A 111,363-nucleotide genomic window follows, 5' to 3' on the forward strand; every position below is an offset into this window, starting at 1 on the left:
GGCACCGCCGCGAAGGTTTCGGTGTTGTTGATGGTGGTGGGCTTGCCGTACAGGCCGAAGCTGGCCGGGAACGGCGGCTTGAAGCGCGGTTGGCCCTTCTTGCCTTCCAGCGATTCCAGCAGCGCGGTTTCCTCGCCGCAGATGTAGGCGCCATAGCCATGGAACGCGTGCAGCTGGAAGCTGTAATCCGAACCCAGGATCTTGTCGCCCAGGAAGCCGGCGGCGCGCGCCTCTTCCAGCGCTTCCTCGAAGCGCTCGTAGACTTCGAAGATTTCGCCGTGGATATAGTTGTAGCCAACGCTGATGCCCATGGCGTAGGCCGCGATCGCCATGCCTTCAATCACGATGTGCGGATTGAAGCGCAGGATGTCGCGGTCCTTGAACGTGCCGGGCTCGCCTTCGTCGGAGTTGCAGACCAGGTACTTCTGGCCGGGGAAGGCGCGCGGCATGAAGCTCCACTTCAGGCCGGTCGGGAAGCCCGCGCCGCCGCGGCCGCGCAGACCCGAGGCCTTGACCTCGGCGATCACGTCTTCCGGCTTCATGCCGGTGGTCAGGATCTTCTTCAGGGCTTCATAGCCGCCGCGCTTGACGTAGTCGGCCAGGCGCCAGTTGGCGCCGTCGACGTCCGCCATGATCTGCGGCTGGATGTGCCGGCCGTGCAGGCACATCGAATTGGAAACGTCGTTCAGCGGATTGGGGTCCAGCCCCTGCGCGAACTGCTTGTACAGGTCGGGCGCGTTCATGCCGACTCTCCTTGCACCTTGAGGGCCGCGACCAGCGCGTCCAGCTTCTCTTCGGTCATGCGCACGCACATATGCTTGTTGTTCACGATCAGCACGGGCGAGTCGCCGCAGGCGCCCATGCACTCGCCTTCCACCAGCGTGAACTGGCCGTCGGGAGTGGTGCCGCGGTAATCGACGCCCAGCTTGCGCTTGAGGTAGTCGCCGGCGCGTTCGCCGTCGCGCAAGGCACAGGGCAAGTTGGTGCAGACAGCGATCTTGTTCTTGCCGACGGGCTTGACGTCGAACATGTTGTAGAAGGTGGCGACTTCCTGGACCGCGATGGGCGGAACGCCAATGTAGTTGGCCACATCTTCAATGATTTCGGTAGCCAACCAGCCCTTCTCTTCTTGCGCGATGGCAAGCGAGGCCATGATGGCGGACTGCCGCTGGTCGGCCGGGAACTTCGCGAGTTCTCGGTCGATTTTCTGGTAGGCCTGTTCGGAAAGCAGCATAGTTTGAATCCGGGTTATGCGGGCGTGCTCGTGACTGTCTGGGCGGATCAGCGATCGATTTCGCCGAAAACGATGTCCTGCGTGCCAATGATGGTGACGGCGTCGGCGATCATGTGACCGCGCGACATTTCATCCAGCGCTTGCAGGTGGACAAAGCCGGGGGCCCGAATCTTCAGGCGGTAAGGCTTGTTGGCGCCGTCCGACACCGCGTAGATGCCGAATTCGCCCTTGGGGTGTTCCACCGAGGCGTACGCTTCACCGGGAGGCACGTGGAAACCTTCAGTGAAGAGCTTGAAGTGATGGATCAGCTCTTCCATGTTGGTCTTCATGGCGGTGCGCTTGGGCGGGGCGATCTTGTGGTTCTCGATCATGACCGGGCCCGGGTTGTTGCGCAGCCACTCCACGCACTGGCGGATGATGCGGTTGCTTTCACGCATTTCGGCGATACGGACCAGATAGCGGTCATAGCAGTCGCCGTTGACACCCACGGGGATGTCGAAATCGAGCAGATCGTAGACTTCGTAGGGCTGCATCTTGCGCAGGTCCCAGGCCACGCCCGAACCGCGCAGCATCGGGCCGGTGAAGCCCAGCGCCTTGGCGCGTTCCGGGTCGACCACGCCGATGCCGACCAGACGCTGCTTCCAGATGCGGTTGTCGGTCAGCAGCGTTTCGTACTCGTCGACGCAACCCGGGAAGCGGTTGGTGAAGTCTTCGATGAAATCCAGCAGCGAACCCGAACGCGCGTCGTTCATGACGCGCATTTCCTTGTCGCCGCGGTACTTGCTGGTGTCGCCGTATTGCGGCATCGAATCCGGCAGGTCGCGGTAGACGCCGCCCGGACGGTAGTAGGCCGCGTGCATGCGCGCGCCCGAGACTGCTTCGTAGCAGTCCATCAGGTCTTCGCGTTCACGGAAGGCATACAGGAACACCGCCATGGCGCCCACGTCCAGCGCGTGCGAACCCAGCGACATCAGGTGGTTCAGCAGACGGGTGATCTCGTCGAACATCACGCGGATGTACTGCGCGCGCAGCGGGGCTTCCACGCCCAGCAGCTTTTCGATGGCCATGACGTAGGCGTGCTCGTTGCACATCATGGACACGTAGTCCAGGCGGTCCATGTAGGGCAGCGCCTGGATGTAGGTCTTGTGTTCGGCCAGTTTTTCGGTGGCGCGGTGCAGCAGGCCGATGTGCGGGTCGGCGCGCTGGATCACTTCGCCGTCGAGCTCGAGCACCAGGCGCAGCACACCGTGCGCGGCCGGGTGCTGGGGGCCGAAGTTGAGCGTGTAGTTCTTGATTTCTGCCATGATTTAACGCCCCAAGCCGTAGGAGTCTTCGCGGACCACGCGCGGCGTGATCTCGCGCGGATCGATCGTGACCGGCTGGTAAATGACGCGCCGTTGTTCCGGGTCGTAACGCATTTCGACGGTGCCGGACAGCGGGAAGTCCTTGCGGAAGGGATGGCCGATGAAGCCGTAATCAGTGAGGATGCGGCGCAGGTCCGGATGGCCTTCGAAGACGATGCCGTACAGGTCGAAGGCTTCGCGCTCGAACCAGCCCACGGTCGGCCAGCATTCCATCAGCGACGCGACCATCGGGAACTCGTCATCCTCGGCCCAGGTGCGCACGCGCAGGCGCCAGTTGTGCTCGATCGAGACCAGGTGCACCACCACGGCGAAGCGCGCGCGGTGGATCTTGGCGGCGGTTTCCTCGGGCATCTGGCGCGTGCCGTTGCCCCAGGTCAGGTAGTCGACGCCGCACAGGTCGATACAGGTTTCGAAGCGCAGGCCGGCTTCGGTGCGCAGCTTGTTGCAGATGGAGAACCACTGCTGCGCGGGCACTTCGAGCGTCAGCTCGCCCAACGCCTCGGTCAGGGCGATATCCGCGCCGAGGGTGGTCTGCAAATTGTTTTTCAGGGTTTCGAGCCTGGTCATCATCTTGTACGCTTAGGTGAACCGATACGCTGGTTTCGAGGGGCCGGCTGCAGCGGACTGCTGCCTGGCGCGGCGAAGCTCAGCGCGCAATCGTGTTGGTCAGACGGATCTTGTTCTGCATTTGCAGCAAGCCGTAGACCAGCGCCTCGGCCGTGGGCGGGCAGCCCGGCACGTAGACGTCTACCGGTACGATGCGATCGCAGCCGCGGACCACCGAATACGAGTAGTGGTAGTAACCGCCGCCGTTGGCACAGGAGCCCATGGAAACCACCCAACGCGGCTCGGGCATCTGGTCATAGACCTTGCGCAGCGCCGGTGCCATCTTGTTGCACAGCGTGCCGGCCACGATCATCAGATCGGACTGGCGCGGGCTGGGCCGGAAGATGATGCCGAATTGGTCCAGGTCGTAGCGGGCCGCGCCCGCGTGCATCATTTCAACCGCGCAACAGGCCAGACCGAAGGTCATGGGCCACATGGAGCCGGTCTTCGCCCAATTAAGGAACTTGTCCGCGCTGGTTGTGATGAACCCTTGCTTGAGAATGCCGTCTATAGCCATATTCGTCTCTGATAGCGTGCTGTGGAACAACCCGGCGGGTTATTCCCAGTCCAGCGCGCCCTTTTTCCATTCGTAGATGAAGCCGACCGTCAGCACGGCCAGGAATACCATGACCGTCCAGAAACCGACGAGGCCGACCGTGCCTTGGGCAATGGCCCACGGGAACAGGAACGCGATTTCCAGGTCAAAAAGAATGAACAGGATCGCCACGAGGTAGTAGCGCACGTCAAACTTCATGCGGGCGTCTTCGAAGGCCTCAAAACCGCATTCGTACGGCGAGAGCTTCTCGGCGTAGGGACGCCGCGGACCAAGGAGGGAGCCGGCCGTTAGAAGCGCGAACCCGATAAGGGTGGCCACTACGATAAACAGCAGGACGGGAAAATACTGTTGCAGGTTCATTCAGGCGTCCGTCAAATGCGCAAACCTTAGGATTGTAGCATTCGCGCGGTTACTTCTGGCTGAACTCTGTAGCTCGAACAGCAGGTGAAAGACAGCATTCCTCAAATGGAACAATGGCTGTTTTCAGCACCGGTGCGCAAGCATACAGCAGCCTGCCGATGCACGCACAAACACACGCAAAAACACAGGCGCATAAACGAAAAAAACCACCCCGAAGGGTGGTTTTATACGAACGGGCCGAAGCCCGTTCGCGCACTTTAAATCCAGGCAGGACTTGCGCCCTGCTTAGGATTAGAAGCGGTGACGGATACCGACGCCGACGGCGGTCGACTTGACGTCTTCCATGAAGGCGTAGTTCTTGGCGTACGAACCGTAAGCGTACAGGTTGGTGCGCTTGGACAGGTCGTAGGTGTAGCCCAGCGAGAAGACGTTCATCGTCTCAGCACCGTTGATACGGTCGTTGCTGGGGTCAACCATTTGCCACGAACCGAACAGCTTGCTTGCGCCGCCGATCGGGGCGGACAGGCCGACCATGTACGAGTTGGCCTTGAAGCCGTCAGCAAAGATGTTGGTGCCGATGCTCAGGGAGCCCGAACCGGTGTTCACGCCTTGGCCAGCGAACCAGCCGTCGGTCGTGCGAGCGTAGGCCAAGGCCAGCTTCACGACTTCGAAGTCGTACGAACCGCCGATGGCGTACATACGCGGGGTCGCGTCTTGATCAGCGAACAGCGCCTTGTTCGAAGCGTTCAGCTGGTCGTACGTCAGGGCCACGTTCAGGGGGCCGTTCACGTAACGCAGACCGGTCGTGATGGCGCGGGTGTTGTCAGCCGTGCGCCAGCCGGTTTGATCCGCGTTGTTGTCGTCGGCGTTGAACGAGTAGCCGATGCCGAACTGGAAGCCGCTGAACGACGGGGTCTGATACATGACCATGTTGTCGTAGCGTTGCGTGTTGGCAGCGCTCATCGAAACGCCGATGTTGGCTTGACCGAAGCCAGCGCCGAACGGATCGATCGAGCCGAAGTACTTCGACGCGATGTTGGTTTGGCGACCGAAGTCCAGTTGGCCCCAGCTGTCGCTGGCCAGACCGATGGTGGCTTGACGACCGAACAGGCGGCCACCTTGGGCCGACTTGCCGTTACCCGAATCAAAGCCGGATTCCAGCTGGAAAACAGCGCGCAGGCCGTCACCCAGGTCTTCCGAACCACGCAGACCCCAGCGCGAACCGTTCTGGACGCCGTTGATCATGCCGAAACGGCTGCCGTTCATGGCATCGGGACCACCGCTGATCTTGTTGTAGCCGATACCCGTGTCGATAATACCGTACAGGGTGACAGACGTTTCTGCCTGGGCGACACCGGCAAAACCGGCGAGCAGGGCGGCAGCGAGCAGAGTCTTTTTCATTTAAGAAATCTCCGTTGATTTGAGTGACAAGAGCAGCAATCCAGCAAACCAGCCTGCCGCCCCCCTAACTCCGCGAAGGGAAGTTGACGCTATTGCATCAAAAATCAGGGGGGCTGGCTATGGTCGGCGCCAGAAAAGTGCAGGTTTACGACAGCCTTGTTGGGATATTGCAACAACTCAGCATGCCCTGGCCGGTCGCACTAGGGCTTACCCTCGGTTTTAAGTCCGAGCACCTATTCATGCGACTTTCAGCCCTGCCCCTAATTATTCGACTACCCCGGATACCATCCCCGTCACCTAATACATGGCTCTTTCCGACGCCGTTGGGGCCGGATGCCGACGCCGGAACTCCACATTAGCCATCGAGACCCGCGCAGCAGAAACTGGCCTTATCGTCCACTATCAATAACATTGTTATTTCTAAAAATCGTCGATATGATCGAATCGTCGATTTCTGAGCCGAACCACATGCTCCCGCCCTCCTCCCGCGCCGACCGTTCCGAACGACTGAATGCGTTGCGGCGCCAACTGGTGCTTGACGCTGCGCAGCGTGTGTTCGAACGCGACGGCCTGGAGAAGACCACGATCCGCGCGATCGCCAAGGAGGCTGGCTGCACCACCGGGGCTATCTATCCCTGGTTCGCCGGCAAGGAAACCATTTATGGCGCGCTGCTGGAGGAATCGCTGGAACGCCTGCACGCGCACTTGGCCGAGGCGGCCTCCTCCGGCCCCGGCCCCGCCGCCGCGCGCGATGCCATCCACGCCTTCTTCGGCTACTACGCCGAACGGCGGACCGATTTTTCCCTGGGCATGTACCTGTTCCAGGGATTGGGGCCGCGCGGGCTGGGCCGGGAAATGGACGAACGGCTGAACACCCGCCTACGCCAATGCATAGATCTGCTGGGCGTCGCGCTGGCCCGGACCAAATCCTGGGAGCCTGCCGTGGTCGCGGTCGAACAGATGAATCTCTTCACTTATCTGATGGGACTGTTGCTGCTGCTGCACACCCGCCGCCTGAAATCCCTGGGCCAGCGCGCGCAAGCGCTGCTGGACAACTACTGCCTCGCCCTGGAGCAACGATGACCGCAACCGACCTGGACACCCCGGCCGACGCCCCGCTGATCAGCCTGGCCGACTTCCACATCCTGCTGGCCGACCAGCACCCCTTTTCGCTGCTGCTGGGCATAGACGTGCTGCGCATCGGCCGCGGCACGGCGCGCGCGGTGCTGCCGGCGCGCGACGCCCACCAGCGGCTGGGCGGCATCGTTGCCGGGCCGATGCTGATGGGCCTGGCCGACCTGACCATGTACGCCGCGGTGGTGGGCGCCACCGGTCAGGCGCACGCGGTGACGGCCAGCCTGACGATCAATTTCCTGCGCAAGAGTCCGGCGGGCGCCATCTATGCCGACGCCAGGCTGCTGAAAGTCGGCAGGCTGTCGGCCGGCGAAGTCATCCTGACCGGCGAAGGCTCGGACGAGCCTCTCGCCCATATCGTGAGCACGTGGTCCGTGCCCAAGCCATGAGCATGCGCGTCAGCATCGTCGGCATGGGCAAGACCGGCACGCTGGCCGCGCAGCGCCTCCTGGCGGCCGAACCGGACATCGCGCTAACCCTCTACGACATCGAACCCGGGCGGTGCGAGGACTTCCGCGGCAGCGCCACGCTGGCGACCTCGGCGCGCGAGGCCCTGGAGGAATCCGACACCATCGTGCTGGCCCTGCCGCGCGAGCGCGAGATCGACCGCACGCTGGAGCGTTTCAGCGACGGCAACGTAACGGCGCCAGTAGCGGGCAAGCTGATCGTGGACCTGGAACCGCCGTGCGCCGAGCGTGCGCACAGCCTGGATCAGGCCATCGTCGCGGCGGGCGGCCGCTACACCTGCGCGCCCCTGCGCGCGACGGCGGACGCCCCAGGCGCGGAGGCGCGCCTACTGAATGCCCTGGCCCTGGGCGGATGACGGCCGCAGGCGCTGCGCCGCCGCCACGCACAGCGCCAGCCAGGCCAGGCTGACCGCGAAACCCGCCAGCACGTCGCTGGCGAAATGGACCTGCAGCAGGATGCGGCTGAGTCCGATCGCCATGATCAACGCCGCCAGCAGCGCGATGCCGGGCAGGCGCCAGGCAGGCGGCGCCAAACGCCACAACAGATAGCAGGCCATGCCGTAGACGGCCATCGCGGCCGAGGAATGGCCGCTGGGAAAGCTCCACCCCGCCACGCTGGCGTAGCCATGATCGTGCTCCGGCCGCACCCGTTGGAAGGCATGCTTGAGCAGCCAGTTGAGCGCGCCACCCACACCGGTGGCAACGGCGCAGACCAGCGCCAGCCGCCAATCCCCGCGCCACAACAGGAACAACGTCATCAGCACGCTGATCCCGGTCAGGAATTTCCGGTCGCCCAGATAGGTGAACCAGGACAGCAGCCACAGCAGCGGCGTGGACATGGACATGCTCAGCGAACTGGCCAGGGCCCTGTCAAAGGCCACCACCGCCCCCTCGCTTTCTATCGCAAAAGCCAGGACCAGGAAGAGCGCGAGCGCGGCGCAGGTACCCGTCATGAAGAAAGCGGCGCGACCGCGGCCGCGCAAGCTCAGGCCGCGGCGCACCAACAGGAGCGCCGCGCCGCCGGCCAGCAATGGCAATACGATGAATAGCAGCAAGGCATGGGCCGCGGCCCAAGCCGCATACGCATCCGTCATGAATAAGCGCCTGTCACGATGAAATTTCCGCTTTCTTTCAATACAACGCGACCAGGGTCTTGTCTACCGGTGCAAACGCATGCGCCCCGGCGGCGTAGTCCCAACGTTCGATCTGGCAATCGCCCCGCCCGTCGCTAGTGATGACATTGACCGAATTGGGCACATTGCCGCGCACGCGGCGCGAACAGGTGGTTCCGGCCTGCACGACCCAGCCGCCGGAAGCTGTCGCGGGATCCAGCGGCAGCACATAAGGCAGGTGGATATGCCCGCCCAGGACCAGGTCGACGCCCGCCTGCGCCCAGGCTTCAAGCGCGCGCTCGCGCCCGATCAGGAGGTTGGAGAGATCCGACTCCACCTTGGCGCGCACCGGGTGGTGCGCGACCACGATGCGCAGCTGCCCCGGCTTGGCCTGGCGCAGCCGCTCGGCAACCCTGGCGATCTGCGAGCCGGATATCTCGCCGTCCTTGCGGCGGCGCGGGCGCGTCGTGTTGACGCCGATGGCAAGCAGGCCGGCGTTTTCGAACACGGGTTCCAGCACGGGGCCCAAGGCCCGCTTGTAGTTGCCGTAGGGATTCAGCGCGCGCGCAAATACGTTGAACAGCGGAATGTCGTGATTGCCTGGCACGGTCAGCACCGGCAGCGACAGGCGTTCGATGAATTTGCGGGCGGCAGCGAACTGGCCGCGCCGCGCGCGTTGCGTGATGTCGCCGCTGAGCACCACCAGGTCGGGCGCGAGGGTGCACGCCAGGTCCAGCGCGGCTTCGACCACGGGTTTACGTTCCGTGCCGAAGTGGGTATCGGAAAAATGCAGGATACGGGTCATGAACGGTCCAGGTATTGCGAGTCCGCCGGCACCACCAGCGGCAGCCGTTCGTCGGCCACTTTGAATTCCAGCGGCGTATCCATCCAGGAAATTTCGCCGTCCATCGCCACCTTGACGCGCCGGCGTCCGCGCACGGCCACCGTCAGGCGGTCGAAGGCGAAGCTGACCACATGCTCGGCTTCCCCCAGCCGGCTGAACAGGCCGCGCAGCAGCAGGCCGTAGAGCGCCAGGGTGCCGACGGGCCGCGCCGCCATGGCGATCAGGCGGTTCTGGTCCAGTTCCGCGGACTCGATGCCGATGTGCTCCAGCTGGAGCTTGTTGTTGCCCACCACTAGCGTGGGCGAGCGCAGGTTACGGGCCTGTCCGCCATGATCCAGCAGCAGGCTTAGTTGGCGCGGCGCGCGCAGCAGCGTGACCAGGCCCGACCACAGCGCCACCCAGCGGCTGCGGCCGTACTTCTGTTTGTAGGCTTCGCGGTCCTCGAGCAGTTGCGGATACAGGCCCAGGCTGGCGTTGACCAGGAACAGCCGGCCGTTGAGCATGCCGACCTGCACCGGCCTGGGCTGGCCTTGCAGGAAACCGCGCAAGGCCACTTCCGTGTCCTGCGAGATGCCGTAGCTGCGTCCAAAGTAGTTGAATGTGCCCTGGGGCAGGATGCCGAACGGCACCCCTTTGCCCAGCACGACGCCTGCGACCGCGTTGAGCGTGCCGTCGCCGCCCGCCGCGATGACCACGCCTTGCTGCTCCTGTGCACGCCTGACCGCGGCCTCGGCCGTATTGGTCAGGTGCGACGGATCCTGCACGGGCATCAGTTCGTAGCGGCGCCCGGCCTCGTCGAGTATGCGGCGGATCATGTCCTGCAGGATCTGCGCGTCGCCGCGTCCCGATCCGGTGTTGAGGACGATGAAAAGGGGTTCTTGTCCCGTCAGGGAATGAGCGGCGGCTGCCGGGTTCTGCTGGGGAGGCGTCATGCGACAAACATACCCCATGCCGGCAAAACGCCGCAACAAGACTGGCGGCGGGCGGCGCCAGGCGCGCCCGCCGCTGCCGTTCAACGGCCGATGGCGTAGGCCTGCATCAGCCGCGGCGTGGCCGCTGCATGCAGCAGGCCGTCGGCATCGCGCGAAGCCGCGGTCAACCTGCCCACCGACCACTCGGGCACTTCCTCAATCTGGTGCCCGCGCTGGCGCAGCGCCGCGATGACCTCGGCGCCGAAGCTCGCCTCCACCGCCAGATGTCCCGGCTTGCGGTCCCGCGGATAGAAGGACGTAGGGAAGTGCATGGTGTGGGACATGGGCAGGTCGATCGCTTCCTGCAGGTTCAGGCCGTGATGCACGTGGCGCAGGAAGAACAGCAATTGCCATTGCTCCTGCTGGTCGCCGCCGGGGGTGCCGAAGGCCAGATAGGGCTTGCCGTCGCGCAGCGCCAGCGAAGGCGTCAGCGTGGTGCGCGGACGCTTGCCGGGCGCCAGCGTGCCGGGCAGTCCTTCCTCCAGCCAGAACATCTGCGCGCGCGTGTTGAGCCCGAAGCCCAGTTCCGGGATCACTGGCGAGGACTGGAACCAGCCGCCCGAAGGCGTGGCCGAGATCATGTTGCCCCAACGGTCGATAACGTCCACGTGGGTGGTATCGCCGCGCTTGGCGGAGGCGCGCATGTCGGCCAGCGTGGGCTCGTTGGTGGCGCTGCCGGGCGCGGAGACCTTGGACAGGCGTTCCAGCGTGTCCATGACGCGCTTCACCTGCGCCTCGAAACCGGGCACCTGGCCGGGCAGCAGCTCCTGCGAGGCCGACTCGCCGATCAGCGCGCGGCGCTCGGCGTTGTAGGCGTCGGACAGCAGATGGTCCAGCGGCACATCGACGAAAGCCGGATCGCCGTAATAGGCCTCGCGGTCGGCAAAGGCCAGCTTCATGGCCTCGGTGACGCGGTGCACGAATTCGGCGCTGGTCGGGCTGACGCCGGCCAGGTCCATTTCCTTGAGCAGGGCAAGGGTCTGCAGGAGGACCGGCCCCTGGCTCCAGGAGCCGGCCTTGGCCACCGTGTAGCCGTGGTAGTCGTAGGTGACCGGCTTGTCATAACTAGCCGACCAGCCCGCCAGGTCGTCGGCGGTGATAACGCCGCGGTGAGTGGACCCGCTCTCGTCCATGACATCGGTGTTGCGCGCAAACTTGTCGATTTCCTCCGCAATGAAGCCACGGTAGAAGGCGTCGCGCGCCGCCTCGATCTGACGCTCACGGTCCGCGCCGGCGCTTTCGGCCTGCTGCAGCACGCGGGTCCAGGTGCGGGCCAGCGCCGGATTGCGGAACAGCTTGCGGGCCTCGGGTACCTTGCCGCCTGGCACATAGAGTTCGGCGGTGGTCGGCCAATGCGTCTGGAAGAAATCCTTGAGGCCGGCGATGGTGTTGGAGATGCGCGGCATCAACGCGTGGCCGTGCTCCGCGTAATAGATGGCGTGCTCCAGCACGTCGCGCACGCGCATGCTGCCGTGGTCGCGCAGCAGCAGCATCCAGGCGTCGAAGGCGCCCGGGATGACGGTAGCCAGCAAGCCGTTGCCGGGGATGAGCTTGAGGCCTTCGGCGCGGTAGCGTTCGAGCGTGGCGGCCGCGGGCGTGGTGCCCTGGCCGCACAGCACCTCGACGCGGCCGGTGCGCGCGGAGTAGAACACCGCGGGCACTTCGCCGGCGGGGCCGACCAGATGGGGTTCGACCACTTGCAGCACGAAGGCCGAGGCGACGCAGGCGTCGAAAGCGTTGCCGCCGCGCTCCAACAGCGACATGCCGGCCGCGCTGGCCAGCCAATGGGTGGAGGTCACGACACCGAAGGTGCCAAGGATTTCCGGGCGAGTCGTAAACATGATGATTCCTATAGGGCTGCCGCTGAAACGCGGAACAATTCCTGTACGGCGGGCGCCTGGCGATCAAAAGAATAGGCACGCTGGAGAGGCCCGCGGACGCCGCCAGCCGGGGCGCCGCGGATCCGGCTCCGCCGGTCCGCCAGCGCCGCCCCCTGGGGGACCCGCGCCAGCGGGTAGGGGGGAGCTTACTTCTTGGCCAAAGTGACGCCCTTCAGACGGATCAGGCCGTCGGGGTAAGGCACGAAGCCTTCCAACTTCTTCTGCACGCCAAAGGTCCACGGCAGGTAGAACAGGTAGACGATGGGACGCTGGTCCTGCATGGTCGCCAGCACCTGGTCATACATGGCGCGGCGCTTGGCGGTGTCGGATTCGGCGCGAGCGTCGTTGAGCAGCTTGTCGACGCCGGCGTCGCAGAACTTGCCGTCGTTCAGGTTGCCCTTGCAGCTCAGGTACTGATGGATGTTGCCGCTGGGATCGACCCGGCCCGACCAGCCGCTCTGCCCTACTTCGAAGTCGCCGCGCGCAAGCGAGGATTGCAGGGAGGCGAACTCCACCGGACGCAGGGTGATGTCGAAGCCCGCTTCGGCGCCCATGGCCTGCACCAGCTCGAACACCTGCTGCATGGTGGTGTTGTTGCCGAAGGTGATCTCGAATTTGACGCGGTCATAGCCCGCCTCCTTCAGCAGGGCCTGCGCTTTCTTGGGATCGCGGCCCTTGTGCTCGAAGGCGGTGTTGTAGGCGAAGCTGGCCGGCGGGAACGGCTGATAGGCGGGCTGGAACATGCCTTCGCCGATCACCTGGTTGAGCACGTCGCGGTCGATCGCAAGATCCAAGGCCTGGCGCACGCGCTTGTCCTTGGCCAGCGGGTTGTTGGCGCGCGCGCCATTGGCCAGGTTCACCGAAATGGCCTGGAAGCCCAGGCCGGTCACCGGCGCCAGGGTCAGGTTCTTGTCGTCCTTCACGGCCTTGGCATCGCTGGGCGCCACGCGCTCGATGATGTCCAGGTCGCCCGCGCGCAGGTTGTTCAGGCGCACGGTGTTGTCGGGGATCGGGGTGTAGACCAGGCGGTCGAAGTGATAGTTGGCCGCATCCCAGTACTTGGGAAATTTCTCGAGCACGATGCGGTCGTTCTGCACGCGCTCCTTGAACTGGTAAGGCCCAGAGCATACCGGCTTGCCGCCGGGGTCCTTGTCGAAGCTGGCAGGCGACATCATCATTCCGGCGCGATCCGACAGCTGCGACAGCAGCGAGGCGTCGGGTTCGGACAGGTTCAGCACCACGGTGCTGGCGTCCGGGGCCTCGACGCTGGCGACCGTGGCCAGTTCGCTCTTGCGGTTGCTGTCGGGCAAGGTGCGGGCGCGGTCCAGATTGGCCTTGACGGCCGCGGCGTCCACCGGCGTACCGTCATGGAACACGGCATCCGTGCGCAGCTTGAAGGTCAGCACCTTGTGGTCCGGGCTGATGGTCCAGGATTGCGCCAGCTGCGGCACGATCTTCAGGTCCGGGGTGATCTCGACCAGCTTGTCGCACAGGGAAGCGAAGACGATGCGGCCCACGAAGGTACGCGCGCGCACCGGGTCCAGCACATCGGGGTCGTCCTGCAGGCCGATACGCAGGGTGGATTGGGCTTGCGCCAATCCGCTGGCCAGCATTCCCGCCATGGCCATGGCGAGGCAAAGTTTACGCATGAAAGATCTCCGTCGGTTCAGGTCGGCCTGGTTCCCCGCGCGGACGCGCCGCCTGGCATGAGGGAACAGACCCGAGCCGTGCTGCATCGCCGGGTCCATCCCCCGCTGCGCACGTTCTTGTTGGATTCTGCGCCAGGCGCGCGGCGATTGTATAGAGCGGCGGCTGTCGTAAGCCTAAATGCCTGCCGGGCGGCCGCCTTGCGGACGCGCTTTCAGGGAATGCGGCAAGGCGCCGCGAAATCCACGGCGGCCTGGACCTCGGCGCGCAGCTTGGCGACCAGCGGCCGGGTATCGTCGCGGCGATGCTGGAACGCGTAGGGCAAGGCCGCCAGGGGCCTATCCCCTTCCAGCACGCGCAGACTGCCTTCGGCCTGTAGCGCGCTGGCCCAATGGCTGGGCAAGAGGCCCACGCCGGTGCCTTCTATGAGCAGGCCGACCACCGCCCCCCAGTTGTTGCAGCAGAGGCGTTCTCCGCCGGCCTCGCGGCCCGCCAGCCAGTCGTCGATGATGCGCGTGGTGCCGGCCCCTGCCGGCAGTGTGACCAGCGGCAGGCGTTCCAGCAGCGCGGGCGTCATGCGCGTGGCGCCCTCCAACACGGCAGGCGCGGCGGCCCAGGAGAAGTCCGCCTGGCCTATGGAACTGGAAGCGATATTGGGCCGCGAGGAACGGCCGGCGATCACGGCGAAGTCCAATTCACCGTCGGCCACGCGCTGCTCCAGCACCTGGCCGATGTCCACATAGGGCTCCAGCACCAGGTCCGGATAGGCGGTGCGCACGCCCCGGATCAGCCGCGGCAGCCAGGTCAGCGCGGTCAACTCGCCCACGCCGAAGCGGCAACGGCCGCTGAGGCCCGCGCTTTGCGCCAGCGACGCCCGGATCTGTTCGGCCGAGGCCAGCAGGTCGCGCGCCTGCGGCAGCAGGCGCTGGCCGGCGTCGGTCAGCACCGCCTTGTGGCCACTGCGGTCGAAGAGGGATAGGCCCAGGCCTTCCTCGAGCTCGGTGATGCGCTTGGACAGCGACGACACCGACAGGTGCAGGCGCTCGGCCGCCACGGCGAAACTTGCGCAGGTGGCGGCCCAGTAGAAGGCTTCGAGTTGCTTGAGGGTCATGCCGGGATTGTAGGCGCGCCCGGCTCAGCCGCGCGCGGCTCAGGGGCGCGCGGTCCTGAGGCGCCCGGCATGTGGTCCCGGCTGAATCAGGCGGCTTTCGGCGTCAGCAGGTGCGCGGAAAACCGGAGGGTATCGATAGCGGCGCGGAGCATGCGCTCGACGCGCGGCCAGATATCGCCCTTGAGGCGATCGGACCAGCAGATGCTGTCAAACACCCCGTCGACCAGGGCGTGCAGATAGAGGTTGGACAGGCGCACGTCCAGCGCGCGCGGCAGGTCTTCGCGCTTGACGGCGGCGCGCAGCAGTTTCTCCGAGGTGCGCAAGGCATGGCGCTCCCACAGGTCGCGGCGGCGCAGCAAGGGTGCGTTCTCGTCGCTGCGTTCGCATTTCAGGTACAGGATCTCCAGCACCCGCTGCACCGAACCTTCCTGCGCGTAGATCTGGATGTACTGCCGCATGGAGGAGTAGAGCGATTCCAGCGCCTCGCCCTCGGTCGACACCTGGGTCAGCGGCGCGGCCTCGCCCAGCGCGCGGTCGCACATGGCGATGCAGACGTCGATCTTGTTCTTGTAATGGCCGTAGACGGCGCCCCGGGACACGCCCGCATAGTCCGCAATATCGCTCATGGTGGTGGCGGCCACCCCTTTGGACAGGAACACGTGCTCCGCGGCGTCCAGGATGCGGTCGCGGGTGCGTTGGGACTCTTCTTTCGTCTTGCGGGCCATGCGGGGACCTCCTACTTAAAAAAACGATGGCAAAAAAACGGCGGCTTCCACACCGGAAGCCGCCCTCTCCACACACTGTGAATAAGTGTGTAGCGGGGAGCATACTTCCGAACAAAATAATTAATCAAGCGTGACGGATTAAATGATAGACTCGCTTCCCCACGCGGGAAAGTCGGCGCCTTTCCCCACCCCAGCCCTCTGCGGCCCCATCAGACAACTTTAAAAATGAAGCAAAGAGTCTCTCTACGCACGCTCGCCTTTTTTTCCGTAGTAATTCTTATTACCGGTTGCTCGAAGCCGGAAGCCCAAACAGCCGCCGAGGAGCCCGCCGAAGTCGGCGTCATCGTCGCGGCGGCCACGCCCACCAGCGTCGCCACCGAATTGCCGGGCCGGCTGGAGCCCTACCGCGAGGCCGAGGTGCGCGCGCGCGTGGCCGGCATCGTTACCGCGCGCCTGTACGAGGAAGGCCAGGACGTGGCGCGCGGCGCCTCGCTGTTCCAGATCGATCCCGCGCCCTTGCAGGCCGCCTACGATTCCGAAGCCGCAAACCTGGCGCGCGCGCAGGCGAACCTGTCCGCCGCCGCCGACAAGCTGCGCCGTTACGCCGACCTGGTGTCGGACCGCGCCATCAGCGAACGCGACCACGCCGAAAGCGTGGCGCAGGAACGCCAGGCCCGGGCCGAGGTCGCCCTGGCCCGCGCCAACCTGCAAAGCGCCAAGCTGAAGCTGGATTACGCGCGGGTCACCTCGCCCATCGACGGCCGGGCGCGGCGCGCCCTGGTCACCGAAGGCGCGCTGGTGGGCGAAGGCCAAGCCACGCCGCTGACCGTGGTACAGCAGATCGACCCGATCTATGTGAACTTCGCCCAGCCCGCCGCCGAGGTGATGCAGTTGCAGAAGCAGATCCGCGCCGGAGCCCTGGAAGGCGTGGCGCCGGACCAGGTGCAGGTGCGGCTGCTGCTGCCCGACGGTTCCGAGTACGGGCGCGGCGGCACGCTGTCGTTCGCCGACCTGGCGGTGGATCCGGGCACCGACAACGTCACCATGCGGGCGCTGTTCGAGAATCCGGGCCGCGACCTGCTGCCGGGCATGTATGTGCGCGTGCGGCTGGAGCAGGCGATCAACCGCGACACCTACCTGGTACCGCGCAACGCCCTGCTGCGCAACGCCGAAGGCGCGCACGTGCTGGCCGCGGGCCCGGACGGAGAGCTGAAGAAGATCGCCGTCACCGCGCAGCGGCTGCAAGGCCCGTACTGGATCGTCACGCAGGGACTTGCGGGCGGCGAGCGCATCGTCGTCGAGAACGCCGCCCAATTGGCGGCGGGCCAGAAAATCAAACCGGTGGAGCGGGCCGCGCCGAGCGCGCAGGCCCCCACCGCCGGCAACCCGGAGGCCGGCGTCCAGGCAAGGACGCCCGCCGCGGGCCAAAAAGGATAAACCGCAATGGCGCGTTTTTTTATCGATCGCCCGGTCTTCGCCTGGGTGATCTCGCTGCTGATCGTGCTGGTCGGCATTCTGTCGATCCGCGCGCTGCCGGTGGCGCAGTATCCCGACATCGCTCCGCCGGTGGTCAACGTCGGCGCCAGCTATCCCGGCGCCTCGGCCAAGGTGGTCGAAGAGGCCGTCACCGCCATCATCGAACGCGAGATGAACGGCGCCCCCGGGCTGATGTATACCTCGTCCAGCAGCGACTCGACGGGCTGGGCCAGCATCAACCTGACCTTCAAGCAGGGCACCAATCCCGACCTGGCGGCCGTGGAAGTGCAGAACCGCCTGAAGGCGGTGGAGCCGCGCCTGCCCGAATCGGTGCGTCGCGACGGCGTGCGCGTCGAAAAGGCGGCCGACAACATCCAGTTGGTGGTGTCGCTGAAGTCGGACGGCGGCCTGGACGACATGCAACTGGGCGAGCTGGCCGCCTCCAACGTGCTGCAGGCCCTGCGCCGCGTGGAAGGCGTGGGCAAGGTGCAGTCCTTCGGCGCCGAAGCCGCCATGCGCATCTGGCCGGATCCGGCCAAGCTGACGGCCATGGCCCTGACCCCGGGCGACATCGTCTCGGCCCTGCGCAGCCATAACGCGCGGGTCACCATCGGCGAACTGGGCAACCAGGCCGTGCCCAAGGACGCCCCGCTGAACGCCAGCATCGTCGCCGGCGAATCCCTGCACACGCCCGAGCAGTTCGGCAACATTCCGCTGCGCGCGCAGTCGGACGGCGCCACTCTGCGCCTGAAGGACGTGGCCCGGGTCGAACTGGGCGGCACCGACTACATGTACCTGTCGCGCGTGAACGGCATGACCGGCACGGGCCTGGGCATCAAGCTGGCGCCGGGATCGAATGCAGTCGAGACCACCAAACGCATCCGCGCCACCATGCAGGAGCTGGCCCAGTATTTCCCGCCGGGCGTGACCTGGGACATTCCGTACGAGACCTCCACCTTCGTCGAAATCTCGATCAAGAAGGTGCTGATGACCCTGCTGGAAGCCGTGGCCCTGGTGTTCTGCGTGATGTACCTGTTCATGCAGAACTTCCGCGCCACGCTGATCCCCACGCTGGTGGTACCGGTGGCGCTGCTGGGCACGCTGGGCGTGATGCTGTGGCTGGGCTATTCCATCAACGTGCTGACGATGTTCGGCATGGTGCTGGCCATCGGCATCCTGGTGGACGACGCCATCGTGGTGGTGGAGAACGTCGAACGCATCATGGCCGAGGAAGGCCTGCCGCCGCGCGAGGCCACGGTCAAGGCCATGGGCCAGATCAGCGGCGCCATCGTCGGCATCACGGTGGTGCTGGTGTCGGTGTTCGTGCCCATGGCGTTCTTCGACGGCGCGGTGGGCAACATCTATCGCCAGTTCGCCGTGACGCTGGCCGTGTCGATCGCCTTCTCGGCCTTCCTGGCGCTGTCGTTGACGCCCGCGCTGTGCGCCAGCCTGCTCAAGCCCATCGCCGCGGGCCACCACGAGAAGCGCGGCTTCTTCGGCTGGTTCAACCGGGCCTTCACGCGCCTGACCGCGCGCTACACCACGCGGGTGTCCGGCGTGCTGGCCCGTCCGGTGCGCTTCGGCCTGGCCTATCTAGCCGTGATCGCCGCAGTGGCATTGCTGTTCGCGCGGCTGCCCTCTTCCTTCCTGCCGGACGAAGACCAGGGCAGCTTCATGGCCATGGTCATCCTGCCCCAGGGCTCGCCGCAAGCCGAGACCATGGCGATGGTGAAGGACGTCGAACGCTACATGCTGGAGCATGAGCCCGTCGAATACGTGTATTCGGTCAACGGCTTCAGCAACTACGGCAGCGGACCGAACTCGGCCATGTTCTTCGTCACGCTGAAGGACTGGAAGCAGCGCGGCGCCGCCGACCTGCACGTGAACGCGGTGGTGGAACGCATCAACGCCGCCTTCGCCGACCGCAAGAACGTCATGGTGCACGCGCTGAATTCCCCGCCGCTGCCGGACCTGGGCTCGACCTCGGGCTTCGACTTCCGCCTGCAAGACCGCGGCGGACTGGGCTACGAAGCCCTGGCCCAGGCGCGCCAGCAGTTGCTGGCGGCGGCGGCTAGCCACCCCGCGCTTGCGGAAGTGGTGTTCGCGGGCCAGGAAGAAGCGCCGCAGCTGGAGCTGCGCGTCGACCGCGACAAGGCCCAGGCCATGGGCGTGTCGGTGGACGAGATCAACACCGCGCTGGCGGTGATGTACGGCTCGGACTACATCGGCGACTTCATGCTCAATGGCCAGGTGCGGCGCGTGACCGTGCAGGCCGACGGCAAGAGCCGCGTCGACATGGCGGACGTATCGCGCCTGCACGTGCGCAACCTGCAGGGCCAGATGGTGCCGCTGTCCGCCTTCACCACCCTGAAATGGTCCATGGGTCCGCCGCAGCTCAACCGCTACAACGGCTTCCCCTCGTTCACCATCAACGGCGCGGCGGCCCCCGGGCACAGCAGCGGCGAGGCCATGCGCGCCATGGAAGCGCTGGCGGCGGAGCTGCCGCGCGGCATCGGCTTCGACTGGTCGGGACAGTCCTATGAGGAACGGCTGTCCGGCAACCAGGCCCCCGTGCTGTTCGCGCTGTCGGTGCTGGTCGTGTTCCTGGCGCTGGCCGCGCTGTACGAAAGCTGGTCCATCCCGCTGGCGGTGATCCTGGTGGTGCCGCTGGGCGTGATCGGCGCGGTGCTGGGCGTGACGCTGCGCGGCATGCCCAACGACATCTACTTCAAGGTCGGCCTCATCGCCACCATCGGACTGTCGGCCAAGAACGCGATCCTGATCGTGGAAGTGGCCAAGGACCTGGTGCGCGACGGCCAGGGCATCGTGTCCGCCACGCTGGAGGCCGCCAGGCTGCGGCTGCGGCCCATCGTGATGACCTCGCTGGCCTTCGGCGTGGGGGTGCTGCCCCTGGCGCTGGCCACTGGCGCGGCCTCGGGCGCCCAGGCCGCGATCGGCACGGGCGTGCTGGGCGGCATCATCACCGCGACGGTGCTGGCCATCTTCCTGGTGCCGCTTTTCTTTCTTATCGTGGGCCGCGTGCTGGGCATGCGCGTGCGCCCCGCGCGTCCGCAAGGCCGCGAAACGCTGGAGACCTCGCCATGAAGGCTATGGCCATGACCCTGCTTGCGCTGGCTTTGGCCGGCTGCTCGCTGGCCCCTACCTATGAACGCCCGGTCGCGCCCGTGCCGCACGCCTATGACACGCCGGCCGCGGACGGACAGGCCGCCGTGCCGCAGGATTGGCGCGACTACTTCAACGACCCGGCGCTGCAAGCCTGGATCGCCGCCGCGCTGGAAAACAACCGCAACCTGCGGGTGGCGGCGCTGCGCATCCAGGAAGCCCGAGCGCTGTACGGCGTGCAGCAGGCCGACCGCCTGCCGTCCATCGATGGCACGGGCGAATTCAGCCGCGGACGCGGCGCGGAACCCGGCCAGCCGCGCATGCCGGTGGCCGACCGCTACCGCGCCGCCGTCGGCATCGCCGCGTTCGAACTGGATTTCTTCGGCCGCGTGAAAAGCCTGAGCGACGCCGCGCTGTCGCGCTACCTGGCCAGCGAGGAAGCGCACCGCGCCGCCACGCTGTCGCTGGTGTCGGAGACCGCTGCGGCCTACTTCAACCAGCGTTCGCTGGCGGAGCAGCTGCGTCTGACCGAGAGCACGCTGGCGTTGCGCGAGGCCTCGCTCAAACTCACCCAACGCCGCTACGACGCAGGGCTGGAAACGGCCGTGGGACTGCGCACGGCGCAGATGCTGGTGGAATCCTCGCGCGCCACGCACGCCGAACTGAGCCGGGAATACCGCCAGTCCGTCCACACTCTGGGCTTACTGGCGGGCGACTTTTCGCTGCCGCCCGACACCGATGCCGTCACGCTGGAAAGCCAGAGCCTGACGCCGCTGGCCGCGGGCCTGCCTTCGGCCCTGCTGATCCGTCGTCCGGACCTGCGCCAGGCCGAGGACACGCTGCGAGCGGCCAATGCCGATATCGGCGCGGCGCGCGCGGCGTTCTTCCCGTCGGTGCAGCTGACGACCGACATCGGCACCACGGCCGGCAGTTTCTCGGACCTGTTCGGTTCGGGCACGGGCACCTGGACCTTCGCGCCCAAGCTGACGCTGCCCATCTTCAATGCTGGTCGCAACAGCGCCAACCTGTCGCTGGCCGAGGCCCGCAAGGACATCGCGGTAGCCCAATACGAAGGCAGCATCCAGCAGGCCTTCCGCGAAGTGGCCGACGCGCTGTCCGCCCGCGACACGCTGCGCGCGCAGATCGACGCCCAGCGCAAGGTGCGCGACGCCGACCGCGACCGCCAGCGCCTGACCGAAAGACGCTACGAACGCGGCGTGGCCAGCTACCTGGAGATGCTGGAGGCGCAGCGCAGCTTGTTCGAATCCGAACAGGAGTTCATCCGGCTGCAACAGCGCCGGCTGGTCAACGCGGTGGAGTTGTACAAGGCGCTGGGCGGCTGGGAGCAGCCCGGCTCATGACCGGTCAGCCGGCCTTGTCGATGCGGTAGGCGCAGCGGCGCGCGCCCGTGAGGATGTGCTCTTCGCGCCGCACCCGGACCTCTGCTCCCAGCACCTTGTTGAAGAGTTCCAGTTCGCTGCGGCAAAAGCCCATACAGGCCTTTGCCGCGGAACAGATCGGGCAATGGTTCTCGATGAAGAGGTAGTCCGGGCCATCCTTGCGCAACTCGGCCATGTAGCCTTCGGCGGAGCGGACTTCCACCAGCCGCTCCAGCCGTTCCTTCAGGCTGCGGGCGCCCTGCATGGCTTGGCGATAGCCGTTGAGCATGGCGGCCTCGCGCACTTCGATCAGCTTTTCGACGCCCTCTTCGCCGAACGCCTGGCGGATGGCGCCTATCATCTGCACCGTCATTTCGGCATGCGTGTCGGGAAATCGGCCATGTCCGGCAGCGGTCAGAAACCAGATCTGCGTGGGCCGGCCCCGGCCCGCGCTATGGCTTTCGGAATCCACCAATCCTTCCGCATGCAAGCGGGTCATCTGCTGGCGCACGGCCTCGGCGGTCACGTCCATGGCCTTGGCAATGACGGCGACGGACTGCGGGCCGCGCGTCTTCAAGGCCATGAGCACGCGATCCGCGGGCTGATGCTCCCAGGCGACGGGATGGGACGGACTGTCAGACATGGATGTGGATTCTCCGGATGTATGCCTATGGTGCCACGAACCGCGCCTGGCGGTCAGCCGGAAGCCACCTGCGAGTCCGCCGCTGGCGCTTCCCATCCGCCTCCCAGCGCCTTGTACAGCGCGATCAGACGGGTGTAGGACTCGGTTTCGGCCACGGCTACGGCGTCCTGGGCGCGCAAAAGCGTACGCTGGGCGTCCAACACCGTCAAATACGGGGTGCTGCCTTCCCGGTAGCGCAGCTGCGCCAGTTCCGCCGCCCTGCCGCTGTGCGCGGCCGCCTGCGCCAGGCTGCCCAGGCGCTGCTGCGTCTGGCCGTATTCCGTCAGCGCCGATTCCAGTTCCTCGACCGCACGCAGCACGGTCAGCTCATAGCTCGCGACCGCGCCGTCCGCGCGCGCCACCGCGCCGCGCTTGCGCGCCAGCGCCGTGGGCAGGTGGAAGGCGGGCCAGTTGGCATTGGCCGCCACGCTGAAAGCGCGGCTGGCCGATGAGCCGAAATCCGCGCCGCGCAAGGCGACGAAACCCAGGAATCCGCCCAGGTCGATGCGCGGATACAGTTCCGCGGTCGCCACGCCCACGTCGGCGTTGGCGGCAGCCATGCCGCGTTCAGCCGCCAGCACGTCGGGGCGGCGCGACAGCAAGGCGCTCACGTCGCCGATCGGCAGGCGAGTGTCCAGGGGGGCCAGCGCCTTGCCCGCGTCCAATTCGCCCAGCTCCACCGGGCGCAGGCCCGCCAGCACCGCAATCCGGTACTGCGCCAGCCGCCTGGCGGCGATCTGCACCGGGACGCTGGCCTGCACAGTCTCCAGTTCGGCGCGCGCGCTGGCCAGGTCGCCTTCGTCGCCGCGGCCCGCCGATACCATGGCCTGGATCACGCGCAGGCTGTCGCGCTGGCTCTCCAGGTTGGCGCGCGCCACGGCCAGGCGCTGTTCGGCGCCGCGCAGTTCGAAGTAATTGCGCGCCACTTCGGCCGCCACCACGATGCGGGTCTGGGCCAGATCCGCGGCCTGCGCCTCGCTGCGGGCGGCCGCGCCCTCGGCCGCCCGGCGCAGACGCCCGAACAGGTCCAGCTCCCAGGTGGCGTCGAAGCCCGCCCGGTAGCTCTGCGCCAGGTTGCGCTGGCCGCTGGCGCCGGCATTGGCCTGCGACAGGCTGCGCTCATAGCCGCCGCCCAGGGTGACGGCCGGCAGCTGGTCCAGTTCCTTCTCGTCCAGCACCGCGCGCGATTCGGCCAGGCGCGACTGCGCGATGCGGATGTCCAGGTTGCGGGACAGCGCCAGATCGATCAGCCGGTCCAGCTGGGGATCCTGCAATTGCTTCCACCAGTCGCGCTGCAGCTGGTCGGTGGAGAACAGGGCCTGTTCGGGGCTGGCCAGCGTCACTGGCGCGACCTGGGGTTTCTGGTAATCGGGACCGACGGCGCAGCCGGCGGTGGCCAACGCGGCCAGCAGTACGGTCGCGCCGCGGCGCAAGCGTAGGGAAAGTTGTGGATGCTTCATGATGGTTTCCTTGGGCTAGGCCGAGACACCGGGCGCTGCGGCGTCCTCGGCCTGGGCCAGCGCCAGCTCGCGGGCGCGCGGCGTATCGTGCGCCGCGCGGTGATCGCGGGCGAATACGGTGTAGACGGTGGGCAACACGAACAGCGTGAACAGCGTGCCGACCAGCAGGCCCACCACAATGACCAGGCCCAGGCTGTAGCGGCTGTGCGCGCCAGCGCCGGTGGCGAACAGCAGCGGGATCAGACCCATGACCATGGCGGCGGTCGTCATCAGGATGGGGCGCAACCGGATGCGGGCGGCCTGCTCCATGGCGGCGCGCCGGTCCAGCCCGTGGCTGAGCTGCATTTCGTTGGCGAACTCCACCATCAGGATGCCGTGCTTGCTGATCAGGCCGATCAGCGTCACCAGCCCGATCTGGGTATAGATGTTGACGGTGGCCATGCCCAGCGCCAGCGGGATCAGCGCGCCGCAGATCGACATGGGCACGCTCACCAGGATGATGAAGGGATCGCGCAGGCTCTCGTATTGCGCCGCCAGCACCAGGTAGATCACGATGATGGCGAAGATGAAGGTGATCATCAGCGCCGAACCTTCCTGGCTGTACTGACGCGCATCCGACTGCCAGTCGTAGCTGAAGCCGGCGGGCAGGAACTTGGCCTGCTCGGTCAGGAATTGCACCGCGTCGCCCATGGTGACGCCCGGCATCGGTATGGCCTGGAAGGTCGCGGCATTGAGCTGGTTGAACTGGGTCAGCTTGTTGGGCTCCACGCCCATGGACACGGTCACGAGGTTGGACAGCGGCACCTGCGCGCCGCTGGCGCTCTTGACGTAGTAGCGCGCCAGCGATTCGGGCGAGATGCGCTGTTCGCGCAGGCTCTGCGGAATCACGTCATAGGAGCGACCGTCCATGCCGAAGCGGTTCACGTAGTTCTCGCCCACCAGCACGGCCAGCGTATCGCCGATGGCCTTCATGGTGACGCCCAGGCTGTTGGCCTTGGCGCGGTCCACCTTCAGCTGCACCACCGGATTGTTGTAGTCCAGGTCGCTGTCGACCACCATGAACAGGCCGCTTTCGCGCGCGGCCTTCTTCAGGCCTTCCATGGCCTCGTAGACCACCGGATAGTCCGAGGCGCTCATGAGCGTCATCTGCACCGGCAGCCCGCCGGTGGAACCGGGCAGGGACGGCAGCTGGAAGGCGAAGATGTTGCTGCCTTCGACCTGGTTCGCCATGGCCTGCATGTCGGCCTGGATCTGGTCGGCCGAACGGTGGCGCTTTTCCCAGGACACGAAGTCCACGCCGCCAATGCTGTTGGACACGCCGTCGGAACCGTTGATCAGCCAGCGCCCCTGCTGTTCAGGCAGGGTCTTCATCACGTCGTCCCATTTGCGGCCAAACTTCTCCACATAGTCGATATTGGCGTGCTGCGGCGACTTGATCGCGGTCAGCACGGTGGATTGGTCCTCGACCGGCGCCAGCTCGCTTTGCGCGGCGTTGTACAGGAACGGCAGGCTGGCGAGTACCGACACGGCGATCAGGCCGGTCACCCAGCGATGATGCAGCGATACGTCAAGCACGCGGCCATAGGCGTTCCCCAGGCCTTCAAAGAAATGCTCGGCGCGACGCGCCATCCAGCCTTCGGACACGCGGCTATTCAGCAGGAACGAGCTCATCACGGGCGACAAGGTCAGCGCAATGACGCCCGACACCACCACGGAGCCCGCCAGGGTGAAGGCGAATTCCTTGAAGAGCGAACCGGTAAGCCCGCCCATCAGGCCGATGGGCGCGTAGACCGCCGCCAGCGTGATGGTCATCGCGATCACCGGCCCCGCCACTTCGCGCGCGCCGATGAGGGCCGCGCGCACCGGCGATTTGCCCTCTTCGATGTGGCGATGCACGTTTTCGACCACGACGATGGCGTCGTCCACCACCAGGCCGATGGCCAGCACCATGGCCAGCAAGGTCAGCAGGTTCACGCTGAAGCCGAACAGCGCCATGATGGCCGCCCCGCCCAGCATGGACAGGGGAATGGTCAGCACCGGGATCAGCACGGCGCGCAGGGAGCCCAGGCACAGGAAGATCACCACCACCACGATGGCGATGGCCTCGATCAGCGTTTGCACCACGCCGTCGATGGACGCACTGATGAAGCGGGCCAGTTCGAACGGCACCTGCACGCTGGTGCCCGGCGGCAGGTTCTGCTTGATGTTAGGCAGCAGCTCGTTCAGGCGCTTGACGATCACCAGCGGATTGCCCACCGGCGTGGCGTTCAGCCCGAAGTACACCGCCGGCTCGCCATCCATCAGGCCGCTGGAATCGGTGGACGCGGCGCCCAGTTCCACCGTGGCCACGTCGCCCAGGCGCACGATCGCGTCGCCCTCGCGCTTGACCACCATGTCGCGGAATTCCGCGACGTTGACCAAGTCCGTGTTGACCTGGATGTTGGACACCACGTACAGGCCCTTGGCCTGTCCCGGCGCCGCCTGCACGTTGTTGTCGCGCAGCGCGTCGGCCAGCTCGCCCGCGGAAATGCCGCGCGCCGCCATCCGGTTGGGGTCCAGCCATACCCGCATGGCGAGCTTCTGCCCGCCGTAGAGTTCCACGCTGGCCACGCCGTCGATGGACGACAGCTGCGGCTGCACCACCCGCGACAGATAGTCAGTCAAGGCGGCCAGGGACAAAGTGCTGCTGGAGAAGCCCACATAAGCCACGGCCGTCGCCTCGCCGGCGGACTTGACCAGCACCGGGTCGTAGACGTCCTGCGGCAAGCGGTACTTGACCTCGTTGACCTTGGCCATCACCTCGGTCATGGCCTTGTTGGAATCGGCGTTCAGCTTCATCCGCACCGTGATCACGCTGCGGCCCTGGGTCGACGAGGACGACAGGTAGTCGATGCCTTCCACCGTGGCCACGGATTGCGCGATGGGTTGGGTGACGAAGCCCTGCATCAGGTCGGGCGAAGCGCCCGGATACTGGGTGGTGATGGTGATGGTGGTGCTTTCGGTCAGCGGATACTGCCGCACCGGCAGGCCGCTCAGGGCCTTGATGCCCAGCAGCAAGATCAGGGTGCTGACCACCAGCGCCAGCACAGGCCGGCGCACGAAGAGATCGGTGAATTTCATGTTCTGCTCCGCGCTCTCACCGGACCTGCGCCAGGGTCTGCTGCGCGGCATCCAGCGCCACGGTGTCCTCGGCGCCGACCTCGACCGCCGCGCCGTTATGCAGGCGCAACTGGCCCGAAGTCACGACCTGCTCGCCCGCCTGCAGTCCTTCGGTCACGACGACGCGGCCGCGCACGCGTTCCGCCGTCTTCACATAGGCTTGCCGCACCGTCGTGCCGGCTTGTCCGCCCTCCTTGGGCGGCGTCACCACATAGACCGAATCGCCGTAGGCGCTGTAGCTGACCGCGGTTTCCGGCACGGTGATCACGCCCGGGCGCGCAGGCAGGCCGATCTGGCCCTGGGCGTACATGCCGGCCGCCAGGGCGCCGTCGGCGTTGGGCAAGGTCGCCTGCACACGCACGGTGCGCGAACCCGCGTCGACCTGCGGCTCCACCGTGGTGATCTTGCCTTCGAAGACGCGTCCGGCATGGGCATCCACCGTTACGGTCACCGGCTGGCCCGCGCGCAGCGCGCCCATGGCCTGCTCGGGCAGGGTGATGTTGGCGTACACGGCGGAGGCGTCGGTCAACGACACCAGCGCATCGCCGGCGCGGGCGAACTGCCCCAGGTTCACCCGGCGCACGCCCAGCACGCCGTCAAACGGCGCCTTGACGCGCTTCTGTTCAATCAACGCCTGTACCCGCTTGATATCGCCGGCGGCCTGGTCGTAGTCGGCCTGTGCCTGGTCCAGCTGTTCACGCGTGGCGGCCTGCTGCGGCAGCAGGCGGCGGGTGCGCTCCAGCAAGGCGCGCGCGTTGCGCGCCTGGGCCTGCAGCCTGGCCAGCTCGCCCTGCTCGGGGGCATCGTTCAACTGCACCAGCAACTGGCCGGCCTGGACCTGCGCGCCCGACGCGAACAGGATCCGATCGACCCGGCCGTCCACTTCAGCCGCCACCTGCACCTGGCGCGACGCCTCCAGCGAACCGATGCCGCTCAGGGTCACGGGGAAATCCGCCTGCCGGGCGGTGGCCACCGCGACTTTGGCCGGCGCCATGGCCCAGCCGCCCTGTTGCTGTGCGCCGCCGTACTTCCAGTACAGCCCGCCGCCCGCCAGCGCCACCGCCAGCGCCACGGCCCCAACGGCCCACGCTCCTGAATTCGCCTTCATGATCGACTCGCTATTTATCAAAGAATGTTCTTGGATAATCCACGATATCGGGCATTTCGTCAAAAGGGTTAATCCAATTACTGGCATAGCGCCGGACTATGGCGTACAAGCCCCTGCGCGGCGTGTGGGCATGAAAAAACCGCCAGCAGGCTGGCGGTTTAGGGGAGCGCGGGGGCAGGGACGCTAGGTCCGCACCATGTGCAGGTAGTGGCGGTGGCGCTCGTACTGGTCCAGGATGTCGCCGATGACGGCGTCGCGGCTCCAGCCCATGATGTCGTAGTCCTGCCCGCCTTCGCGCAGATGCACTTCAGCGCGGAAGTACTTGCGCTCCTCCTCGTCGGCGGCCTCTTCCGGCGTCAGGCTGGGACGCACGAAGGCTTCAGGCTGCACCGCATAGGAAAAGTCCAGGTGCTCGCCATGCGAGACTTCCATGATCACGCCCTCGTCGTTGCCGTGCTCGCGCACAGCCACTTCATAACCCTGCTTGCGCAGCTCGTCAGCCACGTCTTCCAGCGCGGGCCGCACCACGTCGCCGATGAAGCGCTGCACATGGGCGCGGCGCGGCATCATGACCATGTTGCGCAAGCGCCGCTCCCATGACTGCCCGCCGCGCGTGGGGCGCGACAGCGTCAGCGACTGGTAGCGGATGCCACGCTTGGTGGCGTCCAGCTTCAGCGCCTTGAACAAGCCCCACAGGGATAGCAGCAGGATCACCGAGAACGGCAAGGCGCTGGCGATGGTGGCGGTCTGCAGCGCGGTCAGCCCATCGGCCAGCAGCAGCGCGATCGCTACCGCGCCCATCAGCAGCGACCAGAAGATGCGCTGCCACACGGGCGTGCGGTCCGAGCCGCCGGACGCCAGCAAGTCCACCACCAGCGCGCCCGAGTCGGCCGAGGTGACGAAGAACACGGCCACCATCGCGATCGCAACGATGGACAGCACCCCGCTCCAGGGCAATTGCTCCAGGAACGCGAACAGCGCCAGTGAGGAATCGGCCTGTACCACCTCCGCGAAGCCCTGCACCTTGTCGACCAGGATCATGTGGATGGCGGTATCGCCGAACACGGTCATCCAGAACAGGGTAAAACCGGCCGGCACCAGCAGCACGCCGGTGACGAATTCGCGGATGGTGCGGCCGCGCGAGATGCGCGCGATGAACAGGCCCACGAAGGGCGACCAGGCGATCCACCAGCCCCAGTAGAACAGCGTCCAGCCGCCGATCCAGTCGGTGGGTTCGTAGGCGTAGAGATTGAAGGTCTTGTTGACGATGTCCGACAGATAGGCGCCGGTGTTCTGCACAAAGGTCTGGAACAGGAACACCGTGGGACCGACCACCAGCACAAACAGCAGCAGCACCGCCGCCAGCACCAGGTTGGTCTCGGACAGGATGCGGATGCCCTTATCCAGGCCGCTGGCCACCGACAGGGTCGCCAGGCCGCAGGTCACCACAATCAGGATGATCTGCGCCGTCACGCCCACCGGAACGCCGAACAGGTGGTTGAGCCCGCTATTGATCTGCGCCACGCCCAGGCCCAGCGATGTGGCCACGCCCAGCACCGTGCCGATGATGGCGAAGATGTCCACGGCATGCCCGATGGGGCCATGGATGCGATTGCCGATCAGGGGATAAAGCGCCGAACGCAGGGTCAGCGGCAAGCCATGGCGATAGCTGAAAAAGGCCAGGATCAGCGCCACCACCGCATAGATGGCCCAGGCGTGCAGGCCCCAGTGGAAGAATGTGATCTTCATGGCTTCGCGGGCCGCGGCGACGCTGCCGCCCTCGCCTACCGGCGGCGCCATGAAGTGCATCACGGGCTCGGCCACGCCGAAGAACATCAGGCCGATCCCCATGCCCGCGGAGAACAGCATCGCGAACCAGGTGAAATTGCGGTAGTCGGGCTCGCTGTGGTCGGGTCCCAGCTTGATGTCGCCGTAGCGGCTGACCGCCAGGAACACCACCGCAAGCAGGATGATGGCCACGACCAGGATGTAGAACCAGCTGGCATTGCCCAGTATCCAGCCCTGCACGGACTCGAACAGGCTTTGCGCCGCCTTGGGCGCCAGGATCGCGAATCCGACCAGCAGCAGCGTGAACACGGCCGCTGGGATAAACACTGGGCGATTGATGGTGGATGGTCGGGTTTCTGAAGTCATGCTGCCTCTCCTTTCGCCCAAGGGTTGGAAATTCCGGCGGCGGCCCCCCTCAGTCCGGCCGCGCCGCAGGTATTACTATCACGGCCACAGGCCGTCTGACAATCTGAAACCTCAAGCCGGGCCGGCCTCAGGAGAGATATCCCATGATCGATCACCTGGACCATCTGGTCCTGACCTGCACCGACCCCGACGCCACGGTGGACTTCTACACCCGGATCCTGGGCATGCGCCTGGAGACCTTTGGCGAGGGCCGCCAGGCGCTGCGCTTCGGCAACCAGAAGATCAATCTGCACGTGCGCGGGCGCGAGTTCGAACCCAAGGCCCACCTGCCCGTGCCGGGCGCGCTGGACCTGTGCTTCATCGCCGACCGTCCCCTGGAGGAAGTGATCGCCCAGCTGAACCGCGCAGGCGCCCGCATCATCGAAGGGCCAGTGCCGCGCACCGGCGCCACCGGCAAGATCCGCTCGGTCTACCTGCGCGACCCGGATCTGAATCTCATCGAAATCTCGGAACTGCTGGCCTGAGGCCAGGCGCGGGCCGCGTTATTCGGGCTTGGGTTCGCCGAAGACCACGCTGCGGAAGAAACCGGCCAGCACCGCCTCGGTCATTTCCGGCGTGACGGCCTGCGGATCGAAGGCATAGTTGAACTGCATGCCGTCCGACAAGGCCAGCAGGCCCAGCGCCATCTGTTCGGCCGGCATGCGCAACGGCGTGCCGACCCGGGCCGAGAACTGCCGCACGTAGTCCGTGACGGCGGCGCGCAATTCCCGCATGCACGCCAGGAAGCCCACACGGAAATCGGGATCGCGCACCGCTTGCAGCTTGCCTTCCATCCACAGCAGGAAACAGTCGTTCTGATGGAAGTGCGTGGAATAGTGCTCGAGCACGCGCGCTTCCATCTGCGGGCGCGAGGCCCCTTCCTCGAAGATGGCGCGCATGTCGTTCATCACGGTTTCGTGGTCGCGTCTGAGCAACTGCAGGAACAGTTCGGACTTGCTGCTGAAGTTGGAATAGAAGGCCCCGCGCGTGTAGCCCGCCTGCTCGGCGATGTCCTCCACGCTGGTCGCCACAAACCCTTTCGCTACAAAGATCGATTGCGCAGCGTCGAGCAGACGCTGACGCGTCTGATCACGGCTTTGCTCTCGCGTAAGGCGGACTTTTGACATGGCGCGAGTTTAGCACTGGCCGGCATTTCAGATTCACCATTGAATCCGAATTCATACCTGTATTAGAATCCAGGCCGTACGGGGCCGGATCCGGCCCGTTTCCGCCACTTTCAGCGCCGCGAGGTGTTACGTGAATTGCCCTGGCCCTTGCGCGCGCCCTGCCGCGCACAACCTTGCCGCCGACGCGGCGCCGCCTCCCCCCCGCTCCCGCCAATGGCCGCGCCTGCTGTCGCTGCCGGCCGCCGCGGCCATTGCCTTGCTGCTCGCCGCCTGCGGCCGCAACGAAGCGCCGCCGGCCGCGCCGCGTCCCGTGGTCGCCATGCCCGCCCAGGCGGATGAGCGCCTGCCGGCCTGGACCCTGCCGGGCGAAGTGCAGGCGCGCTACAGCACGCCGCTGTCGTTCCGCGTGGGCGGCAAGATCATCGAGCGCCAGGTCCGGCTGGGCGATGCCGTCACCCCCGGACAGATCGTCGCCAAACTGGATCCGGCCGACGCCGCCAAGAACGCGGCCAGCGCTCGCGCGCAGTTGACGGCGGCCCAGCACCAGCTGGACTACGCCCGCCAGCAGCTGGACCGCGACCGCGCCCAGGCGCGCGAAAACCTGATCGCCGCGACTCAGCTGGAGCAAACCCGCAACGCCTACGCCGCCGCGCTGGCGCAACGCGACCAGGCGCAGCAGCAGGCCGCGCTGGCGGCCGACCAGCTCAAATACACCACGCTGCAGGCCGACCATGCCGGCGTCATCACCGCGGAGCAGGCGGACACCGGGCAGAACGTGGCCGCGGGCGATCCGGTCTACAACCTGGCCTGGTCGGGCGATATCGACGCCATCTGCGACGTGCCGGAAAGCGTGCTGGCGGGCCTGGCCATCGGCCAGCGCGCCAACGTCACGCTCGGCCCCCTGCCCGGCCAGACGTTTGCCGCCGTGCTGCGCGAGATCGCGCCGGCCGCGGATCCGCAAAGCCGCACGTACCGCGCCAAGCTCACGCTGGAGGCGCCGGGCGCTGATGTGCGCCTGGGCATGACGGCCAACATCAGCTTCGACAACCGCGCCGCCGAAAGCCTGACGACCTACACCGTGCCGGCCACCGCGCTGTTCCATGACGGCCCCGCGCCCGCGGTATGGATCGTCAAGCCGGACGCGGACACCCTGGAACTGCGCCCCGTCGAAGTGCTGCGCTACGACGCCCGCACCGTCACCCTGTCCAAGGGCTTGCAGGCGGGCGAACGCGTGGTGTGGCAAGGCGTGCACACCGTGGCCGCCGGCGAAAAAGTCCGCGCCGTGCCGCCGCTGCATCCCGAGGATTTCGCCTCATGAGCGGCCCGCAACACGACGCTCCGACCCCGGCGCAGCGCCACGAAGAAGGCCGCTTCAACCTGTCCGCCTGGGCGTTGCGGCACCAGCCCCTGGTCATCTTCATCATCACGCTGATCACGCTGTTCGGCGTGCTGTCGTACTCGAAGCTGGCGCAATCGGAAGATCCGCCCTTCACCTTTCGCGTCATGGTCATCAAGACCCTCTGGCCCGGCGCCACCGCGCAGCAGGTGCAGGAACAAGTCACCGACCGCATCGCCAAGAAGCTGCAGGAAGCCCCCAACACCGACTTCATGCGCAGCTATTCGCGGCCCGGCGAATCGCTGATCTTCTACACCATGAAGGACTCCGCGCCCGCCAGCACCGTGGCCGAACAGTGGTACCAGGTACGCAAGAAGGTCGGCGACATCTCGGCCACGCTGCCCCCCGGCGTGCAGGGTCCCTTCTTCAACGACGAGTTCGGCGACGTCTACACCAACATCTACACGCTGCAGGGCGACGGCTTTTCGCCGGCCCAGCTGCACGACTACGCCGACAGGCTGCGCACCGTGCTGCTGCGCGTGCCAGGCGTGGCCAAGGTGGACTACTTTGGCGACCAGCCCGAGCACATCTATGTGGAAATCTCCAACACCCAGCTGACGCGGCTGGGCGTGTCGCCGCAGCAGATCGCCCAGGCCATCAACAGCCAGAACGCCGTGGCCGGCGCCGGCACGCTGACCACCGCCGACGACCGCATCTTCGTGCGGCCCAGTGGCCAGTACGCCAACAGCCGGGCCCTGGCGGACACGCTGATCCGGGTCAACGGCAAATCGATCCGGCTGGGCGACATCGCCACCATCCGCCGTGGCTACGAAGATCCGGTGATCGAACAGATGCGGCTGGGCGGTGGCCCTGTGCTGGGCATAGGCATCACCATGCAGCCCGGGCGCGACGTGGTGCACCTGGGCCGCGCCTTGGGCGCCAAGTTCGATGAGCTCAAGGCCCAGTTGCCAGCCGGCCTGACGCTGCAGGAAGTCTCCAGCATGCCCAAGGCAGTGTCGCACTCGGTCGACGACTTCCTGCGCTCGGTGGCCGAGGCCGTCGCCATCGTGCTGGCCGTCAGCCTGGTGTCTCTCGGTTTCCGCACCGGCATGGTGGTGGTCATCTCTATCCCGGTGGTGCTGGCGGTCACCGCGCTGTTCATGGACATGTTCGGCATCGGCCTGCACAAGGTCTCGCTAGGCACCCTGGTGCTGGCGCTGGGCCTGCTGGTGGACGACGCCATCATCGCGGTCGAGATGATGGCCGTGAAGCTGGAACAGGGCTGGAGCCGGGCGCGCGCGGCGGCGTTTGCCTATACCAGTACCGCCTTTCCCATGCTGACTGGCACGCTGGTCACGGTGGCGGGCTTTCTGCCGATCGCGCTGGCCAAGTCCAGCACGGGCGAATACACGCGTTCCATCTTCCAGGTGTCCGCCATCGCGCTGATCACCTCCTGGTTCGCCGCCGTGGTGCTGATTCCGCTGCTGGGCTACCGCATGCTGCCGGAACGCAAACGCGAAGCCCATCTGCCCGACGACCATGAGCACGACATCTACGACACCCGCTTCTACCAGCGTCTGCGCGGCTGGGTGGGCTGGTGCGTGGACCGCCGCTACCTGGTGTTGGGCGGCACGGTGCTGGTGTTCGTCGTGGCCATGGCCTGCTTCCGCTTCGTGCCGCAGCAATTCTTCCCCAGCTCCGACCGCAGCGAACTGCTGGTGGACGTGCGCCTGCAGGAAGGCGCGTCGTTCGCGTCCACGCTGCGCCAGGTCGAACGTTTGGAAAAGGCGCTGGAAGGCCGTCCCGAAATCGACCACTCGGTCAGCTTCGTCGGCACCGGCGCGCCGCGCTTTTACCTGCCGCTGGACCAGCAGCTCGCCACCCCGAACTTCGCCCAACTGGTCATCACCACGCATTCCGTCGAGGACCGCGAAAAACTGGCCCAGTGGCTGCAGCCCGTGCTGCGCGAGCAGTTCCCGGCCATCCGCAGCCGATTGTCGCGCCTGGAAAACGGCCCGCCGGTGGGCTTCCAGGTGCAGTTCCGCGTCAGCGGCGACAAGATTGCCGAGGTGCGCGCGGTGGCCGAGAAAGTGGCCGCCGAGGTCCGCGCCGATCCGCGCTCGACCAATGTGCAGTTCGACTGGGACGAGCCGTCCGAACGTTCGGTGCGCTTCGAGATCGACCAGCAGAAGGCGCGCGAACTGGGCGTCAGTTCCAACGACATTTCGGACTTCCTGGCCTTGACCCTGTCGGGCTACGCGGTCACGCAGTACCGCGAACGCGACAAACTCATCACCGTCAGCCTGCGCGCGCCGCAGGAAGAACGGATCGATCCCGCGCGCCTGGCCACCCTGGCCATGCCCACGCCCAACGGCGCGGTGCCGCTGGGCAGCCTGGGCCACGTGCGTTACGGCCTGGAATACGGGGTCATCTGGGAACGCGACCGCCAGCCCACCATCACGGTGCAGGCGGACGTCAACGCCGGCGCGCAAGGCATAGACGTCACCCACGCCATCGACGCCAAGCTCAAGGCCCTGCGCGCCGAATTGCCCGTCGGCTACCGCATCGAGGTAGGCGGCCCGGTAGAGGAAAGCGCCAAGGGCCAGTCCTCCATCAACGCGCAGATGCCGCTGATGGCCGTGGCCGTGCTGACCCTGCTGATGCTGCAACTGCAGAGCTTCGCCCGCGTGCTGATGGTGGTGCTGACCGCGCCGCTGGGACTGATAGGCGTGGTCGCGGCGCTGCTGCTGTTCGGCAAGCCGTTCGGCTTCGTGGCCATGCTGGGCGTGATTGCGATGTTCGGCATCATCATGCGCAACTCGGTGATCCTGGTGGACCAGATCGAGCAGGACATCGGCGCCGGCCACAAACGCGTGGACGCCATCGTCGGCGCCACCGTGCGGCGCTTCCGGCCCATCACGCTGACGGCCGCGGCCGCCGTGCTGGCCTTGATTCCGCTATTGCGCAGCAATTTCTTCGGCCCCATGGCCACGGCCCTGATGGGCGGCATCACCATCGCCACCGTGCTGACGCTGTTCTTCCTGCCGGCCTTGTACGCGGCGTGGTTCCGCGTGCGCCACGACGAACGCGACGAGCCCGAAGGCGTGCCACCCGGCGCCCACGCCGGCGACACGGTGGAACGGGGAGCATGACAATGAGCAGACTTTCCTTACGCCTGGCAGCCCTGCCCTTGACGCTGGCGCTGGGCGCCTGCGCCTTCGCCCCCAGCAACAAGCCGCCCGCCGTTGCGCAACCGGCGCAGTACGGCGTCGAGGCCACGCCCGCCGCGGGCGCTACCGCCCAGGGCGTGGCGCAGCGCTTCGAACAAGGCGCGCGGCCCGTGCCGGAATGGTGGAAGCGCTACGGCTCCGAAGCGCTGAATGCGCTGGTGGCCGAAGGTTTGGCCAACAGCCCGGACTTGGCCGCCGCCGAACGCAACCTGGCCGGCGCGCGCGAGCAATTGCGCGGCCAGGTGAATTCGTCTTTGCTGCCCTCGGTCGACGCGGGCGCCGACGTCTCCCGGCGGCGCGCGCTGACCATGCCGAACCTGCCTGAGCCGACCGCCCAATACAACGTCTTCACCGGCCAGGTCCACGCCAAGTACGACCTGGACCTGTTCGGCGCGGCGCGCTTCGCCAACGCCTCGCTGGCGGCTCAGGTCGAACAGCAGGCTTTCCAGCTGGAGTCGGCCCGACGTTCGCTCGCCAGCAATATCGTCACCGGCGCCATCACCGCGGCGGCGTTGGCGGAACGCGTGGCGCTGACCGAAAAACAGGTGGTGCTGGCGCGGCAGGTGGCGCGCGATACGCAGCGGCGCTATGAACTGGGTTCGGCCTCGCAGAACGACGCGCTGGACGCGGACCAGGACGCCGCCACGCTGGAAGCGTCCCTGCCCGGCTTGCGCGCAAGCTGGCATGCCACGCGCCATGCGTTGGCGGTGCTGCTGGGCCGCAACCCCGACCAGGCTCCGCCCGACCTGGCTTTCGGCATGCTGGCCGTGCCGCAACAGGTGCCGGTGGTGGTGCCGTCCGAACTGCTGGCGGCGCGCCCGGACATCCTGTTCGCCGATGCGGTGGTGCAGGCGGCCGCGGCCGACGTGGGCGTGGCCACCGCGCAGCTGTTCCCCAGCTTGTCCCTGTCCGCATCCATGGGCAAGAGCGGCTTCAACTGGCCGGCGGCAATGTCGGGCGCGGGCGCCATCTGGGCGATCGGCGCCTCGCTCACACAGCCCATCTTCCATGGCGGCGCGCTGCTGGCCGAGCGCAGCGCGGCCAAGGAACGCTACGAGGCCGCACTGTTGCAATACAAGCAGACCGTGCTGACGGCCTTCCGCGACGTGGCCGACACGCTGTCGCGACTGGACGCCGACGGGCAGGCGCTGGCTTCGGCCGAAGCCTCGCGCCGCGCCGCGGAGCAGTCCTACCGCAACACCGCCAGCCGCGTGCGCCTGGGCGCGCTGGCGCCTTACACCGAATATGCCGCCGAGCAGCATTACGTGGCGGCCCGCCTGCGCGAGATCGAGTACGCCAATGCGCGCCTGACCGAAACGGCCGCGCTGTTCCAGGCCATGGGGTCGCCCACGCGCGCCGCGCAGCAGTAGCCTGAATCGGGCGGCATGCCGTCCTGACCGCGGCAGACCGGCACGCAAGCCCTCGCGCTCACGGCGCGGGGGCTTGTTCCTTCATGCGCGTGGCCAGCGCCAGCGACTCGATGCGGCGGGCAGCCGACTGCAGCAAGGCCGTGGTCTTGTCCTGCGCAATGGTGTTGAGCCGGGCCGCCAGGAAGGTGACGGTCAGCGCGCCGAATACGCGGCGGTCTTCCTGGAACACCGGCACCGCGATGCCCGCCCGCTCCGGCGAGATCTCGCCGACTCCCAGATAAAAACCCTGCACCCGGATCTGGTCCAGCTTGCCGGTGAACTCGGCCTGCGTTTCCCCCAGGCCGAGTTGGCGGATCTCGTCCGCATGCGCTTCGTACAAGCGGCGCTGGTCCTTGCGCGGCAGGAATGCCACGATGGTCTTGGCCGTGGCGCCGCGAAACAGCGGATGGGCGCGGCCGCGGCCGTGCGGAATGCCCAGTTCGTCCGGCCCGCGCTCGTGATGGATGTTGAGGATGCGCAGGCCATGGATCACGCTGAGCAGCACGTCGCCGCCTACCTGGTCCACCACCTCGCGCATGATCGGGCGCGCCACTCCCAGCACCGGATCGCCGTCGATGATGAGGTGGTCCAGTTCGATGATGCGCGGCCCCAGCTTGTAGCCCTCGCCGGTCACGCGCAGCAGATAGCCCAGGTCCGTCAGGTCGCGGATGTAGCGGTAGCCCGTGGGCGCCGAATACGACAGGCGCGAAATGATCTCTTCCGCCGACAGCACCGGGGTTTCGAGGCTGAAGAGGTCAAGGATCGCTAGGGCTCGCTTCAGGGTGGACATGGCGGGTGGGCAGGGAACAACGCGGGATCGGGCGCAGCGTATCACAGGGGTACGCGGTCTGCGCCTGTGTCATTGGCGATGCCTATTGGTGCCAGCAATCGAACAAGGCCCAAACTATCGTTTTTCTATTTTTTATCATTTATAGATAAAAACTAATTGGATTGAATTATTTTTTATCGAATAATGATATTCAAGCAAGGAGCAGGGCGGCGCCAGCACGCCTCTGCGCCTGCGGAAAACACAAGGGGAATATCCATGAAGCAGTCTTGCGGCACCAAGGGCGGCATCAGCCGCCGGCATTTCCTGGGGGCTTCGGCCGCGACCTTGGCCAGCGCGGCATTGGCCCGGCCCGGCCGCGCCTGGGCGGCCGGCTATCCGGCCGAACGCGCCCTCCAGTTCATCGTGCCCTTCCCGGCCGGCGGCGGCACCGACCTGGTGGCCCGCCCGCTGGCCCAGGGCATAGGCGTGGCGCTCAAGCAAAGCGTGGTCGTCATCAACAAGGGCGGAGCGGCCGGCAATATCGGCACCCAGCAGGCCGCGCGTTCCGCGCCCGACGGCTACACCATCGCCCTGGGGTCCACCGGCACCCACACGGTGAACCAGAGCCTGTACGAGAACATCGGCTACGACCCGGTCAAGGACTTCGAGCCGGTGTCCATGGTCTGCTACTACAACAACGTGCTGGTGGTGCATCCGTCGTTTCCGGCGCGCACGCTGCAGGAGCTGGTCGCCCTGATCAAGGCCAATCCGGGCAAGTATTTCTATGGCATCACGCAGAACGGCAGCTCCGCGCATCTGGCCATGGAATTGCTCAAGGCCACCGCCGGACTGGACCTGCCCGGCGTGCCGTACAAGGGCGCGGCCGCAGCCGTCAACGACTTCCTGGGCGGGCAGTTCCCCATCCTGATGGACGTGGTGATCAACCAGCAGCAATTCATCCGGGGCGGTAAATCGCGGCCGCTGGCGGTGACCTCGGCGCAGCGCGCGCAGGCGCTGCCCGAGGTGCCCACCGTGGCGGAGTCGGGCTTTCCCGGCTATCAGGCCATAGGCTGGAACGGCGTGTTCGCGCCCGCGGGCACGTCCGCCGCCATCATCCAGACGCTGAACGGCGCCGTGCAAAGCGCGCTCAAGCAGCCCGCCATGGAGCAACTGACGCAGAACGGACTGGAACTGCACGGCAGCACGCCGCAGGAATTGAGCCGCTTCGTCGCCACCGAAAGCGAGAAATGGCGCACGCTGATCAAGACCGCCAACATCAAGGCCACCTGATGCAACGCATACCTTATGGCGTCCCGCTGGACGCCCGCTCCAATCCCTGGCTGCCGCTGGACCGCGAGCTGCGCGCGCAAGGCCTGCGCGCCGCGGGCGCAGTACCGGTGCGCGCGGTGGTGTGCGTCACCGTCCACGTGGACGGCCCCGCCGTCGAGGTCGGCCGCAAGCAGTTCCCGGCCGGTCCCCATACCGCGGGCCGCTATGCCATCCGCCGCGGCGTGCCGCGGCACCTGGAGATCCTGGCGCGCCATGGCATGCCGGCCACCTTCTTCGCCTGCGGCTACGACGTCGAGCGCTACCCGGCCACCTTCCACGACATCCTGCAAGCAGGCCATGAAATCGCCGCGCATGGCTATCTGCATGAAGCCTGGGACCTGGGCGAGGACGAGCCCGCGCTGCTGGAGCAGACCCACCGCATCATCCAGCGCGAGCTGGGCGTGACGCCGGTGGGCTGGTGCTCGCCCTCGGGCCGCAAAAGCCACCGCACCCTGCCTGCGCTGCGGCGGCTGGGCTATTGCTACGACGCCAGCGAGAAGGACCAGGACCGCCCCTACCTGCCGGCGGACGCGGCGGACTTCATCATGCTGCCCAACAACACGGTGTCGCTGGACGATTACCCCTTTTATTTCTCGGGCCACAGCCTCGCGGCGGAAGCCTACGACAACTGGGTGCAGGAGTTCGAGGCGCTGCGCCAGGCCGAAGGCTATGTGCACCTGACCGTGCATCCCAAGGCCGCCGGCGGTTCGGGCACGCCGGCCCGCGCCGCGGCGCTGGACCGGTTCCTGGCCTATCTGGCCGCCCAGCCCGATGTGCACGTGATGACGCTGGCAGCGTTGGCGCACCACTGCCTTGCCCGCCCCGACGCCTGGAGAAGCGCATGAGCGTCGACAAAACCGTACTGGTCACCATCAACGTGCAGGGCATCGGCCCCGAAGCCGCGACCCAGCCCGAAGCCTCGCTGCACGGCCGCGATGCGCATGGCCGCTACACCTATGGCGGCGGCCTGGCGCGCGTGCTGGACATGTTGCGCCGCCAGGGCATCCGCGCCACGCTGTTCTGGCCGGTGTTCGAGGCCGAACGCTGCCGCGGCCTGCTGGAGCAAAGCCTGCGCGACGGCCACGAAGCGGCCTCGCAGGGCAATGCCTACGAAGACCTGCCGGCGCTGGGCGAACGCGAAGGCGAAGTGCTGGAACGGGCCCGAGACCGGCTGGCCGCACTGACCGGCTCGGCGCCGCAAGGCTTCCGCTACGCCAGCGGGTTCACCGCCAACACCGTGCCGCTCTTGCACCAACTCGGCTACCGCTACGACAGCAGCGCGATCGACGACGACGCCCCCTACATGCTGGACGCGGACGGCGGGCCCGGCATGGTGGAGCTGCCCTGGAGCGAAGGCCTGTGCGACGCCACCCATTTCAGCCGCCGCGTGACGCAGGACCGGGCCTATGCGCACTGGGTGGAACAGGGCGACGCGCTGCTTGCGGCCGAAGGCTATGCCTGCCTGACCCTGCACCCGCGCGCCGACAACGGCGTCGGCCGCGCGGCAAGGCTGCTGAAAGTCGAGCAACTGCTGGAGCGCTTCCGCGCCGCGGGCGCAAACTTCAAGACCTGCGCCGACCTGGCCGCCTCCCCCCATGCGCGCTGAACGCAGGACGCCCATGGCGTCCTTGCACTGGTAAACCCTGAGCAATATTGGCGCCAAAATAAGCTAACATTTTTTCGCCATCCAATTCCCACCCCAGATTGCGGCGCGGCGCGCCGCCCTATGTCCATGACCCAGATCACCCAATTTCCCTTCGTATCGGTTTCGGGCGCACCCGAGGCCCGCGGCCGTTCCTACGGCCAACAAGCCGCTGATCGCGTGCGCAAGAGCGCCAAGATGTACGGCCAGACCCTGGTCGACCTGGGCTATGACGCCATGGCGCGCACCCAGCTGATCAACGGCTTCGCCCGCGAGATCGAGAACTTCGCGCCGCATTACCTGGAAGAAATGCGCGGCATTGCGGCAGGCGCCGACGTGCCTTTCGAAGACATCGTGATGGTGAACGCGCGCACGGAAGTCATCGCCAAGGCCCGCGCCGAAAAGAAGAAGGCCGCCGAACTGGAGCCGGGCGACGGCTGCACCGGCGCGTTGATCCTGCCGACGCGTTCGGCTAATGGCCGTCTGATCCATGGGCAGAACTGGGACTGGCGCGCGGAATGCGCCGAGACCGCCATCGTGCTGCGCGTGCGCAACGACAACGGCCCCGACATCCTGACCTTCGTCGAAGCCGGCGGCCTGGCGCGCAGCGGCCTGAACAGCGCCGGCGTATCGATCACCGCCAACTACCTGGAATCCGACCGCGACTTCCGCCAGCTGGGCGTGCCGCTGTCACTGATCCGCCGCAAGGTGCTGGAACAGGAACACTTCGCGCTGGCGATCAAGGCCGTGGCGACCACGCCCAAGTCCTGCTCCAACAACATCATGATCGGCATGGCCGCGGGCTTCGGCGTGGACTATGAATGCACCACCGACGAAGCCTTCCCCATCTACCCGGGTAGCGACGACCTGATCGTCCACGCCAACCACTGGGTCAGCGACGTGGCCCTAACCAAGCTGCGCGACACCGGCCGCGCCAGCACGCCGGAAAGCGCCTATCGCGACTGGCGCGTGCGCCGGCTGCTGAACGAGCAGTCCAAGCTGACGCGCGAAGACCTCAAGCGCGCGCTGTTCGACGACTTCGGCGCACCCTATTCCGTCTGCCGTCCGCCGCGCCCCGGCAGCCACGACAACCTGTCGGCCACGGTGGCGATGGTGATCATGGAGCCCGAGGCCGGCCTGATGGAAGTCGCGCCGCTGCCGGCGCTGAACCGCAGCTTCACCCGCTACAGCCTGAGCGCCGAACCCGAACTGCTGGCTGCCGCCTGACGCGGCGCGCCCGCGCAACCCCAGGAAGACGTATCGATGAATAAAAATCTATTGAGCGCCGCGGTTGCGCTGGCGCTGGGCGCCGTGGCCGGCGCGGCCTGGGCGCAATCCGCCCCGCCGCTGCGCATCTCGCTCACGGCCGACATCCGCTCCACCGAACCCGGCGTCAACCGCGACAGCAATAGCGACGCGGTGGTGCTGCACATCGTCGAGGGCCTGGTGGCCTATGGCGAGGACGCCGAGGTCCGCCCGCTGCTGGCCAAGTCGGTGGACATCAGCCCGGACGGCAAGACCTATACCTTCAAGCTGCGCGAAGGCATCAAGTTCCATAACGGCAAGCCCATGACCTCGGCCGACGTGCTGTGGACCTGGCAGCACTACACCACGGCCAATTCGGGCTGGCGCTGCGCCAGCGAATTCGACGGACGTGGCACGGTCAAGGTCACGGGCGTGGAAGCGCCGGACGCGGAGACGGTGGTCTACCACATCGAAAAGCCCAGCAGCCTGTTCCTGGCGACGCTGGCGCGCGCCGACTGCGGCGGCACCGGCATCCTGTCCAAGGATTCGGTGCGCGCGGACGGCGCTTGGGACAAGCCCATCGGCACCGGTCCGTTCGAGCTGGCGGAATGGAAGCGCGGCGAGTACATACGCCTGACGAAGTTCGCGGGCTATTCAAACCTGGACGGCAAGCGCGACGGCTACACGGGATCGAAGCGGCCGCTGGTGGACGAGGTACGCTTCCTGATCGTGCCGGACGACTCCACCGCCAAGGCGGCCTTGCAGCGGGGCAATATCGACATCATCGAGGACGTGTCCAATAGCGACGTGCCGGTGCTGCAAGGCACGCCGAACGTCAAGGTGGCGCATGCGCCGGTGATGAGCATGACGGCGCTGCTGATGCAGACCAAGGATCCGGTGCTGGCCAATCCCAAGATGCGCCAGGCGTTGGCCCACGCGATCGATTACCAGCAGTTGGCGGCGGCGGTGACGGAAGGCCTGGCGCAGCCGAACAATTCGATTGTGCCGCTGGTGTCGCCCTACTACGACGCGGCGCAGAAGCAGGGCTGGAATTACGATCCGGCCCAGTCGCAGAAGCTGTTGAAGGAAGCCGGATACAAGGGGCAGGAACTTGCGATCCTGACGACCAAGCGCTATCCGCAGTCGTATAACTCCGCGGTCATCATTCAGGCGATGCTGCAGGCGGTTGGCATCAATGCGCAGTTGTCGGTGGTGGAGTGGGCGACGCAGCTGGACCGCTATAACGCGGGCACTTACCAGATGATGACCTTCCCTTATTCTGCGCGGCTGGATGCGGCGCTGAATTACGAGATGGTGACGGGGGATAAGGCGAAGCAGCCGCGCAAGGTTTGGGACAATCCGGAGGCGCAGAAGCTGATCGAGGCGGCGTCGTCGGATACGGATCATGCGAAGCGGCAGGCTTCGTTTGATCAGCTGCATAAGCTGTTCCTGGCGGATGTGCCTAGTATTCCTTTGTATAACGGGTTGGATATTGGGGCTTATCGGGCGGATATCAGGGGGTATCAGCCTTGGGCGGTTAAGAAGCCGCGGGCATGGGAAGTGGAGCGGGTTGCGGCGCCTTGATATTGTCTTCGTTGTCTTTGCTGTTTTTGCTGCGGCAGGTGTTGTCTTCGTAGGTCGCCCGGCGGCGCGGGCCCTGAGGCTGCTCGCGCCCACGATTGCGGTCCGGAGCCTTCGCTCCGGACTGCCCCGTCGTCATCGTCGTCACCGCCTGCGGCGGCTCCTTCCGATTCCCTCGGGCGCATCGAGGTTGCTCGCAGCCTCAGGGCCCGCGCCGCCGGGCTGCCTTCATCTTGGCTTGTCGCGCCGTCAGGCCGGTGGGTGGTGGAGAGATTTGCGGGGCCCGCTGCTTGCGGCCGCGCAGGCGGCCGCAAGCAGCTTACGTGGTGGTGGGGCGTCGTGGTGATTTGCGCTTGCGCGCGGGTGTTGATTCTGGCTTTTTCCCGTTCTTCGTCATTCCGCGTTCGTTGTTCCTCTTCGTTGTACCTCCCTCGGATTTCCGTTCGCATTTGACATTCGCGCATTCACGCGCGGCCTGCCCTCTACCCTGGGCAGTTCTTCCTTCCCTGTCCCGCTTTTCGACTCCGTCGCCACCTGGGCTAGCGCCGGCCGGCTGGTAATAACCATTAGGGATACTACTGGTATCTCTTTGGGATACCAGCGGGGTACCTTCTCATCCATTGCGCGGGACGGCAATTGGGAGTCTCTGTCGTTCGCGCCTTTTTCTTACGCTGCAACACACATGAACGCTACACAACGTACCTATCAAACCCTGCTGGACCAGATCGTTTCGCGCCGGATTCCGGCGGGGGAAGTGTTGGAGGAAAGGCGGCTGGCGGATGAGCTGGAGGTGTCGCGTACGCCTTTGCGCGCGGCCATGAACCGGCTGCTGGGCGAAGGGATGCTGGAGCGGCTGTCCAACGGGTCCATCGTGGTGCGCTCGTTTGGCGTGACGGATCTGCTGGAACTGCTGCAGATCCGCAGCCTGCTGGAGAGCGAGGCGGCGGCGATGGCGACCGGGCGGATTCCGGCGGAGCCGCTGGAGGGGCTGCGGGCGCGGCTGCAGGCCTTGCTGGATGCGAAGACGGCGGATGAGAAGTCGGATTGGGAGGTCGATAACGCGCTGCACGATCTGGTGGCGGCGTATTGCGGCAACCGGAATCTGGCGACCATGATCACGGCGACGCGGCGGCAGGTGCGGATGTGCGATGTGGAGCGCTTGCCGCAGCGGCAGGTGCAGGCGCGCGAAGAACATCTGGCGATCGTGCAGGCGCTGTTGTCGGGCGAATCGGCCCGCGCGCGGCAGGCTATGGCGGCGCATCTGGAGAACGTGCGGCGCAGCTATGTGAATTCGCTGGGATATTTGAACCATGGCGCGTGACATGAGTGGTTCGCCGCGCATGATCCGCCCGCGGCTGCTTACGCCCGAGGCGTTCGCGCCCTATGGCGAAGTGATCGCGCATCAGGGCACGGAGCGGCGCCATTACCTGACCGAGCCGATGCGGCATGGGCCCGAAGTCGTGCGGCACGCAAGCTGGGTCAGCCGGGTGCAAGCAGCGCCGCCGGGGCCGGTCGAGATCCGGCTGATGGAGCGCCATCGCTATGCCGCGCAGAGTTTCGTGCCGTTGACGGACTCACCCTATCTGGTGGTGGTGGCGCCTACCGGGGCCGACGATCTGCCCGACATGGCGCGGCTGGAAGCGTTTCTTGCGACCGGCAGCCAGGGCGTGTGCTACCGCGTGGGCACCTGGCATCACGGCCTGACCGTGTTGCGGGGGCCGGCGGAGTTCCTGGTCCTGATGGGCCAGACCGGCCGCGGCGATGACGACGAGTTCTGGCAGGCGCCAGCTCCGCACGCCCTGGTTTCGCTTTCCGATTGATTCCTCACCGATGGCTAGCCCCGCTATGACTACCGATCATCCGCACTTGCGCCGCGACTTTGTCGGCTACGGCGCTAACCCGCCCGATCCCAAATGGCCGGGCGGCGCGCGCCTGGCGCTGAACCTGTGCATCAACTACGAGGAAGGCGGCGAGCCTTCGGTGCCGGACGGCGATGCTGAATCCGAGACCGGGCTGACCGAGGGCGGCGCGGGCGGCTTCGCGGGGCGCGACCTGGCGGCCGAGTCGATGTTCGAGTACGGCAGCCGGATCGGCTTCTGGCGCGTGCACCGCCTGCTGCAGGAACGCGGCATGGCGGCCACGATACTGGGCTGCGGCCTGGCGCTGGAGCGCAATCCCGAAGTCTGCGAGGCCATCAAGGCGGCGGGCTATGACGTCTGTGCGCACGGCTGGCGCTGGGAACGGCACCAGAACCTGACACTGGAAGAGGAACGCGAGCGCATCCGCCGCACGGTGGAATCGATGACCCGCACGGTCGGTTCCAGGCCGCTGGGATGGTATTGCCGCTACGGCCCCAGCCTGAACACCCGCGCGCTGCTGGCCGAGGAAGGCGGTTTCCTCTACGACTCCGATACCTACAACGACGAGCTGCCCTACTGGACCCAGGTCGGCGGCAAGCCCCACCTGCTGGTGCCTTACGGCCTGGCCAACAACGACGCCAAGTTCATCCGCGGCGGCATGGCCACGGGGCAGGACCTGTTCGAGTACCTGCGCGATGCTTTCGACATGCTGTACGAGGAAGGCGCCACGGCTCCCAAGATGATGTCCGTGGGACTGCATCTGCGGCTGGTCGGCCAGCCCGGACGCGCGGCAGGCCTGGCGCGCTTCCTGGACCACGTGGCGGCGCACAGCGACGTCTGGGTCTGCCGCCGCGCCGACATCGCGCGCCACTGGCATGCGCACCATCCGGCCGCCGAAGGCGCCGCGCGCTGATTCGTTTTCTGCATCGCCCCCGTTTTCTCATCAGGAGAGCAGCATGTCGAAGTACCAGAAAATCAATCGCCGCGGCCTGCTGGCCACGGCCCTGGCCGGGTTGCTGGCGCTGGGCCTGAGCCCGGCAGCGCACGCCGACGCCTATCCCAGCAAGCCCATCCGCATCGTCGTGCCCTTCCCGCCCGGCGGCGCGGCCGACACCTTGGCGCGCGCGCTGTCGCAGCAGCTGAACGACACGCTGGGCAAGCAGGTCATCGTGGAAAACCGCGCCGGCGCGGGCGGCACCATCGGCACCAATGCGGTGGCGCGCGCGGAGCCGGACGGCTACACGCTGCTGCTGGGCAACGTGTCGACGCTGGCGATCGCGCCCAGCCTGTATCCGAACCTGAACTACGACCCGGTGAAGGATTTCACGCCCATCACGCTGGTGGGCAAGAGTCCGCTGGTGTTCGCGGTCAATCCCGGCCTGCAGGCGAAGAACCTGCCAGAGCTGATCGCGCTGGCGAACAAGGATCCGGGCAAGCTGACCTTCGGCTCGTCCGGCGCGGGCAGCATCACCCACCTGACGGGTGAAGTCTTGAACCTGGCCACGGGCGGCAAGCTGGTGCACGTGCCCTACAAGGGCAGCGCGCCGGTGCTGCTGGCAGTGGCCTCGGGCGAATTGAGCATGGGCGTGACGCAGGTGGTGGAAATGCTGCCGCAGTACAAGGGCGGCCGGGTCGGCGCCGCCGCGGTGACGGGCAAGGAAAAGTCGCCTGCCCTGCCTGAAGTGACGACCGCGGCCTCGCAGGGCGTGAAGGGGCTGGAAGCCACCACCTGGTACAGCCTGATGGCGCCTGCGGGCGTGCCCGCGGAAGTGGTGCAGCGCCTGCAACCCGCGCTGGAGAAAGTGCTGACCAACGCCGAGCTGCGCAAGCGCTTTGCCGACGAGGGCCTGATCCTGGCCCCGTCCACACAGGCCGAGCTGAGCACGTTCCTGGGCGCCGAAGTCCGGGATTGGGCCGCCGTGATCAAGCAAGCGGGCGTCAAGCTCGACTGAGGGCAGTCCCCGCGGAATCCAAAGCCGCGCGCGCCGTCCGCATGACATCGGCCCTGAGTTCACGCTCAGGGCCGATATCGTTCCTCCTTGCGGACAATCGCCTTACTTGCCGTCCCGGACCTTGGTCTCCCAGGCCCGCGGCTTGCCTTCCCAGACCGAGAATCCTTCGACGCGCTTGCTGGAAGCCCAGGCGTCCGCGCCGTTGTACAGCATCAGCATCGGCGTCTGTTCCAGCATCAGGGCATGCAGCTGGTCGAACAGCGCCTGGCGCTTGGCCGGATCGGATTCCAGGAAGCTCTCATCGATCAGCTTCTGCGCCGCGGGATCGTCCCAGACCTTGCGCGGCTGCTTGGCCTTGTCGCCCGAGAACTGCTCGAAGCTCAGCGAGGGGTCCAGGCGCGACGAGAACGAGAACGAGCTGATCTGGTACTTGCCGGTGTTGTAGCGGTCCAGCTGCGTGGCCCATTCCAGCACCTCGATCTTGGCGTTGATGCCCACGGACTGCATCATGGCCTGCGCGATCACCGCCACCTGGTAGCTGGGCACGTGGGCGCGCTTGTTGGCGTAGATGACCACGGGCTCGCCCTTATAGCCGGCTTCCTTCAGCAATTGCTGCGCGCGCGCCGGATCGTATTTGTAGCCGCGTTTTTCCGCATCCTTGTAATAGGCCGAACCCGCATAGACGGCGGAGTTGTTCAGCTGGCCCAGGCCCTCCGAGGCTGCGGCCACGACCTGCGGTATGTCCAGCGACGCGGCGATGGCCTGGCGGATCTTGACGTTCTTCAGCACCGGATCCTCGGTCTGGAACAGCAGCACGTGCTTGACGGCGTCATGCGGGCTGAACACCGCCAGGTTCTTCGCGCTTTTCAGTTCGCCCACGTCGGTGTTGGTGATCTGCGCGGCGTCGATGGCGCCCGACAGCAAGCCGGCCTTCGAGGTCGAAGGATCGGGAACGACCAGGAACTTCACTTCCTCCACCAGCGGACGCTTGGAGCCGACGTAGCCGTCCGGCTTGTCGCCCCCAGGCGAGGCGTAATCCTTGAAGGCGGACAGCAAGGTGTATTCGCCGCGCTTCCAGTCCTTGAACATGTAGGGGCCGGTACCCACCGGCTTGATCCAGGAACCGTCGGTCGCCACCGAATCCTTGGAGATGATGGCCGTCATGCCGCAGTCGGTGCGGGCCAGCGAATCCAGGAACACGGCCGACTTGCGGTCCACCTTCATCACCACGGTCTGCGGGTCGGGCGCGGAGACGTCCGTCACCTTCAGGCCGTTGCGCCCGTCGAAGTCGCTGCGGCAGCGCCAATCCGTCTTGGGATCCATGTAGCGCTGCCAGTTCCAGATCACGTCGGCCGAGCTCAGCGTGGCGCCGTTGTGGAACTTGACGCCATCGCGCAGCTTGAAGGTATAGGTCAGGCCGTCTTCCGACAGATCCACGGATTTGGCCAGCAAGGGGCCCACGGTGCCGTTTTCGCGGTAGCCGACCAGACCTTCCACGATGTTCAGCACCACGCCGTCGGTGGTGTTGTCGCGGTTGACGCCGGGGTTGGTCGAGCGGATGTCGGCCGGCTGGGCAATGGTGAGCAGCGCGGCCTGGGCCGAACCGGCGGCGGCCAGCGCCAGGCTGAGCGCGAGCGCTCTGGGTACGAAAACGTGGTGCATGCAAAGACTCCCCGGCGTGCGGCGCAAAATTCACGCATATATTGGCGCCAAAATTAGCTGCTCATTATGGGCGGAATGCGCCACGCCGCTATCGGGGGTATCCCTGAAAGCGGCGCCGGAATGAAAAACGGCGGCCCTGTTTCAGGAGGCCGCCGCATGTGCGTAGCGCGAGTCGCGGAAAACGTCTCAGGAGATATCCTGCCCCACGTGCTGGGCAATGATTTTCTGCAGGCGCTTGACGTCGCGCGCTTCCAGCGCCTCGACCATGTCGAAGTGCTCGCGCGCGGAAATCTCGATGCGCGAGCGCGTCACCCATTCCTTGGCCGGCGCCGCGGGGCCGCGGGCCCGGGTTTCCTGGATCAGCGCGGTCAATTCCCGGTTGCGGCACATGTCATACATGCCCGCATGGAAAGCCAGGTTGACCTCGTACTGCTCCAGCAGCGTGCCATCCTGCAGCAGCTTGGCGAAGCGTTCGGCCAGGGTGCGCAAGGCGCGCACCTTGGCCGCCGTGACGTTGGGCATCAGGTCCGCCGCCGCGCCCGTTTCCAGCAGGATGCGGATGTCGCGGATCTGCAGGTGCTGGTCCGGGTCCATCGCATAGACGTGATAGCCCCGGTTCGGGATGTGCGCGATCAGCCGCTTGGCGGCCAATTGGTCTAGCGCCCGCCGGACGTCCAGACGCTTGGCGTCGTAGCGTTCCTGCAGGTCGATCTGTTTCAGCCAGGCGCCGGGACCGTACACACCCGCCTGAATATCGTGGGCGATGCGATCAACCAGGCCGGGCTGTGCCGTTGCCGATTTCGGCATGGACCACTCCCGTCTATCAAATCCGAAGCGCGTATTTTATGCGTAAGTATCCCGGGGGACGGCGCCAGCGCCCCCTGGGAAACCCGCCCCTCAGGCACTGGCCCGCAACGGCTCCTGCTGGTCCAGCCGCCAACGCAGCCGCACGCCACCGGTTTCGGTGGATTCCAGCGCCGGAATCGCCGACAGCAGGCTGCGGGTGTATTCCTCCTGCGGCTGGTCGAACACGGCGTCGCGCGAGCCCTGCTCGACGATGCCGCCGTCGCGCATCACCACCACGCGGTCGGCCACCTGCTCCACCACGCCCAGGTCATGGCTGATGAACAGGCAGGAAAAGCCGTGGCGCTCCTGCAAGTCGGCGAACAGGTCCAGCACCTGCGCGCGCACAGTCACGTCCAGCGCGGACACCGGTTCGTCGGCAATGACGAAGGCCGGACGGCGCACGATGGCGCGGGCGATCGCCACGCGCTGGCGCTGCCCGCCCGACATTTCGTGGGGATAGCGCTTGGCGTATTCGGAGCCCAGGCCCACTTCGGCCAGCACCTCGTCCACCCGGCGGCGCTTGTCTGCCGCCGGCATGTCGTCCAGCATGCGCAGGCCTTCGCCCACCAGTTGGCCTATGGTCATGCGCGGGTCCAGCGAGGAGTACGGGTCCTGGAACACCATCTGGCAATTCAGCCGGTAGTCGCGCCAGGAGGCCGAACGGCGGTTCACGGGCTGGCCGCGGAACAGGATCTGGCCCGAGGTCGGCGCCAGCAGCCCGGCAATGGCCCGGCCCAGCGTGGTCTTGCCCGAACCCGAACCGCCCACCACCGCCACCACCTCACGCGGCTTGACGTGCAGGTCGATGCCGTTGAGCGCGCGCTTGGCGCCGGTGCGCGAGAACAAGCGCTGGTGCCCGGCGTAGTCCACCACCAGGTTCTTGACCTCGACGATCGGCGCCTCCTTGCCCAGCTGGCGCGCCGGCAGCCGGCGCGGCATGGCGTCCAGCAGCTTGCGCGTGTAGGGATGCTGCGGCCGTTCCAGGATGGCGGCCGTGGCGCCGGTTTCCAGCACCTTGCCGTGCTGCATCACCACCATGCGTTCGGTGTAGCGCGCCACCATCGGCAGGTCGTGGCTGATCATCAGCACTGCGGTGTGGTGTTCGCGCGTCAGGTCCACCATCAGTTCCAGCACGTCGCGCTGCACCACCGCGTCCAGCGCCGTGGTGGGCTCGTCGGCGATCAGCAGCGCCGGCTCCAGCAACATCACGGAGGCCAGCATCATGCGCTGGCGCATGCCGCCGGAGAACTCGTGCGGCCAAGCTTCCATCGCACCCTTGGGGTCGCGGATGCCAACCCGGCGCAGCATTTCAAGGATGCGTTCGCGGCGCGCCGCCGTGGACAGGTCCTTGCGGTGCAGCTTCAAGCCCTCGTCCAGTTGCCGGCCGATGGGCATGGACGGATTCAGCGACGTCATCGGCTCCTGGAACACCATGCCGATGCGCGCGCCGCGCAGCTTGCGCAGCGCAGCCGGCGAGGCCTGAGTCACTTCGACGCCTTCGAACTTGATGGAGCCGCCCGCCACTACCAGCGGCGATGGCGTCAGGCCCATGATGGCGCGGGCGGCCTGGGTCTTGCCGCTGCCGGATTCGCCGACGATGCCGACCATCTCGCCAGGAGCCACCTCGAAGGACACCCCGCTGACGATCTCGCGGCCGCCGTGGCCGACGGTCAGCGACAGATTCGATACCGATACCAGTGCGCTCATTGCACGCCCCTCATGCGGGGATCGAAACGGTCTCGCACCGCATCGCCCAGCAGATTGATTCCCAGCAGCGCGAGCGCGATGGCCAGGCCGGGAAGAATGGAAAGATAGGAAGCCTGCGCCATGAACGGCCGGGCGGCGGCCAGCATATTGCCCCAGGTGGGCGCGGGAGGCGGCACGCCCAGGCCCAGGAAGGACAGCGCGCTTTCCGCCAGGATGACCCAGCCGAACATGGAGGTCGCCAGCACCGTCAGCGGCGCCACGCAATTCGGCAGCACGTGGCGGAACATGGTGTAGAGCTCGGAATTGCCCAGCACGCGCGAGGATTCGATGAACTCCTTCTCGCGCAGCGACAGCACCGTGCCGCGCACGATGCGCGTCACCGAAGGCGTGTAAGCCAGGCCCAGCGCCAGGATGATGCCGTACTTGTTGGCGCCCACCACCGCCAGCAGGCCCAAGGCCAGCAGCAGCCCCGGGAATGCCAGCAGCGCATTGTTGAAGGCCATGATGATGCGGTCGGTCCAGCCCCGCACAAAGCCCGTGAGCGTGCCGATGAGGGTGCCCGCGACGATGGCGAAGGTCACGGTCAGCAGGCTGATCCAGACGCTGCTGGACGCCCCGGCCAGCAGGCGAGACAGCTCGTCGCGCCCGAACTCGTCCGTGCCCAGCAGGAATTCGCCGCCGGGCGGCTTGAGCCGCGCCACGAAGTTGATCTTGAGCGGATCATGCGGCGTCCAGAAAGCGCCCATGACGGCCGCCACTATCATCAGCGCCACGATCGCGCCGCCCAGTAGCGCGTTGGCTGCAATTCGCTTTTTCATTCGGCGGTCACTCTCGGGTCAAAGAGGGGATAGCAAAGGTCGATGAACAGGTTCACGATCACGTAGACCACGCCCACGAACAACAGACAGCCCTGGATCACGGGGTAATCGCGGGCAAAGATGGAGTCCACCAGCAGGCGTCCCAGCCCGGGAATGGTGAACACGGTCTCCACCACCGCAATGCCGCCCAACAGGTTGCCCAGCACCAGGCCGATCAGCGTCCAGGTCGGGCCGAAGGCGTTGCGGAACGCATGGCGCATCAGCACCGCGGATTCCGACAGGCCCTTGGCGCGCGCATGGGTGATGTAGTCCAGCCGCAGCACTTCCAGCGTGCTGGCCCGCGCCATGCGCATCAGCACGCCGATCTCATGCAGGAACAGGGTCAGGATGGGCATGGCCAGGTACAGCAGGCCGGCCTTCCAGTCCTCGCCGATGGAGACATAGCCCACCACCGGCAGCCATTGCAGCTTGAGGCCGAAGAAGATCAGCAGCAGCAGGCCCAGCCAGAAGGTCGGAATGGACACCAGCAGCGTGGCCGCGCCCACCAGGAACAGGTCGGGCGCCTTGTTCTGCTTCCAGGCGGCGATCATGCCGGCCGGCACCGCTACCAGCGCGGCGAACAGCACCGCTACCAGCACCACGCGGCCGCTGATCAGGAAGCGGTCCCACACCAGCGGCAACACCGGCTGGCCGGTGTTGATGGACGAACCCAGATCCCCGTGCAGCATATTGCCGAACCAGATGCCGAACTGGGTCAGCCAGGTCTGGTCCAGCCCCAGCCGCGCCCGCAGGTCGGCCAGCGCGGCCGGCGTTGCCAGGTCTCCCAGCAGCAGTTGGGCAGGATCGCCCGGTATGAGCCGGATCATCACGAACACCGCCACCGCCACGATCAGCAGTGTCGGTATGGCCATGACGATACGGGATAGCGCGAAACGCAGCATGCCCCTCTCCTATTCCTGGTCGCGGACCCGCGGATGCCCGCAAGCGCCGCGTCCGCCGGTCTCAGTTGCCTTCATGTCGCAGCTTGCGCAAGGCGGCGGCCAGGAAGTCCTGCACCTGGCCCACGCATTTCAAGCCGTCGTGCGGCACGTTTTCCACCACGTCCAGCACCGCGTTCACGCCCTGGGCTTCGAACGAACGGCGCAGCGACTCAAGACGCTCAGGGCGCGTGTTGCCCGCCGAGTTCGCGCCGGGCATGAAGAACTTGCCGCCTTCGCGATGGGTGATTTCCCAGGTTTCCAGGTCGGCCTTGCCCACGATCATGTGCACCGCCACCTGCTTGAGCGCTTCGATGTCGATGCGTTTGCCGAAACGGGCCTCCGCGTCGCGCACGCCCACCCACCAATCCTGGCTGGGATCCAGCAGCGTGACCGAGCCCGGCGCGCCGATCGACACCGCCCACAGGCTTTCCGGGTGCAGGTAGGCGTAACGGTTCACGAACTGGCCGCCGCCCGAGTAGCCGAACAGGCCGAACTTCTTGAAGTCGCAGCCGAACTTCTCGCCCACTTCCGCCACCATGTCGAGCAGGATCTCGTCATAGCGGATGTCGCCTTCGCGCAATTGCTTGAAGCCGTCGCGGTTGCCGTCGCCCAGCGGGCTCACGGGGAACAGCGGGCACAGCACGATGCAGTCGTTCCAGCGGGCGAACTCCGCGAACGCGTCGCGGTATTCCACGAAGGCGCGGCCGGTGCCGTGCATGATCACCACCAGCTGCATCGGATGCCTGGCGCTGTCGATGTGCGGCGGCACATAGGTGCAATAGGAAAAGCGCGGGTCGGAGCGGGCGGCAAAGACGGTGCTGTGGCCCAGGTCGTACATGGCCCGCGCGCGGGCGGCGTCGGGCTGGATGGCGAGTGCTGCGTTGGACTGCATGGTTTCCTCGTTTCCATGGCCGCGCGGGCGGACGCATGGTTTATGCCGGTGGTCGAAATAATGATCACATAAATTGGCGCCAATTTTAGGCGCACGTATTCCGGCGCAACAAGGCAGGGGATTCCCTAGGGGCGTAAAAAAGAGCGCCTCGGCGCTCCCTGGATGGCGCAGTCACGGCCCGCTCTGCGGGACGGCGCCTGCGCGTTTCAACCTTTCCTCGCTTCAGCCCTTCTTGAACAGCCGCTTGGCTAGACTGACCACCCCCAGCACCACGGCCCCGGCCACGATGCCGAACAAGGCGTTGAGCAGCGTGGCCGTCAGCGCCTGCACCACCCCGCCCCCGCCCACCGCGGCGGCGGCCTGGTCGACGGCGGCCTGCACCGGCGGGATGCCGTGGGTCAGGATGGCGCCGCCCACCATGAACATGGCGGCGGTGCCCACCACCGAAAGCGTCTTCATCAGATAGGGCGCCGCGCCCACGATGCGCCGGCCCAGCCAGGCCGTGGCCTGGGAAGACTTCTGGCTGAGGTAGAGGCCCAGGTCGTCCAGCTTGACGATGCCGGCCACCAAGCCGTAGACCCCGACCGTCATCGCGATGGCGATGATCGACAGCACCAGCACCTGGCGGGTGAAATCCGCGTCAGCTACCGCTTCCATGCTGATGACGATGATTTCCGCCGACAGGATGAAGTCCGTGCGTATCGCGCCTTTGATCTTGTCGCGCTCGAAGGCCACCATGTCCACCGACGCATCCTGCAGGGCTTCGGCGCGCGCCGCGTGATTGCCCTCGTCCGAATCGCCGTGCGGCAGGAACTTATGCGCCAGCTTCTCGACGCCCTCATAGCAAAGGAATGCGCCCCCCAGCATCAGCAAGGGCGTCACCGCCCAAGGCGCGAACACGCTGATCAGCAGCGCCGCCGGCACCAGGATCAGCTTGTTGATGAAGGAGCCCTTGGCCACCGCCCAGACGACGGGCAGTTCCCGGTTGACCGGCACGCCGCTGACCTGCTGGGCGTTCAACGCCAGGTCGTCGCCCAGCACGCCGGCCGTTTTCTTGGCCGCCACCTTGGTCATCACGGACACGTCGTCCAATATGGTCGCGATATCGTCGAACAGTGCGAAGAAGCTGCTTCCGGCCATCAAGTATCCCCTGTCCCTCAAAAGGATTTTCGAGTGTACAGGCGGCCACCGTCCGCCAAACGCTGTGCGCCTGGCCGTTTTCACTTCTTTTCTGTCCGTAACCCCGATGGCGCCGCCGGACGTCCCGGCCTACCCTGGCGCCTGGACCCGTCTCTTGCCCCAGGAGCCCATATGCTTGCCTTGCGACCCAGTTGCGAACACTGTGATACGGCGCTGCCGCCAGACTCCGCCGCCGCCCGGATATGCAGCTTTGAATGCACCTTCTGCGCCGCTTGCGCCGAGGGGCTGCTGGGCAACGTCTGCCCCAATTGCGGCGGCGGCTTCACGCCCCGCCCGGTCCGTCCCGCCAGCGACCGCAAGGGCGGGAATTTCCTGGGCAAGTACCCGGCCAGCTCGGAGCGCAAGCACCGCCCGGTCGACCTGGCCGCGCACGAGGCGCTGCGGCGCAGCCTGGACGGCATTCCGCCGGAACGCCGCTAGCCGCTACAGCGCCTCGATGCGGGGATAGAGATCGCGGTTCTCGCGCTGCATGCGTTCATGGACGCGGCGCAGCACCGTATTGGCGTCAGCCCGGAAGCCGGCTTCGTCCAGCTCCAGGCTGCCGGCATTGTTCCAGCGCCGCGCAAATGCCTCGTAGCTGCGCGCGATCGCATCCATTTCCTGCTGGAATGCGCGGCCCGCCTGTGCCAGGTCAGTATCGTCGCTGCGCGCCAGCGCCGGATACAGCGCCCGGTCCTCGACCGCCAGGTGCAGCTTGATCGTGGCGCTCATGGACACAATGCCGCGCGCGATTTCGGCCGCGTTGCGGGCCACGCCCGCATGCGCCAACCGGCGCAGGGACGCAATGCCCTGCAGGATGTCCACATGCTGCTGCTTGAATTTATCGATGTTCATGCCTGGATTTCCGTACGGAAGCAGCGGGGCCGACGCCCCGCTCGCGGTTTGCTGCGGAACCGGTCCGCAGCCCCGTTCAATTGCGCGCATGCGCCGTGGGATTGGCCGCGTTCTCGAACAGGATGTTGTTTTCCAGGTGGATGTGCGCCATCAAGTCTTCCTTGAAGGTGCGCAGGCCCAGGTATAGCGCCCGCCAGGTGTTGCAGGCGGCGCGCGGCAGCGTGATGTCGTTGGTCAGCGCCAGCAGCCGTTCCAGCGCCACGCCATGGTCGTCATGCTCCGTGCGCATGACCATGATGGGCATGGTCGCCATGGCGCCATGGCCGCGGGCCAGCATCGGGAACAGCACCTGTTCCTCTTTCTGCATATGGCTTTCCAGTTCCTGCTGCATCACGCGCAGGTGGTCGGCCAGGCCGGTCGGGCAGTCGGGGCTGTCGGCGTGCACCTGCTCCACCTTCAGCGCCAGCCGGATCAATTCGGGCAATTGCTGGCGATGCACCTCGTGGTAGCGCGCCAGGATGTGGTCCACCAGTTCGGCCGGCGTAGCCAGGCCCCAATCCGTTTCCTGCGACGGGGTGCGCGCCAGCTCCATCAGGCGCGCCTCGATCTGCGCCGCGTCCAGCGAACGCTGAGCCGCCGCCTCGGCCAGGCTCTTCTTGCCGCCACAGCAGAAATCCAGCTGGTACTCATGAAACACCTGCGTGGCGCCAGGGATGCTGCGGGCCAATTGCCCCAGGGATTGCTCAACCATGCTCATCGCGTCTCTCCATAGTTCGTGACGGGTACTGGAGCTAATGCGAAAACCGTGCCAGGAAAAACTTGCTATTTATCAATGAATTGCAAATTAAAGGGTGAATATGACCCTGGAAAACCACGGTTCAAACCACCCCGGGACGGTAAAATTCACCCATGCAAAACCTGCTGCTTGCCGATCTGGTCGCCGATCTCCCTCCCGCAGTCCGTCTGCAGCGGCTGGTGTCCAGCCTGCGCACCCACTTCCGCTGCGGCGCCGTGGCCCTGCTGCAACTGGAAGAAGACCACTTGCGCCCCATCGCGGTGGACGGCCTGACGCGGGACGCCCTGGGCCGCCGTTTCGCCGTGCAGCAGCATCCACGGCTGGCGGCCATCCTGGCGCGGCGCGGCGTTACCTGTTTTCACCACGACAGCACCCTGCCCGATCCCTATGACGGCCTGATCAACGGCATGGCGGGCGAACCGCTGCCGGTGCACGATTGCATGGGCACCAGCCTGCACATCGAAGGCCGGCCCTGGGGCGTGCTGACGCTGGACGCGCTGGAAGTCGGCACCTTCGACGCCGAGGCCCAATCCGATCTGCGCGACTACATCGTGCTGCTGGAAGCCGCCTTGCGCACAACACGGCTGGAAGCGGAAATCCGGGCGCTGCGCGTGGCGCGCGGCGCCGAACCGGCGGACAGCGCCGTCGCCGACAACAACGAGATCCTGGGGCAAAGCGAAGCCATCGGCCGCCTGCTGCACGAAATCCAGGTGGTGGCGGACTCGGAGCTACCTATCCTGCTGCTGGGGGAAACCGGCGTGGGCAAGGAACTGTTCGCGCATCGCGTGCACCGCCTGTCACGCCGCCGCGACAAGCCGCTGGTGCATGTGAACTGCGCCGCCCTGCCCGAATCGCTGGCCGAAAGCGAATTGTTCGGCCACGCCAAGGGCGCGTTCTCAGGCGCGGTCGCGGACCGCCCAGGCCGCTTCGAGGCCGCCAACGGCGGCACGCTGTTCCTGGACGAAGTGGGCGAACTGCCGCTGCTGGTGCAGGCCAAGCTGCTGCGTACCCTGCAGAACGGCGAAATCCAGCGCCTGGGCGACGACCGCCCGCGCCGCGTCGACGTGCGCATCCTGGCTGCCACCAACCGCAGCTTGCGCGACTTGGTGCGCGCGGGCGATTTCCGCGCCGACCTCTATCACCGGCTGTCCGTCTATCCCATCCCCATCCCACCGCTGCGCGACCGCGGCAACGACGTGCTGCTGCTGGCCGGCCGCTACCTGGAACTGAACCGCGCGCGCCTGGGCCTGCGCAGCCTCCGGCTGTCGCCCGAAGCCGAGGACATGCTGCGCCGCTACCGCTGGCCCGGCAATGTGCGCGAACTGGAACACGTCATCAGCCGCGCCGCCATCAAGGCCGTCAGCCATGGCGCCACACGCAACGAGATCGTGACGCTGGGCGCCAAGCTGCTGGACTTGTCCGATGGCGACATGCCCGTGGCGGCGCCGCAGGACGATGCCGACACGCCCGCCGGTCCGGATCAGACGCTACGGGAAGCGGTCGATGCCTGCCAACGGCAGGCCATCCGTCGGGCGTTGGAGTCGCATCAAGGTAATTGGGCCCACGCCGCGCGCGCGCTGGGCGTGGATGCCAGCAATCTGCACAAGCTGGCGCGACGCATCGGGCTGAAGGGCTGAGGCGCGGCTGGCGGCTCACGCAGGCCGGGCGTGCGCGTCAACGACGACGCGGCCATGATGGATCGCGGCGTCCACCGCCATGCCCGGACTGGAAACGAAGCCGCCCGAAGCAAACAAAGGCACGGCGTGGGATACGCCCGTTTTGTCCTGGTTGCCCGCGAGCTCCACGGCCACCGTGGCGGTAAACGCAGGCCGTCCAGAGCCTCCGACTGAAATCCGCGACACGCTGGCTGTCAGCCGATAGCCCTTGTAGACCATATTGTTGTGAAACATGAAACCCCCTACTTGATAAAAGGGCCTTGCGGCCCTTTACTCATAAAGCGCGGATCTGCGTGGCGTGAGGCCCTTTGGCGCCCTGCGCGGTCACATAACTGACGCGCTGATTCTCGACCAGCACCTTGTGGCCGTCGCTGACGATTTCGGAGAAATGCGCGAACAGATCCTTGCCGCCGTTTTCGGGCATGATGAAGCCGAAGCCCTTGGCGTCGTTGAACCATTTGACTATGCCGGTTTCCATGAGTCCTTCCTTTTAAATGCGAGGCTGCGCCCGCGACGGTGGATGAGCCAGTCAAGGAAAGGACCGCGAACAATGAAGCGCCCCGGAAAGGGAGCAAGACCGGACGAAAATCTCGATGCTCGAAAAGCTTCAAACCCACTATGGGTGCAGGGTCGGCGAAAGTCAATGCGCGTTTCCAATTACCACCCCGTTAACACATAGGCCGATGCTCCGGGTATTTTCAGCAGCATTAACTTCCGGCTTTCCGCCTATTTTCCGCTGATACGTAACGAGCATCCCAATTACGTAACGCCTTTGCCTTTTTCCCACGCCGTCAAGGATTGAACGCGTATGCTGCGCGAATGGTGCTTTGAACGCGCGTCGCCTCGCCGTATCGCCATAATGGAGTACGGCTATGAAAGTTCAACCGGCATGCAGCGCGTGAGCGCAGTAAAAAAAACCTTCGCACGCCTGGCCCATGCATGCGTCAAGTTTCTTCCCCACAGTTCGGCGCCGGCTAGCGGGGGACGCAAAAACAATGCGCACACGGATTTCCAACCCTCGCGCGCAGCCATCTCATCGCCTTGGCGCATTTACCGCATTTACGCCCGGCCGGGACGCTTGCTGCTGCGTGACGAACAGGGCGCGGTGCTCGACCTGGGCGTGATGAAAGGGTCCGAGCCCAACCTGACTTACCGGTTGTACGCGAGGAACCTGCGAGGCCACGGCTTTGCCACGCGCACGCTTCTGCTGGACGACATCGCGCGGCGGATAGAGGCCGGGGACACCGGGCAGGAACTGATGAGCCTGCCGGAATCCACTTTCTCCCCTGGAGCCGATCTGGACCGCGGCACGCATGTCGACGTGTCGCTGAAGTTCGCGCGTTAGGCCGGAAGACCGGCGCACGCAACGCCTCAGGCAGCCATTTCGTCGAACTGCACCTTGCCGCCCTGCATAACCAGCGGAATGCTCTCGCCCTGACCCAGCAGGCAGGACACATCGCGCAGCGGATTGCCGTCCACCACCAGCAGGTCGGCCATCGCGCCCGGTGCGATGCAGCCCAGCTTGCCCTGCATTCCCAGCACCTCCGCGCCCACCAGCGTGGCGCTGGCGATCACCGCCTGCGGCCCCAGTACTTCTGCGCGCAGCCGGAACTCCTCGCTCTGCAGGCGGTGCGACGGCCCTAGCAGATCCGTGCCGAAACCCATGGCGACACCCGCATCGCGATAGATTTCCAGCGACCGCAAGCCGGCATTGCGCACTTGCGCGATCTTGGCCACGCTGTCCGCCGGCAGGCCGAGATCGGCGCCTTCCGAGGCCAGCGCCTCGTAGGTCACCAGCGTTGGCACCACATAGGCGCCATGGTCCGCCATCAGCCGCGCGGCCTCGGCATCGACCAGATTACCGTGCTCGATGGTGCGCACGCCGCAGCCTACAGCCCGCGCGATCGCGTCCGCGGTATAGGCGTGGGCCAGCACATAGGTCTGACGAGCTCGAGCCTCGGCCACGATGGCCCGGATCTCGTCTTCCGAATAGCCCCAGGCGCCCACCGGGTCGGTCGGCGAAGCCACCCCGCCCGATGCCATGATCTTGATCTGGTCCGCGCCCATCTGCAGCTCCTGGCGCACGGCGCGGCGCACCTCGTCCACCCCGTCCGCCACGCGCGCCAGCGCCCCGACCCGCACGCAGCACGGACATGGCGAATCTCCCGGCATGAAATCGCTACGCGCGCGCCCGTCGCCGTGGCCGCCCGTCTGACTCAAGGCCCGGCCGGAAACGAACAGGCGCGGCCCTTGCACCAACCCCTGCTCCACTGCCTGCTTGAAGGCATGACCCGCGCCGCCCGCGTCGCGCACGGTGGTGAAGCCGCGCCGCAGCATGTCGCGCAAGATGGGCGCGGAACGGAATGTCACGAGCACATTCGGCATGGCCATCTGCTGCGGCAGATTCAGCTGCACTGCAATCACGTGCACGTGCAGGTCGATCAGGCCAGGCATCAGGGTCTTGCCCTTCAGGTCGATGACCCGCGCCTTTGCCGCCGACAAGGGCCGGTCCGAGACTTCCTTGATCAGGCCGTCTTCTACCAGCACATCGTGCTCGCCCAATAGATCGGGCTGCGCCGGGTCCAGCAGCGCGGCATTCTTGAACAAAGTGCTTTCCATGATGTTCCCTGGTTCGGATGATGATTGCTTGGAAAAGATGATTGAGTATGTGTTCGCGCGGCAGCGTCAGGCGCAGCACAGCGCAGGCAGCACCAGTTGCGCGTATGGCCGGCACGCGGCCGCTTGGTCCGGCCCGTACCAGTGGGCCGCGTGCAGCAGATTGAGCGAACCCACGGTCCGGCCGCGCCAGCGTATCGGCATGTTGAGCACGCTCTGGCAATCCAGCGATGCGATCAGCGCGTGGTCGGAGAAAACCACCTGCAGGTCGGCGGACGTACGGCCGATGTACGGCTCGCCCCGATCCAACACTGCCGCGGTCCAAGGTCCTGGGTCCAGCGCCTTGCTGCCGCCGGCAGGATAGGCGTCCGGCAGGTTCGAGTAGAGCCGCGTGGCCAAGGCGGTGCGCGGGTCGTAGGACAGGATGGTGAACAGACGATGGCCGATGGTGGCGGCCAGCGCCCGGTCCGCCGCCACGAACACGGCCTGCGGCTGGGCCTCTTCGGCGTGCGCGCGGGCCAGCGCGTCCAGCGCTGGCATGACGGCTGCGTGAGTCGCGCGAGTACCGCTCATTTCACGCCTCCTGCGGCGATTTCCTCCAGCGAGCGGCCGCGCGTGGGCACGCCCATCAGCACCACCACCAGCGCGCCGAGCAGCAGAGTCACCGTGGTGGTGCCGAATACGCCCAGAAAGCCGAAATTCGGATACAGGAAACCCACCAGGATGGGCGACACGATGGCCCCCACCCGCCCGATCGCCGAGGCCAGCCCCGCCCCCGTGGTGCGCACAGCGGTCGGGAACACTTCGGCGGTGTAGGCGTATACGCCGGCATAGGTGCCGTTCATGAAGAACGACATGAGCACACCGGCCAGCATGATCTGCCCGTCGCTATGCGACAAGGCCAGTCCCAACGCGCTGGCCCCGCCCAGCAGCATGTAGCTGGCGATGGTCGCCTGCCGGCCGATTTTCTCGTTGAGCCAGGCCGCACTGAAGTAGCCCGGCACCTGCGCGCAATACATCGCCAACGAATACGAAAAGCTCTTGGTGATGCTCATCCCGCTCTCGACCAGCAGGCCCGGGATCCAGACAAAGAACGAGTAGTAGCTGAAGGTGATGGACAGCCACATGATCCAGGTCATGTAGGTAATGCGGGCCTGGCGGCCGCTGACCAGCAGCGCGAAGTTGCCTCGCAGACTGCCGCCGCCGCGCGCAGGCTCGGCCGGCTCGGGCCGTGGCTCCGCCAACACATGGCCGCGCCGCGCGAAGTCCGACTCGATCCGATCCAGGATGGCCGACGCCTCCTGCTCCCGGCCCCGGCTTTCGAGCCAGCGCGGCGACTCCGGCAGCGCCCGCCGCCACCACAGCAACATCACGACCGGCAACGCCGTGATGACCAGCACGATGCGCCAGCCGCTGGGGTACGCCGGTACGATGAAATAGCCCAGCAAGGCGGCCGCGACGAAGCCGAATGAGAAGAATCCCGCCAGCGCTCCGGTGAAACTGCCGCGGAAACGCCGCGCCACGAACTCCGCCAGGTAGGGGGCGATGATCGCGCTCTCGGCGCCCGTGCCCATGCCGGCGACCACCCGCGCCGCGAAGAACGGCGGCCAGCTGTCCACCCAGGCGCTGACCAGCGACGCCACGCAATACAGCGCCAAAGCCCACATCATCACCGCGCGCCGGCCGATCAGGTCGCCAAGTGTGCCCGCCAGCAGCGCTCCGAAGAAAAAGCCGATGAAAGTGCTGCTGCCCAGCAAGCCGATCTGCACGCTGCTCAAGCCCCACTCCGTGCGCAGCACCGGCAGGATGAACGCCAGCACGGCGGCGTCCATGGCGTCGAACATGTAGCCCAGGCCGCCCATCAGCAGCAGGTGCTTGTGAAAACGCGCAAAAGGCAGGCGCTCGATCCGCGCCGAGATCATGGACATGCGGTTCCCCTGTGGTCGACGGCTGAGGCCGTACTTGATGAGAAAGCGCATGATAGGCACGCGGGATTTCATGAATCCAATTTATAGTTATGATGCCCTCTATCACCAGCGTGAATACTCTCCCATGACCTTCCGCACCCTGGACCTGAACCTGCTCAAGGTCTTCGAAGCCTTGATGACCGAAGGCAGCGTGACGCGCGCGGCCAACGCTCTGTTCATGACCCAGCCCGCCGTCAGCAACGCGCTGGCGCGTCTGCGCGAAAGCCTGGGAGACCCGCTGTTCGTGCGCGCCGGCAACGGCGTCATGCCGACCCAGCGCGCCGCCGTCCTCTGGAACGAACTGGCCGAGGCCCTGGACCGCATGCGTGGCGCACTGGATCCCGACGCCTTCGACCCGGCGCGCGCCAAGGTCGAGTACAGCCTGTCCATGTCCGATTACACGGCAGGGATCGTCATGCCTCCCTTATGCGGGCTGTTAGCCCGGGCCGCCCCGCAGGCGCGCGTGCGCACCCTGCCCAACAATGTGGTGGACATTCCCGACCAGCTCGAAGACAACCGCGCCGACTGCGTGCTCAGCGCCTACATCAACGAAGCCCAGTACCCGGGCCACATCCGGTCGCGTTCGCTATGGCTGGTCGAGTACGCCTGCTTCATGCGCCGCGGGCATCCATTGGCTGCCATGAAGCGCCTGAGCACGCGGGCCTTTCTCTCAGCCCGCCATGTCGATGTCAGCCTCGGCGGGCAGACCCCGCCTTCGTATGACGTGTACCTGTCGGCGCGCGGCCTGTCGCGCGATGTGGCGGCCCTGGTGAACCACTACAACGTCGCCTACGAAATGCTGCGCCACACCGACATGATCGCCGTGTTGCCACGCCACCTGGGCGCGCTGACGCCGCATGCACCCTATCTGCACGCCATGCCGTTGCCCATGCTGGCGCCCCCGCGCACCATCACGCTCTTCTGGCACCAGCGCAATGACACCGTGCCGGCGCAGCGTTGGCTGCGCCGCACGCTGGTGGAGCTGTTCGCCAGCGGCGAGAACACGGTGACACCGGCAGCCTGAGCGCACGGCAGCCGCCGTCCGGCGGTTCAGCGCGTCGCCGCCACCGCATCCAACACGATATCCGCCACCAGCTTGCCGGCTTCCCATTGCGGCATGTGGCCGGCGTCCGGCAGCAGATGCAGCGCGGTCCTCGGCGGCGCGTTGAGGGCGTGACGCCACGGAATGACGGCGTCGCGCCGGCCGTGAATCAGCGTGCAGCGGCAGGCAAGATTGACCAGGTCCGCGACAATGCTCAGTTGCTGCACGCCGTTCCAGCCGACTTCCCTGCACAGTTCGATCAGCGATTCGCGGCGCGCCTGGGTGCTTTGCCGCAAGGCGTCGATGAAGTTGCCCGAGGGCGTCATGCCGGAGACGGTGAGCTTCTGCAGTTCGCGCTGCGCGGCCTCGTTGGTGCCGGCATGCGTCATGCCCGTGAGAAAGCTCTGATCGATCTCCGTGCCCAGTCCGACCGGCGCGATCAGGATCAGGCCGTCCACGGCCATGCCGGGCCGGGACGCCGCCCGGGCTGCCACGGCGGCGCCGAAGGAATGGCCGATCAGCGTCACGGAACCGTTGCATTGGGCCGTGACCGTATCGGCCACCGCATCCACCACATGCTCGAAGCGCGTCGCCTGCGAGCGCGTGGCGCCGTGGCAAGGCAGATCCATGGCCAGCACCCGCAGTCCGGCGCGGCTGAGCGCGTGCGCCAGGCTGGCCCAGGCGTCGCGGTCGCCGAACATGCCGTGGATGAGCACGGCGGTCTGGCTGCCGGCACGGCTTCCTTCCCACAGGGTCACGCGAACATCGCCGTGGCGTGTGGAAGCCCAAACCTCACGCTTTTTTCCCGGCGCCCCCCGGGCCTGCATGCGGTCCACTCCATCAATGCCTGCCTGCCCGACGTCCGCCACGGTCACACGGCCGTTCGGGCCCGACCCTTGCACCCCGTCCAGCGCGATGCCTCGCTCGGCCGCAACGCGGCGGGCGGCGGGAGTGGCAAACTTGCGCGCAGCTGGCGGCGAGACCTCCGCCGGCTGCGGTGCTGGTTTCGACACCGGCGGCCCCTGCGTGGCAGCGGGCGCATCCGCCTGCGCAGCCCCTGCGGGCTTGGCGGAAGCAGACTGCGCCGCCACGGCAGCACGCGGAGCCGGCACTGGCGTCCCCTCGCCTTCCATCTGGATTCTTGCTATCACCGTATCCGCGTTCACGATGCCGTCCACGGCGACGAGATGCTCCACCATGACCCCGTCATCGTGCGCGGGCACCTCAATGATGGACTTGTCCGTTTCGATCTCGACCAACACGTCGCCCGCCTTGAAGGCCTGGCCCGGCGTCACGATCCAGGCGACCAGGCGGGCCGCGTCCAGGGCCTCGCCCGTCGGCGGGACGACCATATCCAACATTCTCGTCATGCTTGTTCCTTCGAAATCCGATGCGCCCCTCAAGTATTCGGAGCGCCTTGTGCCAGCGCGGCGTCAGGCGGCCGGGTTCATGAACTGGATGAACTCGGTAATGGCTCCTTCAGGCTCCATCAGATAGAACACCTTGGTACGTCCTTGCCGCATGACGCGCGGCGAGGACACGCTTTCGTAGCCGGCCTGCGTCGCCTGCTCATACACCGCATCCACATCCGCCACCTCGAAAGCCATGTGGCTGTAGCCGAAATCGCATTGGCGGCGCGGCTGCTTGTCGCCGTCGGGCGTGTAGTACTTGAACAGCTCGACCCGGTACCCGCCGTGGCGCAGCATGGCCCAGCGTATGGTCGCGCCCGGCAGGCCGACCACTTCGCCCAGCGCGGGCTCGCAGCGGTGGTCCATTTCCCCCTCCAGCTCGAAACCGAGGAAACCGGTGTAGAAATTCCGCGCGCGCTCGAAATCATTGACGCAGACAGCCGTATGGTGCGTGGCAAGCAATTTGTCTTTGAGCATTTGTCTCTCCCAGGCGCAGGCGCCTGCCTCAGCGTGAGCCGCCGCGGCGGCTATCCAGGGACCGCAGCGCCGTCTCCACGGCCTGCGCATCCGCCAGCGCCGCGCGCTCCAGCACCTTGGAAACCACGGGCGAGGAATTGGCGCCCGTGACGTGCACGATCTCGTGGTCCAACCAGTCGAACAGCCGGGACTGCGCCTCGGTCGCCACCCGCGAGCCGATCGAAGTGCCGCGCGTGGTCTGCTCCACGATCATCAGCGCCTGGGTGCGCTTGACGCCCGCCGCGATGGTTTCCCAATCGATGCCTAGCGGATCCAGCGTGCGCAGGTCTATCACCTGGGCATCGATGCCGGTCCGCTCCGCGGCCTGGCAGCAGATATCTACCATGACGCCGTAAGTCAGGATGGTGCAACGCACGCCGTCGCGCGCGACGCGGGCCCGCCCGATGGGCACGATGTAGTCCCAATCTGCTGCGGGCACCTTGTCCACCTGCTTGAACAGGTCGTTGTATTCCACCATCAGGACCGGATCGTCGCAGCGCAGCGCGGCGTTGAGCAGCCCGATGTAGTCGTAAGGCCGCGACGGCGCCAGGATGCGCCATCCCGGGTATTGCGCGAACAAGCCGCTGGCGTCCATGGAATGCTGCGAGCCGTAACCGGTGCCGGCCGTGACCCGGCTGCGCACCAGCACGGGCACCGCGAACTTGCCGCCGAACATGTGCCGCACCTTGGCGATCTGGTTGAACAACTGGTCCGCCGCCACCAGCGCGAAGTCGGGATACATGATCTCCACCACCGGGCGCATGCCGTTCAAGGCCGCGCCCAGCGCCAGGCCGGTGAAGCCGTTCTCGCAGATCGGCGTGCCGATAAGGCGGTCCGGAAAATGGTCGCCGATATCCTTGGTGGCGCCGGCCGTGCCTCCTTTCAGGCGATGCACGTCCTCGCCCAGGATGAAGATGCCGTCATCGCGCTGCATATTCAGCAGCATGGCGCGCGAGATCACGTCCTGGAACTTGGCGTCCGCCAGGTCGGCCGGCGCCCGCTCCTCCAGCTCGACGGCACGCAGACCCTTGAGCTCACTCAGGTCGCCGCGGATGCCGCTGTCCACGCTGGCCGGGTCCGGCCACAGCTCGGGGCGGATACGCTGCGCGGCCTCGTCGCCATAGTTCTCCAGCAGCCGGTCCAGCGCGCCGTCTATCAACTCGTCGGCACGGCCTTCCAGGCGGACCATGCCGGCGTCGTCGATCAGGCCGAGCGACTTCAGCTGCGCCGGGAAGGTCGAAATGGGATCACGCACGCCCCAGGCCTCTTCCTCGTCCTTGTCGCGGTAGCGGAAAGCGCTGCCCTTCAGGGCGCCGGATTGGTGCAGGTAGCGGTAGGTCTGCGCTTCCAGCAACACCGGCCCGCGGTCGCGGCGGATGATGGCGCGGGCCTCCTGCATGGCCAGGCGCGCCGCGACGACATCCATGCCGTCGAACTCGATGGCCGGCACGCCCAGGGACAGGCCGCGCGCCGACAGGCGGGTTTCGCGGGTCTGCTCCGACACGTGCGTGGACACCGCGTACAGATTGTTTTCCACGAAGAATATCGTCGGCGTGTTGTAGAGCGCCGCCAGGTTCATGGCCTCGTAGGCCGCTCCGCTCTGCATGGCGCCGTCGCCGAAGAAGGCCACGGACACGTGATCGCGCCCGCGCAGCTTGTCGGCGAAGGCGTAGCCCACCGCGTGCGAAGGGTTGCCGCCCACGATGGCATTGGAGCCATAGATGCCCGCCTCGGGATAGCGCAGGTGCATGGAGCCGCCGCGCCCGCCGCAATAGCCTGGCGTCAGGCCCAGGATCTCGGCATAGGTCCGATAGACCACGTCGCGGTGCGCGTCCAGCGTATCCGAGGCCAGCGGCGAATAATCCGCCGGCGTGGCGTGGTTCAGCGCCTTGGCCAGGAACTGGTGGTGCATGCGATGGGTGCCGTTGATCTTGTCCGCCGACTCCAGCATCGACATGACGCCCACGGCCGCCCCATCCTGGCCGATGCTGGAATGCGCCGGACCATGCAGGATGCCGGCCACGCTCAGCTTCAAGAGTTTTTCCTCGAAGCGCCGGATCAGTATCAGTTGCTCCAGCATGCGGACCATTTCGCGCGGCTCGATGGCCTGCGCGTCCGCGGCGGTGGCGCTTAGCCGCCACCAGGGCGTGTCGGTATGCAAGGCGGCAAGCCGCGAGGTCTTCGCGGCGGGCGCCGCGCCTTCATTGATATGCTTCATCGATGCTTCCCTTCAGTGGGCCGCGGCCAGGGCGGCGTCCAGCGGTTCGGTCTCCTGCGCGCGCAGCAGCTTCCAGATGTGCGTGCGCAAATGCACGAACGCCTCCATGTCCATCACGTCCTCGATGCGCTCCATGCTGTCCCAGGCCTCGCGCTTGCGCACGTCGGCCACGTTGATGATTTCCTTGATCTGCCCGGGACGACCCGTCAGCACCACCACGCGGTCGGACAGGTACACCGCTTCCTCCACGCTGTGGGTGATGAACAGCACGGTGCGCGGATTGAGCCGCGACAGCTTGACCAGTTCTTCCTGCATGACCACGCGGGTCTGGGCGTCCAGCGCGCCGAAGGGCTCGTCCATCAGCAGCACGTCGGGGTCCAGCGCATAGCTGCGGGCGATGGCCACGCGTTGCTGCATGCCGCCGGACAGCTGGTGCGGATAGGCCTGCTCGTAACCCGACAGGCCCATCAGTTCTATGTAGCGCGCCACCGTCTTGGCCCGCGCCTCGCGCGTGGCGCCCTTGCACTTCAGGCCGAAGCCGATGTTCTCGGTCACGGTCTTCCAGGGAAACAAGGCGAACTGCTGGAACACGACGGCGCGGTCCGGGCCCGGCTCCTCGACTTCCTTGCCGCCCACACGCACGCTGCCGGCCGAGGGAAACTCCAGGCCGGCCGCCATGCGCATCAGCGTGGTCTTGCCGCAGCCGGACGGCCCGACGATGGAAACGAATTCCCTCTCGCCCACCTCGAAGCTCACGTCATCCAGGGCCAGGAAGCTCTCCCCGCCCCGGCTGAACGTGCGCTGCACCCGTTCGAAAGTAATCTGACTCATGCTTGCGTTCCTTTATAGAGAGCCGCGGCCGCAGGCCTACTTCGCGACGTCGGCGACGAAGGCCCTGAGCTTGGGATCGTCCTGGATCATCTGCAGATACTTGCCCGTGACCATGGTCTTGGGATCGGGGATCTTCTTGACCACGCCCGCGGACACCATGAATTCCCCCACGCTGTTCCACCAGCCGACCATCTCCGAGGTACCGCCCGGGCCGGGCGCGAACAGCTTGGTCTGCTCCGCCAGGTCGAAGGCGGGCCGGTCGCGCAGTTCCTGCTCCAGGTACTTGTCCGGGAACTTCACGCCCACGCTGCCGAAGAAGGCTTTCAGGTAGGCCCTCGCCTCTTCGGGATGCGCCCGCTGCCAGGCCACCGCGCGCAGGTAGACCGCCAGGAAGCGGGCGACCTTGTCCGGATGCTGCTTGGCGAATGCCGGCGTCGTGAACAGGTAGCTGTGGATCGGCATCTTCAGTTCGGCGCCGGTGCAGATCACTTTTGCGCCTATGGCCTCTTGCAGGATGTAGGTGTTGGGCGCCCATACCGAAGAAATGTCGTACTTGCCGCTCATTACCGCCGCGTTGATGTCGGGCGGAGACAGATTGACGAAGCGATAGTCCTCGGGCTTGAGCCCGAACTTCCTGGACAGGCATTCCGCCGCGCCCCACTGGCCGGTGGAGTTGCTGGTGACGGGAATGGTCTTGCCCTTGAGCAGCGCCGGATTCTTCAGGTATTCGTCGGCCCGGTCCTTGGTGGCCATCAGCGTGATGATGGCGGCCTCGCCGTCGGCGATGCCTATGGTCTGCAAGCCGTATTTCGACGCCCCCAGCAGCGACGGAATATTGCCCGCCCCGCCCACGTCCCATGATCCGGACGCGCCCGCCGCGATCTCCAATGCGCCGGAGGCGAAGGTCGAGATCTCCGGCTTCAGGCCCACCTCTTGCCACCAGCCTTTCTCGCTGGCGATGTACCACTCCAGCGCCCACCGCTGCGGCTGCTGGCCGATGCGGATGGTGAACAACTCTGCGCCCGCGGGCGCGGCCTGGGCCGCCGCCTGTCCGGGTCCCCCCAGCCAGCACCCGATCACGAGCGCTGCCAAGGCCTTGAGGCCTTTGTAGTGTTTCATCTGTCTCTCTCCAGTATGGAATGCCGCCAACTGCACTGCCTGCCTCTACGCCCTCCTCTTGTGGATCACCGCGACCAATTGCGCTGCACCCGGCGCTGCAAGGCGCGCATGCCGTAGTCGATGCCCGCGCCTATCAGGCCGATGGTGATCATTCCGCTGATCACGATGGCGGGCTCCAGATTGCTGCCGCCCTGCACGATCATGTAGCCCAGCCCGGTGGACCCCACAATGAGTTCCGCGCCGATCAATGACTGCCAGCCGAACCCCGCGCCGACCCGGATGCCGGCGACGATGTGCGCCAGCGACGCGGGCAGCAGGATCTCGGTCAGCGTCACCCAGCGCCCGGCCCCCAGCATCTGGCCGGCCTCGATCAGGGCGCGGTCGATCTGCTTGGCGCCGCGGTAGGCGTTCAGCACGCAAGGCGCGAAAGCCCCGGCAAAGATCACCAGCGTGGGCGACAGGAAGCCGGTGCCGAACCAGAAGATCGCGAACGGCACCCAGGCAATGGGAGGAATGAAGCGGAACGCCTCGAACACCGGCGCCACCGCCCAGTCCAGGGCCTTGAAACGCCCCATGAACAGCCCCAGCGGCACGCCCAGCAGGACCGCGAGGGAGAAACTAATCAGGAATTTCTCCAGGCTGGCCAGCAGATGCATCTGCAGCACCGAACCCGCATAGGGCTCGCGCGTGTGTTCGGCCATGCTGCGCAACACCGTCAGCGGCCCCGGCAGAAAGGCCGGCGACACCAGCCCCAGGCCGGAGAGCAGCGCCCAGCCGCCAAACAACGTGGCGATGCCCAGGGCCGGCATCAGCCAGCGTTCCAACACCCGGCGCGAGACGATGGCGTGGCCGCTGCCACGGAGTGCCCTGTTCATGCTTTCCATGGCATCACCCTGCGTTCGATTTGCGCCAGCAGCGCCGACATCAGCATGCCCATGCCGGCCACGGCGGCCATCGCCACCACGATCATTCCCGAGTTCAAGTCGCGGGTGGCGATGATCAGCACATGGCCCAGGCCGATGAAGGAGCCGACCAGTTCCGCGGCCACCAGCACCATCCAGCAGGCCTGCAGCGAAGTCCGCAGCCCCGTGAAGATGGCAGGCAAGGCGCCAGGCACGATGACATCCAGCAGCATGCGGCGGCCGACCGCGCCGTTGACTCGCGCCGCCTGGATCAGCGTGCCGTCGATGTTGCGCACGCCGGTATAAGTGTTGATCACTGTGGGCGCGAAGGCCGCCAGCCAGATCACGAAGACCTTGGCGCTGGTGCCCAGTCCGAACCACAGGATGGTCAGCGGAATCCAGGCAATCGGCGCGATCGGCCGGACGATCTGGAACACCGGATTGACGTAGGCCTCGACCAGCCGGCTCTGCCCCATCAGGATGCCCAGCGGCACGCCGGTCAGCGCCGCCGCGGCGAAGCCGTACAGCACCAGCCCGGTGCTGGACGTGATGTGCTGCAGCAGCGTGCCATCGGCATAGCCCTCGCCGGCGATCTCCAGCAAGGCATCCCAGGCATCAACCGGTGACGGCAGTTGCACCGCGCTCAGGAGTTCCAGCGGACCCGTGGCCAGATACCAGGCCAGCAGCAACACCGCAACCGAGGCGCCGCTGACCAGCCAACGCAGGGACAAGCGCCGACGTACCGGCGCGGGCGAACGGGCGGGGGGGCTGACGACGGTCATGGCAGCGCTCCGGTCGAGCAGAGCCAGGGCGCCGGCGACGGCGCGGGGGGACAGGGGATGCCGGGCCATGTCAATGCGTCCTCAGCACGATCTTGGCCGACGCCGCGCGGCCGCCGTCCAGGTCGGAGAAGGCCTGCGCGCCCACTCCCAGCTCGCGCTCCTCGACCCAGGACAGATCGCCGAAGACGCCCCGGTGCAGCGCGTCCACGGTGGCCCACAGGTCGGCGCTGGTGTAGGTGTAGGCGCCGATCAAGGTGATCTCGTCCAGCGTCAGCCGCCGCATGTCGATCTCGCTGGCCCAGTCCTGCAGGCCGATATGCAGCATGACGCCGCCTGGTTGGACCGCGGCCAGCGCGGCCGGACGCGTGAGCTTGCCGCCCACGGCGTCCACCACCAGTTCATAGGCGCCCTGCGCCGGAGCAGTCTGGCGCGGGTCGAAGGCCATGCAGTCCGCATGCCGCTGCGCCGAGGCGCGGCGCAGCGGATTGGTTTCGGCCAGGCTGACGCGGCAACCCTGGCTGCGCAGCAGCAGCGCCGTCAGCAGGCCGATGGCGCCGCCGCCCACGACCAGCGCCCGGGCTTCGGCCAGCGGACGGAACAGTGCCCGCTGCGCCAGCGCCACGCCGTGCAAGGCGGTGGCCGCCGGCTCGGTCAGCGCGGCGGCGGCGGCCGGCATGTCCTGCGGCACGGGAATCAGGCAGCGTTCGGGGATGGCCATGAATTCGGCGAACGCACCGGGACGCGTCATGCCCACCATGCCGCGGTTGCGGCACAGATTGTTGCGGCCCTGCACGCAGAAATCGCAGTGGCCGCAATGGATCAGCGGGTTGCCGGTGACCCGCTGGCCAGCGCGGCTGCCGCCCACCCGCGTGCCGACGAACTCGTGCCCCAGGATCAGCGGCGGATTGCGGCGCGGGTCATGCCCGTGATAAGCGTGCATGTCGGAGCCGCAGATGCCCACGGCCTCGATGCGCAGCAGCGCGTCGCCGTCCGCCTGCACCGGATCGGGTTCCTCGCGGTACGTCAGCTGGCTGGGCGCGGTGTAGACAAGGGCTTTCATGGCGGGACTCCACGGAGATGCCGGTCAGCGGGCCGAAAAGCCGCCGTCTATGAACAGGGTCTGCCCGGTGATGTAGGCCGAGGCCTCACTCGCCAGGAACACGGCCGCGCCGTGCAGGTCCTCCAGCCGGCCGTTGCGTCCGATCATGGTGCTGGCAGCCAGCGCCTGCACGCGGGCCGGATCGCTCATTACCGGCGCGGTCAGCGGCGTCTCGAAAAAGCCCGGCGCGATCGCATTGCAGGTGACGCCGTGGCGCGACCAGTACTCGGCGATGGCGCGGGTCAGCTGCATCAGGCCGCCCTTGGACGCGCCATAGGGCGCGCTGTCGGGAAAAGCGCGCACGCACTGCAGCGAAGTGATGTTGATGATGCGGCCCCAGCCGCGCTCGCGCATGGCCGGCGCCAGCGCGCGCGTCAGCAGGAACGGCGCGGTCAGGTTGATCGCCAGCGAACGGTCCCAGTCCTCGTCGGCGGTGTCCTCGAAGGGCTTGCGCACATTGATGCCCGAGGCGTTGACCAGGATGTCGGGCGCGCCGAACGGCCGGGCCGCGCGGGCGGCAAAACCGCTTAGCGCATCGCGGTCGGCCAGATCGCAGGGCAAGGCGCGCGCGTGCAGCCCTTCGTCTTCGAACTCGCCTGCGGCAAAAGCCAGCTCCTGCTCGCGCCGCGCCACCAGCACCACGCTGGCGCCGGCCCGCGCCAGCGCCAGGCCGATGGCCTTGCCGATGCCGGAACTGCCGCCGCTTACCAAGGCGACGCGGCCATCCAGGTCGAACAGGCGGGACATGTCGTTCTGCATGATGGCCTCACTCCCGCACGGGTTCGCCCAGTTCGAAGGATTCCTGGGGGAAGTACTTGGCCAGGCGGTCGTCCGCCGTGCGCGCATGCGCCTCCATGCCTTCCAGGCGCGAGATCCGTGCAGTCACCTGGGCGGTATCGCGGCTGGCCTGGCGCGTCATGCGCTGCCAGGTGACCGTCTTGATGAACTTATGCACCGACAGGCCGCCCGAATAGCGCGCCGCGCCCTTGGTGGGCAGGATGTGGTTGGTGCCGCTGGCCTTGTCGCCGAACGCCACCGTGGTTTCCTCGCCCAGGAACAGCGAGCCATAGCAGGTCAGGTGCCGGAACCACCAGTCCAGATCCTCGCAATGGACCTCCAGGTGTTCGCTGGCGTAGCGGTCCGAGACCGCCACTGCCTCTTCGCGGGTATCGCACAGCACCACCTCGCCATAGTCGCGCCAGGCGGCGCCGGCCGCGTCCCGCGCGGTGGGCGGCAAGGACTCGATCAGCTCGGGCACCCGCTGCAGCACGGATTCGGCCAGGGCACGGTCGGTGGTAATCAGCCAGGCCGGCGACTCGTGTCCGTGCTCGGCCTGCCCCACCAGGTCGGAGGCGACGATAGCCGGATCCGCCGAGGCGTCGGCGATGATGCAGACCTCCGACGGGCCGGCGAAGACGTCGATGCCTACGCTGCCGAACAGCATGCGCTTGGCCTCCGCCACGAATTTGTTGCCCGGCCCGACAATGATGTCGGCCGGTTTGCCGGTGAACAGGCCGTAGGCCATGGCGGCGATCGCCTGTACGCCCCCCAGCGTCATCACGGCGTCCACCCCTGCCACCTTCATGGCGTACAGCACCTGCGGATGTATGCCCTCGCCGCGGTAGGGCGTGGAGCAGGCGATGACCGTGGGCACCCCGGCCGCCTTGGCGGTGGCGATGCTCATGTAGGCCGACGCGATGTGCGCATAACGCCCCGTGGGCACGTAGCAGCCCGCCACGTTGACAGGTATCAGCCGCTGCCCGGCGACCAGGCCCGGCGCCAGCTCCAGTTCGAACTCGCGCACCGAAGCCATCTGCGCCTGGGCGAACTTGCGCACCTGGCCGGCGGCGAATTCGATGTCGCGCTTGATGCCGTCGGAGATGGCTGCGGTACGCCGTTCGATCTCGGCGGCGCCGACCAGGATGTCCCCCTCCCATTTGTCCAGGCGCCGGGCGTAGTCGCGCACCGCGGCCTCGCCGCCGGACTTGATGTTCGCCAGCATCTCGGCGGCGACTTCGCGTGCGGCGGCCTCATTGCCCTGGGGCTGTTTGGCCGCGGATTTGAGCTTGCTTACTGCCATGGTGTGGCCTCGCGGAAGAAGGATGAAGCTCAGTTGGTCTTGTTGGCGAAGGTCTTGAGCGCCGGGGTCTGGTCGACGCGCTTCATGTAGTCGTCCGTGATGTAGGTCTTGGGATCGGGCACCTCGGTGATGGTGCCCACGCCCTTCAGGTAGCCCGACAGGGCTTCATAGGCGTTGTCCAGCGTGGACTTGCCGCCGGCGCGCGACATCAGCTTGAGCTGCTCGTCCAGCGTGAAGATCGGCCGATCCAATTCCTGCCCCAGATAGCCGTCGTTGAGCTTGATGCCGTTGGCCTGGAACAACTTGCGCAGGTAGCCCATGGCTTCCGCCTTGTTGTTTTTCTCGAAACTGACGGCCCGCAGGTACACCGCCAGGAACTTGGCGACCGCGTCCGGGTTCTGCTGCGCGAATTCGCCGCGCGCCACCAGCGCGCCCGGGATCATCACGCCGGCGTCCTTGCCGCTGCATACGACTTCGGCGCCGATCTGCTCGTTGAGCGTGTAGAAGTTGGGCGCCCAGGTGCCGGCCAGCATGCCGTTGCCGCCGGTGAAGGCGGACACCAATTGCGCCGGAGCAAGCGTCACCACGCTGACGTCGCTGCGCTGCATGCCCCACTTCTTCAGGCAGGCCATGGTCGCGTATTCGCCCGTGGAGTTGGGGCTGAGCAGGATCTGCTTGCCCTTCACTTCCTTGGCCGCATTGCTGCGCACGGCCGCGGCGTTCTCTTTGCGCGCCATGACGCCGTTGGCGGTGGATTCATCATTGGTGACGCCCAGCGTCACGATGCCGTAGCGCTGCGCGCCCAGCACCGCCGGCGGCGACCCCGTGCCGCCCACGTCCCAGGACTTTGAGGCGGAGCCGGCGATCTGCTGCGCGCCCGCGGGATACACCACGAATTCCGGCTTCAGGCCCGCTTCGGCCCACCAGTTTTTTTCCGTGGCGATGTAGATCGGCAGCGCCCAATAGGCGATCTGGTAGCTGACCTTGATGGGCGTCGGCGCCTGGGCCGACACGGACGGGCTCAACAGCAAGGCGCCCAGCGGCGCCAGGCACAGACCCAGGATGCGGGGGATTCTCGACATGCTTAGTCTCCAGATAGTGGATTCCGGTCTGCATGCGCGAGCTGCCGCGGCATTCCCCGGATAGCAGGCCCGGATCTGCGTCTGGGCTCGGTTTTTTGAAAGCGCATACAGAGAATAAGCGCGCAGCCATCTCATTCAACCCCGAGAAAACCCTAGAAATCGCCCACAGCGTTTCAATAACTGTATATTCACATCATCCAATTTCTGAAAGCGCTTTCAAAAAATGAAGCGAAAGTCCGCGCCCCTATCCGGGGACACTCTGAAGTCGATTGCCGCCAGCGGCGGCATCTCCTCGGCCACCTTGTCGCGGGTGCTGAACCACCCTGAACAAGTGCGGCCGGACCTGCGCGCCCGCGCCATGGCGCTGCTGGCGGAAGCTGGCTACGTGCCGCACGGCGCTGCCCGTTCGCTGGCGTCGCGCAAGACCCGCACCATGGGCGCCATCATTCCCACCGTGGACAGTGCGCTGTTCGCCAAGCTGGTCGACGGCATGCAGCAGACCATCCATGAACACGGCTACCAGCTGCTGCTGGCCAGCACCAACTACAGCCCGGCGCGCGAAGCCGGCGAAGTGCGGGCGCTGATCGAGCGCGGCGTGGACGCCATGATGCTGGTCGGTCGCAGCCGCGACCCCGAGATCTACGAACTGCTGCAGTCCAAGGGCATTCCCTTCGTCACCACCTGCCATTACGACGCCGCAGACGCCTGGCCGATGGTGGGCTGGGACAACGCCGCCGCGGCGCAGCGCATCGCCGACTACTTGCTGGACATCGGCCACCGCCGTCTCGGCGTGATCGCCGGTATTTCCAAGGACAACGACCGCGCCGCCGACCGCGTGGCCGGCTTCACGCGCGCGCTCAAGCGCCGTGGCATCGACCTGCCGCCGCAGTACGTCATCGAAAAGCCCTACACCGTGCCGGAAGCGCGGCGCGCCATGGCCGCGCTGCTGCGCCTGCCCGAGCCGCCCACCGCGGTCATGTGCGGCAACGACATCCTGGCCTACGGCGCGCTGCAGGAGTGCCTGTGGCAAAACCTGCGCGTGCCCGAGCAGATTTCGATCACGGGCTTCGACAACATCGAAATGGCCGCCCATTGCCGGCCAGGCATCACCACCCTGAACGTGCCGGCCTTCGAGCTGGGCCAGCGCGCTGCCAGCATTCTGCTGGCGGCCGACGCCGACACGCCGCCCGAGAACGTCTGCATCGAACTGGAACTGATCGTCCGCGACACCACCGCGCCGCCGCGCAGCAGCACCAGTGCGCGGCTAGGCAGCTGACCACACCGGAGCAAGCCCCATGGAACACACCGAATCACCCCGCATCGCATTCCTGGGCCTGGGCGTCATGGGGAGCGCGATGCTGCGCAACCTGGCCGCGCAGGGGTATGAAGTATCAGGCTACGACGTCGTGCCCGCGGCCATGGAGCGCTTGACCGACACGGGTTTCCGGCGCGCAGCCACGCCGCTGGACGCCGCCCGCGGCTGCGATGTGGCGATCACCATGCTGCCCACTTCCGCGCATGTCCGCGACGCCCTCTTCGGCGCCGACGGCGCGGCCGCGGGCTTGAATCCGGGCGCCCTGGTCATCGAAATGAGCACGGGCGACGCGGTCGAGACAGACCGCATCGCCGCCGACCTCGCGGGCCTGGGCCTGCGCTGCATCGACGCCCCCGTGGGGCGCACGCCGCGCGAGGCGGCGCAGGGCAAGGCGCTGATCATGGCTGGCGGCGCGCAGGCCGACTTCGACCAGGCCGCGCCCATCTTCGCCGCCATGGCCGACGAGATCGTGCATGTCGGTCCTTTCGGCTCGGGCATCCGGCTCAAGCTGGTCAACAACTACATGTCCATGGTCGGCATGGTGCTGACGGGCGAAGCGCTGATGTTCGCCGCCAAGCTCGGGCTGGACCGCGCCACCGTCGTCAAGGTGTTGTCCAACACCACTGCCGGACGCGGACAGCTCCTGACCAATTTCCCCGGCAAGGTGCTGGCGGGCGATATCAGTCCCGACTTCCCCATGCGCATGGGCTACAAGGACATCAACCTGGCCATGAACCTGGCCGCCTCGGTGGGCGCGCCGCTGGGCCTGGGCGGCTACGCCCGCGAGATGTTCGCGCTGGCCAAGTCCTGGGGCCGGCAGGAGCAGGACTGCACCGCCATGCTGCTGCTGCTGGAAGACGTGGCTCATCTGGAGCGCGACGCCGCGAGGTCCGGCCATGAGTGAACACATCGCCACCCTGCCCGCGCGCCGGCCGCGCGCCTCGCGCCGCAGGATTACCGTAGGCGTGGCCGCCGTCGCCGTGGCCTTCGCCGCCTGGTGGATCGTGTCGGCGCTGGGCCTGGTCAACGGCGCGCGCTTTCCCACGCCGCTCACGACCTGGCAGGCCGCCGTGCAGCTGTCGCGCGACTCCGGCTACGCCGGCGGCACGCTGTTCCAGCACATCGGCCACAGTCTGCGCCTGGTGTTCCTGGGCTTTCTGGTCGCCATCGGCACCGGCGTGCCGCTGGGCCTGCTGATGGGATTCAGCAAACGCATCGACGCGCTGGTCGGGCCGGTGTTCTCGCTGCTGCGCCCGATTCCGCCGCTGGCCTGGATTCCGCTGGCCATCCTTTGGCTGGGGCTGGGCGACCCGGCGAAGATCTTCCTGATCTGGGTGTCCTCGTTCACGCCAGCCGTGATCAACACCTATGCCGGCGTGCGCAACATCGATCCCACGCTGATCGAAGCCGCGCGCGTGCATGGCGCGGGCAATCCGCTGCGCATGCTGCGCGACGTGCTGATCCCCGGTTCCATGCCCATGATCTTCACCGGCCTGCGCCTGTCGCTGCAGACCGCGTGGATGACCCTGGTGGCAGCGGAACTCATCGGCGCCTTCATCGGCCTGGGCAAGGTGCTGGACACCGCGGCGCTGGACATCCGGCCCGGCATGATCCTCTACGCCATGGTCTGGGTGGGCCTGCTGGGCGCGGTGATGACCCGCGGACTGGAATGGATCGAAAAGAGGGCATTGCCATGGCTACGCTGACACGCGCCTCGGGCGACTCGCCCGCCTTCACCTTCGGCCTGTCGTGCCTGGGGCTGGCCGGATTCTTCATGGCCTGGCACCTGTTGAGCGTGGGCGGGGTCTTTCCGCCCAACTACCTGCCTGGCCCGCTGACCGTGCTGCGGACCATCGTGCAGTACAGCAACGAGCCCTATTCCGGCGCCACGCTGTGGACGCACCTGGGCGCCAGCCTCTACCGCTTCGCCTGCGGCTTCCTGCTGGCCGCGGCGGTAGGCATTCCGCTAGGCCTGCTGATGGGCTGGTACCGCTGGCTGGACGACGTGGTCAGCCCGTTCTTCGATGCGCTGCGTTTCGTTGCGCCGATCGCCTGGGTGCCCTTCGCCGGCCTGTGGTTCGGCACCGGCATAGGCGGCCCCACCCTGATCATCTTCGCGGGCGCCTTCCCGCCCTGCCTGATCAGTGCCTACCGCGGCGCCAAGTTCGTCGACACGCGCCTGCTCGAAGCCTCGCGCACGCTGGGCGCGAGCGGCCCGCGCATCGTCGCCGAAGTGCTGCTGCCGGCCTCTCTGCCGTCCATCCTGGCCGGCCTGCGGGTCAGCGCCGGCATAGGCTGGCAGTCGCTGGTGGGCGCGGAACTGATCGTGGTGGGCAACGGCATCGGCTACATGATGGTGCAGGGGCAGCTCAACGTCGCCACCAATATCGTCATGGCCGGCATGATCGCCATCGGCATCGTCGGCATAGGCATCGACCTTGCCCTGCGCCTGTTCGAACAGCGCCTGAAGGCGCGCTGGGGAAGATAAATGGATGATTCCACAACGGCCCCGACCCTGTCGGTCATCGTTACCGGCGGCGCCAGCGGCATCGGCGCGGCGGTGTGCCGACGCGTGGTACAGGCGGGCGGCCACGTCGCTATCCTGGACCTGAACCTGGAAGCCGCGCAGGCGCTGGCGCAGGAACTCGGCCCGCGCGCCGTGGCGGCCCCGGGCGACGTGCTGGACGAGGCCGGGCTGCGGACTGCGCAAGAGCAGCTTGCCGCCCTCCTGCCGCCGGTAACGGGACTGGTGAACTGCGCCGGCATCGCCCAGGTTCCCACCGCCATCGAGGACTATCCGGTCGAGGCCTGGGAACGGGTGGTGGATTCCCACCTGAAGGGCACCTACACGTCCTGCCGCGTGTTCGGCAGCGCCATGGCCGCGCGCGGCCGCGGCGCGGTCGTCAACGTGGCGTCCGTGCTGTCGTTCCGTCCCGGGCCGGTGCTGGCCTACGGCCCGGCCAAGGCGGCGGTCGTGAACCTGACCGAGGCTCTTGCCGTGCACTGGGCGCGGCGCGGAGTGCGCGTCAACGCCATCGCGCCGGGCTGGACCGACACGCCCTTTCTCAGACCCAAGGAGCGTCAGGGGGAGCGCGACATGACGCCGATCCTGAACGCCACGCCGCTGGGCCGCCTGATGCAGCCGCGAGAGATCGCCGAAGTCGTGTTCTTCCTGCTTTCCCCCGCGGCCGCGGTAGTCACCGGCGCCACCATCCCGTGCGACGGCGGCGTCATCGCGGGATCGGGGTGGGCGCCCTACGGGGGCTTTCCGCAAGCCACTTGAGAGCTGGCCGGGCGCGCACGGTATTCCCCTGGTTTTCCGTTAGTATTGAACGCGCCGCAACACTACCCGCCGTCATGCTCAACACCGCCTTGCGCTATTTCCTGGAAGTCGTGGATTCGGGCTCGCTCACGGTCGCCGCGCAGAAGCTGCACGTGGCGCCGTCGGCGGTCAGCCGGATGGTGCGCAAGCTGGAGGAAGAACACCAGACCCTGCTGTTCGACCGCCATGCCCGCGGCATGGTCCTGACCGAAGCCGGCCAGTTGCTGAAGGCCTACGCGCGCCGGGCCTCGCTGGAGGCCGAGCGCGCCCGCGCCGAAATCCGCGACCTGAGCCAGATCGGCCAGAAGCTGATCCGCATTTCGGCCAATCAGGCCTTCGGACGCGAGTTGCTGCCGCGCGTGATCGGTGAATTCCTCGCGGTCGAGCCCTCGCTGCGGTTCGAGCTGAACATCCTGCAGTCCTCGGAAATCAACCGCCGCGTGCGCGAGGGCGAGGACGACATCGGCATGAGCTACAACCTGTCGCCGCCCCAAGGGGTGCATGTGCAGTATGCGCGCCGCATGCCGGTGTTTGCCGTGATGGCGCCCGACCATCCGCTGGCGGACCGCAAGACGCTTTCCATGCGCGACATCGGCCAGTATCCCGTGGCGCTGATGGGGCCGGGCAGCACGATCCGCTTCATCATCGACCTGTGCTGCATGCACGAGAAGATCGAACTCAACGTGGCGATGACCTGCAATAACCAGGGCGCGATCCAGACCAGTTGCCAGCGCTGGGGCGCGATCAGCTTTTCCGGGGACCTCACAGTCATGACCTCGACCGAACGCGGCGAGCTGATCACCATCCCCATGTCCAACGCCGAACTGCACCAGCGCAACATGCACATCCAGACCATGGCCGGCCGCCAACTGCCGGCCAGCGTCACCCGCTTCGTGGAAGCGCTGGGTGCGCAGATCGACGCCGCCTATGCCCACCCCGCGTGGATGGCGGCGGGGCCGGACGCCGCCCGCTAGGGCGGGTCCGCTGGCGGGCCTGCCGCCCTAGGCAGCCAGGTCCGCAGCCCAGTCGGGCTCGCGCCAGACAGCGTCGGCGTCCAGCGGGCAGACGGGCCGTGGCAGGCCTTTGAACGCGATCTGCCGCAGGTTCGGCGTAGTCAGGCCCGGGCTGTCCACGTCGTGGATCCACTCGTTCGGGAAGAACTCGTCGAAGCCCGCGCGGTAGTGGCCGCGGCTCTTGACGATCACGTGGCCCGCCTGGGCGATGTCGATGCCGTGCATCTCCAGCATGGCCGGCTCGGCCAACTGGCGGCGCAGGCTGCCCACCACCACTTTCATGCCCGACTCCGCAAGCTCCAGCAGGCAGGTCGCGCCCATCGAGAACTTGCGCCCGCGCAGAATGCCGCGCCGGCCCATGCCTTCGCCATCCGTCAGCTTCAGCACCCGGGCCCTTGTCGCATAGCGCCGCGAATACTCGCTCTCGACCCGGTTGAAGACCGCCTCGAATTCCGCGCCCACGCCCAGTTGCGCGGCCTGCGCGGCCAGGTCTGGATCGACGAACACCCCCATCACCACGCCCGCAATGCGCGCCTCGTCAAACGCCTTGAGCAGCCAGGTGGTGTTGCCCCGGCCGCCGCCGCCAGGATTGTCGGCAACGTCGGCGAACAGCAACGGCTGACTGGCCTCGCGCGCCAGCGCCACTGCGCGCGCCACGTCGACGGTATTGGCCACGTAGCGTGCGCGATCGGCCCAGCCGGCGCGCGCCACCTGCAAGGCCGTGCGGCGCGCCGCCTGCAGATCGCCGCGCGCGGTCACCGTGATGGTCACGCCGCACTTGGGCAGGTCGGAGAATACGAAGCCCGCGCACACCGCCACATTGGCAATCGGCCCTGCGCCGCGCCGCTGCGTCAGCGACGCCCCCAACGCCACCAGATCCGCATAAGGTCCGCTGGCGGTCGACAGCGTCACGGAGGGCGGCGTCAGCGGCAGGCGAACGTAGGCGGTCACCATGCGCGTGCCATCCAGGATCTCGCGGATCATGTCGGCGGCCTCGGCGGCGCGCTCGCGCTGATCCACGTGCGGATTGGTGCGGTAGGCGATCAGGCCGTCCAGCGCATCCACGGTTTCGGCCGACACATTGCAGTGCAGGTCGTGCGTGGCCACGATGGGCACGTCGGGACCGACAATCGCCCGCAGCAGGCGCATCAGCGCCCCTTCGGTATCGTTCTCGCCTTCCGCGGACGAGGCCCCATGGTTGGCCACGTAGATCGCGTCCACCGGCATGGCGGCACGCAGGCGCTGCTCCGCCTCGGCCAGGAAGGCGGCCCAGACGCCGGCGCTGGCCGGGCCGCCGGGCGGCGCGCCGATCACGATCAGTGGCGCGGGGGTCCAATTGCCCAGCTGGTTCATGCGGTCATAAAAACCGGCCACCTCGCTGGGCAGGCGGCTGGGGCCGCGCACCAGTTCGCTGATGGTATCGCCGGCTTCCCAGCACTGCGCCTGGAAGTCCGCTTCCACCGAGGGCGGGCAGAACGCATTGGATTCCAGGTGAAAGCCAAGAATGGCGACCTTTGGGGCCTTGCTGCTCATACGGAACTCCCCAATCCTCAGGCTTTGTGCAACGTGTAGAACAGCGACATCTGCGGCTGGAAATCCTTCCAGTTGCTGCGCAGCGCACTGACCGGATAGCTCGCGCCCAGCGGAATGTAGGGCACGTCCTCGAACACCTGCAGCTGGATCTCGCGGCAGATCTTCTTTTGCGCGTCCAGGTCGGCGGCGTTGAACCAGTCCAGCCGCAGCTGTTCCAGGCGTTCACTGGTGGGCCAGCCGAACCAGGCCTGCTTGCCGTTGCCGCGCAGCGCCAGATGGCCGGCCGGGTCCAGGTTGTTGGGGCCGGTGTTGCCGGTGAACGCCACGCTCCAGCCGCCCGCGGTGGGGGCTTCCTGGTTGTTGCGGCGCTGCACGGCGGTGCCCCAGTCCATGGTCTGCAGGTCCACCTTGAAGCCCAGGCGCTTGAACAGGTCCGCTGTCACCAGGGCCGCGGCGTGCCAGGTCGGGAAGTCCACCGGATCCAGCAGCACCACGGTTTCGCCCTTGTAGCCGGCCGCCTTGATCGCCGCGCGCGCCGCGTCGATGTCGCGCTTGCCGGTCAGCTTGTCCATGCCGGCATCGCTGTCCATGGGCGAACCCGGCACGAACACGCCGCAGCGGTCGCTCCAGTATTCCGGGAAGTCGGCGCCGTTCATGGCCGTCATGTATTCGGTCTGGTTGACGGCGCTGAGCACCGCGCGGCGGATGGCCGGGTTGTCGAACGGCGCGTGCAGATGGTTGAAGCGCATCACGCCGATGGTGGGCAGGCTGCGCTTGACCAGCTTGATGTTCGGGTCCTGGCTCAGGATGGGCAGGAAGTCGCTGTCCACCATCTCGACGCCGTCGACCTCGTTGGCCTGCAACGCCGCGATCGCGGTGGCGCGGTCCGGGATGATGTGCCAATGCACTTCGTCCACGTGCGCCAGTTTGGGACCGGCGGTGAAGACCGGCTTGCGGTCTTCCTTGCGCGGCGCATAGCCGGCGAACTTCTCGTACACCACGCGCGAGCCGGAAACCCACTTGCTGGCGGCGAAGGTGAACGGGCCGCTGCCGACCATTTCCTTCACGGCCTCGGTCTCGGGCTGTTTGGCCAGGCGTTCGGGCATGATGCAGGCCATGTTGCCGGATTGGCGGCCCAGTGCGTGCAGGATCAGCGGGAACGGCTTCTTGAGCTGGAACTGGATGGTCTTGTCGTCCGGTGCGGAGAGCGATTCCGTGGCCTGCATCAGCGACCGGCCCATCAGGTCTTTCTTGGCCCAGCGCTGGATGCTGGCGACCGCGTCCTGCGCGCGCACCGGCGCGCCGTCATGGAACGCCAGCCCGTCGCGCAGGGTGATCTTCCACAGCAGTCCGTCGTTCTCGCTGACGTGGCCGGCGGCCATCTGCGGGCTGGGCTGGTATTGCTCGTCCAGCCCGTACAGCGTGTCGAACACCAATTGGGCGTGGACCTGGGTCATGGCCACGGTGGTGAACATGGGGTCCAGCAAGGTCAGGTCCGCCTGGGGTACCCAGCGGAACGAGGTCTTGGCGGGCGCGGCCCAGGACATGCCGGGCAAGGCCCAGGCGGCCGCCGAAGCGGAAGAAGCCAACAGGAAATTCCTACGATCCATTTTCTATCTCCGGGATAAAAAGGAAAAACTCAGTACGCGCCGCCGATACGGTGCCGCGCCACGAAATGCCCATCACCCACCTGCACCAGCGGCTGTACCACGGGCTCGTCGCCCACCGCGCGCGCCGGACTGGGCAATTCACTCAATTCCAGCGCGGCGCGGCGTCGCGCCGCTGGATCCGCGATAGGCACGGCCTGCATCAGCTTGCGGGTGTAGGCATGCTGCGGATTCTCGAAAATCGCCTGGCGCGGGCCGATTTCCACGATCTGGCCCAGGTACATCACCGCGACCCGGTGGCTGATGCGCTCCACCACCGCCATGTCGTGCGAGATGAACAGGTAGCTCACGCCCAGGTCGCGTTGCAGGTCGATCAGCAGGTTCACGATCTGCGCCTGGATCGACACGTCCAGCGCGGACACCGACTCGTCGGCAATCAGCACCTTGGGATCCACCGAGAGTGCCCGCGCGATGCAGATGCGCTGGCGTTGGCCGCCGGAAAACTCGTGCGGCCAGCGCCGCATCATCGACGCATCCAGCCCCACCCGCTCAAACAGTTCCGCCGCGCGCCGATCGGCCGCCGCGCCGCTATGCAAGCTGTGGATCAGCATCGGCTCCTTGACGCATTCCCCCACCCGCATGCGCGGATTCAGCGAGGCGAACGGGTCCTGGAACACGAACTGCATGTTCCTGCGCAGCGCCAGCAGTGACGCGGGATCATCCTGGCTTACCGGCTTGCCCTGGAACGCGATGGTGCCGCGCGTGGTCTTGGCCAGCCGCAGCAGCGAACGCCCCGTCGAAGTCTTGCCGCAACCCGACTCGCCCACCAGCGCCAGGGTTTCGCCCGCGTGCAGATCGAAACTGACCTGTTCCACCGCGTGCACCCGCTTCTTGACCCGGGCAAACACGCCGCCGCGCACGTCAAAGCGCGTGACGAGGCCGCGCACGCTCAGCACCACCTCGTCCTGGGCGGGCACCGCCGCAGGTTCGGCCGCCTGTCCCGCCGCGCTGTCCGACAGCAAGGGGAAGCGCGCCGGCAGCGTGGTGCCCCGCATCGCGCCCAAGCGGGGCACGGCGGCCATCAAGGCCTGGGTATACGGATGCTGCGGCGCCTTGAAGAGCCCCTGCACGTCGTTGTGCTCGACCACGTCGCCCTTGCGCATGACCATGACGCGGTCCGCCACCTCTGCCACCACGCCCATGTCGTGCGTGATGAAGATGACGCCCATGTCCATCTCGTGCTGCAGCTCGCGGATCAGTTGCAGGATCTGCGCCTGGATGGTGACGTCCAGCGCCGTGGTGGGCTCATCCGCTATCAGCAGCGCCGGCTTGCAGGCCAGCGCCATCGCGATCATCACGCGCTGGCGCATGCCGCCCGACAGCTCATGCGGATAGCGACCCATGATGGCGCCAGCGTCCGGGATGCGCACCTGGTCGAGGATGCGCCGGGCGGCGGCTTGCGCCGACCTGGCGTCGCCCGGCTGGTGCAGCCGGATCGCTTCGACGATCTGCGACCCCACCGTGAACACCGGGTTCAGCGAGGTCATAGGCTCCTGGAAGATCATGCCCAGGTCGTTGCCGCGCATGGCGCGCATGCTGTCTTCGGAGGCCGCGATCAGGTCCACGGTCTGGCCCGCGCCGCGGTGGAAGGTCATGCGTCCGCTTTCGATCCGGCCGCCGCCGAACTCCACCAGCCGCATGACGGCCAGCGAGGTCACCGACTTGCCCGATCCGGATTCGCCCACGATGGCCAGCGTCTCGCCGCGGTCCACGTGCAGGCTCAGCGACTTCACTGCGCGGAACGTATTTTCGCCACGGCCGAAGGCGATCGACAGGTCTTCGATTTCCAGCACGCGCCGGTTCTGTATCGTCGTATTCATGGATCAGATCCTCTTGGCCATGCGCGGATCGACCGCGTCGCGCAAACCGTCGCCCAGCATGTTGATTGCCAGGATCGTGATGGACAGGAACACTGCCGGGAAGGCGATCAGGTGCGGCTTGATCTGCCACAGCGCGCGGCCTTCGGCCATGATGTTGCCCCATGACGGCACCGACGGCGGCACGCCCGCGCCGATGAACGACAGGCTGGCTTCGGCCAGGATGGCCACGCCGCAGATGTAGGTGGCCTGCACCATCAGCGCCGCCAGCGTGTTCGGGAAAATATGCCGCAGGACGATGCGCAAGCGGCTGGCGCCGGCCGCCACGGCCGCCTCCACATAGGGCTGTTCGCGCAGCGACAGCACCAGGCCGCGCACCAGGCGCACCACACGCGGCACCTCGGCGATGGTGATCGCGATGATCACGTTCTGCAGCGATGCGCGGGTCAGCGCGATCAGCGCGATGGCCAGCAGGATGGTGGGAATGGACATGAAGCCGTCCATGATCCGCATCACCACCGCATCCACCCAGCGCACGAAGCCCGCCGCCAGGCCGATCAGCACGCCGATCACGGTGGACAGCGCGGCCACGGTAAAGCCCACGATCAGCGAGACGCGCGCGCCGTAGATCACCCGCGAGTAGACGTCGCGCCCCAGCAGGTCGGTGCCGAACCAGAACTGCGCGTTCGGCGAACGCGTGCGGTGTATGGGAGACAGCGCGGTCGGATCCACGGTGCCCAGCCAGGGCGCGCACAGCGCCACCAGGAACAACAGGAGCAACAGCGCGCCGCCCACGGCGGTCGTCGGATGCCGCTTGAGAAAGCCGGTAAAGGTATTCATCAGTACTTGATCCTCGGGTCAAAGGCGCGATAAAGCAGATCGACCAGAAGGTTGACCAGCACGTACATGAAGCTGAACAGCAGGATCACGCCCTGGATGACGGGGTAGTCGCGCCGCAGGATGGCGTCGACCACCAGGCGGCCCAGGCCAGGGATGGAGAACACCGTCTCGGTCACGACCGTGCCGCTGATCAACAGGGCCACGCCGCTGCCAATGACGGTGATGATGGGCACCGCCGCGTTCTTCAAGGCATGGCGGAACAGCAGGCCGCGGTTGCCCACGCCCTTGGCGCGCGCGGTGCGCACATAGTCCTGGCTCAGCGTTTCCAGCAGCGTGGCGCGCGTGATGCGCGTGATCAGCGCCACGTAGACGCTGCCCAGCGCCAGCGCCGGCAGCACCAGCGTATGCACCGAGGCCCAGAAGCCGGTGGCGAGCGGCACATAGCCCTGCACCGGGAACCAGCGCAGTTGCAGGCCGAAGATCCAGGCCAGCAGATAACCCACCGCGAAGGAAGGCACGGAGAAGCTGAACACCGCCAGGACCATGATGCCGCGGTCCTGCAAGCGGTTGTGCTTCCAGGCCGCCAGCGCGCCGATCGGGATGGCCACGGCCACCGACACGATCAGCGTCATCACCATCAGCGAAAACGTCGGCACCAGCCGCTGGCCGATCATGTGGCTGACCGGCAGGCCGGTGAACAGCGACGTGCCCAGGTCGCCATGCAGCACGTTCCAGCCCCATTCGCCGAAGCGATGCAGGAACGGCTGGTCCAGGCCCAGCGTGGCGCGGATGCGCGCGATGTCCTGCGGCGTGGCGTCTTCGCCGGCCAGCAGCGCTGCCGGGTCGCCCGGCGCCAGATCCAGCAGGCCGAATACGAACAGCGCGACGAACAGCATGACGGGCAGCGTCATGAGCAGCCGTCGCAATGTGTACGAGAGCATTGATTCCCCTTGTCTAGTGATGCCGCGGCCCGGTGCGATGCCTGGCCGTGATCCCGAACGCCGCGCCGCGCGTGGGCGCAGGGCGACTAGCGGCGGATTCTAGATAGCAGGGAGCATTCCAACCATATCAATATTCTTAAAAAACCATTGCCTTAATTAGAATCATCGAGGAAAGCGTTGCCCTGGCTGCGTTTGCGTTTGACGCTCAGGATCGCCCGCTAGGGAATTCCCCTAGGGGCTGTGAGGGGTAAGAACCGCCGATACGGCGGATCAACAGGCAGGTGGAATCGGAGCGCTAAGCGGCGGCGTCCAGCACCGCCGCGCGGAACTCCTGCATCAGCGGCGACCAGGTAGTGCCATGGCGCGTGACCAGCGCCATGCTGCGCCGCAGGGGCCGGCCCAGCGCCACCGGCAACTCCGCGATGTCCGGACCCAGCGCGCTCTGCGGCATCAGCGCCAATAGGTCCGAGGCCGCCAACAGCGCCAACGCGCCTCCGGAAAAATGCTGCACCTCCAGCGCCGCCGAAGGCTGTGCCAGGCCTGCCTCGGCATAGCGGGCCTCCAACGCATGGCGCGCCACCGAACCCGGCATCGGCAGAATCCAACGCTGGCCTGCCAGGTCGCGCAAGGCCAGCTTGCGCCGCGAGGCCAGCGGATGCTTGCGGCTGGCGGCCACGCACAATCCGTCCTCGCGGATCGGTTCCTGATGCAGCGAACCTGGCACGTCGGCATAGATAGGCGTCACCGCCAGGTCCAGCTTGCCGCCCGCGACCTGATCGTTGAGATCGTCCGATTGCCCTTGGGTCAGTTGCACCCGTAGCGCTGGCCGGCGCGGCAGCAGGCGGCGCAGCGCCGGCATCACCACGCTGTCGACCGTGGCGCCGGTGGCGCCGATGCGCAGCAGCCCGGCCTCGCCCAGGCGCAGCTCCATCGCATTGCGCACGGCGTCGCGGTATTCCGCCCACAGCCGCTGCGCATGCTCGCGAAACGCCAGGCCCGCCGAAGTCAGGCGCAATCCGCGACCACCTCGGTCCAGCAGGGCCAGCCCGGTATCGGCTTCCAGCCGCTGCAATGACTTCGACAGCGCCGGCTGGCTGACGCCGCAGGCGGCCGCCGCGCGGTCCAGGTTGCCGTGCTCCACCACGGCCAGGAAGTATTCGATGTCACGCAGCGACAAATTCATAATCAATGGTTATGCATAGACTCAGCTTCAGGAATATTAAGCCGAGCCCGCGCTCCTAGAATCCCTGGATAAACCCGAGGACCGACAGGAGGCGCAGCGCGTGGACAAGAAGCCCAATATCGTATTGATCGTGGCCGACAACCTGGGATGGGGCGAGCTGGGCTGCTACGGCGGCGGCGCCTTGCGCGGCGCGCCCACCCCCAATATCGATCGGTTGGCCTCCGAAGGATTGCTGCTGCAGAACTTCAACGTGGAAAGCGACTGCGTGCCCACACGCTCCGCGCTGATGAGCGGCCGCCACCCCATACGCACCGGCTGCCTGCAATCCGTGCCTCCGGGCCTGCCGCAAGGATTGGCGCGCGACGAAATCACCCTGGCCCAGCAGTTGTCGGGTCAGGGCTACGCCACGGCGCATTACGGCAAATGGCATCTGGGCGACATCCCCGGCCGCTATCCGTCCGATCGCGGCTTCGACGAGTGGTACGGCATTCCGCGCACCACCGACGAAAGCCAGTTCACCTCGTCCATCGGCTTCGATCCCTCGGTCGCCGACATCCCGCACATCATGCAGGGCCAGGCCGGTGCGCCTTCCGAAAACGTCAAGGTCTACGATCTGGAGACCCGCCGCGGCATCGACGCCGAACTGGTCGACCGGTCCATCGGCTTCATGCGCAAGCACGCCGAGGCCAGCCGCCCCTTCTTCCTGTACCTGCCGCTGGTGCACCTGCACTTTCCCACGTTGCCACACCCGGACTTCGCGGGACGCACCGGCGCCGGCGACTTCGCCGACTCCATGGTGGAAATGGACCACCGCGTCGGCCAGATCGTGCAGGCGGTGGACGAGCTGAATCTGCGCGATGACACCGTGTTCATCTTCTGCAGCGACAACGGCCCGGAATTCCGCAAGCCCTACCGCGGCACGGCCGGCCCCTGGACGGGCACCTACCACACCGCCATGGAAGGCAGCCTGCGCGTGCCCTTCATGATCCGCTGGCCCGGCAAGGTCCAGCCTGGCCAGGTCTCGAACGAGATCGTGCACGTCACCGACCTGTACACCACGCTGTCACGCATCGGCGGCGCCGCCATTCCGCAGGACCGCCCCATCGACGGCATCGACCAGACCGACTTCTTCACCGGCGCCAGTCCGGCATCGGCGCGCGAGGGCTTCCTGTTCTATATCAAGAACGACCTGCGCGCAGTCAAATGGCGCGACTGGAAGCTGCATTTCTACTGGGAGCCCGAGGTCAACGAAGGCAAGGGCAAACTGGAGTCGCCGTACCTGTTCAACCTGAAGCAGGACCCGAAGGAAGAAAGCGACATCCTCATCTTCAATACCTGGGTGCTGGGCCCTATCCTGAAAATGGTGCAGTCCTTCAACCAGTCCTGCGCCGCGCATCCGAATACGCCGCCCGGCAAGCCGGACCCGAGCTGAAACGCGCGGCGGCCTGAGCAAAAGAACATCAAGGGGAAAACATGAAATTCGCTATCCGCTGCTGCGCGCTGCTGCTGGGCGCCGCGCTGACCGCCACCGCCAGCGCGGCGGACGCCAAGCTGGAATGGCCCGGCAAGCAGATCACCTGGGTGATCGGCTTCGTCCCAGGCGGCACCGCCGACGTACTGACCCGCATTGCCGCCCAGGAACTGGCCCGGCGCAGCGGCCTGAACGTCATCGTCGAAAACCGCCCCGGCGCGGCAGGCGCCATCGCGCTGCAGCTGGTGGCGCGCAGCAAGGCCAGCGACGGCTATCTGCTGACGGTGCCCGGTCCGTTGATCTACCCCACGCCCCAGCCCGAAATCGGCCGCGAACTGGCGCCCGTCATCCTGATGGCCCAAGGCCCCATGGTCATCGTCGGCCCCGCCAAGGGCGCCAAGCCGTCCTTGCAGGACGTGCTGGCCGATGCCCGCCAACGGCCCGAAGCCTGGAGCTACGGCAGCTCCGGCAACGGCACGTCCCAGAACCTGGCGGGCGAACTGCTCAACCAGTACGCCGGCACCCGCATCGTGCACGTGCCCTACAAGGGCGGCGGCCAGGCGGTGGCCGACGTGGCCGGCGGCCAGATCCCCCTGGCCATCCTGGGCTCGGCGCCGGTCATGCCGCAGATCAAGGCCGGCGTGCTCAAGGCCTACGCCGTCACCACGCCCTACCGCCTGGACAGCCTGCCCGACGTACCCACGGTGGAAGAAACCGGCTTCAAGGGTTACGCCGCCACTCAGTGGTTCTCGGTCGCGGCCAGCAAGGACATCCCGGCCGCGCAGCTGGATCAGGTCAACGCCGCGCTACGCGCCGCCGTGGCCACGCCGGAGTTCAAGGCCGCCCTTGAGAACGCCGGCATGATCGCCGGCGGCGGCTCGCGGAGTGAATTGCAGTCGTTCATCCAGGCGGACAGCGCCAAGTGGCAGAAGCTGATTGATAGCGGGGCGGTGAAGCTGGCGAATTGAGCGCGGCAATAAATCGGCATTCGTCCTGAAGTAGCCTCAAGAGCTTGATCGGCCCTCATCAAAAATCTTAGAAGGGAGAGGGCGCCTGATCATTTCTTCTTGCAAAGCAATGGGAAGGCTTGAAAAGCTATATAGCTTAAGCTATAACCGTATGCGAATGCCGAATGTTCTCGATCAACTGGACCAAAACAGCGGTCAAGCAGTTAAGGAAAATCCCTCCCGTCGACCAAAGCCGGATCGTTGAGGAGGTCGCTGAACTGGAGATGTTTCCCGCGTCGCGCAATGTCAAAACACTGACCAATCACCAATATGGGTTTCGTCTACGTATAGGCCAGTATCGGGTGCTGTTCGACGTTGCTGCGGTCGTCCGTATCATCGAGATCCAGGAAGTGAAACGGCGCGACGACCATACCTATTGAGCTGAGCCAGAAAACGCCCCCATGCGCCTGCATCCCACCATACTCGAATCGGACGGCAAGCCCGCATTCGTCGTCTTGCCCTATTCGGAGTATCTCGCCTTGACTGGAGCACCGGCAGCCATTTCCCGGCGGCCGCCGCGCATTCCCGCCGATGGCGCGATTCCACATGAAGTCGTCACGCTGATGACCAGCAACGGCTGGAGCATCGTGCGCGCATGGCGCGAATATCTGGGGATCACCCAGGTCGACATGGCGGCACGCCTAGGCATACGTCAGCCTAGTTACGCGGCGATGGAGTCCGCCGATGCAAATCCCAGGAGAAGCACTCGCGAGCGCATTGCGGCCGCCCTGGGCGTGCATTTCGACCAGATCGACGTGTAAGTGCGAGGCGGCCTCGCCGCCCCGCCCTCAACTCATATACACGCCGCCATTGATCGCGTAGTTCGCCCCCGTCACGAACGCCGCCTCGTCCGATGCCAGCCAGGCGCACAGCCCCGCCAGATCCTTGGCCGTGCCCAACCGGCCCACCGGCACGCTTTCTATGATGCGGTCCAACAGCGCCGGCGGAAACGCCTTCACGGTATCGTCGGCGATGAAGCCCGGCGACGCCAGGTTGACGGTCACGCCGCGCGCCGCCACTTCCTGCGCCAGTGAACGCGTGAAGCCGATCACCGCGCCCTTGGCGGTGGCGTAGTTGATCTGGCCGATCTGGCCTTTCTCCGCCGCGACGGAGCCGATGTTGATGATGCGACCCCAGCCGCGGTCGGCCATGCTGTCGACCACCTGCTTGGTGGTGTTGAACAGCGTGTCCAGATTGCTGCGCAGCACCGCCGACCAGTCCGCGTGGCTCATCTGGCGGAACCGCATGTCCAGCATGGCGCCGGCATTGTTGACCAGCACGTCGATCTCGCCGACTTCGCGCCGCACCTTGGCGAAGGCCGCCTCGGTCGAGGCCCAATCCGTGGCGTCGCCCTCGGACGCGATGAAGTCGTAGCCCAGCGACTTCTGTTCCTTCAGCCAGTGGTCCTTGCGCGAGGAGCGCGGCCCGCAGCCTGCCACCACGCGGTGTCCCGCGTTGTGCAGCGCCTGGCAGATCGCGGTGCCCGTGTGGCCCATTCCGCTGGTGACGTAAGCAATGCGCAAAGCCATGTACTTCCCCTTTTGAAAAGACGGTATCGCGCCGCCGCTCAGGCCACCTGGCCGACCAGCGGGAACAAGCCGAACGCCAGCGCCGCGGCCAGCATCACCAGGCAGACCATCGTGGCCCACTTCAGCGCGTAGCGCTGGTGGTCGCCAAAGTCCACGCCGGCCAGGCCGACCAGCAGGTAGGTCGACGGCACCAGCGGGCTCAGCAAGTGCACCGGCTGGCCGATCAGGGAGGCACGCGCCATCTCGACGGGCGAAATGCCATAGCCCTGGGCCGCCTCGCTCAGGATGGGCAGCACGCCGAAGTAGAAGGCGTCGTTGGACATGAAGAAGGTGAACGGCAGGCTGACCAGCGCGGTGATGCCGGCCAGGTACGGACCCATGGCATCCGGAATCACAGCCAGCAGGCTGCGCGACATGGCCTCGACCATGCCGGTGCCAGACAGGATGCCGGTAAAGATCCCCGCGGCGAAAATCAGCGACACCACCGACAACACATTGCCCGCGTGCTGCGCGACGCGGCGGCGTTGTTCGGCCAGGTCGGGATAGTTGATGACCAGCGCAATCGCGAAGGCAATCATGAACAACACCGGCAGCGGCAGCACGCCCAGCACCAGGCTCACCATCAGCGCCAGCGTCAGGCCGGCGTTCACCCACAGCAGCTTGGGGCGGCGCAGGTCCTGGTCGACCTCGATCTCGGGCAGGTTCTTGGGGCCGTCCTCGTCGTAGCCCGCGTGCAGCGAGGCGCCGTCCGGCAGCGACAGCACGCCCAGGCGGCGGCGTTCGCGCAGGCCCAGGAAGAAGGCCAGGATCAGAATCGACACGATGGCCACGCCCATCACCGGCACCAGCGGCACGAAGATATCGCCCGCGTCCACGTGCAAGGCGCTTGCGGCGCGCGCCGTCGGGCCGCCCCAGGGCGTCAGGTTCATGACGCCGCTGGCCAGCATCGCCAGACAGGTCATGGACAGCGCGTTCATCTTCAGGCGGCGGTACAGCGGCAGCATCGACGCCACCACGATCATGTAGGTGGTCGAACCGTCGCCGTCCAGCGAGATCACCAGCGCCAGCACGGTCGTGCCCACCACGATCTTCAGCGGATCGCCCTTCACCGCGCGCAGGATGCGGCCGACGATGGGATCGAACAGGCCGGCATCGATCATGACCCCGAAATACAGAATGGCGAACATCAGCATCACGCCGGTAGGCGCGATCTTGCGGATGCCGTCCAGCATCATCTTGTCGATGCCCGACCCGAATCCGCCCAGCAGGGCGAAAATAATGGGGACAAGGATCAGCGCCACCAACGGCGACAGGCGCTTGGTCATGATCAGCGTCATGAACGTGATCACCATGCCGAAGCCAAGCAGGGTCAGAAGCATGAGGGTTATCTCCGGCTAGTCGTTGTTATGCGTGTGTCGCGCCTCCGGCTGGGGAAGCGCGACCGCAAGACTAGAAATAAAAGCTGTCGGCAACCTGTCGTTTTTTGAATGCGAGTGCGGCGCGGGAAGGCTCGTCCAGCCATGCGACAATCGCCCTTATGCGCATACTGGTGATCGAAGACGACGCGGACCTTGCCGACGCACTCGTGCGCCGGCTGCGCCGTCTCGGCCATGCCGTCGACTGCCAGAACGACGGCCTCAGCGCCGACGGCGTGCTGCAGTACGAAACCTTCGACCTCGTCATCCTGGACATCGGCCTGCCCCGTATGTCGGGCTTCGACATCCTGCATCGGCTGCGCGACCGCGGCAGCAAGACGCCGGTGCTGGCGCTGACCGCCCGCATCGACATCGAAGACCGCGTCCATGCCCTCGATACCGGCGCCGACGACTATCTGGCCAAACCCTTCGATTTCCGCGAACTGGAAGCCCGCTGCCGCGCTCTGCTGCGACGCCCCAGCGCCCAGGCCGCCGGCGTGCTGCGCTTTGGCGAACTGGTCATCGACAGCGCGGCGCGCCAGGTCACGCTGGCCGGCCAGCGCATCGAATTGCCCAAGCGCGAATACAGCCTGCTGGAGATCCTGCTGGCCGGCATGAACCGCGCCGTCAGCAAGACCGAAATCGCCCACAAGCTGTTCGCCTTCGACGACGATGCGGCGCCCAACGCCATCGAGGTCTATATCGCCCGGCTACGCCGCAAGCTCGAAGGCTCGCCCCTGCGCATCGAAACGCAGCGCGGCACCGGCTACCTCCTGACCGCCACCGATGACCACGACAGCCCCGCCGCGTCCGGCTCCGGCCGGGACTGAACCCGCCCGGCCCGCCGCCGCGCAGGGCCGCATCTCGATCAAGCGCCGCCTGCTGGCCATGCTGCTGGCGCTGTTCGTCGTCGCCTTGGCCACGCTCTACCTGCTGGTGCGCGGCTATGCGAATCAGACTGCCGACACCACCTATGACCAGCTGCTGCGCTCCTCGGTGCTGTCCATTGCCGACAGCCTGCAGTTGGTGCAGGGCGAATGGCGCATGGACATGCCCTATGCCTCGCTGGCGCTGCTGGAGCAGGCGCCGCGCGACCGCGTGTTCTACCGTGTCGGCGACGCCGGCGGCACGCTGATCTCCGGCTACGCGGACCTTCCCGCGCCGCCCAGCCGCGGTAAGGACGGGCCGGCGTACACGCCCCGCCTGTACGACGCCAGCTACCAAGGCGAGCCGGTACGCATCGCCTGGATGGAGCGCAAGATCGCCGGCCCCCGCAACGCCGAGACCGCGCTCATCCAGGTCGCGCAAACTCGCGAAGCTCGCAATGCGCTGGCGGCGGGCATCCTCTGGCAAGGCACGCTGGCGCTGATCGGCTTCACCGCCGCGGCGCTGGCGCTGGCCTATTGGGGCCTGCTGCGTTCGCTCTCCCCCATCCGCCGCATCGAACGCGAACTGGCGGCCCGCAGCGCATCCGATCTGCATCCCATCGCCGCCCCGGTACCCGAGGAACTCGACACGCTGGTGCACTCGCTGGACGGCTTCATGGCGCGCCTGTCGGAAAACCTGGACACCCTGCGCCTCTTCATCGCCGAGGCCGCGCACCAGCTGCGCACGCCGCTGGCCGCGCTGCACGCGCAGATGGAAGTGGCGCTGGACGAGGACGATCCCGCTGAACAACGCCGCAGCCTGCTGGCCGTGCTGCGCAACGCCGAAAAGCTCTCGCGCCTGGTCAACCAGCTGTTGAGCGACGCCAGCGTCATCCACCGCAGCAACATGCGCCAGTTCCAGCCGGTGGATCTGGCCGAGCTGCTACGCCAGGCGGTGTACGACACGGTCCCGCAAGCCGATCCCCAACCCGACGTGCGCCTGCACCTGCCCGCCCATGCGCCTGGCAGTCCCCCCACCATTCTGGGCGACAGCCTGATGCTGCGCGAAGCCTTCAAGAACCTCATCGACAACGCCCTGCGCCACGGCGCCACCGAAGACGGCCACATCGACGTACGGCTGGAGCCGCAGGACGATGGCTGGCGCATTGCCGTATCCGACCAGGGGCCAGGCATTCCGCCGGCGCTGGCCAACGCCGCCTTCGAGCGCTTCGTGCGTGGACCGAATCCGCGCGCGCCCGGCGCCGGCCTGGGCCTGTCCATCATCAAGCGCGTGGTCGACATCCATCAGGGCCGATTGGCCCTGAGCAACCGCGTCGGCGGCGGCCTGGACGCCGTGGTCACGCTGCCGGCCCGCCCCCATGAAGCTTGATCTCCTGAACCCCCTGCGCCTGCTGGCGGCGCTGGCCGCCCTGCTGCCGGCCGTGGCCGGTCATGCCGCGGAAACCAGCGCCGAGGGCCTGACGCTGGGGCCTGCCAACAGCAAGAACGTGCTGGTCGTGCACGCCTCGAACAGCGTGCAAGTGTTCCGCGGCGTCCTGGAGGACTTCAGCAGGCTCAACCCTGGCCTGCGCCTGGAATACACCGAACTTTCCACACAGGAGCTATACGCCGAGACCGTCGCCCGCGCCGCGCGGACACCAGCGTCCAGGTCCGGCCCCGATCTCGTCATCAGCAGCGCCATGGACCTGCAGACCAAGCTGGTCAACGACGGCTACGCGCAGGCCCACATCTCGCCAGAGACCCGCGCCCTGCCCGCCTGGGCCAACTGGCGCGATGAAGTCTTCAGCATCGGCACCGACCCCATCGTCATGGTCTACAACACCGGCAAGCTTGCCCCCGCACGGGCGCCGCGCACCCGGCGCGAGCTGCTGTCGCTGCTGCAGGCGCCGGACCAGCCCCTGGCTGGCGCCATCTCCACCTACGATGTCGAAGGCAGCGGCATCGGCTACCTGGCGGCGACGCAAGACACGCGCCTGGACAGCATGGCCGGCGCGCTGTTGGCCGAGCTGGGCCGCAACCGCGTCACCGTGCACGCGTCCACGGAAGACGCGCTGGACAAGCTCGAACGCGGCGAGATCACGCTGGCCTATAACCTGCTGGAGTCCTATACCCGGCACCGCATCGACCAAGGCGCGGCGCTGGCCATCGTATACCCGCAGGACTACACGCTGATGCTGTCGCGCTCCGCCATCATTCCCAGGCAGGCGCCGCGCGCAGACTTGGGCGCGATGTTCCTGGACTACCTGTTGTCGCCGCGCGGCCAGGAAATGGTCGCCCGCCAGTCCGGCATGCGGCCGGTGAGCGCTTCGGTCAATCCGGAAGCAGGCGTGCGGCCGGTGGGACTGGGCGTGGGACTGCTGGTGTATCTGGACCCGCTCAAGAAGCGGCATTTCCTCGACCTGTGGCGCGCGGCGGTCCATCCGCCCGGCGGCAGCGCGCAGCCCTGACCCCTGTTTCCCGGCGCGCTGGTAAGCATGGCCCGGTGCACTCGCACCCCTTCCCGGACCATGGGGCGCGCGGTTATGGATCCGGACCCTTTTCATGCCCGCCCAGTACCCATTTTTTTCATCTGGCCCGGGATTTTGCGAGGATAATTTCCTTAGGGAAAAACCGCGCCGGCAATCAGGCCGGCCCCGTCTTGCCTAAGCGCCGCCAGACCACGGCCGCGCAGCGCTCCTCCCGATCTGGCCGGAGCCACCTCTACAACGATCTGTGATGCGTGACAGCGTTTGCGTCTGAACCAGAGTTGGAGGCACCAAATGGCTGAACACCAGATTGCCGTCCAGAGCGCGATCGAAGCGCTGGACCACCTGGCCAGTCCCGATCCGCACTGGCATGACGTCCTGCTGAGCGCCCGCGAGCTGGCTCAGCGCGAAAAGACGCTCGCCATCGGATGGACAGCCATCGAAAGCGCGCTCACCGATGTCGGCGAAGCGGTGCTGCTGGTCAGCCGCGATGCAATCGTGGACAAGATGTCCGCGCTCGCCGTGCGGTATCTGGACGACGCGCGCGGCTGGAACGTGCGGGGCGGCAAGCTGCTCCATCCGGACGCAAAAATACAGGCGCTGTTCGACGCCTATTGCCAGGCGGTTGCGCGCGACGGCAAGGCGCGGTCCCTGGCCGCGGCGGCTGGCTGGGGCGAATTGACCTGGATCGACATCAGCGCGGCCCCGCAAGCGCTGAGCCTGATCGGCAACCGCATGCTGCTGGTGCGCATGCGGCGCAAGAGCGCCTTCGCCCAACCCGACGTCGACCGGCTGGAAGCCGTATTCGCCATCACCCGCGCCGAAGCGGCGGTGCTGGCCGGACTCGCAATGGGCCATAGCGTGGAGGAGGTCGCCACCCTGCGCCATGCCTCCGTGCTGACGGTGCGCAAGCAGGTGGCGTCCCTGCTCAACAAGATGGAATGTAACCGCCAGTCCGAACTCGTCAGGCTGGCGTCGCTGCTCTAAGCGCGCTCCCCCGCTGGCATGACGTACTCAATATTGAGTATGTGGCGTCCACCTGCGCCGTCCTACGATGAGCACGAAGGCATGAGGCCCGGACGCCCGATCCGGCCCGAGTCGCAAACCTGGCGGCGTGGCTCCGCGCCGGGAGCGTGTTCGCGCCCGCCGCGGACCGGGCCGGTCTGCCCAAGAAAAACACCAATGCGCCAATCCGGTCGCGCAGCTGTTCCTGCCCCGGGCTGCATTGCCGCAAGCCCCCAGGGACACCGGTTTCCAATGCTGCGGTCACTCACGTCATCAGGAGCATTTCATGAACACTGCCCTAACCGTCCGCGCCGCGATTCCCCTCGTCCTGGCAGCCTGCGCCCTGCTCTCCGGCCCCGCCGTCGCGCAAATGTCCGCCGCGCCCACCACCGCGGCGCCCCCGTCCGACGTCCAGCTCAGCCGCGATCAGGTCGAACGGGATCTCGCTGCCTGGAAGCAATCCGGCGTTGAAAGAAACTGGGACAGCGACAGCACCCCGGACATCAGCAGCCCAGAGTATGTTGCCGCCTACAAGAAGTACGTGGACACAGTCAGGCCTGCCAACGCCCCGCAGATGCAGCAGTCGCAGGGCCAGAGCAAGTGGTGATGCGCCGCTACCCTGCCCGCGAGGGCGCACCGCCGCGCCCGCTGCCTGGCGAGCGGCCATAGTGCGTGCGGTACGCCCGATTGAATGTGGAAACTTCCTCGAATCCCCAGCTGGCGGCGATATCCGCGATGGAGCGGCCAGGCTGGGTTTCGATAGCCTGCCGGCATTTCTCCAACCGGCACTGCCGCACGTAGGCGCTGAAGCTCAAGCCGTGCTCGGCCAGGATCTTGAACAGATAACTGCGCGAAATGCCGAGTTCCTCGCTGGCCGAGGCCGGCGTCAAGCCGCGGTCGGCCAGACGGCGCTGCACCAGCGCCAGGATGCGATCCAGGACGTCATGCCTCACCCGTTCGGCGGTCTGTGCGCCAGCGTCCGTTCCTTCGAGCTGGGTCCGCGATAGCAGTTCGCTGCAATGCCTGACCATCAGCGCCTGCACCTGCTGCAGTTCATTCGCCGGCAATTCGCTCACCAGCCGCATGTAGCTAGCCAACACCCGTCCTGCCCCTGAACTCCCGTCCAGCACCGGCGTGGCCAGCCGTCCGCGCCGCCCCAGCTGCGGCCGCAGCAGGCCTTCCGGAATTTCTATGCAGAACATGCGGAAATCGGTGCGAAAGTCGACTTCCCAGGGCGAAGCGCAATCCACCACGTAGACGTCACCGGCGCGCGCGCGCATGGCGCTTCCGTCCTGCGAGACCATGGCCTCGCCGGCACACAGCAGGTTGGCGAAAAAAGGCGATTGCGTGCGGGCCGAAAGGCCGGCCGCGGACAATCTGACCACATGGGATTGCGCCGTGACGGTCGAGCCATGAAGGTCCGGCAGCAGCAGGCCGTCGATCTGGCCGCGGAAGCTGCGCGCGGCATCGCGCTCGGGTTCGAGCGGCACGTAGGCATCGCAGATCGCGTCGCGCCAATACGCGAACTGGTCCTGCGGCGCTATGACATCGGTGGTGTGGTGGTAGGCCTGCGCGCTCATCTTGAGTACCGGATCATGCCGACGGGGGCCGCCATCTTCTTGGGGATGGACGCTTTGCGCCACTGCCGTGGACGCTACGCGCTGGCAGGGCGAAGACTACCGGCCGATTATACGCACAGACCTATATCGCCGGACTCGGATCCAGGCCCCATCAGGAGACAAAAGATGAGCACGCCCGAACCGCTCGACGAGCGGATCGCAGCCTTTGAACGCGACGGCTTCGTGGTGTTGCCCGGGATCATTCCACCCGAGCAGGTCAGCCAGTTGCAGGAAGCCCTGATCCGGATCGAAGCCGAGCACAACCTCGGCTACGCCCAGACCTCGTTCGAAGGCCGCAAGACGGTGCGCATCAATAACCTGCTGGTCTACGATCCGCGCTTCTGGGACGTGCCGCTGCAACCCGAGGTGCTGGCCCTGGCCGAACGTCTGCTGGACCGCGAACTGCTGCTGTCCTCGCTGTGCTCGTTGACGCTGGCGCCCGGGCAAGGCGCCCAGCCCCTGCACGAAGACACCCAGCAGCTGGCCCTGCCGCGGCCGCGCCCGCCGCTGGCGGTCAACGCCATCTGGGCGCTGAGCGATTTCACCGCAGAAAACGGCGCCACCCACATCGTGCCCGGCAGCCATCGCTACGACTCTTCACCGCCCTACGGCGCGCAGGACATAGAGACCGTGCAGGCCACCATGAAGGCCGGTAGCGTCATGCTGTTTGACAGCGCCCTGTGGCACAAAGGCGGCGCCAACAACAGCAATGCGCGCCGCTACGCGCTGTCTTGCTACTACTGCGCCGGCTGGATACGCCAGCAGGAAAACCTGCAGCTCGGCATCCCGGCCGACGTGGTGCGGCGCTTCCCGCGCCGTCTGCAGGAACTGTGCGGCTACAGCATCTACAAAGGGCAGTACGGCCATATCGACAACGCCGATCCCATCACCCTGCTGGGCGGCGAAGGCCGGCCCACTGTGTGGCAGGCCAGCGATGCCAAGGCCGCCCGCAAGGCCGCAGAGCGCAAGACATGAACGTTCCCTCCCTGCCCGCGGTCCCGGATTCGGTGGTCCACTTGCTGCGCGACGCCGCCCGCGAAACGCCCGATCTTCCCGCCCTGTCCTTCGAGGGCGTGCGCCTGAACTACGCACAATACGCCGGCCTGGCCGGAGCGCTGGCGCGCCGCCTGGGCGAACGCGTCCGGCCCGGCGACCGGGTCGCGCTGCTGATGCAGAACTCTCTGGACCTGGCGGTCGCCACCTTCGCCGTGCATGCGCTGCGCGCCCAGGCCGTGCCGCTCAACCCCGGCTACCGCGAACGCGAACTGGCCTATATGCTGGAAGACGCCGCGCCCCGCATGCTGCTGCATGACGACAGCGTGAAGCTGGACCCGGGCGCCCTGTGTCCCGCCCTGGATGCCGGCGCCATCCTCTGCACCGGCAACGGCGCCGGCCTGCTCGGCATGCTGCCGCAAGCCTGCGCGCTGCCCGCAGACCTGCCGCGGCACGAGGACTTGGCCACGCTGCAATACACCGGCGGCACGACCGGCCGCCCCAAGGGTGTGAATATCCTGCACCGGCAGATCGCGTACAACATCGCACAGCGCGAAGCCTGGCTGCCAACGCGGCGCGAGGCCGAAGTGGTGCTCTGCGTGATGCCCCTGTTCCATGTGTCGGCAGTCTCGATGTCGCTCTACCTCAGTCTGCACGCCCGCGGTGAGCTGGTGGTGATGCGGCGCTTCGACGCCGCCCGCACCATAGAGGCCATCGCCACGCACCGTGTCACGCTGCTACCGGGCGCGCCCGCCATTTTCCATGATCTGCTGCTGAGCCCGGCCCTGAGCCTGGAACGCCTGGCCAGCCTGCGCGCCTGTTTCTCCGGCGCCGCGCCGCTGCCGCGCGAGACCCTGGCACGCTTCGAGCAGCGCGCCGGCTGCCCCATCTACGAAGGCTACGGCATGAGCGAAGCCGGTCCATGCCTGGCGTTCAATCCCATGCACCGCCCACGCAAACCGGGTTCAGTGGGCCTGCCCGTGCCGGGCGGCGAACTGCAGATCGTGGACCTGGACCACGGCGAGCGGCTGCTGCCGCCCGGCCAGCCCGGCGAAATCCGCGTACGCGGTCCCCATGTGATGGCGGGCTACCGCCAGCCCGCTCCGGACGCAGCGCGAGCCCTGTGCGAAGGCTGGTTCTACACCGGCGATGTCGCGGTTCTGGACGACGAAGGCTATCTCCATCTGCAAGGCAGACGGCACGACTGCATCAACGTGGGCGGCTTCAAGGTCTATCCGCTGGAAGTGGAGCAAGTGCTGTTGTCGCGTCCCGAGGTTGGCGAAGCCGCCGCCTTCGGCGTGCCCGACGAGCGGCTGGGACAGGTGGTGCACGCCTGGGTCACGCCCGCACCCGGCCAGAGCCTGGACACGAACGCCCTGCAGGCCCATTGCGCCACGCATCTGGCCGGCTACAAGGTGCCGCGCCGCATCGGCGCGGCGCAAGCCTTGCCGCGCACCAGCGTGGGCAAGCTCGCGCGCAGCGCATTGGCCCCCGTGGCCGCGCCCAGCCCGATTTCGCAGTGACATCCAACACAAGGGGAGGAATATGAAGCAACTCGATCTGCAGGCGCTGCAACACCAGCTCGCCGAAGAAGGCTATGCCGTCATTGAAAATGTGCTGGACGCCGGACAGCTGGAACAGGCGCGCGAACGCGTAGCCAGCCTGATGGCCGCCGAACGCGCCGATCCATTCCCGCTGGATGATGAACGGCACGAAGACGACGACGACATCCTGGCCTACTATAAGCGCCACTACACAGTGAGCGACCTGGAAGCCCGGCGCATGGTGGCGCGCGTGCACCAGTACCGCCGCGACAACGAAAATACGCGCTGGCCGGTTCCCATCAACAAAGTGTCGAAGAACTTCCTGCACTTGCCCACCCTGTTCGACGACGACAAGTCGCAACGCGTCTGGAACCTGTTGAACAAGGCGCCCGACATGATTCCGCTGATCGAACACCCGGTGGTACTGCCCATGGTGCGCAGCGTGATGGGCCAGGACTGCAACCTGCACGATTTCCAGGCCACCAGCATCGGCCCCGGCACGGGCGGCGGCGCCTGGCACGTGGACGCGCCGCTGGGCCAGATCGCCGAGCCGCTGCCGGAATTCCCGCTGACCCTGCAGAACGTCTGGATGCTGGACGACTTCACCGCCGACAACGGCGCCACCCGCGTCATGCCGCGCAGCCACAAGCTGCGCAAGTCGCCGCCCTGGGGCAGCGGCCCGCTGGACGGCGAAGTCACGCTGACTGCTCCCGCCGGCTCGGTCGCGATCTGGCTGTCCAATACTTGGCACCGCTCCGGCCCGAACCATACCGGCCGCGAGCGCCGCGCCATACTCTGCAACTACAACGTGTCCTGGCTGCGCGGCTTCGCGGATTTCACCAGCACGCTGCCCCCAGGCGTCGCCGCCACCCTGTCCAACGAGGCGCGCTACCTGCTGGGCTACGGCGCGCGCGCGCCGTTGACGCGCTGACCATGGCCAACGCAACCCCGCCCCAGGCTCGTGAAGCCGGGGCCCCCGCAGTCCACGGCTACTGCGATCCCGCGTTCGAGCCGGTGCGCGCTGCCTTCGCGCGCAACTTTCAGGACGACGGCGAACTAGGCGCCTCCGTCGCCATTGAGGTCGACGGTTATCCCGTGGTTGACCTGTGGGCCGGCTGGGCCGACACGGCCCGAAGCCAACCCTGGGAACGCGACACGGTCTGTATCGTGTTCTCCAACACCAAGCCGGCCACGGCACTGTGCGCCCACATGCTGGCCGAGGCGGGCGAACTGGACCTGGACGCGCCGGTCTCCCGTTACTGGCCCGAATATGCCGCAGCCGGCAAGGGCGACACCACCCCGCGCATGCTGCTCAACCACACCGCGGGCCTGCCTGCGCTGCGCGAGCCCTTGCCCGCGGATGCCGCTTTCGACTGGGAGGGCATGACCGGCCGGCTGGCCGCCGCCGCGCCCTTCTGGACCCCGGGCGAACGCGTGGCGTACCACGGCCTGACCTACGGCTGGCTGGTCGGCGAACTGGTACGCAGGCTGGGCGGCTGCATGCCCGGCGAGTTCTTCCGCCGCCACATCGCGCAGCCGCTGGACCTGGACTTCTGGATAGGCTTGCCGGAAGCCGAGGAAGCGCGGGTCGCGCCGATCGTGCCGCCGCCCGCGCCGCAAGCGCCGTTCAGCCCCTTCGAGCTGTCGCTGAAGGACGAGCCCGACAGTCCTACCGCGCTGTACGCCAGGAACACTGGCGGCTGGCGTCCGTCCGGCTTCAATAGCCGCGCCGGCCACGCCGCCGGGCTGTGCGCCGCAGGCGGTATTGGCAACGCGCGCAGCCTGGCGCGCTTGTACGGCACGCTGGCGCTGGGCGGCGCGCGCGACGGCGTGCGCCTGCTGCGCGAGGACACCCTGACCACGGCCACCGCCCTGTCAGCGCGGACCGATGACGACGCCTGCCTGCGCGTGCCCTCGCGCTATGCCTGCGGCTTCATGCGCCAGATGGACAACCGCGCGCTAGGCCTGGACAGCGCCTGCTTCGGCGACCAGGCCTATGGCCATACGGGCGCTGGCGGATCGCTGGCTTTCGCCTGGCCGCAGCGCCGGCTTTCATTTGCCTACACCATGAACCGCATGGGCCGCACGGTGCTGCTCGATGAACGCGCGCACCGCCTGGTGCGTGCGACGCATGCCGCAATCGGCGGTTCGCCTGGCTGATTGCGACGCGGCACACACAAATCACAAAAATACTGGAGACAAATCCTCATGAGCACCAACTTTCCCTATCGCCCCGCCGCCCTGCGGCGCCTCTTCGCCGTAGCCGGCGCCACCCTGCTGGTCCACGGCGCGGCCATGGCCGCCGATCCCGTCAAGATCGGCTACCTGATTCCGCTCTCGGGCAGCGCCACCGCCTCCATCGGCAAGGACATGTCGCGCGCCACGCATCTCGCCGTCAAGCACATCAACGACGCCGGCGGCATCCAGGCGCTGGGCGGCGCGCAACTGCAACTGGTCGAAGTGGACACCCGCGGCGACGCCAAGGTCGCCATGACCGAAGTCGAACGCCTCATCACGCGCGAGAAAACGCCGGTGTTGCTGGGCGCCTTCCAGAGCGGAGTGACCTTCCCCGCCACCGCCGTCGCGGAGAAGAACCGCGTGCCATGGGTGGTGGACCTGGCCGCCAAGGCCGACATCACCGAGCGCGGCTTCAAGTATGTGTTCCGCCCCACGCAGATTCCCGCCTCGGGCAATGCAGAGAGCATGGCGGACTTCATCGACTATGCCGGCAAGACCACCGGCAAACCCGCCAAGACGGTGGCCATGGTCTACGAGAACACCGACTGGGGCCAGGACATGGCCAATACGCTGCGCGCCAAGTTCAAGGCGGCTGGCATCGACCTGGTGCTGGACGAGGGCTATCCGCCCAACTCGCCGGACCTGCGTCCGCTGGTGCTCAAGATCAAGGGCAAGAAGCCCGACGTCGTCACCGTGACCTCCTACGGCGCCGATGCCGTGCAACTGCACAAGCTGCTGGCGCAGATGCGGGTCGGCTCGACCTACGTGGGCAGCGCGGCCGGCCAGATCGACAGCACCTTCATCCCGCTGGTCGGCAAGGACATCGCGGGTAATGTCTACACCACCAACGGCTGGGCTGGCTACGAGTCGTCCATCACCACCCCGTTCGCCAAGAAATTCTGGGATGACTTTGTCGCCGCCTACAAGGTCGATCCCAACGAGCTTTCGGTCAGCGCCTACGCCGCGGTCTGGGTCATCAAGGATGCGCTGGAACGCGCCGGCCGCGCCGATCCCGAAGCCATCCGCGACGCCCTGGCCCGGACCAAGCTGCAAGGCACCGATCTGAACAAGCTGGTGGGCTACGACATCGTGATCGACGCCAAGGGCCAGAACCCCGAAAAGCGCTACGTCATGCAGCAGATCACGCCCGACGGCCAATACCGCACCGTATGGCCGGAGAACCTGGCTTCCAAGTCGTACAAGATGGTCTGGCCCGCCGCCCAGCCCTGACCGACCCGGCGCCGCTGCCCTCCGCTTGCCTCGGCGCGGCGGCGCCCCGTTATCGCTAGGAGCTCTTCCTTGACCACTACCCTACTCCAGGCGCTGCTGGGCGGTATCGCCAGCGGCGCCGTCTACGGCCTGATCGCGCTGGGCCTGAGCCTGCAGTTCGGCGTCATGAAGATCATCAACTTCGCCCATGGCGCCTTCCTGATGATGTCCATGTACGTCTGCTTCGCGCTGACCAGCCACTTCGGCCTGCATCCGCTGGCCGCCATGCCGCTGACGGCCCTGGCGCTGTTCGCGGTCGGTTATGCCTGCCAGCGCTGGCTGATCGACGGCATCTACCGCAAGGAAAGCTCGCGCGAGCCGATCGGCGTGCTGATCTTCACCACCGGCCTGTGGATATTCCTGGACAACGCCTTCCTGGCGCTGGCCGGACCCGACAGCCGCACCATCGATGCGCCTTGGGCCAACGAGGTGTGGATGCCTGGCGATCTGATCTTCACCTATCCGCAGATCGCCGGCCTGTTCTTCGCCTGCCTGATCACGGCGGCCTTGGTGCTGTTCCTGCGCCACACGCGCACCGGCCGCGCCATCCGCGCCACCGGCCAGGACCGCGAGGCCGCCAGCGTGCTGGGCATAGACAGCACCCGCGTCTACCGGCTGTCGTTCGCCATCGGCCTCCTGGTGCTGGGCGCTGCCGGCGCGCTGCTGCTGCCGCTCTATCCGGTCAACCCCTTCGTCGGCGACATCTTCGGCCTGCGCGCCTTCGTCATCGTGGTGCTAGGCGGCATAGGCTCGGTGGCGGGCGCGTTCTGGGGCGGCATCCTGGTCGGGGTGCTGGAATCGGTCGGCAGCCAGCTGATCCCCATCACCTATGCCGAGGCGCTTATCTTCCTGCTGTTTCTCGCCACCATGTATTTCCGGCCCAGCGGGCTGTTCGGCGTGGAGAACGAATGATGGCCAAGAAAAAAATGACTTCGGCCGCCGCTATCGCCGCCCTGGGCGTGCTCGCGCTGCTGCCGCTGGCCAGCGGCAACCAATACCTGCTGTCGGTGGGGGCCATGACGCTGCTGTATGCCTACCTGGCGCTATCGTGGAACATCCTGGGCGGTATCGCCGGCCAGCTTTCGCTCGGCCACGCCGCCTACTTCGGGCTAGGCGCCTACACCTCGACCTGGCTGTTCGTGAACCTGGGCATCAGTCCCTGGCTGGGCATGTGGGCGGGCGCCGTCGTGGCCATGGGCGCCGCGCTGATCGTGGGGCTGTCTTGCCTGCAACTGCGCGGCGCCTACTTCGCGCTGGCCACGATTGCCTCCTGCATGGTGCTCAAGACCCTGGTGGAGAACGCCGACACCCTGCTGGGCGGACCGCGCGGCATGGAAGTCACGCTGCTGCGCGACGCGCCGCTGTACTTCCAGCACACCGGCAAGGCCTTCTATTACCTGGTGGCGCTGGCGTTCACCGTCGCCGCGCTGCTGGTCAACCGCCACGTGCTGCGCAGCCGCTTCGGCTACTGCCTGACGGCGGTGCGCAATGACCAGGACGCGGCGATGGCGCTGGGCGTGCCGGTGCGGCGCTACAAGCTCACGGCCGCCATGCTGAGCGCGGCCATGACCGCGCTGGGCGGCACCTTCTATGCCCAGTTCGTGCTCTACATCAGCCCGGACAAGGTCTTCGGCGCCAACCTCAGCGTCATCATCGCCGTGGTCTGCATCATCGGCGGACGCGGAACGCTATGGGGTCCGGTTCTGGGAGCCCTGTTACTCTTGCCCGGCGAAGAACTGGCGCGCTCCCTGACCGGTGGCATGGTGGGGGCCGACATGATGTTGTACGGCCTCCTGCTGATGATCGTCATCCGACTGGAGCCGCGCGGCCTGATGGCGATACTGGCCCGCGTCCGTGCGCCGCGGCGCCGTGCCGATCCGCCAGTGAAGGCCGCCGGCCCCGCCATGGGAGGCACGCCATGAACCTGCTCGAATTCCACAGTGTCAGTCGCAACTTCGGCGGCGTGCGCGCCTCGGACGAGGTCAGCTTCACGGTCGGCGCCGACGAAATCGTCGGTCTGATCGGCCCCAATGGCGCCGGCAAGACCACCCTGTTTGCCATGGCCTCCGGCTTCGTACCGCCCAGCAGCGGCGAGATCCGCTTCAACGGCGCCCGCATCAACGGCCAGGATCCCGCACGCATCTGCGCCGCCGGGCTCGCGCGCACTTTCCAGATCGTCAAGCCCTTCGGCGATATGACCGTGCTGGAGAACACCATGATCGGCGCCTTCCTGCGTCACCGCGCCCCGGCCCAGGCCGAGGAAATCGCGCAAGCGGTGCTGGCCCGCGTCGGCCTGGCCGGACGCGAGCATCAGGTCGCCCGCACGCTCACCCTGTCGGGCCGCAAGCGGCTCGAAGTCGCCAAGGCCCTGGCCACCCAGCCTCGCCTGCTGCTGCTGGACGAGGTGATGGCGGGCCTGACGCCGGTGGAGACGGCGGAAATGGTGGCGCTGATCCTGTCGCTGCGCGGCGACGGTATCAGCGTCTTGGTGATCGAACACAATATGAAGGCCATCATGCAGCTCTCCGATCGGATCGTTGTCATCCAGCAGGGGCGCAAGATCGCCGACGGCCTGCCGCTAGCGGTCGCCAACGATCCGCTGGTGGTGCGCGCCTATCTGGGGGAGGCCGCCTGATGCTGGAAATCCGTCAACTGGACGCCGGCTACGGCGATGTGCAAGTGCTGCGCGGCGTGGACCTGGACGTGGGCGAAGGCGAAATCGTCAGCCTGGTCGGCGCCAATGGTGCTGGCAAGAGCACGCTGATCCGCACCGTCATGGGATCCCTGCCCGCGCTGGCGGGCGAAGTCCGTTTCCTGGGCGAGCGCATCAGCGGCCTGCCCGCGCATATGGTGGCGCGCCTGGGCATGGCCCAGGTCATGGAAGGCCGCCGCCTGTTCGGCCACATGGACGTCGAGGACAACCTGCTGGTCGGCGCGGACGTACTGCGCGACAAGCGCCGCAGCCGCGACAATCTGGATTGGGTCTATCAACTGTTCCCGCGCCTGCGCGAACGGCGCCGGCAGCTCGCGCGCTCATTCAGCGGCGGCGAACAGCAGATGCTGGCCATCGGCCGCGCGCTGATGACTTCGCCCAAGCTCCTGCTGCTGGACGAGCCGTCCATCGGACTGGCGCCCATCATGGTCAAGGACATCTTCGACAAGCTGCCGCTGATCAACGCGCGCGGCATCACCATTCTGCTGGTGGAACAGGACGTGCACCGTTCGCTCAGCATGGCCGCGCGCGGCTATGTGCTGGAGCATGGCGAGATCGTCATGTCGGGGCCTGGCGCCGAACTCCTGGCCGATGAAGGGCTGCGCCGCGCCTATCTTGGGGTTTGATGCGGCGGCCGCGCCGTCAGGCCAGGTATGACGCGACCTCGGCACGCGTGAGATAGCGCGTGAACGTCATGGACGGCTGCTGCGCCTCGTGCATGGCGCCGTTGAAGCCCGACCAGTTGCGCTTCATGCCTTGATCCGTCTCCAGCGCGATCAGCACCCGCTTGCCATGGCGCGATGCGTTGTGGCGCAGCGACGCCTCACCCCAGGCAAAGCGCATGGCGTCGACCAGTTCGCCATTGGCGTAGGCATCGGCCTGCAGCCATTGGAAATCCGCGGTATCGCCGTCCTGGTCCGGCTCGCGCGCCGCGATCTCGCGCTGCACGCCCAGCGCCTGCGCGTGCTCGCCGATGATGATCTGCAGCAGCGTGAACGCGTGGAAGTTGTTGTTGACGGCATGCGCCCGCGC

103 protein-coding genes (2 of these 103 running past the window's edge) are annotated in these 111,363 nt (G+C 66.8%); 47 read left to right on the forward strand and 56 right to left on the reverse strand.

Features of this window, described 5'->3' with window-relative positions:
* From nuoF to AC3WOB_RS09855, 7 genes are all read right to left on the reverse strand, one after another.
* On the reverse strand, positions 1–743 hold the 5' portion of the coding sequence (gene nuoF, locus AC3WOB_RS09825) for an NADH-quinone oxidoreductase subunit NuoF (protein WP_013392146.1). 625 nt of this gene lie to the left of the window's left edge; only the first 743 of its 1,368 coding nucleotides appear in the window; the start codon lies at positions 741–743; the stop codon falls past the left edge of the window.
* Entirely contained in the window at positions 740–1,234 is a 495-nt protein-coding gene (nuoE, locus tag AC3WOB_RS09830) for an NADH-quinone oxidoreductase subunit NuoE (RefSeq protein WP_013392145.1), read from the reverse strand. The genes nuoF and nuoE overlap by 4 nt, the downstream gene beginning before the upstream one ends.
* Positions 1,235–1,281: 47 nt before the next feature.
* Entirely contained in the window at positions 1,282–2,538 is a 1,257-nt protein-coding gene (locus AC3WOB_RS09835; RefSeq protein WP_013392144.1) for an NADH-quinone oxidoreductase subunit D, read from the reverse strand.
* A gap of 3 nt (positions 2,539–2,541) precedes the next feature.
* On the reverse strand, positions 2,542–3,168 hold the full coding sequence (locus tag AC3WOB_RS09840) for an NADH-quinone oxidoreductase subunit C (protein ID WP_492274837.1): 627 nt from the start codon (positions 3,166–3,168) through the stop codon (positions 2,542–2,544).
* A 76-nt stretch (positions 3,169–3,244) separates the two neighbouring features.
* Positions 3,245–3,721: a NuoB/complex I 20 kDa subunit family protein gene (locus AC3WOB_RS09845; RefSeq protein ID WP_006217960.1), complete on the reverse strand. Its 477-nt coding sequence runs from the start codon at positions 3,719–3,721 to the stop codon at positions 3,245–3,247.
* A gap of 39 nt (positions 3,722–3,760) precedes the next feature.
* Positions 3,761–4,120 carry an NADH-quinone oxidoreductase subunit A gene (locus tag AC3WOB_RS09850; RefSeq protein ID WP_006217959.1) on the reverse strand — a complete coding sequence of 120 codons (360 nt, stop codon included), beginning with the start codon at positions 4,118–4,120 and terminating at the stop codon, positions 3,761–3,763.
* A gap of 291 nt (positions 4,121–4,411) precedes the next feature.
* Entirely contained in the window at positions 4,412–5,521 is a 1,110-nt protein-coding gene (locus tag AC3WOB_RS09855; RefSeq protein ID WP_013392141.1) for a porin, read from the reverse strand.
* A 468-nt stretch (positions 5,522–5,989) separates the two neighbouring features.
* Between AC3WOB_RS09855 and AC3WOB_RS09860 the strand changes: the two genes are divergently transcribed.
* Genes AC3WOB_RS09860 through AC3WOB_RS09870 form a run of 3 tightly spaced genes read left to right on the forward strand, consistent with a single transcriptional unit; the run spans position 5,990 to position 7,478 of the window.
* On the forward strand, positions 5,990–6,604 hold the full coding sequence (locus tag AC3WOB_RS09860) for a TetR/AcrR family transcriptional regulator (RefSeq protein WP_492274838.1): 615 nt from the start codon (positions 5,990–5,992) through the stop codon (positions 6,602–6,604).
* The gene (locus tag AC3WOB_RS09865) at positions 6,601–7,044 is read left to right on the forward strand and encodes a PaaI family thioesterase (protein ID WP_013392139.1); all 444 of its coding nucleotides are present in this window, start codon (positions 6,601–6,603) and stop codon (positions 7,042–7,044) included. Before AC3WOB_RS09860 ends, AC3WOB_RS09865 begins: the two co-directional genes overlap by 4 nt.
* Complete coding sequence (locus AC3WOB_RS09870) at positions 7,041–7,478, forward strand: NAD(P)-binding domain-containing protein (RefSeq protein WP_492274839.1); 438 nt, start codon at positions 7,041–7,043, stop codon at positions 7,476–7,478. Before AC3WOB_RS09865 ends, AC3WOB_RS09870 begins: the two co-directional genes overlap by 4 nt.
* Here the strand turns inward: AC3WOB_RS09870 and AC3WOB_RS09875 are convergent.
* The 7 genes from AC3WOB_RS09875 to axyZ all read right to left on the reverse strand — a co-directional run bounded on the left by AC3WOB_RS09875 (position 7,449) and on the right by axyZ (position 15,412).
* Positions 7,449–8,216, reverse strand: a complete 768-nt coding sequence (locus AC3WOB_RS09875; protein ID WP_492274840.1) for a phosphatase PAP2 family protein — start codon at positions 8,214–8,216, stop codon at positions 7,449–7,451. The two genes, AC3WOB_RS09870 and AC3WOB_RS09875, sit on opposite strands and share 30 nt — an antisense overlap.
* Before the next feature lie 37 nt (positions 8,217–8,253).
* A complete protein-coding gene (locus AC3WOB_RS09880) occupies positions 8,254–9,039 on the reverse strand; it encodes a metallophosphoesterase family protein (RefSeq protein ID WP_492274841.1) in 786 nt (261 codons plus the stop codon).
* A complete protein-coding gene (locus AC3WOB_RS09885) occupies positions 9,036–10,010 on the reverse strand; it encodes a diacylglycerol/lipid kinase family protein (RefSeq protein ID WP_492274842.1) in 975 nt (324 codons plus the stop codon). The genes AC3WOB_RS09880 and AC3WOB_RS09885 overlap by 4 nt, the downstream gene beginning before the upstream one ends.
* An 80-nt stretch (positions 10,011–10,090) precedes the next feature.
* The gene (locus AC3WOB_RS09890; protein ID WP_492274843.1) at positions 10,091–11,890 is read right to left on the reverse strand and encodes a gamma-glutamyltransferase family protein; all 1,800 of its coding nucleotides are present in this window, start codon (positions 11,888–11,890) and stop codon (positions 10,091–10,093) included.
* A gap of 185 nt (positions 11,891–12,075) precedes the next feature.
* On the reverse strand, positions 12,076–13,578 hold the full coding sequence (locus AC3WOB_RS09895) for an ABC transporter substrate-binding protein (RefSeq protein ID WP_013392133.1): 1,503 nt from the start codon (positions 13,576–13,578) through the stop codon (positions 12,076–12,078).
* Positions 13,579–13,790: 212 nt separating this feature from the next.
* The gene (locus AC3WOB_RS09900) at positions 13,791–14,687 is read right to left on the reverse strand and encodes a LysR family transcriptional regulator (protein WP_492274844.1); all 897 of its coding nucleotides are present in this window, start codon (positions 14,685–14,687) and stop codon (positions 13,791–13,793) included.
* An 86-nt stretch (positions 14,688–14,773) separates the two neighbouring features.
* Positions 14,774–15,412 carry a multidrug efflux transcriptional repressor AxyZ gene (gene axyZ, locus AC3WOB_RS09905; RefSeq protein ID WP_013392131.1) on the reverse strand — a complete coding sequence of 213 codons (639 nt, stop codon included), beginning with the start codon at positions 15,410–15,412 and terminating at the stop codon, positions 14,774–14,776.
* A gap of 225 nt (positions 15,413–15,637) precedes the next feature.
* Between axyZ and AC3WOB_RS09910 the strand changes: the two genes are divergently transcribed.
* The 3 genes from AC3WOB_RS09910 to oprZ are packed head-to-tail and all read left to right on the forward strand — an operon-like array spanning position 15,638 to position 21,372.
* Positions 15,638–16,849, forward strand: coding sequence for a MexX/AxyX family multidrug efflux RND transporter periplasmic adaptor subunit (locus AC3WOB_RS09910; RefSeq protein WP_492274845.1), 1,212 nt, complete (start codon positions 15,638–15,640; stop codon positions 16,847–16,849).
* Positions 16,850–16,855: 6 nt separating this feature from the next.
* Entirely contained in the window at positions 16,856–19,993 is a 3,138-nt protein-coding gene (locus AC3WOB_RS09915) for a multidrug efflux RND transporter permease subunit (protein ID WP_492274846.1), read from the forward strand.
* Entirely contained in the window at positions 19,990–21,372 is a 1,383-nt protein-coding gene (oprZ, locus tag AC3WOB_RS09920; RefSeq protein WP_492274847.1) for a multidrug efflux RND transporter outer membrane subunit OprZ, read from the forward strand. The genes AC3WOB_RS09915 and oprZ overlap by 4 nt, the downstream gene beginning before the upstream one ends.
* A 4-nt stretch (positions 21,373–21,376) precedes the next feature.
* Here the strand turns inward: oprZ and AC3WOB_RS09925 are convergent, their stop codons facing one another.
* The 5 genes from AC3WOB_RS09925 to AC3WOB_RS09945 form a co-directional block, all read right to left on the reverse strand.
* Positions 21,377–22,033: a helix-turn-helix transcriptional regulator gene (locus tag AC3WOB_RS09925; RefSeq protein WP_492274848.1), complete on the reverse strand. Its 657-nt coding sequence runs from the start codon at positions 22,031–22,033 to the stop codon at positions 21,377–21,379.
* A 53-nt stretch (positions 22,034–22,086) separates the two neighbouring features.
* Positions 22,087–23,532 (reverse strand): efflux transporter outer membrane subunit, encoded by a 1,446-nt coding sequence (locus tag AC3WOB_RS09930; protein ID WP_013392126.1) that lies wholly within the window; start codon positions 23,530–23,532, stop codon positions 22,087–22,089.
* A 15-nt stretch (positions 23,533–23,547) separates the two neighbouring features.
* Positions 23,548–26,652 carry a MexW/MexI family multidrug efflux RND transporter permease subunit gene (locus AC3WOB_RS09935; RefSeq protein ID WP_492274849.1) on the reverse strand — a complete coding sequence of 1,035 codons (3,105 nt, stop codon included), beginning with the start codon at positions 26,650–26,652 and terminating at the stop codon, positions 23,548–23,550.
* A gap of 16 nt (positions 26,653–26,668) precedes the next feature.
* Complete coding sequence (locus AC3WOB_RS09940) at positions 26,669–27,799, reverse strand: efflux RND transporter periplasmic adaptor subunit (protein ID WP_492274850.1); 1,131 nt, start codon at positions 27,797–27,799, stop codon at positions 26,669–26,671.
* Between the two features lie 183 nt (positions 27,800–27,982).
* Positions 27,983–29,953 carry a BCCT family transporter gene (locus AC3WOB_RS09945; protein ID WP_013392123.1) on the reverse strand — a complete coding sequence of 657 codons (1,971 nt, stop codon included), beginning with the start codon at positions 29,951–29,953 and terminating at the stop codon, positions 27,983–27,985.
* Between the two features lie 143 nt (positions 29,954–30,096).
* On the opposite strand from AC3WOB_RS09945, the gene AC3WOB_RS09950 reads away from it, so the two are divergent.
* The gene (locus tag AC3WOB_RS09950; RefSeq protein WP_013392122.1) at positions 30,097–30,477 is read left to right on the forward strand and encodes a VOC family protein; all 381 of its coding nucleotides are present in this window, start codon (positions 30,097–30,099) and stop codon (positions 30,475–30,477) included.
* A gap of 18 nt (positions 30,478–30,495) precedes the next feature.
* Here the strand turns inward: AC3WOB_RS09950 and AC3WOB_RS09955 are convergent, their stop codons facing one another.
* Positions 30,496–31,119: a TetR/AcrR family transcriptional regulator gene (locus tag AC3WOB_RS09955; RefSeq protein WP_013392121.1), complete on the reverse strand. Its 624-nt coding sequence runs from the start codon at positions 31,117–31,119 to the stop codon at positions 30,496–30,498.
* A gap of 130 nt (positions 31,120–31,249) precedes the next feature.
* On the opposite strand from AC3WOB_RS09955, the gene AC3WOB_RS09960 reads away from it, so the two are divergent.
* From AC3WOB_RS09960 to AC3WOB_RS09970, 3 genes are read left to right on the forward strand one after another with little or no spacing between them, the layout of a single operon-like run.
* On the forward strand, positions 31,250–32,437 hold the full coding sequence (locus AC3WOB_RS09960) for an efflux RND transporter periplasmic adaptor subunit (RefSeq protein WP_492274851.1): 1,188 nt from the start codon (positions 31,250–31,252) through the stop codon (positions 32,435–32,437).
* Positions 32,434–35,607, forward strand: coding sequence for an efflux RND transporter permease subunit (locus AC3WOB_RS09965; RefSeq protein WP_492274852.1), 3,174 nt, complete (start codon positions 32,434–32,436; stop codon positions 35,605–35,607). Before AC3WOB_RS09960 ends, AC3WOB_RS09965 begins: the two co-directional genes overlap by 4 nt.
* Positions 35,608–35,609: 2 nt before the next feature.
* Positions 35,610–37,055, forward strand: a complete 1,446-nt coding sequence (locus tag AC3WOB_RS09970; RefSeq protein WP_492274853.1) for an efflux transporter outer membrane subunit — start codon at positions 35,610–35,612, stop codon at positions 37,053–37,055.
* Between the two features lie 58 nt (positions 37,056–37,113).
* On the opposite strand, the gene AC3WOB_RS09975 is transcribed toward AC3WOB_RS09970, so the two are convergent.
* Positions 37,114–37,884: an IclR family transcriptional regulator gene (locus AC3WOB_RS09975; protein WP_041652650.1), complete on the reverse strand. Its 771-nt coding sequence runs from the start codon at positions 37,882–37,884 to the stop codon at positions 37,114–37,116.
* 255 nt (positions 37,885–38,139) lie between these two features.
* Here AC3WOB_RS09975 and AC3WOB_RS09980 point away from each other — a divergent pair, with 255 nt between their 5' ends.
* The 9 genes from AC3WOB_RS09980 (at position 38,140) to AC3WOB_RS10020 (ending at position 47,471) form a co-directional block, all read left to right on the forward strand.
* Positions 38,140–39,153, forward strand: a complete 1,014-nt coding sequence (locus AC3WOB_RS09980) for a Bug family tripartite tricarboxylate transporter substrate binding protein (protein WP_492274854.1) — start codon at positions 38,140–38,142, stop codon at positions 39,151–39,153.
* Positions 39,153–40,037, forward strand: a complete 885-nt coding sequence (locus AC3WOB_RS09985; protein ID WP_492274855.1) for a polysaccharide deacetylase family protein — start codon at positions 39,153–39,155, stop codon at positions 40,035–40,037. Before AC3WOB_RS09980 ends, AC3WOB_RS09985 begins: the two co-directional genes overlap by 1 nt.
* Positions 40,034–40,798: a polysaccharide deacetylase family protein gene (locus tag AC3WOB_RS09990; RefSeq protein ID WP_492274856.1), complete on the forward strand. Its 765-nt coding sequence runs from the start codon at positions 40,034–40,036 to the stop codon at positions 40,796–40,798. The genes AC3WOB_RS09985 and AC3WOB_RS09990 overlap by 4 nt, the downstream gene beginning before the upstream one ends.
* Before the next feature lie 126 nt (positions 40,799–40,924).
* Complete coding sequence (locus tag AC3WOB_RS09995) at positions 40,925–42,061, forward strand: C45 family autoproteolytic acyltransferase/hydrolase (RefSeq protein WP_041655186.1); 1,137 nt, start codon at positions 40,925–40,927, stop codon at positions 42,059–42,061.
* Positions 42,062–42,097: 36 nt separating this feature from the next.
* Complete coding sequence (locus AC3WOB_RS10000) at positions 42,098–43,663, forward strand: ABC transporter substrate-binding protein (RefSeq protein WP_492274857.1); 1,566 nt, start codon at positions 42,098–42,100, stop codon at positions 43,661–43,663.
* 679 nt (positions 43,664–44,342) lie between these two features.
* Entirely contained in the window at positions 44,343–44,981 is a 639-nt protein-coding gene (locus AC3WOB_RS10005; protein WP_492274858.1) for a GntR family transcriptional regulator, read from the forward strand.
* Between the two features lies 1 nt (position 44,982).
* Positions 44,983–45,480: an ureidoglycolate lyase gene (locus AC3WOB_RS10010; protein WP_492274859.1), complete on the forward strand. Its 498-nt coding sequence runs from the start codon at positions 44,983–44,985 to the stop codon at positions 45,478–45,480.
* 25 nt (positions 45,481–45,505) lie between these two features.
* Positions 45,506–46,432: an allantoinase PuuE gene (locus AC3WOB_RS10015; protein WP_492274860.1), complete on the forward strand. Its 927-nt coding sequence runs from the start codon at positions 45,506–45,508 to the stop codon at positions 46,430–46,432.
* Between the two features lie 43 nt (positions 46,433–46,475).
* Complete coding sequence (locus AC3WOB_RS10020) at positions 46,476–47,471, forward strand: Bug family tripartite tricarboxylate transporter substrate binding protein (RefSeq protein WP_492274861.1); 996 nt, start codon at positions 46,476–46,478, stop codon at positions 47,469–47,471.
* Between the two features lie 102 nt (positions 47,472–47,573).
* Here AC3WOB_RS10020 and AC3WOB_RS10025 read toward each other — a convergent pair whose 3' ends face one another.
* The 7 genes from AC3WOB_RS10025 to AC3WOB_RS10055 form a co-directional block, all read right to left on the reverse strand.
* Positions 47,574–49,133: an ABC transporter substrate-binding protein gene (locus AC3WOB_RS10025; protein WP_492274862.1), complete on the reverse strand. Its 1,560-nt coding sequence runs from the start codon at positions 49,131–49,133 to the stop codon at positions 47,574–47,576.
* Between the two features lie 186 nt (positions 49,134–49,319).
* Positions 49,320–49,940, reverse strand: coding sequence for a GntR family transcriptional regulator (locus AC3WOB_RS10030; RefSeq protein ID WP_492274863.1), 621 nt, complete (start codon positions 49,938–49,940; stop codon positions 49,320–49,322).
* Positions 49,941–50,030: 90 nt separating this feature from the next.
* Positions 50,031–51,686, reverse strand: a complete 1,656-nt coding sequence (locus AC3WOB_RS10035) for an ABC transporter ATP-binding protein (protein ID WP_492274864.1) — start codon at positions 51,684–51,686, stop codon at positions 50,031–50,033.
* The gene (locus AC3WOB_RS10040; protein WP_013392104.1) at positions 51,683–52,504 is read right to left on the reverse strand and encodes an ABC transporter permease; all 822 of its coding nucleotides are present in this window, start codon (positions 52,502–52,504) and stop codon (positions 51,683–51,685) included. Before AC3WOB_RS10040 ends, AC3WOB_RS10035 begins: the two co-directional genes overlap by 4 nt.
* Positions 52,501–53,445 (reverse strand): ABC transporter permease, encoded by a 945-nt coding sequence (locus AC3WOB_RS10045; protein ID WP_013392103.1) that lies wholly within the window; start codon positions 53,443–53,445, stop codon positions 52,501–52,503. Before AC3WOB_RS10045 ends, AC3WOB_RS10040 begins: the two co-directional genes overlap by 4 nt.
* 61 nt (positions 53,446–53,506) lie before the next feature.
* On the reverse strand, positions 53,507–54,376 hold the full coding sequence (locus AC3WOB_RS10050; RefSeq protein ID WP_492274865.1) for an alpha/beta hydrolase: 870 nt from the start codon (positions 54,374–54,376) through the stop codon (positions 53,507–53,509).
* A 222-nt stretch (positions 54,377–54,598) separates the two neighbouring features.
* Positions 54,599–55,516 (reverse strand): DUF808 domain-containing protein, encoded by a 918-nt coding sequence (locus tag AC3WOB_RS10055; protein WP_013392101.1) that lies wholly within the window; start codon positions 55,514–55,516, stop codon positions 54,599–54,601.
* A 171-nt stretch (positions 55,517–55,687) separates the two neighbouring features.
* Here AC3WOB_RS10055 and AC3WOB_RS10060 point away from each other — a divergent pair, with 171 nt between their 5' ends.
* Positions 55,688–55,996: a DUF1272 domain-containing protein gene (locus AC3WOB_RS10060; protein ID WP_492274866.1), complete on the forward strand. Its 309-nt coding sequence runs from the start codon at positions 55,688–55,690 to the stop codon at positions 55,994–55,996.
* Positions 55,997–55,999: 3 nt separating this feature from the next.
* On the opposite strand, the gene AC3WOB_RS10065 is transcribed toward AC3WOB_RS10060, so the two are convergent.
* Positions 56,000–56,410, reverse strand: a complete 411-nt coding sequence (locus tag AC3WOB_RS10065; RefSeq protein ID WP_013392099.1) for a hemerythrin domain-containing protein — start codon at positions 56,408–56,410, stop codon at positions 56,000–56,002.
* 76 nt (positions 56,411–56,486) lie between these two features.
* On the reverse strand, positions 56,487–57,167 hold the full coding sequence (gene ytfE / locus AC3WOB_RS10070) for an iron-sulfur cluster repair protein YtfE (RefSeq protein WP_013392098.1): 681 nt from the start codon (positions 57,165–57,167) through the stop codon (positions 56,487–56,489).
* Between the two features lie 152 nt (positions 57,168–57,319).
* On the opposite strand from ytfE, the gene norR reads away from it, so the two are divergent.
* A complete protein-coding gene (gene norR / locus AC3WOB_RS10075; RefSeq protein WP_492274867.1) occupies positions 57,320–58,843 on the forward strand; it encodes a nitric oxide reductase transcriptional regulator NorR in 1,524 nt (507 codons plus the stop codon).
* 15 nt (positions 58,844–58,858) lie between these two features.
* Here the strand turns inward: norR and AC3WOB_RS10080 are convergent, their stop codons facing one another.
* Both AC3WOB_RS10080 and AC3WOB_RS10085 read right to left on the reverse strand, forming a co-directional pair.
* Positions 58,859–59,116 (reverse strand): hypothetical protein, encoded by a 258-nt coding sequence (locus AC3WOB_RS10080; RefSeq protein ID WP_013392096.1) that lies wholly within the window; start codon positions 59,114–59,116, stop codon positions 58,859–58,861.
* Between the two features lie 40 nt (positions 59,117–59,156).
* Entirely contained in the window at positions 59,157–59,360 is a 204-nt protein-coding gene (locus AC3WOB_RS10085) for a cold-shock protein (protein ID WP_006217928.1), read from the reverse strand.
* A 420-nt stretch (positions 59,361–59,780) separates the two neighbouring features.
* Between AC3WOB_RS10085 and AC3WOB_RS10090 the strand changes: the two genes are divergently transcribed.
* On the forward strand, positions 59,781–60,227 hold the full coding sequence (locus tag AC3WOB_RS10090) for a hypothetical protein (protein WP_492274961.1): 447 nt from the start codon (positions 59,781–59,783) through the stop codon (positions 60,225–60,227).
* A 26-nt stretch (positions 60,228–60,253) separates the two neighbouring features.
* Here AC3WOB_RS10090 and AC3WOB_RS10095 read toward each other — a convergent pair whose 3' ends face one another.
* From AC3WOB_RS10095 to AC3WOB_RS10105, 3 genes are all read right to left on the reverse strand, one after another.
* Positions 60,254–61,501, reverse strand: a complete 1,248-nt coding sequence (locus AC3WOB_RS10095; protein ID WP_207473340.1) for a metal-dependent hydrolase family protein — start codon at positions 61,499–61,501, stop codon at positions 60,254–60,256.
* Between the two features lie 66 nt (positions 61,502–61,567).
* Positions 61,568–62,071, reverse strand: a complete 504-nt coding sequence (locus AC3WOB_RS10100; RefSeq protein WP_492274868.1) for a GAF domain-containing protein — start codon at positions 62,069–62,071, stop codon at positions 61,568–61,570.
* Positions 62,068–63,426: an MFS transporter gene (locus AC3WOB_RS10105; RefSeq protein ID WP_454667984.1), complete on the reverse strand. Its 1,359-nt coding sequence runs from the start codon at positions 63,424–63,426 to the stop codon at positions 62,068–62,070. Before AC3WOB_RS10105 ends, AC3WOB_RS10100 begins: the two co-directional genes overlap by 4 nt.
* A gap of 124 nt (positions 63,427–63,550) precedes the next feature.
* Between AC3WOB_RS10105 and AC3WOB_RS10110 the strand changes: the two genes are divergently transcribed.
* Positions 63,551–64,489 carry a LysR family transcriptional regulator gene (locus AC3WOB_RS10110; protein ID WP_492274869.1) on the forward strand — a complete coding sequence of 313 codons (939 nt, stop codon included), beginning with the start codon at positions 63,551–63,553 and terminating at the stop codon, positions 64,487–64,489.
* A 26-nt stretch (positions 64,490–64,515) separates the two neighbouring features.
* Here AC3WOB_RS10110 and AC3WOB_RS10115 read toward each other — a convergent pair whose 3' ends face one another.
* The 11 genes from AC3WOB_RS10115 to AC3WOB_RS10165 form a co-directional block, all read right to left on the reverse strand.
* The gene (locus AC3WOB_RS10115; protein ID WP_492274870.1) at positions 64,516–65,877 is read right to left on the reverse strand and encodes an alpha/beta fold hydrolase; all 1,362 of its coding nucleotides are present in this window, start codon (positions 65,875–65,877) and stop codon (positions 64,516–64,518) included.
* A gap of 63 nt (positions 65,878–65,940) precedes the next feature.
* Positions 65,941–66,393, reverse strand: a complete 453-nt coding sequence (locus tag AC3WOB_RS10120; RefSeq protein WP_013392093.1) for a VOC family protein — start codon at positions 66,391–66,393, stop codon at positions 65,941–65,943.
* A gap of 28 nt (positions 66,394–66,421) precedes the next feature.
* Entirely contained in the window at positions 66,422–68,650 is a 2,229-nt protein-coding gene (locus tag AC3WOB_RS10125; RefSeq protein WP_492274871.1) for an alpha-ketoacid dehydrogenase subunit alpha/beta, read from the reverse strand.
* A 12-nt stretch (positions 68,651–68,662) separates the two neighbouring features.
* Positions 68,663–69,481, reverse strand: a complete 819-nt coding sequence (locus tag AC3WOB_RS10130) for an ABC transporter ATP-binding protein (protein WP_013392091.1) — start codon at positions 69,479–69,481, stop codon at positions 68,663–68,665.
* A gap of 36 nt (positions 69,482–69,517) precedes the next feature.
* Positions 69,518–70,600 carry an ABC transporter substrate-binding protein gene (locus AC3WOB_RS10135; protein ID WP_013392090.1) on the reverse strand — a complete coding sequence of 361 codons (1,083 nt, stop codon included), beginning with the start codon at positions 70,598–70,600 and terminating at the stop codon, positions 69,518–69,520.
* Positions 70,601–70,665: 65 nt separating this feature from the next.
* The gene (locus tag AC3WOB_RS10140) at positions 70,666–71,475 is read right to left on the reverse strand and encodes an ABC transporter permease (RefSeq protein ID WP_492274872.1); all 810 of its coding nucleotides are present in this window, start codon (positions 71,473–71,475) and stop codon (positions 70,666–70,668) included.
* Complete coding sequence (locus AC3WOB_RS10145) at positions 71,472–72,284, reverse strand: ABC transporter permease (RefSeq protein ID WP_492274873.1); 813 nt, start codon at positions 72,282–72,284, stop codon at positions 71,472–71,474. Before AC3WOB_RS10145 ends, AC3WOB_RS10140 begins: the two co-directional genes overlap by 4 nt.
* Before the next feature lie 70 nt (positions 72,285–72,354).
* A complete protein-coding gene (locus AC3WOB_RS10150) occupies positions 72,355–73,344 on the reverse strand; it encodes an alcohol dehydrogenase catalytic domain-containing protein (protein WP_492274874.1) in 990 nt (329 codons plus the stop codon).
* Positions 73,345–73,368: 24 nt separating this feature from the next.
* Complete coding sequence (locus tag AC3WOB_RS10155; protein WP_492274875.1) at positions 73,369–74,142, reverse strand: SDR family NAD(P)-dependent oxidoreductase; 774 nt, start codon at positions 74,140–74,142, stop codon at positions 73,369–73,371.
* A gap of 7 nt (positions 74,143–74,149) precedes the next feature.
* Entirely contained in the window at positions 74,150–75,463 is a 1,314-nt protein-coding gene (hpsN, locus tag AC3WOB_RS10160; protein ID WP_492274876.1) for a sulfopropanediol 3-dehydrogenase, read from the reverse strand.
* Between the two features lie 29 nt (positions 75,464–75,492).
* Positions 75,493–76,545 (reverse strand): ABC transporter substrate-binding protein, encoded by a 1,053-nt coding sequence (locus AC3WOB_RS10165; RefSeq protein WP_013392084.1) that lies wholly within the window; start codon positions 76,543–76,545, stop codon positions 75,493–75,495.
* 223 nt (positions 76,546–76,768) lie between these two features.
* Between AC3WOB_RS10165 and AC3WOB_RS10170 the strand changes: the two genes are divergently transcribed.
* From AC3WOB_RS10170 to AC3WOB_RS10195, 6 genes are all read left to right on the forward strand, one after another.
* The gene (locus tag AC3WOB_RS10170) at positions 76,769–77,821 is read left to right on the forward strand and encodes a LacI family DNA-binding transcriptional regulator (RefSeq protein WP_013392083.1); all 1,053 of its coding nucleotides are present in this window, start codon (positions 76,769–76,771) and stop codon (positions 77,819–77,821) included.
* Positions 77,822–77,840: 19 nt separating this feature from the next.
* Complete coding sequence (locus AC3WOB_RS10175; RefSeq protein WP_492274877.1) at positions 77,841–78,764, forward strand: NAD(P)-dependent oxidoreductase; 924 nt, start codon at positions 77,841–77,843, stop codon at positions 78,762–78,764.
* Complete coding sequence (locus AC3WOB_RS10180) at positions 78,757–79,566, forward strand: ABC transporter permease (RefSeq protein WP_013392081.1); 810 nt, start codon at positions 78,757–78,759, stop codon at positions 79,564–79,566. The genes AC3WOB_RS10175 and AC3WOB_RS10180 overlap by 8 nt, the downstream gene beginning before the upstream one ends.
* A complete protein-coding gene (locus AC3WOB_RS10185) occupies positions 79,554–80,348 on the forward strand; it encodes an ABC transporter permease (protein WP_207468529.1) in 795 nt (264 codons plus the stop codon). Before AC3WOB_RS10180 ends, AC3WOB_RS10185 begins: the two co-directional genes overlap by 13 nt.
* Positions 80,349–81,143, forward strand: a complete 795-nt coding sequence (locus AC3WOB_RS10190) for an SDR family NAD(P)-dependent oxidoreductase (RefSeq protein WP_492274878.1) — start codon at positions 80,349–80,351, stop codon at positions 81,141–81,143.
* A 74-nt stretch (positions 81,144–81,217) separates the two neighbouring features.
* On the forward strand, positions 81,218–82,156 hold the full coding sequence (locus AC3WOB_RS10195) for a LysR family transcriptional regulator (protein ID WP_492274879.1): 939 nt from the start codon (positions 81,218–81,220) through the stop codon (positions 82,154–82,156).
* A gap of 27 nt (positions 82,157–82,183) precedes the next feature.
* On the opposite strand, the gene AC3WOB_RS10200 is transcribed toward AC3WOB_RS10195, so the two are convergent.
* From AC3WOB_RS10200 to AC3WOB_RS10225, 6 genes are all read right to left on the reverse strand, one after another.
* On the reverse strand, positions 82,184–83,728 hold the full coding sequence (locus AC3WOB_RS10200; RefSeq protein ID WP_492274880.1) for a M81 family metallopeptidase: 1,545 nt from the start codon (positions 83,726–83,728) through the stop codon (positions 82,184–82,186).
* Between the two features lie 17 nt (positions 83,729–83,745).
* Positions 83,746–85,338: an ABC transporter substrate-binding protein gene (locus AC3WOB_RS10205; RefSeq protein WP_013392076.1), complete on the reverse strand. Its 1,593-nt coding sequence runs from the start codon at positions 85,336–85,338 to the stop codon at positions 83,746–83,748.
* Between the two features lie 29 nt (positions 85,339–85,367).
* Positions 85,368–87,215, reverse strand: coding sequence for an ABC transporter ATP-binding protein (locus AC3WOB_RS10210; protein WP_013392075.1), 1,848 nt, complete (start codon positions 87,213–87,215; stop codon positions 85,368–85,370).
* A gap of 3 nt (positions 87,216–87,218) precedes the next feature.
* The gene (locus tag AC3WOB_RS10215; RefSeq protein WP_013392074.1) at positions 87,219–88,052 is read right to left on the reverse strand and encodes an ABC transporter permease; all 834 of its coding nucleotides are present in this window, start codon (positions 88,050–88,052) and stop codon (positions 87,219–87,221) included.
* Positions 88,052–88,993, reverse strand: a complete 942-nt coding sequence (locus AC3WOB_RS10220) for an ABC transporter permease (RefSeq protein WP_041652619.1) — start codon at positions 88,991–88,993, stop codon at positions 88,052–88,054. Before AC3WOB_RS10220 ends, AC3WOB_RS10215 begins: the two co-directional genes overlap by 1 nt.
* Positions 88,994–89,288: 295 nt before the next feature.
* Positions 89,289–90,176: a LysR family transcriptional regulator gene (locus AC3WOB_RS10225; RefSeq protein ID WP_492274881.1), complete on the reverse strand. Its 888-nt coding sequence runs from the start codon at positions 90,174–90,176 to the stop codon at positions 89,289–89,291.
* A 100-nt stretch (positions 90,177–90,276) separates the two neighbouring features.
* Here AC3WOB_RS10225 and AC3WOB_RS10230 point away from each other — a divergent pair, with 100 nt between their 5' ends.
* The 4 genes from AC3WOB_RS10230 (at position 90,277) to AC3WOB_RS10245 (ending at position 93,415) form a co-directional block, all read left to right on the forward strand.
* Positions 90,277–91,608 (forward strand): arylsulfatase, encoded by a 1,332-nt coding sequence (locus AC3WOB_RS10230; protein WP_492274882.1) that lies wholly within the window; start codon positions 90,277–90,279, stop codon positions 91,606–91,608.
* A 41-nt stretch (positions 91,609–91,649) separates the two neighbouring features.
* Complete coding sequence (locus AC3WOB_RS10235) at positions 91,650–92,615, forward strand: tripartite tricarboxylate transporter substrate-binding protein (protein ID WP_492274883.1); 966 nt, start codon at positions 91,650–91,652, stop codon at positions 92,613–92,615.
* A gap of 164 nt (positions 92,616–92,779) precedes the next feature.
* On the forward strand, positions 92,780–93,034 hold the full coding sequence (locus AC3WOB_RS10240) for a type II toxin-antitoxin system RelE family toxin (protein WP_492274884.1): 255 nt from the start codon (positions 92,780–92,782) through the stop codon (positions 93,032–93,034).
* 21 nt (positions 93,035–93,055) lie between these two features.
* Positions 93,056–93,415, forward strand: coding sequence for a helix-turn-helix transcriptional regulator (locus AC3WOB_RS10245; protein ID WP_013392068.1), 360 nt, complete (start codon positions 93,056–93,058; stop codon positions 93,413–93,415).
* A 27-nt stretch (positions 93,416–93,442) separates the two neighbouring features.
* Here AC3WOB_RS10245 and AC3WOB_RS10250 read toward each other — a convergent pair whose 3' ends face one another.
* Entirely contained in the window at positions 93,443–94,183 is a 741-nt protein-coding gene (locus tag AC3WOB_RS10250) for an SDR family oxidoreductase (RefSeq protein WP_013392067.1), read from the reverse strand.
* Between the two features lie 38 nt (positions 94,184–94,221).
* On the reverse strand, positions 94,222–95,562 hold the full coding sequence (locus AC3WOB_RS10255; RefSeq protein WP_013392066.1) for a CitMHS family transporter: 1,341 nt from the start codon (positions 95,560–95,562) through the stop codon (positions 94,222–94,224).
* A 158-nt stretch (positions 95,563–95,720) separates the two neighbouring features.
* Here AC3WOB_RS10255 and AC3WOB_RS10260 point away from each other — a divergent pair, with 158 nt between their 5' ends.
* The 5 genes from AC3WOB_RS10260 (at position 95,721) to AC3WOB_RS10280 (ending at position 100,562) form a co-directional block, all read left to right on the forward strand.
* Positions 95,721–96,428 carry a response regulator transcription factor gene (locus tag AC3WOB_RS10260; protein ID WP_013392065.1) on the forward strand — a complete coding sequence of 236 codons (708 nt, stop codon included), beginning with the start codon at positions 95,721–95,723 and terminating at the stop codon, positions 96,426–96,428.
* A complete protein-coding gene (locus tag AC3WOB_RS10265) occupies positions 96,385–97,854 on the forward strand; it encodes a sensor histidine kinase N-terminal domain-containing protein (protein WP_492274885.1) in 1,470 nt (489 codons plus the stop codon). Before AC3WOB_RS10260 ends, AC3WOB_RS10265 begins: the two co-directional genes overlap by 44 nt.
* Positions 97,844–98,932 carry an ABC transporter substrate-binding protein gene (locus AC3WOB_RS10270; protein ID WP_492274886.1) on the forward strand — a complete coding sequence of 363 codons (1,089 nt, stop codon included), beginning with the start codon at positions 97,844–97,846 and terminating at the stop codon, positions 98,930–98,932. Before AC3WOB_RS10265 ends, AC3WOB_RS10270 begins: the two co-directional genes overlap by 11 nt.
* A gap of 312 nt (positions 98,933–99,244) precedes the next feature.
* Positions 99,245–99,937: a helix-turn-helix transcriptional regulator gene (locus AC3WOB_RS10275; protein ID WP_492274887.1), complete on the forward strand. Its 693-nt coding sequence runs from the start codon at positions 99,245–99,247 to the stop codon at positions 99,935–99,937.
* 304 nt (positions 99,938–100,241) lie between these two features.
* On the forward strand, positions 100,242–100,562 hold the full coding sequence (locus tag AC3WOB_RS10280) for a DUF4148 domain-containing protein (RefSeq protein WP_013392061.1): 321 nt from the start codon (positions 100,242–100,244) through the stop codon (positions 100,560–100,562).
* Positions 100,563–100,569: 7 nt separating this feature from the next.
* Here AC3WOB_RS10280 and AC3WOB_RS10285 read toward each other — a convergent pair whose 3' ends face one another.
* On the reverse strand, positions 100,570–101,535 hold the full coding sequence (locus AC3WOB_RS10285) for an AraC-like ligand-binding domain-containing protein (RefSeq protein WP_492274888.1): 966 nt from the start codon (positions 101,533–101,535) through the stop codon (positions 100,570–100,572).
* A gap of 165 nt (positions 101,536–101,700) precedes the next feature.
* Between AC3WOB_RS10285 and AC3WOB_RS10290 the strand changes: the two genes are divergently transcribed.
* From AC3WOB_RS10290 to AC3WOB_RS10330, 9 genes are all read left to right on the forward strand, one after another.
* Positions 101,701–102,549, forward strand: a complete 849-nt coding sequence (locus tag AC3WOB_RS10290) for a phytanoyl-CoA dioxygenase family protein (RefSeq protein ID WP_492274889.1) — start codon at positions 101,701–101,703, stop codon at positions 102,547–102,549.
* Positions 102,546–104,090: a class I adenylate-forming enzyme family protein gene (locus AC3WOB_RS10295; RefSeq protein WP_492274890.1), complete on the forward strand. Its 1,545-nt coding sequence runs from the start codon at positions 102,546–102,548 to the stop codon at positions 104,088–104,090. Before AC3WOB_RS10290 ends, AC3WOB_RS10295 begins: the two co-directional genes overlap by 4 nt.
* A gap of 22 nt (positions 104,091–104,112) precedes the next feature.
* The gene (locus tag AC3WOB_RS10300) at positions 104,113–105,042 is read left to right on the forward strand and encodes a phytanoyl-CoA dioxygenase family protein (RefSeq protein WP_492274891.1); all 930 of its coding nucleotides are present in this window, start codon (positions 104,113–104,115) and stop codon (positions 105,040–105,042) included.
* Between the two features lie 2 nt (positions 105,043–105,044).
* Positions 105,045–106,271, forward strand: coding sequence for a serine hydrolase domain-containing protein (locus AC3WOB_RS10305; RefSeq protein WP_492274892.1), 1,227 nt, complete (start codon positions 105,045–105,047; stop codon positions 106,269–106,271).
* A 48-nt stretch (positions 106,272–106,319) separates the two neighbouring features.
* Positions 106,320–107,579, forward strand: a complete 1,260-nt coding sequence (locus AC3WOB_RS10310) for an ABC transporter substrate-binding protein (protein WP_492274893.1) — start codon at positions 106,320–106,322, stop codon at positions 107,577–107,579.
* A 69-nt stretch (positions 107,580–107,648) separates the two neighbouring features.
* On the forward strand, positions 107,649–108,530 hold the full coding sequence (locus tag AC3WOB_RS10315; protein ID WP_013392054.1) for a branched-chain amino acid ABC transporter permease: 882 nt from the start codon (positions 107,649–107,651) through the stop codon (positions 108,528–108,530).
* On the forward strand, positions 108,527–109,540 hold the full coding sequence (locus tag AC3WOB_RS10320) for a branched-chain amino acid ABC transporter permease (protein WP_492274894.1): 1,014 nt from the start codon (positions 108,527–108,529) through the stop codon (positions 109,538–109,540). The genes AC3WOB_RS10315 and AC3WOB_RS10320 overlap by 4 nt, the downstream gene beginning before the upstream one ends.
* Positions 109,537–110,253, forward strand: coding sequence for an ABC transporter ATP-binding protein (locus AC3WOB_RS10325; protein ID WP_492274895.1), 717 nt, complete (start codon positions 109,537–109,539; stop codon positions 110,251–110,253). Before AC3WOB_RS10320 ends, AC3WOB_RS10325 begins: the two co-directional genes overlap by 4 nt.
* Entirely contained in the window at positions 110,253–110,957 is a 705-nt protein-coding gene (locus AC3WOB_RS10330) for an ABC transporter ATP-binding protein (protein WP_492274896.1), read from the forward strand. The genes AC3WOB_RS10325 and AC3WOB_RS10330 overlap by 1 nt, the downstream gene beginning before the upstream one ends.
* A gap of 16 nt (positions 110,958–110,973) precedes the next feature.
* Here AC3WOB_RS10330 and AC3WOB_RS10335 read toward each other — a convergent pair whose 3' ends face one another.
* On the reverse strand, positions 110,974–111,363 hold the 3' end of the coding sequence (locus AC3WOB_RS10335) for a hypothetical protein (RefSeq protein WP_013392050.1). The gene runs 666 nt beyond the window's last position; 390 of the gene's 1,056 nt are visible here — the last part of the coding sequence; its start codon lies beyond the right edge, outside the window; the stop codon is at positions 110,974–110,976.

The sequence above is a fragment of the Achromobacter sp. FW305-C-30-7 genome, assembly GCF_058783105.1.

What these genes read in the sequence shown, in the direction of transcription:
- nuoE (WP_013392145.1), bottom strand. Translation starts at nt 1,234, where the DNA reads ATGCTGCTTTCCGAACAGGCCTACCAGAAAATCGACCGAGAACTCGCG.
- AC3WOB_RS09835 (WP_013392144.1), bottom strand. Translation starts at nt 2,538, where the DNA reads ATGGCAGAAATCAAGAACTACACGCTCAACTTCGGCCCCCAGCACCCG.
- AC3WOB_RS09840 (WP_492274837.1), bottom strand. Translation starts at nt 3,168, where the DNA reads ATGATGACCAGGCTCGAAACCCTGAAAAACAATTTGCAGACCACCCTC.
- AC3WOB_RS09845 (WP_006217960.1), bottom strand. Translation starts at nt 3,721, where the DNA reads ATGGCTATAGACGGCATTCTCAAGCAAGGGTTCATCACAACCAGCGCG.
- AC3WOB_RS09850 (WP_006217959.1), bottom strand. Translation starts at nt 4,120, where the DNA reads ATGAACCTGCAACAGTATTTTCCCGTCCTGCTGTTTATCGTAGTGGCC.
- AC3WOB_RS09855 (WP_013392141.1), bottom strand. Translation starts at nt 5,521, where the DNA reads ATGAAAAAGACTCTGCTCGCTGCCGCCCTGCTCGCCGGTTTTGCCGGT.
- AC3WOB_RS09860 (WP_492274838.1), top strand. Translation starts at nt 5,990, where the DNA reads ATGCTCCCGCCCTCCTCCCGCGCCGACCGTTCCGAACGACTGAATGCG.
- AC3WOB_RS09865 (WP_013392139.1), top strand. Translation starts at nt 6,601, where the DNA reads ATGACCGCAACCGACCTGGACACCCCGGCCGACGCCCCGCTGATCAGC.
- AC3WOB_RS09870 (WP_492274839.1), top strand. Translation starts at nt 7,041, where the DNA reads ATGAGCATGCGCGTCAGCATCGTCGGCATGGGCAAGACCGGCACGCTG.
- AC3WOB_RS09875 (WP_492274840.1), bottom strand. Translation starts at nt 8,216, where the DNA reads ATGACGGATGCGTATGCGGCTTGGGCCGCGGCCCATGCCTTGCTGCTA.
- AC3WOB_RS09880 (WP_492274841.1), bottom strand. Translation starts at nt 9,039, where the DNA reads ATGACCCGTATCCTGCATTTTTCCGATACCCACTTCGGCACGGAACGT.
- AC3WOB_RS09885 (WP_492274842.1), bottom strand. Translation starts at nt 10,010, where the DNA reads ATGACGCCTCCCCAGCAGAACCCGGCAGCCGCCGCTCATTCCCTGACG.
- AC3WOB_RS09890 (WP_492274843.1), bottom strand. Translation starts at nt 11,890, where the DNA reads ATGTTTACGACTCGCCCGGAAATCCTTGGCACCTTCGGTGTCGTGACC.
- AC3WOB_RS09895 (WP_013392133.1), bottom strand. Translation starts at nt 13,578, where the DNA reads ATGCGTAAACTTTGCCTCGCCATGGCCATGGCGGGAATGCTGGCCAGC.
- AC3WOB_RS09900 (WP_492274844.1), bottom strand. Translation starts at nt 14,687, where the DNA reads ATGACCCTCAAGCAACTCGAAGCCTTCTACTGGGCCGCCACCTGCGCA.
- axyZ (WP_013392131.1), bottom strand. Translation starts at nt 15,412, where the DNA reads ATGGCCCGCAAGACGAAAGAAGAGTCCCAACGCACCCGCGACCGCATC.
- AC3WOB_RS09910 (WP_492274845.1), top strand. Translation starts at nt 15,638, where the DNA reads ATGAAGCAAAGAGTCTCTCTACGCACGCTCGCCTTTTTTTCCGTAGTA.
- AC3WOB_RS09915 (WP_492274846.1), top strand. Translation starts at nt 16,856, where the DNA reads ATGGCGCGTTTTTTTATCGATCGCCCGGTCTTCGCCTGGGTGATCTCG.
- oprZ (WP_492274847.1), top strand. Translation starts at nt 19,990, where the DNA reads ATGAAGGCTATGGCCATGACCCTGCTTGCGCTGGCTTTGGCCGGCTGC.
- AC3WOB_RS09925 (WP_492274848.1), bottom strand. Translation starts at nt 22,033, where the DNA reads ATGTCTGACAGTCCGTCCCATCCCGTCGCCTGGGAGCATCAGCCCGCG.
- AC3WOB_RS09930 (WP_013392126.1), bottom strand. Translation starts at nt 23,532, where the DNA reads ATGAAGCATCCACAACTTTCCCTACGCTTGCGCCGCGGCGCGACCGTA.
- AC3WOB_RS09935 (WP_492274849.1), bottom strand. Translation starts at nt 26,652, where the DNA reads ATGAAATTCACCGATCTCTTCGTGCGCCGGCCTGTGCTGGCGCTGGTG.
- AC3WOB_RS09940 (WP_492274850.1), bottom strand. Translation starts at nt 27,799, where the DNA reads ATGAAGGCGAATTCAGGAGCGTGGGCCGTTGGGGCCGTGGCGCTGGCG.
- AC3WOB_RS09945 (WP_013392123.1), bottom strand. Translation starts at nt 29,953, where the DNA reads ATGACTTCAGAAACCCGACCATCCACCATCAATCGCCCAGTGTTTATC.
- AC3WOB_RS09950 (WP_013392122.1), top strand. Translation starts at nt 30,097, where the DNA reads ATGATCGATCACCTGGACCATCTGGTCCTGACCTGCACCGACCCCGAC.
- AC3WOB_RS09955 (WP_013392121.1), bottom strand. Translation starts at nt 31,119, where the DNA reads ATGTCAAAAGTCCGCCTTACGCGAGAGCAAAGCCGTGATCAGACGCGT.
- AC3WOB_RS09965 (WP_492274852.1), top strand. Translation starts at nt 32,434, where the DNA reads ATGAGCGGCCCGCAACACGACGCTCCGACCCCGGCGCAGCGCCACGAA.
- AC3WOB_RS09970 (WP_492274853.1), top strand. Translation starts at nt 35,610, where the DNA reads ATGAGCAGACTTTCCTTACGCCTGGCAGCCCTGCCCTTGACGCTGGCG.
- AC3WOB_RS09975 (WP_041652650.1), bottom strand. Translation starts at nt 37,884, where the DNA reads ATGTCCACCCTGAAGCGAGCCCTAGCGATCCTTGACCTCTTCAGCCTC.
- AC3WOB_RS09980 (WP_492274854.1), top strand. Translation starts at nt 38,140, where the DNA reads ATGAAGCAGTCTTGCGGCACCAAGGGCGGCATCAGCCGCCGGCATTTC.
- AC3WOB_RS09985 (WP_492274855.1), top strand. Translation starts at nt 39,153, where the DNA reads ATGCAACGCATACCTTATGGCGTCCCGCTGGACGCCCGCTCCAATCCC.
- AC3WOB_RS09990 (WP_492274856.1), top strand. Translation starts at nt 40,034, where the DNA reads ATGAGCGTCGACAAAACCGTACTGGTCACCATCAACGTGCAGGGCATC.
- AC3WOB_RS09995 (WP_041655186.1), top strand. Translation starts at nt 40,925, where the DNA reads ATGACCCAGATCACCCAATTTCCCTTCGTATCGGTTTCGGGCGCACCC.
- AC3WOB_RS10000 (WP_492274857.1), top strand. Translation starts at nt 42,098, where the DNA reads ATGAATAAAAATCTATTGAGCGCCGCGGTTGCGCTGGCGCTGGGCGCC.
- AC3WOB_RS10005 (WP_492274858.1), top strand. Translation starts at nt 44,343, where the DNA reads ATGAACGCTACACAACGTACCTATCAAACCCTGCTGGACCAGATCGTT.
- AC3WOB_RS10010 (WP_492274859.1), top strand. Translation starts at nt 44,983, where the DNA reads ATGAGTGGTTCGCCGCGCATGATCCGCCCGCGGCTGCTTACGCCCGAG.
- AC3WOB_RS10015 (WP_492274860.1), top strand. Translation starts at nt 45,506, where the DNA reads ATGACTACCGATCATCCGCACTTGCGCCGCGACTTTGTCGGCTACGGC.
- AC3WOB_RS10020 (WP_492274861.1), top strand. Translation starts at nt 46,476, where the DNA reads ATGTCGAAGTACCAGAAAATCAATCGCCGCGGCCTGCTGGCCACGGCC.
- AC3WOB_RS10025 (WP_492274862.1), bottom strand. Translation starts at nt 49,133, where the DNA reads ATGCACCACGTTTTCGTACCCAGAGCGCTCGCGCTCAGCCTGGCGCTG.
- AC3WOB_RS10030 (WP_492274863.1), bottom strand. Translation starts at nt 49,940, where the DNA reads ATGCCGAAATCGGCAACGGCACAGCCCGGCCTGGTTGATCGCATCGCC.
- AC3WOB_RS10035 (WP_492274864.1), bottom strand. Translation starts at nt 51,686, where the DNA reads ATGAGCGCACTGGTATCGGTATCGAATCTGTCGCTGACCGTCGGCCAC.
- AC3WOB_RS10040 (WP_013392104.1), bottom strand. Translation starts at nt 52,504, where the DNA reads ATGAAAAAGCGAATTGCAGCCAACGCGCTACTGGGCGGCGCGATCGTG.
- AC3WOB_RS10045 (WP_013392103.1), bottom strand. Translation starts at nt 53,445, where the DNA reads ATGCTGCGTTTCGCGCTATCCCGTATCGTCATGGCCATACCGACACTG.
- AC3WOB_RS10050 (WP_492274865.1), bottom strand. Translation starts at nt 54,376, where the DNA reads ATGCAGTCCAACGCAGCACTCGCCATCCAGCCCGACGCCGCCCGCGCG.
- AC3WOB_RS10055 (WP_013392101.1), bottom strand. Translation starts at nt 55,516, where the DNA reads ATGGCCGGAAGCAGCTTCTTCGCACTGTTCGACGATATCGCGACCATA.
- AC3WOB_RS10060 (WP_492274866.1), top strand. Translation starts at nt 55,688, where the DNA reads ATGCTTGCCTTGCGACCCAGTTGCGAACACTGTGATACGGCGCTGCCG.
- AC3WOB_RS10065 (WP_013392099.1), bottom strand. Translation starts at nt 56,410, where the DNA reads ATGAACATCGATAAATTCAAGCAGCAGCATGTGGACATCCTGCAGGGC.
- ytfE (WP_013392098.1), bottom strand. Translation starts at nt 57,167, where the DNA reads ATGAGCATGGTTGAGCAATCCCTGGGGCAATTGGCCCGCAGCATCCCT.
- norR (WP_492274867.1), top strand. Translation starts at nt 57,320, where the DNA reads ATGCAAAACCTGCTGCTTGCCGATCTGGTCGCCGATCTCCCTCCCGCA.
- AC3WOB_RS10080 (WP_013392096.1), bottom strand. Translation starts at nt 59,116, where the DNA reads ATGTTTCACAACAATATGGTCTACAAGGGCTATCGGCTGACAGCCAGC.
- AC3WOB_RS10085 (WP_006217928.1), bottom strand. Translation starts at nt 59,360, where the DNA reads ATGGAAACCGGCATAGTCAAATGGTTCAACGACGCCAAGGGCTTCGGC.
- AC3WOB_RS10095 (WP_207473340.1), bottom strand. Translation starts at nt 61,501, where the DNA reads ATGGAAAGCACTTTGTTCAAGAATGCCGCGCTGCTGGACCCGGCGCAG.
- AC3WOB_RS10100 (WP_492274868.1), bottom strand. Translation starts at nt 62,071, where the DNA reads ATGAGCGGTACTCGCGCGACTCACGCAGCCGTCATGCCAGCGCTGGAC.
- AC3WOB_RS10105 (WP_454667984.1), bottom strand. Translation starts at nt 63,426, where the DNA reads ATGTCCATGATCTCGGCGCGGATCGAGCGCCTGCCTTTTGCGCGTTTT.
- AC3WOB_RS10110 (WP_492274869.1), top strand. Translation starts at nt 63,551, where the DNA reads ATGACCTTCCGCACCCTGGACCTGAACCTGCTCAAGGTCTTCGAAGCC.
- AC3WOB_RS10115 (WP_492274870.1), bottom strand. Translation starts at nt 65,877, where the DNA reads ATGACGAGAATGTTGGATATGGTCGTCCCGCCGACGGGCGAGGCCCTG.
- AC3WOB_RS10120 (WP_013392093.1), bottom strand. Translation starts at nt 66,393, where the DNA reads ATGCTCAAAGACAAATTGCTTGCCACGCACCATACGGCTGTCTGCGTC.
- AC3WOB_RS10125 (WP_492274871.1), bottom strand. Translation starts at nt 68,650, where the DNA reads ATGAAGCATATCAATGAAGGCGCGGCGCCCGCCGCGAAGACCTCGCGG.
- AC3WOB_RS10130 (WP_013392091.1), bottom strand. Translation starts at nt 69,481, where the DNA reads ATGAGTCAGATTACTTTCGAACGGGTGCAGCGCACGTTCAGCCGGGGC.
- AC3WOB_RS10135 (WP_013392090.1), bottom strand. Translation starts at nt 70,600, where the DNA reads ATGAAACACTACAAAGGCCTCAAGGCCTTGGCAGCGCTCGTGATCGGG.
- AC3WOB_RS10140 (WP_492274872.1), bottom strand. Translation starts at nt 71,475, where the DNA reads ATGAACAGGGCACTCCGTGGCAGCGGCCACGCCATCGTCTCGCGCCGG.
- AC3WOB_RS10145 (WP_492274873.1), bottom strand. Translation starts at nt 72,284, where the DNA reads ATGACCGTCGTCAGCCCCCCCGCCCGTTCGCCCGCGCCGGTACGTCGG.
- AC3WOB_RS10150 (WP_492274874.1), bottom strand. Translation starts at nt 73,344, where the DNA reads ATGAAAGCCCTTGTCTACACCGCGCCCAGCCAGCTGACGTACCGCGAG.
- AC3WOB_RS10155 (WP_492274875.1), bottom strand. Translation starts at nt 74,142, where the DNA reads ATGCAGAACGACATGTCCCGCCTGTTCGACCTGGATGGCCGCGTCGCC.
- hpsN (WP_492274876.1), bottom strand. Translation starts at nt 75,463, where the DNA reads ATGGCAGTAAGCAAGCTCAAATCCGCGGCCAAACAGCCCCAGGGCAAT.
- AC3WOB_RS10165 (WP_013392084.1), bottom strand. Translation starts at nt 76,545, where the DNA reads ATGTCGAGAATCCCCCGCATCCTGGGTCTGTGCCTGGCGCCGCTGGGC.
- AC3WOB_RS10170 (WP_013392083.1), top strand. Translation starts at nt 76,769, where the DNA reads ATGAAGCGAAAGTCCGCGCCCCTATCCGGGGACACTCTGAAGTCGATT.
- AC3WOB_RS10175 (WP_492274877.1), top strand. Translation starts at nt 77,841, where the DNA reads ATGGAACACACCGAATCACCCCGCATCGCATTCCTGGGCCTGGGCGTC.
- AC3WOB_RS10180 (WP_013392081.1), top strand. Translation starts at nt 78,757, where the DNA reads ATGAGTGAACACATCGCCACCCTGCCCGCGCGCCGGCCGCGCGCCTCG.
- AC3WOB_RS10185 (WP_207468529.1), top strand. Translation starts at nt 79,554, where the DNA reads ATGGCTACGCTGACACGCGCCTCGGGCGACTCGCCCGCCTTCACCTTC.
- AC3WOB_RS10190 (WP_492274878.1), top strand. Translation starts at nt 80,349, where the DNA reads ATGGATGATTCCACAACGGCCCCGACCCTGTCGGTCATCGTTACCGGC.
- AC3WOB_RS10195 (WP_492274879.1), top strand. Translation starts at nt 81,218, where the DNA reads ATGCTCAACACCGCCTTGCGCTATTTCCTGGAAGTCGTGGATTCGGGC.
- AC3WOB_RS10200 (WP_492274880.1), bottom strand. Translation starts at nt 83,728, where the DNA reads ATGAGCAGCAAGGCCCCAAAGGTCGCCATTCTTGGCTTTCACCTGGAA.
- AC3WOB_RS10205 (WP_013392076.1), bottom strand. Translation starts at nt 85,338, where the DNA reads ATGGATCGTAGGAATTTCCTGTTGGCTTCTTCCGCTTCGGCGGCCGCC.
- AC3WOB_RS10210 (WP_013392075.1), bottom strand. Translation starts at nt 87,215, where the DNA reads ATGAATACGACGATACAGAACCGGCGCGTGCTGGAAATCGAAGACCTG.
- AC3WOB_RS10215 (WP_013392074.1), bottom strand. Translation starts at nt 88,052, where the DNA reads ATGAATACCTTTACCGGCTTTCTCAAGCGGCATCCGACGACCGCCGTG.
- AC3WOB_RS10220 (WP_041652619.1), bottom strand. Translation starts at nt 88,993, where the DNA reads ATGCTCTCGTACACATTGCGACGGCTGCTCATGACGCTGCCCGTCATG.
- AC3WOB_RS10225 (WP_492274881.1), bottom strand. Translation starts at nt 90,176, where the DNA reads ATGAATTTGTCGCTGCGTGACATCGAATACTTCCTGGCCGTGGTGGAG.
- AC3WOB_RS10235 (WP_492274883.1), top strand. Translation starts at nt 91,650, where the DNA reads ATGAAATTCGCTATCCGCTGCTGCGCGCTGCTGCTGGGCGCCGCGCTG.
- AC3WOB_RS10240 (WP_492274884.1), top strand. Translation starts at nt 92,780, where the DNA reads ATGTTCTCGATCAACTGGACCAAAACAGCGGTCAAGCAGTTAAGGAAA.
- AC3WOB_RS10245 (WP_013392068.1), top strand. Translation starts at nt 93,056, where the DNA reads ATGCGCCTGCATCCCACCATACTCGAATCGGACGGCAAGCCCGCATTC.
- AC3WOB_RS10250 (WP_013392067.1), bottom strand. Translation starts at nt 94,183, where the DNA reads ATGGCTTTGCGCATTGCTTACGTCACCAGCGGAATGGGCCACACGGGC.
- AC3WOB_RS10255 (WP_013392066.1), bottom strand. Translation starts at nt 95,562, where the DNA reads ATGCTTCTGACCCTGCTTGGCTTCGGCATGGTGATCACGTTCATGACG.
- AC3WOB_RS10260 (WP_013392065.1), top strand. Translation starts at nt 95,721, where the DNA reads ATGCGCATACTGGTGATCGAAGACGACGCGGACCTTGCCGACGCACTC.
- AC3WOB_RS10265 (WP_492274885.1), top strand. Translation starts at nt 96,385, where the DNA reads ATGACCACGACAGCCCCGCCGCGTCCGGCTCCGGCCGGGACTGAACCC.
- AC3WOB_RS10270 (WP_492274886.1), top strand. Translation starts at nt 97,844, where the DNA reads ATGAAGCTTGATCTCCTGAACCCCCTGCGCCTGCTGGCGGCGCTGGCC.
- AC3WOB_RS10275 (WP_492274887.1), top strand. Translation starts at nt 99,245, where the DNA reads ATGGCTGAACACCAGATTGCCGTCCAGAGCGCGATCGAAGCGCTGGAC.
- AC3WOB_RS10280 (WP_013392061.1), top strand. Translation starts at nt 100,242, where the DNA reads ATGAACACTGCCCTAACCGTCCGCGCCGCGATTCCCCTCGTCCTGGCA.
- AC3WOB_RS10285 (WP_492274888.1), bottom strand. Translation starts at nt 101,535, where the DNA reads ATGAGCGCGCAGGCCTACCACCACACCACCGATGTCATAGCGCCGCAG.
- AC3WOB_RS10290 (WP_492274889.1), top strand. Translation starts at nt 101,701, where the DNA reads ATGAGCACGCCCGAACCGCTCGACGAGCGGATCGCAGCCTTTGAACGC.
- AC3WOB_RS10295 (WP_492274890.1), top strand. Translation starts at nt 102,546, where the DNA reads ATGAACGTTCCCTCCCTGCCCGCGGTCCCGGATTCGGTGGTCCACTTG.
- AC3WOB_RS10300 (WP_492274891.1), top strand. Translation starts at nt 104,113, where the DNA reads ATGAAGCAACTCGATCTGCAGGCGCTGCAACACCAGCTCGCCGAAGAA.
- AC3WOB_RS10305 (WP_492274892.1), top strand. Translation starts at nt 105,045, where the DNA reads ATGGCCAACGCAACCCCGCCCCAGGCTCGTGAAGCCGGGGCCCCCGCA.
- AC3WOB_RS10310 (WP_492274893.1), top strand. Translation starts at nt 106,320, where the DNA reads ATGAGCACCAACTTTCCCTATCGCCCCGCCGCCCTGCGGCGCCTCTTC.
- AC3WOB_RS10320 (WP_492274894.1), top strand. Translation starts at nt 108,527, where the DNA reads ATGATGGCCAAGAAAAAAATGACTTCGGCCGCCGCTATCGCCGCCCTG.
- AC3WOB_RS10325 (WP_492274895.1), top strand. Translation starts at nt 109,537, where the DNA reads ATGAACCTGCTCGAATTCCACAGTGTCAGTCGCAACTTCGGCGGCGTG.
- AC3WOB_RS10330 (WP_492274896.1), top strand. Translation starts at nt 110,253, where the DNA reads ATGCTGGAAATCCGTCAACTGGACGCCGGCTACGGCGATGTGCAAGTG.